The sequence below is a fragment of the Acidaminococcus fermentans DSM 20731 genome, assembly GCF_000025305.1.
GTDB classification, from domain to species: Bacteria; Bacillota; Negativicutes; order Acidaminococcales; family Acidaminococcaceae; genus Acidaminococcus; species Acidaminococcus fermentans.
This window is the reverse complement of the sequence record NC_013740.1, coordinates 863,078-978,420: the sequence shown is the minus strand read 5'-3', so window position 1 is coordinate 978,420 and position 115,343 is coordinate 863,078. Positions and strand designations below refer to the sequence as shown.

At 55.4% G+C, this 115,343-nt stretch carries 99 protein-coding genes, 2 tRNA genes, 1 other RNA gene, 1 pseudogene, 1 CRISPR repeat array and 3 riboswitches (2 of these 107 running past the window's edge); of the genes and pseudogenes, 8 read left to right on the top strand and 95 right to left on the bottom strand.

Annotated elements, in window-relative coordinates; all coding sequences use genetic code 11:
* The 4 genes in view from nusB to ACFER_RS04425 are tightly spaced (at most 18 nt apart) and all read right to left on the bottom strand, a layout consistent with a single transcriptional unit that may run on beyond the window.
* On the bottom strand, positions 1–56 hold the beginning of the coding sequence (gene nusB / locus ACFER_RS04440) for a transcription antitermination factor NusB (RefSeq protein WP_012938223.1). Its footprint begins 364 nt before the window's first position; only the first 56 of its 420 coding nucleotides appear in the window; the start codon lies at positions 54–56; its stop codon lies off the left edge, out of view.
* A gap of 18 nt (positions 57–74) precedes the next feature.
* Complete coding sequence (locus ACFER_RS04435; RefSeq protein ID WP_012938222.1) at positions 75–299, bottom strand: DUF2273 domain-containing protein; 225 nt, start codon at positions 297–299, stop codon at positions 75–77.
* Positions 300–313: 14 nt separating this feature from the next.
* The gene (gene amaP, locus ACFER_RS04430; protein WP_012938221.1) at positions 314–835 is read right to left on the bottom strand and encodes an alkaline shock response membrane anchor protein AmaP; all 522 of its coding nucleotides are present in this window, start codon (positions 833–835) and stop codon (positions 314–316) included.
* Positions 832–1,425 (bottom strand): Asp23/Gls24 family envelope stress response protein, encoded by a 594-nt coding sequence (locus ACFER_RS04425; protein ID WP_012938220.1) that lies wholly within the window; start codon positions 1,423–1,425, stop codon positions 832–834. Before ACFER_RS04425 ends, amaP begins: the two co-directional genes overlap by 4 nt.
* Positions 1,426–1,681: 256 nt before the next feature.
* Here ACFER_RS04425 and ACFER_RS04420 point away from each other — a divergent pair, with 256 nt between their 5' ends.
* Complete coding sequence (locus tag ACFER_RS04420; RefSeq protein WP_012938219.1) at positions 1,682–2,815, top strand: hypothetical protein; 1,134 nt, start codon at positions 1,682–1,684, stop codon at positions 2,813–2,815.
* On the opposite strand, the gene ACFER_RS10810 is transcribed toward ACFER_RS04420, so the two are convergent.
* From ACFER_RS10810 to ACFER_RS04360, 12 genes are all read right to left on the bottom strand, one after another.
* Positions 2,812–3,327: a hypothetical protein gene (locus ACFER_RS10810; RefSeq protein WP_012938218.1), complete on the bottom strand. Its 516-nt coding sequence runs from the start codon at positions 3,325–3,327 to the stop codon at positions 2,812–2,814. The genes ACFER_RS04420 and ACFER_RS10810 overlap by 4 nt on opposite strands.
* Before the next feature lie 27 nt (positions 3,328–3,354).
* Positions 3,355–4,155 (bottom strand): hypothetical protein, encoded by an 801-nt coding sequence (locus tag ACFER_RS04410; protein WP_012938217.1) that lies wholly within the window; start codon positions 4,153–4,155, stop codon positions 3,355–3,357.
* Positions 4,155–5,165 (bottom strand): hypothetical protein, encoded by a 1,011-nt coding sequence (locus tag ACFER_RS04405; protein ID WP_012938216.1) that lies wholly within the window; start codon positions 5,163–5,165, stop codon positions 4,155–4,157. The genes ACFER_RS04410 and ACFER_RS04405 overlap by 1 nt, the downstream gene beginning before the upstream one ends.
* Before the next feature lie 12 nt (positions 5,166–5,177).
* The gene (locus tag ACFER_RS04400; RefSeq protein WP_012938215.1) at positions 5,178–5,939 is read right to left on the bottom strand and encodes a TPM domain-containing protein; all 762 of its coding nucleotides are present in this window, start codon (positions 5,937–5,939) and stop codon (positions 5,178–5,180) included.
* A 10-nt stretch (positions 5,940–5,949) separates the two neighbouring features.
* Positions 5,950–7,059, bottom strand: coding sequence for a TFIIB-type zinc ribbon-containing protein (locus ACFER_RS04395; protein ID WP_012938214.1), 1,110 nt, complete (start codon positions 7,057–7,059; stop codon positions 5,950–5,952).
* 18 nt (positions 7,060–7,077) lie between these two features.
* On the bottom strand, positions 7,078–8,520 hold the full coding sequence (locus ACFER_RS04390) for an SPFH domain-containing protein (protein WP_012938213.1): 1,443 nt from the start codon (positions 8,518–8,520) through the stop codon (positions 7,078–7,080).
* 189 nt (positions 8,521–8,709) lie between these two features.
* Positions 8,710–9,741, bottom strand: a complete 1,032-nt coding sequence (locus ACFER_RS04385) for a hypothetical protein (RefSeq protein WP_148213921.1) — start codon at positions 9,739–9,741, stop codon at positions 8,710–8,712.
* Between the two features lie 223 nt (positions 9,742–9,964).
* Positions 9,965–11,563 (bottom strand): bifunctional metallophosphatase/5'-nucleotidase, encoded by a 1,599-nt coding sequence (locus tag ACFER_RS04380; protein ID WP_012938211.1) that lies wholly within the window; start codon positions 11,561–11,563, stop codon positions 9,965–9,967.
* A gap of 18 nt (positions 11,564–11,581) precedes the next feature.
* Complete coding sequence (locus tag ACFER_RS04375; protein ID WP_012938210.1) at positions 11,582–12,682, bottom strand: nucleoside hydrolase; 1,101 nt, start codon at positions 12,680–12,682, stop codon at positions 11,582–11,584.
* 376 nt (positions 12,683–13,058) lie between these two features.
* Entirely contained in the window at positions 13,059–13,676 is a 618-nt protein-coding gene (locus ACFER_RS04370; RefSeq protein ID WP_012938209.1) for a response regulator transcription factor, read from the bottom strand.
* Positions 13,651–15,063 carry a sensor histidine kinase gene (locus ACFER_RS04365; RefSeq protein WP_012938208.1) on the bottom strand — a complete coding sequence of 471 codons (1,413 nt, stop codon included), beginning with the start codon at positions 15,061–15,063 and terminating at the stop codon, positions 13,651–13,653. The genes ACFER_RS04370 and ACFER_RS04365 overlap by 26 nt, the downstream gene beginning before the upstream one ends.
* Entirely contained in the window at positions 15,057–16,646 is a 1,590-nt protein-coding gene (locus tag ACFER_RS04360; protein WP_012938207.1) for a hypothetical protein, read from the bottom strand. Before ACFER_RS04360 ends, ACFER_RS04365 begins: the two co-directional genes overlap by 7 nt.
* Positions 16,647–16,965: 319 nt before the next feature.
* Here ACFER_RS04360 and ACFER_RS04355 point away from each other — a divergent pair, with 319 nt between their 5' ends.
* Positions 16,966–18,423 carry a class I adenylate-forming enzyme family protein gene (locus ACFER_RS04355; RefSeq protein ID WP_012938206.1) on the top strand — a complete coding sequence of 486 codons (1,458 nt, stop codon included), beginning with the start codon at positions 16,966–16,968 and terminating at the stop codon, positions 18,421–18,423.
* Positions 18,424–18,512: 89 nt separating this feature from the next.
* On the opposite strand, the gene tyrS is transcribed toward ACFER_RS04355, so the two are convergent.
* The 22 genes from tyrS to ACFER_RS04250 all read right to left on the bottom strand — a co-directional run bounded on the left by tyrS (position 18,513) and on the right by ACFER_RS04250 (position 37,155).
* Positions 18,513–19,739, bottom strand: coding sequence for a tyrosine--tRNA ligase (gene tyrS, locus ACFER_RS04350; RefSeq protein ID WP_012938205.1), 1,227 nt, complete (start codon positions 19,737–19,739; stop codon positions 18,513–18,515).
* 74 nt (positions 19,740–19,813) lie between these two features.
* A complete protein-coding gene (mscL, locus tag ACFER_RS04345; protein WP_012938204.1) occupies positions 19,814–20,254 on the bottom strand; it encodes a large conductance mechanosensitive channel protein MscL in 441 nt (146 codons plus the stop codon).
* Between the two features lie 12 nt (positions 20,255–20,266).
* A complete protein-coding gene (locus ACFER_RS04340) occupies positions 20,267–20,632 on the bottom strand; it encodes a VOC family protein (protein ID WP_012938203.1) in 366 nt (121 codons plus the stop codon).
* A 14-nt stretch (positions 20,633–20,646) separates the two neighbouring features.
* Entirely contained in the window at positions 20,647–21,576 is a 930-nt protein-coding gene (locus ACFER_RS04335) for a DMT family transporter (protein WP_012938202.1), read from the bottom strand.
* Positions 21,577–21,651: 75 nt separating this feature from the next.
* Positions 21,652–22,563, bottom strand: coding sequence for a UDP-N-acetylmuramate dehydrogenase (gene murB / locus ACFER_RS04330; RefSeq protein WP_012938201.1), 912 nt, complete (start codon positions 22,561–22,563; stop codon positions 21,652–21,654).
* Positions 22,563–22,898: a YlbF/YmcA family competence regulator gene (locus ACFER_RS04325; protein WP_012938200.1), complete on the bottom strand. Its 336-nt coding sequence runs from the start codon at positions 22,896–22,898 to the stop codon at positions 22,563–22,565. Before ACFER_RS04325 ends, murB begins: the two co-directional genes overlap by 1 nt.
* Before the next feature lie 142 nt (positions 22,899–23,040).
* A complete protein-coding gene (locus ACFER_RS11215; protein ID WP_012938199.1) occupies positions 23,041–24,063 on the bottom strand; it encodes a M15 family metallopeptidase in 1,023 nt (340 codons plus the stop codon).
* Positions 24,056–25,705 (bottom strand): sensor histidine kinase, encoded by a 1,650-nt coding sequence (locus tag ACFER_RS04315; RefSeq protein ID WP_012938198.1) that lies wholly within the window; start codon positions 25,703–25,705, stop codon positions 24,056–24,058. The genes ACFER_RS11215 and ACFER_RS04315 overlap by 8 nt, the downstream gene beginning before the upstream one ends.
* Positions 25,702–26,400, bottom strand: a complete 699-nt coding sequence (locus tag ACFER_RS04310; protein WP_012938197.1) for a response regulator transcription factor — start codon at positions 26,398–26,400, stop codon at positions 25,702–25,704. Before ACFER_RS04310 ends, ACFER_RS04315 begins: the two co-directional genes overlap by 4 nt.
* 161 nt (positions 26,401–26,561) lie before the next feature.
* A complete protein-coding gene (locus ACFER_RS04305; protein ID WP_012938196.1) occupies positions 26,562–26,945 on the bottom strand; it encodes a metal-dependent transcriptional regulator in 384 nt (127 codons plus the stop codon).
* A gap of 329 nt (positions 26,946–27,274) precedes the next feature.
* The gene (locus ACFER_RS04300; RefSeq protein WP_012938195.1) at positions 27,275–27,973 is read right to left on the bottom strand and encodes a C40 family peptidase; all 699 of its coding nucleotides are present in this window, start codon (positions 27,971–27,973) and stop codon (positions 27,275–27,277) included.
* A gap of 22 nt (positions 27,974–27,995) precedes the next feature.
* Positions 27,996–28,118: riboswitch (cyclic di-AMP (ydaO/yuaA leader) on the bottom strand.
* Positions 28,119–28,159: 41 nt separating this feature from the next.
* Entirely contained in the window at positions 28,160–29,101 is a 942-nt protein-coding gene (locus ACFER_RS04295; RefSeq protein WP_012938194.1) for a glycosyltransferase family 2 protein, read from the bottom strand.
* A gap of 17 nt (positions 29,102–29,118) precedes the next feature.
* A complete protein-coding gene (trxA, locus tag ACFER_RS04290) occupies positions 29,119–29,436 on the bottom strand; it encodes a thioredoxin (RefSeq protein WP_012938193.1) in 318 nt (105 codons plus the stop codon).
* 42 nt (positions 29,437–29,478) lie between these two features.
* Positions 29,479–29,822: RNase P RNA component class A (rnpB, locus tag ACFER_RS10925), an RNA gene on the bottom strand.
* A gap of 33 nt (positions 29,823–29,855) precedes the next feature.
* Complete coding sequence (locus tag ACFER_RS04285) at positions 29,856–30,779, bottom strand: 3'-5' exoribonuclease YhaM family protein (RefSeq protein ID WP_012938192.1); 924 nt, start codon at positions 30,777–30,779, stop codon at positions 29,856–29,858.
* Between the two features lie 12 nt (positions 30,780–30,791).
* Positions 30,792–31,610 carry a Nif3-like dinuclear metal center hexameric protein gene (locus tag ACFER_RS04280; RefSeq protein ID WP_012938191.1) on the bottom strand — a complete coding sequence of 273 codons (819 nt, stop codon included), beginning with the start codon at positions 31,608–31,610 and terminating at the stop codon, positions 30,792–30,794.
* Positions 31,585–32,295, bottom strand: coding sequence for a tRNA (adenine(22)-N(1))-methyltransferase (locus ACFER_RS04275; RefSeq protein ID WP_012938190.1), 711 nt, complete (start codon positions 32,293–32,295; stop codon positions 31,585–31,587). Before ACFER_RS04275 ends, ACFER_RS04280 begins: the two co-directional genes overlap by 26 nt.
* Positions 32,296–32,305: 10 nt before the next feature.
* Positions 32,306–33,031 carry a BUD32 family EKC/KEOPS complex subunit gene (locus ACFER_RS04270; RefSeq protein WP_012938189.1) on the bottom strand — a complete coding sequence of 242 codons (726 nt, stop codon included), beginning with the start codon at positions 33,029–33,031 and terminating at the stop codon, positions 32,306–32,308.
* 19 nt (positions 33,032–33,050) lie between these two features.
* Entirely contained in the window at positions 33,051–34,685 is a 1,635-nt protein-coding gene (ptsP, locus tag ACFER_RS04265; RefSeq protein WP_012938188.1) for a phosphoenolpyruvate--protein phosphotransferase, read from the bottom strand.
* Positions 34,686–34,697: 12 nt separating this feature from the next.
* Positions 34,698–34,955, bottom strand: a complete 258-nt coding sequence (locus ACFER_RS04260; protein ID WP_012938187.1) for an HPr family phosphocarrier protein — start codon at positions 34,953–34,955, stop codon at positions 34,698–34,700.
* 116 nt (positions 34,956–35,071) lie between these two features.
* Positions 35,072–35,449 (bottom strand): ArsR/SmtB family transcription factor, encoded by a 378-nt coding sequence (locus ACFER_RS04255; RefSeq protein ID WP_012938186.1) that lies wholly within the window; start codon positions 35,447–35,449, stop codon positions 35,072–35,074.
* A 239-nt stretch (positions 35,450–35,688) separates the two neighbouring features.
* Positions 35,689–37,155 (bottom strand): C69 family dipeptidase, encoded by a 1,467-nt coding sequence (locus ACFER_RS04250; RefSeq protein WP_012938185.1) that lies wholly within the window; start codon positions 37,153–37,155, stop codon positions 35,689–35,691.
* A 302-nt stretch (positions 37,156–37,457) separates the two neighbouring features.
* On the opposite strand from ACFER_RS04250, the gene ACFER_RS04245 reads away from it, so the two are divergent.
* Entirely contained in the window at positions 37,458–38,468 is a 1,011-nt protein-coding gene (locus ACFER_RS04245; RefSeq protein ID WP_012938184.1) for an NADH:flavin oxidoreductase, read from the top strand.
* Between the two features lie 50 nt (positions 38,469–38,518).
* Here ACFER_RS04245 and ACFER_RS04240 read toward each other — a convergent pair whose 3' ends face one another.
* From ACFER_RS04240 to thiW, 4 genes are all read right to left on the bottom strand, one after another.
* On the bottom strand, positions 38,519–39,613 hold the full coding sequence (locus ACFER_RS04240) for an amidohydrolase family protein (protein WP_012938183.1): 1,095 nt from the start codon (positions 39,611–39,613) through the stop codon (positions 38,519–38,521).
* 79 nt (positions 39,614–39,692) lie between these two features.
* Positions 39,693–41,285: an AbgT family transporter gene (locus tag ACFER_RS04235; protein WP_012938182.1), complete on the bottom strand. Its 1,593-nt coding sequence runs from the start codon at positions 41,283–41,285 to the stop codon at positions 39,693–39,695.
* 186 nt (positions 41,286–41,471) lie between these two features.
* On the bottom strand, positions 41,472–42,317 hold the full coding sequence (thiM, locus tag ACFER_RS04230; RefSeq protein ID WP_049763443.1) for a hydroxyethylthiazole kinase: 846 nt from the start codon (positions 42,315–42,317) through the stop codon (positions 41,472–41,474).
* Complete coding sequence (gene thiW / locus ACFER_RS04225; protein WP_012938180.1) at positions 42,247–42,834, bottom strand: energy coupling factor transporter S component ThiW; 588 nt, start codon at positions 42,832–42,834, stop codon at positions 42,247–42,249. The genes thiM and thiW overlap by 71 nt, the downstream gene beginning before the upstream one ends.
* A gap of 357 nt (positions 42,835–43,191) precedes the next feature.
* On the opposite strand from thiW, the gene ACFER_RS10800 reads away from it, so the two are divergent.
* Together ACFER_RS10800 and ACFER_RS04215 are read left to right on the top strand one after the other, a co-directional pair.
* Positions 43,192–47,547, top strand: coding sequence for an EAL domain-containing protein (locus ACFER_RS10800; protein WP_012938179.1), 4,356 nt, complete (start codon positions 43,192–43,194; stop codon positions 47,545–47,547).
* Between the two features lie 218 nt (positions 47,548–47,765).
* On the top strand, positions 47,766–48,188 hold the full coding sequence (locus tag ACFER_RS04215; RefSeq protein WP_012938178.1) for a GNAT family N-acetyltransferase: 423 nt from the start codon (positions 47,766–47,768) through the stop codon (positions 48,186–48,188).
* Between the two features lie 52 nt (positions 48,189–48,240).
* On the opposite strand, the gene ACFER_RS04210 is transcribed toward ACFER_RS04215, so the two are convergent.
* Positions 48,241–49,167 (bottom strand): DUF1848 domain-containing protein, encoded by a 927-nt coding sequence (locus ACFER_RS04210; protein ID WP_012938177.1) that lies wholly within the window; start codon positions 49,165–49,167, stop codon positions 48,241–48,243.
* Between the two features lie 147 nt (positions 49,168–49,314).
* Between ACFER_RS04210 and ACFER_RS04205 the strand changes: the two genes are divergently transcribed.
* Positions 49,315–50,223, top strand: coding sequence for a sensor domain-containing diguanylate cyclase (locus ACFER_RS04205; protein ID WP_012938176.1), 909 nt, complete (start codon positions 49,315–49,317; stop codon positions 50,221–50,223).
* A 51-nt stretch (positions 50,224–50,274) separates the two neighbouring features.
* Here the strand turns inward: ACFER_RS04205 and ACFER_RS04200 are convergent, their stop codons facing one another.
* From ACFER_RS04200 to ACFER_RS04085, 23 genes are all read right to left on the bottom strand, one after another.
* Positions 50,275–51,651: an MATE family efflux transporter gene (locus ACFER_RS04200; protein ID WP_012938175.1), complete on the bottom strand. Its 1,377-nt coding sequence runs from the start codon at positions 51,649–51,651 to the stop codon at positions 50,275–50,277.
* Between the two features lie 22 nt (positions 51,652–51,673).
* The gene (locus tag ACFER_RS04195; RefSeq protein ID WP_012938174.1) at positions 51,674–53,947 is read right to left on the bottom strand and encodes a DEAD/DEAH box helicase; all 2,274 of its coding nucleotides are present in this window, start codon (positions 53,945–53,947) and stop codon (positions 51,674–51,676) included.
* Positions 53,948–53,959: 12 nt separating this feature from the next.
* Positions 53,960–55,279, bottom strand: a complete 1,320-nt coding sequence (locus ACFER_RS04190; RefSeq protein ID WP_012938173.1) for an ATP-binding protein — start codon at positions 55,277–55,279, stop codon at positions 53,960–53,962.
* Entirely contained in the window at positions 55,276–56,847 is a 1,572-nt protein-coding gene (locus ACFER_RS04185) for a TerB N-terminal domain-containing protein (RefSeq protein ID WP_012938172.1), read from the bottom strand. Before ACFER_RS04185 ends, ACFER_RS04190 begins: the two co-directional genes overlap by 4 nt.
* 141 nt (positions 56,848–56,988) lie before the next feature.
* Positions 56,989–57,852 carry a pyridoxamine kinase gene (locus tag ACFER_RS04180; protein WP_012938171.1) on the bottom strand — a complete coding sequence of 288 codons (864 nt, stop codon included), beginning with the start codon at positions 57,850–57,852 and terminating at the stop codon, positions 56,989–56,991.
* Positions 57,853–58,298: 446 nt separating this feature from the next.
* Positions 58,299–58,949, bottom strand: coding sequence for a Flp family type IVb pilin (locus ACFER_RS04175; protein WP_012938170.1), 651 nt, complete (start codon positions 58,947–58,949; stop codon positions 58,299–58,301).
* A 155-nt stretch (positions 58,950–59,104) separates the two neighbouring features.
* Positions 59,105–59,989 carry an RluA family pseudouridine synthase gene (locus ACFER_RS04170; RefSeq protein ID WP_012938169.1) on the bottom strand — a complete coding sequence of 295 codons (885 nt, stop codon included), beginning with the start codon at positions 59,987–59,989 and terminating at the stop codon, positions 59,105–59,107.
* A gap of 1 nt (position 59,990) precedes the next feature.
* Entirely contained in the window at positions 59,991–61,322 is a 1,332-nt protein-coding gene (locus ACFER_RS04165) for a M20/M25/M40 family metallo-hydrolase (RefSeq protein ID WP_012938168.1), read from the bottom strand.
* 21 nt (positions 61,323–61,343) lie between these two features.
* Positions 61,344–62,165, bottom strand: a complete 822-nt coding sequence (locus ACFER_RS04160; protein WP_012938167.1) for a MetQ/NlpA family ABC transporter substrate-binding protein — start codon at positions 62,163–62,165, stop codon at positions 61,344–61,346.
* A gap of 91 nt (positions 62,166–62,256) precedes the next feature.
* A riboswitch (SAM riboswitch) is annotated at positions 62,257–62,356 on the bottom strand.
* A gap of 78 nt (positions 62,357–62,434) precedes the next feature.
* Positions 62,435–64,714: a formate C-acetyltransferase gene (gene pflB / locus ACFER_RS04155; RefSeq protein WP_012938166.1), complete on the bottom strand. Its 2,280-nt coding sequence runs from the start codon at positions 64,712–64,714 to the stop codon at positions 62,435–62,437.
* Between the two features lie 111 nt (positions 64,715–64,825).
* Positions 64,826–65,557 (bottom strand): pyruvate formate-lyase-activating protein, encoded by a 732-nt coding sequence (gene pflA, locus ACFER_RS04150; protein WP_012938165.1) that lies wholly within the window; start codon positions 65,555–65,557, stop codon positions 64,826–64,828.
* Positions 65,558–65,730: 173 nt separating this feature from the next.
* Positions 65,731–66,423, bottom strand: coding sequence for a Crp/Fnr family transcriptional regulator (locus ACFER_RS04145; RefSeq protein WP_012938164.1), 693 nt, complete (start codon positions 66,421–66,423; stop codon positions 65,731–65,733).
* Positions 66,420–67,808: a 3-hydroxyacyl-CoA dehydrogenase NAD-binding domain-containing protein gene (locus tag ACFER_RS11750; RefSeq protein ID WP_012938163.1), complete on the bottom strand. Its 1,389-nt coding sequence runs from the start codon at positions 67,806–67,808 to the stop codon at positions 66,420–66,422. Before ACFER_RS11750 ends, ACFER_RS04145 begins: the two co-directional genes overlap by 4 nt.
* A 113-nt stretch (positions 67,809–67,921) precedes the next feature.
* The gene (gene argC, locus ACFER_RS04130) at positions 67,922–68,848 is read right to left on the bottom strand and encodes an N-acetyl-gamma-glutamyl-phosphate reductase (RefSeq protein ID WP_012938162.1); all 927 of its coding nucleotides are present in this window, start codon (positions 68,846–68,848) and stop codon (positions 67,922–67,924) included.
* A gap of 115 nt (positions 68,849–68,963) precedes the next feature.
* On the bottom strand, positions 68,964–69,167 hold the full coding sequence (locus tag ACFER_RS04125; protein WP_012938161.1) for a hypothetical protein: 204 nt from the start codon (positions 69,165–69,167) through the stop codon (positions 68,964–68,966).
* Positions 69,164–70,645, bottom strand: coding sequence for a Y-family DNA polymerase (locus ACFER_RS04120; protein WP_012938160.1), 1,482 nt, complete (start codon positions 70,643–70,645; stop codon positions 69,164–69,166). Before ACFER_RS04120 ends, ACFER_RS04125 begins: the two co-directional genes overlap by 4 nt.
* 193 nt (positions 70,646–70,838) lie before the next feature.
* Entirely contained in the window at positions 70,839–71,279 is a 441-nt protein-coding gene (locus ACFER_RS04115) for an Asp23/Gls24 family envelope stress response protein (protein ID WP_012938159.1), read from the bottom strand.
* A gap of 16 nt (positions 71,280–71,295) precedes the next feature.
* Positions 71,296–72,117: a nitroreductase family protein gene (locus ACFER_RS04110; protein ID WP_227898312.1), complete on the bottom strand. Its 822-nt coding sequence runs from the start codon at positions 72,115–72,117 to the stop codon at positions 71,296–71,298.
* A 93-nt stretch (positions 72,118–72,210) separates the two neighbouring features.
* Positions 72,211–72,285 (bottom strand) — tRNA-Asn (locus ACFER_RS04105).
* Positions 72,286–72,343: 58 nt separating this feature from the next.
* Positions 72,344–73,135 carry an amino acid ABC transporter permease gene (locus tag ACFER_RS04100; RefSeq protein WP_012938157.1) on the bottom strand — a complete coding sequence of 264 codons (792 nt, stop codon included), beginning with the start codon at positions 73,133–73,135 and terminating at the stop codon, positions 72,344–72,346.
* 13 nt (positions 73,136–73,148) lie between these two features.
* On the bottom strand, positions 73,149–73,844 hold the full coding sequence (locus ACFER_RS04095; RefSeq protein WP_012938156.1) for an amino acid ABC transporter permease: 696 nt from the start codon (positions 73,842–73,844) through the stop codon (positions 73,149–73,151).
* 97 nt (positions 73,845–73,941) lie between these two features.
* A complete protein-coding gene (locus ACFER_RS04090; protein WP_012938155.1) occupies positions 73,942–74,820 on the bottom strand; it encodes a transporter substrate-binding domain-containing protein in 879 nt (292 codons plus the stop codon).
* Positions 74,821–74,876: 56 nt separating this feature from the next.
* Positions 74,877–75,602, bottom strand: coding sequence for an amino acid ABC transporter ATP-binding protein (locus ACFER_RS04085; protein ID WP_012938154.1), 726 nt, complete (start codon positions 75,600–75,602; stop codon positions 74,877–74,879).
* A 550-nt stretch (positions 75,603–76,152) separates the two neighbouring features.
* Between ACFER_RS04085 and panC the strand changes: the two genes are divergently transcribed.
* Positions 76,153–77,004, top strand: coding sequence for a pantoate--beta-alanine ligase (gene panC, locus ACFER_RS04080; protein ID WP_012938153.1), 852 nt, complete (start codon positions 76,153–76,155; stop codon positions 77,002–77,004).
* A gap of 4 nt (positions 77,005–77,008) precedes the next feature.
* A complete protein-coding gene (locus tag ACFER_RS04075) occupies positions 77,009–77,983 on the top strand; it encodes a bile acid:sodium symporter family protein (protein WP_012938152.1) in 975 nt (324 codons plus the stop codon).
* A gap of 305 nt (positions 77,984–78,288) precedes the next feature.
* Here ACFER_RS04075 and ACFER_RS04070 read toward each other — a convergent pair whose 3' ends face one another.
* From ACFER_RS04070 to ACFER_RS10990, 29 genes and pseudogenes are all read right to left on the bottom strand, one after another.
* A complete protein-coding gene (locus ACFER_RS04070) occupies positions 78,289–79,533 on the bottom strand; it encodes an aromatic amino acid transport family protein (RefSeq protein ID WP_012938151.1) in 1,245 nt (414 codons plus the stop codon).
* A gap of 99 nt (positions 79,534–79,632) precedes the next feature.
* A complete protein-coding gene (locus ACFER_RS11905; protein WP_012938150.1) occupies positions 79,633–79,758 on the bottom strand; it encodes a hypothetical protein in 126 nt (41 codons plus the stop codon).
* Between the two features lie 102 nt (positions 79,759–79,860).
* Positions 79,861–82,620, bottom strand: a complete 2,760-nt coding sequence (gene mgtA, locus ACFER_RS04065; RefSeq protein ID WP_012938149.1) for a magnesium-translocating P-type ATPase — start codon at positions 82,618–82,620, stop codon at positions 79,861–79,863.
* A gap of 253 nt (positions 82,621–82,873) precedes the next feature.
* Positions 82,874–83,035, bottom strand: a riboswitch (M-box (ykoK) riboswitch).
* Positions 83,036–83,303: 268 nt separating this feature from the next.
* On the bottom strand, positions 83,304–84,590 hold the full coding sequence (locus tag ACFER_RS04055; protein ID WP_012938148.1) for a glycosyltransferase family 2 protein: 1,287 nt from the start codon (positions 84,588–84,590) through the stop codon (positions 83,304–83,306).
* Between the two features lie 21 nt (positions 84,591–84,611).
* On the bottom strand, positions 84,612–85,301 hold the full coding sequence (gene pssA / locus ACFER_RS04050; protein ID WP_012938147.1) for a CDP-diacylglycerol--serine O-phosphatidyltransferase: 690 nt from the start codon (positions 85,299–85,301) through the stop codon (positions 84,612–84,614).
* Positions 85,298–85,963: a phosphatidylserine decarboxylase gene (locus ACFER_RS04045; RefSeq protein ID WP_041666107.1), complete on the bottom strand. Its 666-nt coding sequence runs from the start codon at positions 85,961–85,963 to the stop codon at positions 85,298–85,300. Before ACFER_RS04045 ends, pssA begins: the two co-directional genes overlap by 4 nt.
* A gap of 72 nt (positions 85,964–86,035) precedes the next feature.
* Complete coding sequence (locus ACFER_RS04040; RefSeq protein WP_012938145.1) at positions 86,036–86,779, bottom strand: WecB/TagA/CpsF family glycosyltransferase; 744 nt, start codon at positions 86,777–86,779, stop codon at positions 86,036–86,038.
* A gap of 128 nt (positions 86,780–86,907) precedes the next feature.
* The gene (locus ACFER_RS04035) at positions 86,908–88,518 is read right to left on the bottom strand and encodes a peptide chain release factor 3 (protein ID WP_012938144.1); all 1,611 of its coding nucleotides are present in this window, start codon (positions 88,516–88,518) and stop codon (positions 86,908–86,910) included.
* 156 nt (positions 88,519–88,674) lie between these two features.
* A tRNA-Pro gene (locus ACFER_RS04030) sits at positions 88,675–88,751 on the bottom strand.
* 71 nt (positions 88,752–88,822) lie between these two features.
* The gene (locus ACFER_RS04025; RefSeq protein WP_012938143.1) at positions 88,823–89,404 is read right to left on the bottom strand and encodes a flavodoxin family protein; all 582 of its coding nucleotides are present in this window, start codon (positions 89,402–89,404) and stop codon (positions 88,823–88,825) included.
* Between the two features lie 223 nt (positions 89,405–89,627).
* Entirely contained in the window at positions 89,628–90,788 is a 1,161-nt protein-coding gene (locus ACFER_RS04020) for a M20 family metallopeptidase (protein ID WP_012938141.1), read from the bottom strand.
* A gap of 14 nt (positions 90,789–90,802) precedes the next feature.
* Positions 90,803–91,972 (bottom strand): hypothetical protein, encoded by a 1,170-nt coding sequence (locus tag ACFER_RS04015; protein ID WP_012938140.1) that lies wholly within the window; start codon positions 91,970–91,972, stop codon positions 90,803–90,805.
* Positions 91,973–92,318: 346 nt separating this feature from the next.
* Positions 92,319–96,270: a CRISPR direct-repeat array (repeat unit 31 nt; unit sequence ATTTCAATCCACGCCCCCTTGCGGGGGCGAC).
* A 121-nt stretch (positions 96,271–96,391) separates the two neighbouring features.
* Positions 96,392–96,682 (bottom strand): CRISPR-associated endonuclease Cas2, encoded by a 291-nt coding sequence (cas2, locus tag ACFER_RS04010; protein WP_012938139.1) that lies wholly within the window; start codon positions 96,680–96,682, stop codon positions 96,392–96,394.
* Positions 96,683–96,686: 4 nt separating this feature from the next.
* The gene (gene cas1c, locus ACFER_RS04005) at positions 96,687–97,718 is read right to left on the bottom strand and encodes a type I-C CRISPR-associated endonuclease Cas1c (protein ID WP_012938138.1); all 1,032 of its coding nucleotides are present in this window, start codon (positions 97,716–97,718) and stop codon (positions 96,687–96,689) included.
* Entirely contained in the window at positions 97,715–98,389 is a 675-nt protein-coding gene (cas4, locus tag ACFER_RS04000; protein ID WP_012938137.1) for a CRISPR-associated protein Cas4, read from the bottom strand. The genes cas1c and cas4 overlap by 4 nt, the downstream gene beginning before the upstream one ends.
* Positions 98,386–99,282 (bottom strand): type I-C CRISPR-associated protein Cas7/Csd2, encoded by an 897-nt coding sequence (gene cas7c / locus ACFER_RS03995; protein WP_012938136.1) that lies wholly within the window; start codon positions 99,280–99,282, stop codon positions 98,386–98,388. The genes cas4 and cas7c overlap by 4 nt, the downstream gene beginning before the upstream one ends.
* Positions 99,282–101,057 carry a type I-C CRISPR-associated protein Cas8c/Csd1 gene (cas8c, locus tag ACFER_RS03990; RefSeq protein WP_012938135.1) on the bottom strand — a complete coding sequence of 592 codons (1,776 nt, stop codon included), beginning with the start codon at positions 101,055–101,057 and terminating at the stop codon, positions 99,282–99,284. The genes cas7c and cas8c overlap by 1 nt, the downstream gene beginning before the upstream one ends.
* The gene (gene cas5c, locus ACFER_RS03985; RefSeq protein ID WP_012938134.1) at positions 101,054–101,707 is read right to left on the bottom strand and encodes a type I-C CRISPR-associated protein Cas5c; all 654 of its coding nucleotides are present in this window, start codon (positions 101,705–101,707) and stop codon (positions 101,054–101,056) included. Before cas5c ends, cas8c begins: the two co-directional genes overlap by 4 nt.
* A 31-nt stretch (positions 101,708–101,738) precedes the next feature.
* Positions 101,739–103,925 carry a CRISPR-associated helicase/endonuclease Cas3 gene (locus tag ACFER_RS03980; RefSeq protein ID WP_012938133.1) on the bottom strand — a complete coding sequence of 729 codons (2,187 nt, stop codon included), beginning with the start codon at positions 103,923–103,925 and terminating at the stop codon, positions 101,739–101,741.
* Positions 103,926–104,574: 649 nt separating this feature from the next.
* Positions 104,575–105,627, bottom strand: coding sequence for a helix-turn-helix domain-containing protein (locus ACFER_RS03975; RefSeq protein ID WP_012938132.1), 1,053 nt, complete (start codon positions 105,625–105,627; stop codon positions 104,575–104,577).
* Positions 105,628–105,643: 16 nt separating this feature from the next.
* Positions 105,644–105,940: a type II toxin-antitoxin system RelE/ParE family toxin gene (locus ACFER_RS03970; RefSeq protein WP_041666105.1), complete on the bottom strand. Its 297-nt coding sequence runs from the start codon at positions 105,938–105,940 to the stop codon at positions 105,644–105,646.
* 411 nt (positions 105,941–106,351) lie between these two features.
* A pseudogene (locus tag ACFER_RS03965) lies at positions 106,352–106,639 on the bottom strand (UTP--glucose-1-phosphate uridylyltransferase); the annotation flags it as partial.
* Between the two features lie 176 nt (positions 106,640–106,815).
* Positions 106,816–107,370: a hypothetical protein gene (locus tag ACFER_RS03960; protein ID WP_012938130.1), complete on the bottom strand. Its 555-nt coding sequence runs from the start codon at positions 107,368–107,370 to the stop codon at positions 106,816–106,818.
* Positions 107,371–107,372: 2 nt separating this feature from the next.
* Positions 107,373–108,575 carry an AAA family ATPase gene (locus tag ACFER_RS10795; protein WP_012938129.1) on the bottom strand — a complete coding sequence of 401 codons (1,203 nt, stop codon included), beginning with the start codon at positions 108,573–108,575 and terminating at the stop codon, positions 107,373–107,375.
* Between the two features lie 580 nt (positions 108,576–109,155).
* Positions 109,156–110,658 carry an oligosaccharide flippase family protein gene (locus ACFER_RS03950; protein ID WP_012938128.1) on the bottom strand — a complete coding sequence of 501 codons (1,503 nt, stop codon included), beginning with the start codon at positions 110,656–110,658 and terminating at the stop codon, positions 109,156–109,158.
* Positions 110,645–111,319, bottom strand: coding sequence for an O-antigen ligase family protein (locus tag ACFER_RS11355; protein ID WP_148213919.1), 675 nt, complete (start codon positions 111,317–111,319; stop codon positions 110,645–110,647). The genes ACFER_RS03950 and ACFER_RS11355 overlap by 14 nt, the downstream gene beginning before the upstream one ends.
* Positions 111,320–112,241: 922 nt before the next feature.
* Positions 112,242–113,216, bottom strand: a complete 975-nt coding sequence (locus ACFER_RS03935) for a glycosyltransferase family 2 protein (protein WP_012938127.1) — start codon at positions 113,214–113,216, stop codon at positions 112,242–112,244.
* A gap of 194 nt (positions 113,217–113,410) precedes the next feature.
* On the bottom strand, positions 113,411–114,394 hold the full coding sequence (locus tag ACFER_RS03930; RefSeq protein ID WP_012938126.1) for a glycosyltransferase family 2 protein: 984 nt from the start codon (positions 114,392–114,394) through the stop codon (positions 113,411–113,413).
* Between the two features lie 72 nt (positions 114,395–114,466).
* Positions 114,467–115,343, bottom strand: the 3' portion of a protein-coding gene (locus ACFER_RS10990; RefSeq protein ID WP_012938125.1) for a glycosyltransferase family 2 protein. Its footprint extends 98 nt past the window's final position; only the last 877 of its 975 coding nucleotides appear in the window; its start codon lies beyond the right edge, outside the window; its stop codon occupies positions 114,467–114,469.

Here is a 115,343-nt window from a genome sequence, read left to right as displayed (position 1 = left end):
AACTCCAGGGCAAACAGGCTTCTCATTGCAATGGTACGTGCGTCTCTTCTGCTCATATGATTGGTAAACTCCTTTTATTTATGGTACGGAGGCAGCAGGTTGTCCAGCAGATCCACCAGATCTTCCCCTGCATCCATTTTGTAACCGATGTAAAACCCCAGGCCGATGCAGAACAGCAGGAACACGGCCCGGAAAAAGCCCAGGAGCAGGAACAGGATGCCCACCACCAGGCCCACCGAGGCGCCTATGATCCGCCACCGGCTGGTTTCAAACAATTTGCGTAAAATTTCCTGCCACATGGTCCATCCTCCATCTATTCCTTCGCCTTGATATGCTTGAAGTAGACGGCCACATCGGCCACTTCCACGCCGATGACATTCATGATGTTCTTCTTTACCGTCCGCTTCACCTCGTCGGTGGTGTCAGGAATGTTGATGCCCGGCTCGACGGAAGCATTGATCCGGACGCCCAGCTGGCTGTCCTTCAGCAGCTTCACCCGGCATTTGGCACCGTAGACACCGTACACATCATTGGTGAACCCGGCAATATAATCTTCCATGGCCCGCTGGCTTACATGGATCTTCCCATCCCGTTCGTTGTCAAAAGTCAGGTCATTGCTGCCGCCCCGGCTCCAGCTGGCAAAGAGCAGCCGCAGGCTTACCAGGAAGATGATCACGCCCCCGATGGTGTATTCCCACCGGCCGGGCACCCGGACGGCAAATTCCGTCAGCTCATGGACCGGGATGCCGTTGACGCTGACAATGACGATGAGCACCGCCACTGCCGCCATGATGATGGTATACAGGGTCAGGATAATCCGATCGAATATGCTCATTGTTCCCCTCCTGACATTTCCTGGCCTTTGGGGTCAGGTTCTTTTTCCGGTTCCGTTCCCGCCGCCGTTTCTCCTTCTTCCGGCGGTTCCGGACGGTTTTCCCCGGCGGCAGTCCCTTCCGGCAGTGCCGGGCTCCCTGCCGGTTCTTCCTCCCATTTCTTCATCAGTTCATCCGTATCGTCTTTCTCTGCAAAGGCCTTTTCTTTTTTCTTCTTCACACCTTCCACATGGATGTCCACCCCGGTGACTTCGTAGCCGGTCATGTTCTCCACGGCTTCCTTGACCTTTTCCTGGAGCTTGATGGCCACATCCGGAATGTTGAACCCGTAGGTGATGATCACATGGACCTCCACCCGCACCGTATGGCCTTCCGTATAGACCTTGATGCCCTTGGAGAAATTCTGTTTGCCCAGCATGTCCGTGAGCCCTTCCCGGATGCCCCCGCTCATGCCGTAGACCCCGTTCACCTCCGAAGCAGCCAGCCCCGCCACAATGCTCAGGACTTCGTCGGCCACCTTGATGGCTCCCATATCGTCCGTGTCCGGACTGTTTTCCAACTGCGCCTGCTGTTTTACTTCTTCGTCGTTCATAGGCTTCTCCTCAAACGCAAGTTTATTCATTTTAATTATTTTATTATACCATATCCCGGGGAATGTGGGTAGGGAGCGAGTCAGGGGGATTAAGTGGTTAAGTGGTCAGGTACAACCGTAGGGGGCGCAGGCCCGGCGCCCCGCTGTGGTCAGGTGGTTTGGGCATCAGAAATCCCACCTGGTCAGCCCGCCGCTCTTTACTCCCTGCCCATGCATCTGTTATGATAAAAGAAACAACAGAAAGAAGGTGACTGTCATGGCTTTCCCGTTCTGGCTTGCTTTCGTATTTTTTCTGGCTCTCCCGGTTTCTCTGGGCGAAGGGGCCCCGGTGGACCCTTCCCAGGCCGATCCTCCGGAAAAACAGGAACAGCGGAACACCCCCTGGCTGGAACTCCACGGGGACTACCGGTATCTCTACGGCAAGGGCCGGTTTGCCGCCCGGACCCCCGCCAACCTGAAAAAAAGCCGCTGGCCCCGGACGGATCAGGATGTGTTCCTGCTCCAGCGGCGGCTGCGACTGTTCCCGGTGGTCCATACCAGCCAGGATACCCAGTTGAAATTCATGATCGAAGACAAACGGAACGACAAGGACCACACCCAGGACCACCATCCCACCCTGTCCCGGGCCTATCTCCAGCACGAAAACCGCCACACCAAATGGGAACTGGGCCGGTTCAACCTGTATCTCATGGACGGGAATGTCATCGACAAACGGGTGGACGGGATCCGTACCAGCTTTGGGAAAAATACGGATCCTGGCGGCCGGATCACCCTGTTTGCCGGCCAGACCACTGGAAACGACAACCTGCATCGGAAGACCGGCTGGTTTGCCCTGGAAGAAAAGCAGCTGGGAAAGCTGAACCTCCGGTCCGCCTTCCTGGATTTCCGGACCCGCCAGTCCCTGCCTGCCAGCCTGCCGGCCCTCCAGCAGCCGGGACTGGAGCCGGGGTCCAGCGGCACCGGGTTCGACCGGCAGCAGATCTGGACCACCCGACTGGAATACCAGCCCCGGGACCGGTGGCTTTTCGACCTGGAACTGCTGGGTTCCAAAGGCTCCCAGGGCCGGGACGGATACCGGGAGCGGAAAACCGGCTTTGTGGCCGCAGTGACCTACGGGGAACTGGATGAGCGGAAGGGCGGCACCTGGGAAACCTGGCTCCGGTATTACGACCAGCCCCAGTCCAGCATCCTCTACCACACCATGGACGGGGATACGGGATTCTTCCAGCGCCAGGGGTTCCGGGGCTGGGGCGCCCGGCTGGACTATGTGGTATTTCCCGGACTGGTCTGGGCCATAGAAGGATTCCGGCTCCAGAACAGAAAAACAGGACCCTTCACCCGGGATTTCCGGGAGTGGGTCCTGGGGACCAGCGTAACGGCGTATTTTTAACCAAACCCTTCTTTGATCCCCGCATAGTTCTCATAGCTGTCCCGCAGCATATGGATGACCTGGGCGGGGTCTTTTTGCAGCCAGTCCTGCCGCTTTTCCGGCATGATGGTGAACCAGGCCGGAGCTCTCAGGAGATTGTTCAGGGATCTGTACAACTGCTGTTCGGGGATTTTCTTCAGTTTCCCGGTCTCTGGCTGTACCTCATAGCCCTGGTCCCTGCCCTCTCCTTCGGCATTGACCAGGATTTCCAGCTCACCGTTCCAGTCCATATCCAGCACGGCGATGTTCACCAGACCGTCCCATTGGGGGACCCGGTCCCACTGGTCCCGGTTGGCCAGAAGGATCTGGAGCTGGTACCGAAGAGCACCGGGGGCCAGGGGCCGGGGTTCGGAAACACCGCCGGGCCACTCATGTCTGTGGGGAAGGTCCCGTTCACAGGCCAGAGCCGGAGCTGCTCCCAACAACAGAACGAGCAGTCCCCAGGCGGCACGTTTTTTAATGGATCCATCCATTGTTCCCCCTCCCTTCTTCGGCCCTCTTCACTTTTCAACCATCTGGCTCACGGTTCCTCCCGTCAGGTCCATATCATTGATCCTTCCCTGGACATTCTTGAAGGTACAGTCGATCAGTTCCAGCCGGGACTGGCCCACGGCGAAAAGGGGGAGATTGGTGCTGGTGTCTTTGAACAGGGTCCGGATGATTTTCATATCCCTGCACTCGATGGCATTGATCAGGCCATAGGTGCAGCTGCGGATCACACTGTCCTGGAGAGTAACGCTTTCGCAGCCCAGGGCTTCGTACCCATAGGTCCCGCACCCGTACAGGTCCAGATTTTCCAGCCCTGCGTCCTGCACCAGATCCAGTTTCAGTACGGCTCCGCTGCAGCGGCCAGCCTGCAGGGAATGGCCGACCCGGAGATGGGCCAGCCGGAAGTTCTGACAGTTCCGGAAATGCAGCACCGGAGTATAGGGATCCTCTGTTACGATTTCTGCCGTGATCTTCTCCGTATCCTGGCCCCGGATGGTGAGATCCTGGAATCCGGCCAGCTCCAGGTCCTCATAGGCCATATACAGGCCTGGAGGGCTCATGGGATTCCAGGGGAATCTGTGGATTACCTGCTCCGCAGCGGTGCTGGCCAGCCAGGTGGACAGGTTATAGCGGCCCGGTGCCAGGATGACTTCCGTATGGTCATCCAGGGCCTCCATCATTTCCTTGACATTGTGGACCAGGACGGTTTTCCGGGGAGCAGCAACCCCCCCGGCCGTCAGCCCCAGAACCAGGACCATACACAGCAGCAGAGCCCGTATCAGGTCCGTCCATAATTTACCGATCCGTTTCATCAACTGTCACCTCCCTGTTCCTCCCGCACCACCAGGCTGCCGTCTTTTCCGCTGATCTGGAGGATCTTCCGATGATACCCCTTCCGGTCGTAATAGGACAGGCCGGTGGCCCGGGCCGTCCCTTCCAGATGTATGGGATAATTGTACCGGCTGCCCGGTTCCAGATTTCCCAATGGTTCATCCTTTTCCACCTGCCAGGTCACCTGACCGCTGTCACTGACCTCCGCCACCTGGAGAGTGAGCAGGTGCACATCCTCCAATCTCTCTCTGGGAGTCACCGCCAGCATGGGTTCGCCAAACTCACTGACCTGGGTCAGGGACAGCTCCACACTCCCTTTGCCCCGGCGGGCCAGGGACTGCCAGGACAGTTTTTCCACCTTGCCCATCAGGTTTGCCTGCAGTTGCTGGAACTGCCCCGGTGTCATGGCCTGTTTCTCCGACAGGGCTCTGTCCGGAATGCCAAGGGTGTTCCAGTACACTTCCTCTTTTTCCCTGACAGGATCCCAGTTGGTGAAATAACAGTTTTCGCACACCAGATTCCCGTCCCCGTCCAGATGGTACTCTCCCAGTATGGCAAGACCGATGCCCCCGGACCCCTGGTTCAGGAACCGTCCCTTTCCCAGGGGATACCAGGCGTTCCGGTACAGGCCGCTGAACACCCGGTGGAGCCGGCCGTCCCGGATGGTGAACAGATTGGTGATCCGGTCGTCCTGGCCCGTCAGCAGTTCCGGCTCCCCGTCCCCGTTGCAGTCCAACAGCTGATACTTCACCTGTTCCAGCCCCTGGGCCGGGGAAAGTTCCCGGATCCCTTCCCAGACAGCCACCAGGTCCTCCCGGTCCTCTCCATAAGCGTCAGGGTCTCTGCCTCCCTGGATCATATCATACAGGGTGTCCAGTTCCCGGCCATAGATTCCTTCTCCGCCGGAAGCCCCGGCCAGGACCGGCAGGCCGGTGAGAAAAGCCATGAGGCACAGGCAGACCAGCGGCCTCCGGACATCCTTTCTTTTCATGGCTCCTCCTTTTCAGAACTTTCCGCCGCCGCCCCCATGATCCTCATCGGTACTGTCGGCCTTGGCGCTTTCGCGGCTCTTCTTCGGCTTGCGATGGACCGTCATGTACAGGTAGTTGTCCGCATTTTCTTCCAGCTGGAAGCTGTCCCGGTCCAGATAGACCCCGGCTTCCAGGGCCGGCATCACATTGTTCATCTGGCCGATGAGGATCCGGCGCACCAGGAACCCGATGCCCAGGGACACCGCAGCGGCAATGGCCAGGGCCAGAGGATTGAAGGCATTGGCAGGATCGTAGGGCTTCCCTTCTTTCTGGTAGTAGGCCAGCAGTTCATCCGCCCCTTTGGCATACTGGCCGAAGGCTTCCGGATAGTTGTTCTTTTTCAGGGCCGGCAGGAATTTTCCGCTGAGGGCCTTGATACCGGCTTTGTCGGTGATCATTTTCCGCATGCCGTTGTCGGTGGAAATGTACCAGTCCCGATCCTTCATGGACAGGAGCAGCACCATATTTCCCTTGAGCTTGCTGTCTTTGATCTTGTCCAGCATTACATTGGCGAACTCTCCGGGTTTCACGTTTCCGGTGCTTTTCACCGTGACCACCGCCAGCCGTACCTGATATTTCTGGCTCACCTGGTCCAGGGACTGCTGGAGGACTTTCTCTTCCTGGGGCCGCAGGAGATCAGCCTGATCCAGCACCAGGGCAGAGGCTGCCGATGCGGAAACGGCCATGCCCACCAGAAGCACCAGGAGTGCCAGGATGCGCAGTAACTTCTTCATGATGACCTCCTTACGTCAAGAACATCTTTGCCACAAAATACAGGGCCGGTGTGAGGATGGCCGCCACAGCCCCCATATACATCAGGGATTTCTGGTTGTCATAGGGCAGTGTCCCCACCATCTTCCCGGTCTGTCCGTTCATCATAAAGGTGTAGGGTTTGTCCTGATACCGGGTGGTCAGGATCCACACCGGAGCCAGGGCATAGGCCACCTGGTCTTCATCCTTCCGGACCACGCTGTCCTTGAGGATGGTCCGGTCATAGCCCCTGGCCTTGACGGTTTCTTCCAGCACCCCTACGGCGGACCGTTCCACCCGTTCATCAGCCCGGGGCACGGAAGCTTCCGCATCCACATCGTATTTGTCCGCCAGGAAACCGGTGAGATAGGCCGGGCTGAAGGGCACCATCTGGGAATAATCGAAAGGTTCGATGCTTTCCATATAGGTATCGTCCATTTTGCTGGAGCCGTCCACCGGAATCTTATGGAAGCTCATCCGGCCACTGCGGATGCACTGGAACACCCGGGTTTCCGTAATGATCTCATCGCTGGTTTCCATTACATTGTCGTCTTCCCCCTGGAAGTCGGCACTGGCATGGATTTTGGAATCGAAGAGCCAGAAGGGCACGTACATGGGCTGGATGTCCTGGACCCGGTTGTTGGCCGTAAAGGCCGCCGGCAGCAGGCGCTTGCCCTTGTAGAATTCCTTCAGGGCCGCCACCGCATCGTCCTTGGTCTTGGTGAAGGGGATCACGTAATCCGGCTTCAGCATGCCGCTGAAACGGTTGGGCATCATGGTGGGATTCCCGCAGTAGCAGCATTCCGTGGCCAGGGTGTTTTCGTCACAGACGATTTCCGCACCGCAGGCGGAACAGGTGAAGGCTTTCAGGACGGAAGCTTCTTCCGTGCTCCATTCCTTGCCGGCCATCTCCGTATTCCAGCGTTCTTCCTTTGCTTCCTGGGCGGCTGCCGCCCGTTCCTGCTGCCGGGCAAAGAGGGCTTCCATCTGGGCCACGTCCAGTTTGGTATCGCAGTAGGGACAGACCACCTGGCTTGCCCCCGGCTGGAATTCCAGGGGCCCGCCGCAGTTGGGACACTTGTAGGCAACAGAGGTATCGGTCATTTTCACTCACCTCCTGTTTCAGCTCTTGTCGTTGTCGTCAAAGGGATCTCCGCACTGAGGGCAGAATTTGGGGGGATGATGGGGATCGGGGGGCTGCCAGCCGCATTTGTCACAGCGGTACAAAGGCGCATCCTCCGGTTTTTTGGCTCCGCAGTTCATGCAGAATTTCCCCTGGTTTACCGTGCCGCAGCCGGGACAGGTCCATCCCTGGGGCTGGGTTTCCGGTTTGGGAGCGCCACATTCCATACAGAACTTCCCGGTATTCCCTTTGTGGCCGCAGGCGCAGTCCCAGGTCCCTGCCGGTTCCGGCTTTTTGGCGCCGCAGGCCATGCAGAACTTCCCGGTATTGCCCTTCTGGCCGCAGCTGCAGTCCCAGCCATTGGGATCCGCCGCTCCTGGGGCAAACCCACTGGGCTGACGTGGTGCTCCTGCCGGCGGTGGGGCCGGCTGCTGGGCCGCCGCCTGGCCTGCCAGGGCCTGGAACATGTTCGCCCCGGCATTCCCTGCCATATTCATGCCCATGAACCCGAAGGCGGCTCCGGCGTTCTGGTTTCCTGCCGCTATCCTCATGGAATCGGCGGTGGCATCCACCACGGCCCCCATGGCCATCCGGGGATCACTGCCCATGGTCATGCTCATCTGGACCTTCTGGATCTTTTCTTCATCCGCTTCATTGGCTTTGATATTGCTGATTCCGAAGGAAACGATTTCAATGCCCCGGAGATCCCGCCATTTTTTGCTCAGGACATCGTTGAGGGCTTCCGCCAGTTCAAAGGTATGGGCCATGATTTCCGTGTAGTCGATCCGCTGAGCGCTGAGCTGGGCAAAAGCCGGTGCCAGGGCCATGAGCAGTTCGCTTTTCATCTGGCTGTCCAGGGTTTCCCTGCGGTATTCGTCGAAATCGTTCCCGGCCACGTGGGTATAGAACAGGATGGGGTCCGTGATCCGGTAGCTGTATTCCCCGAAGCACCGGAGCCGGATGGTCAGCACCTGGCCAGTGGTATCATCCTTCACCTTGAAGGGGATTTCGCTGGGGGTCCCGTATTTGTTCCCGATCAGTTCCTTGGTATTGAAATAGTATACCCGCTGATCCTTACCGGTATCCCCGCCGAAGGTGAACCGTTTCCCCAGCTGTTTGAAAATGTCCTTCACATTGTCTTTCAGATCCCCGGTGAAGATGGAAGGTTCAGTGCTTTTGTCGTAGGTGTATTCCCCCGGTTCTGCACACAGATCCACCACCTTGCCGTTTTCCACGATCATCATGCACTGGCCGTTGTTCACAGCGATCCGGGATCCGTTGCTGATGATGTTGTCGTCGCCCTGGTTGGAGCTCCGGCTCCCGGTCCGTTTCTGGCCTTTCATCATCAGGATGTCCGGTGCCATCTGGCAGTAGAAAAACTCTTTCCATTGATCGGCCAGCACGCCGCCTACAGCGCCCATCCCTGCTTTGATCAGTCCCATAGTATACCTTCCTTTCTTCCAGGTCATATCTTGCCGTCTTGCTGATTGCCTGGGGGGACACATGCTTCGCTGTCCGGACCTTCTGCTATGCCGGACAAAGCTGATGTCTGACATCTCAAGGCCCCTGGGCCGAGTCTGACTTCTTGTCAGGCTGCCGCCCCCCCTCTGCACTCTTCCCTCTTTTCTCCCCTACAGATCTATCCGGTACAGTTTGGCTTCGCCTTTCTCCCGGCTGATCCGGCGGTAGATCAGGATGGAATCGTTTTTCATGGGGGTGAGGATTTCCATGGTCAGTTTGGGTTCTGTCTTGAATTTCCCCAACAACTTTCCATCCTTCTTGCGGTAAATCCAGTAGATGCCGCCTTCTTGTCCCAGCACCACCCGGTGCTCGGTGACCGCATACCCACGGCCTTCTTTGGTAAGAGGTCCCTCAAAGGACTGGATCAGCTGTCCGTCCTGCAGACTGTACTGCCGGACCACATTTTGATTTTCACCCTTGTCGTTTTTCATATACCCCATCAGGTATAATCCGTCCTTGTCCGCCCATTGTTTCTTGATGTTCAGCCCAGCCTTCCTGATCGACTCTGCGGTAAGGAGTTCCTTCCCCTTGGTAAGGGTCCCTTTGTCCAGGGTCCCGGTCCAGTAGTCCCGTTTTTGGGTAAAGACCACATCCTTCCCCTGATCGATGGGAATCAGAGTCGTGCCGGTGAAATCGGTGGGCACCATGGTCTTTCCGTCGTAATAATGCCAATAGGAAGCTTCATTTTTCTTTTCACGACTTTGATAATCCCCTTGTTTGTGCCAGTCATAGACAGTTCCGTTGGATACCACCAGTTTGTCCCGCCAGTAGGCCCGTTCATCCAGCACCTTCAGGTCACTGAGCGTCTCATCCTTGAAACTGACAGACCGGAGTTTGGTCCGGTATGTTTCGTCCTTGGTGTCGAAGCCGAAGAAGTAAATCCGGTCCCCGTCCACCGCCAGGGTGTCCGTCCACAGGATCTGGTCCTTGAAGGTCAGCCCGGTATATTCATAGATGTTCACCGTCCGGCCGTCTACTTTAAAACTGGATGCCACCGGGGTGCTGATTTTCTTCCGCACCGGCAGGTCGGCGTTGGGGTCTTCAGGGGTTCCCCCGCCCCCTTTTCCCCCACCGCAGCCGGATGCCAGGACACACAGGGTCAATGCTCCCAACAGAATTTGTTTCCATGTCTTTCTCATCATGTGCTCCTTTCTCCAGATATCCGTTCGTCCTCTTTCTGCTTTTATTGTACAGAATTTTCAGAAGAAACGCACTGTACTAAAGTACAGGTTTTGGTAAAAAAGGGGGTGTGAAAAAATGCTTTTTCACACCCCGTCACTAGTCACTAGTCTCTAGTCACTAGCCGATGGAAGCCAGCTGACGCTAGCGAAATAAAGGCGCTGGGGATGATTTTTTCACAGCGCCTTATTTCCTGTCTATCCGGATCCTCCCCTGCCCTTCCGGCTTCCGATAGGCCTCGCTGACGCCCTGTTTCTGGACGTAATCAGCCAGGATGTCCACGTCGGACAGGCCCGGTTCCGCTACCAGGGTGGTGTCCCGGAACATGGTATAGCCGTTGCCCCCGTCGCTGAGGATGTAGCTGGTCCCGGCCACCAGATAGTCTTCCGCCGGATCCAGGGGTTTGCCGCCGATCATCACCTGGCGGACCCTCCGTTCCCCTTCCACCCGGGCGAAATTTCCCTGGTCATCCAGTTTCACCGGTGAGGGGATGGCCGGATCGTAGACAAAGGTCAGCCCGGATACCTGGAGGAACCCGCCGTTTTCTTCCGGCGCATGGGATACGCTCAGTTCCAGGGCATCCAGCAGCTGCTGGCCGGAAATACTCCGGAGCACCGCCTGGTTCCCAAAGGGGAACAGGGTCAGAAGGGTCTTCCGGGTCCAGGCGCCCCGGGGCAGACCGGACCGGAAGGAGCCCCCGTTGATCAGGGCCGCATCCGCCTTGAAACAGGTCCGGAAAGCATCTGCGGCAAAATCCCCCAGATTGGTTTCCTTCTGGCGCACGGCCCGCTGGCCCTCCAGGGAATCCACCAGTTCCACAGAGGATTCTCCCACCTTCTGGGACAGGGCCCGGTCCACTTTGGCCATTTCTTTCCGGACCAGTTTCTCCACCTGGGGATCCGGCTCCATCAGCTCCCGGACCAGTTCGCCCCGGATGGTACCGTCATCTTCGATGACCATACGCCCCAGGCTTTGGAGTTTGGTGCCGGTCTGGGCCACCGGGATCATTTTCCCGTTCCGGTCCGGATAGAACACTTCGTACTGTTCGTGAGAATGGCCGTCGATGAGCCCGTCCACGCCGGTTACATGGGCCAGGAGTGCCCGGCTGCTCCATACGGGGATGGAACCGTCACTGCCCAGATGCGCCACCAGGATCACCGTATCCGCCCCTTGTTCCCGTGCTTCCTCCACCGTATCCTGGACCTGTCTGTAAAGCTTCACCCCTGCTTTGTCCTCACAGAATCCATAGATAAAATGGCCTTTTTCGTCCTGGAAGAACCGGGGCGTGGACGACACCAGGGTACCGGGGGTGGTGACCCCGATAAGCGCCACCTTCCGTTCTTTGAAGGGAAAGATCCGGCAGGGGGCCAGGACGGGTTTCCCGGTATCCAGCCGGACGAAGTTGCAGCTGGTGTACCCGCAGTCCAGTTTTTTGGCCAGGGACAGGAAGTTGTCCATGCCGTAATCGAATTCATGGTTGCCGGGAATGGCAAAATCATAGCCCGCCCCATTCAGGATCCGGACCATGGCCCGTCCGTCGGTGAGTTTCCCCAGGGGTTCCCCCTGGATGGCATCTCCGGCGTCCAGGAGCAGGGTCTGGGGATTCAGGGCTTTCTGTTTCTTTTTATAAGCCGCCACCCGGGCCAGGGTCAGGTTCCTGTCCACCCCGCAATGGATGTCGTTGGTGTGGAGTATCACCACCTGGGCCCAGGCCTGGAGAGGCAGCAGAAGGGCAAAGAGGGCGGCAGAAGCGCCGGCCCGCAGGAATTTCTTGCGGTTGAGCATGGTTTTCTCCTCTCTTTTTTACAGCCGGTCAAAGACTTTTTCCACCATGGGCCACAGCCGGTCCTGATCCACGGCAAAGACGATCCGGGCCTTCTGGGTACCTTCCGGTCCAAAGCCCCGGTAAGCCAGCGTATCTCCATAGCCCGGTCCGTACTGGTCATTCACATCCACCGGCAGGGTTTCTTCCCGGGTGATCACCAGGGGATCGATGACCACGGCAGCGGCCAGCACATCCCAGATATAGCTGGAAAAGCCCGGATCCTGCTGGAACAGAGGCCCTGCCCAGTAATCCTTCCACATGGCACGGGCCCAGGGCTGGGTGATTTTCCCCGTAAGCACCTGATATTCCTGCCGGCTCAGTTTGGCCGTATTGCATACATCCAGCGGCAGGAACACCTGTTCCGTCCAGGGTGCCCGGTACACTTTCCGGGCCGATTCCGGATCGATCCATACATTGAATTCTCCGTGGGGCATCACATTGCCTTCCACCATGAAGGCTCCGGCCATGTACACCACCCGTTTCACCTTTCCGGCAATGGACGGATCCCGGTCCAGGGCTGCCGCCAGGTTGGCTCCACTGCCAATGGCCACCAGGGTCACCTCTCCAGGATTCTTCCGGATGGTCCGGACAATGAAATCGGCTGCCGCCTCCTTCCGGGGCTGCAGTTCCGGTTCCCGGTGGTACCGTTCCCGGTATACCTGCTGCCAGGAAGCCGGACGGGGATAGCCGGCGGCTCCTTTATGGCTGTCGAAATTCTGTCCGTACAGGCGTTTTTCTTCCGCCATATGGGCAAACCGGTCTTTCCGGGTGGGTTCATTCACCCCCATAAACACCGGGATATCCTTCCGTCCCATCCCTTCCAACTGACGGATGGCCGCTGCGGTCCCGGTTTCCACCCAGGTGTTCCCAAAGACGATGGTCACCCCTTCCAACTGGATGTTGGGGGCCTGGGCCAGCATCATCATGGCCACCCCGTCATCCAGCAGTTCCACCATATCCGTATCCAGGATCACCTTTTCCTTCTCAGCTGCCAGCCCCCGCCCCAAAGGGGCCAGGACCGCAAGCGCCAGGATCCCCACAATACGAAAGAATTTTCTGAAATCATTCTGTATCTTCATTGTCTTCACCTCCTGTCTCCAGTATACCGGAAGCAGGAGATTTCCGCACTGTACTAAAGTACAGGGTTGAGAAAAATGGAGGGGTTTTGCACAAAAAGTACAACACCCCTCCATTTTGTCAGCTGTCAACGGTCAGCGGTCAGCGGCCGATAGAAATCAATTTTCAAATTGATTTTTAAACAGCATAAACCGTAGGGGGCGCAGGCCCGGCGCCCCGCAGAACACATGGTCAACTTCTGATTTGGCGGGCAGCCGGGCCTGCTGCCCCTACAGGTACGATTTATCCAATTGTTGCCCTTGTTCAAAGCCAGTTTACTGGCTTCCTTCGGCAGTTGACAGTTGACTGCTGACAGGGTCTGTTGCCCCAGCAACAGACCTACTCCCTCCCTGCATACCCCTTCTCTGCCGCTTCCACAGCCAGTCCCACCAGGCTTTTGTGGCCGGTTTTGCTGAGCATGTTGCTGATGTGGAAGCTGACGGTCCGGCGGGTCAGCTGCAGCCGGTCGGCGATTTCCTGATAGCTCAGGTTCTGGCAGACCAGGTGCAGGATCTGGATTTCCCGCTGGGTCAGGGTGGCGTTGTAAAATCCAAAGGTGGTCCGTTCCTGGACATCCGGGAACAGATGCTCCCCCTCCATGGTACGGTGGATGCAGTCCACGAACTGGTCTGCAGCACTTTCTTTGTAGATGAAACTGTCCGCCCCCGCCTCCTGGGCCAGTTCCACAAAATGCACATCCTGGAAACCGGTCATGATGATGACTTTGATCTGGGGAAAATGCTTTTTGATCTTCCGGGTACATTCGATCCCGCTGGTCTTCCCTTCCATGCAGATATCCATCAGTACCACATGGGGCTTCAGCCGGCCGCAGGCTGTTTCCACCATTTCCGAAAAGGGCAGCTGCCCCACCACCTCCAGGTCTTCATACGGTTCCAGCAGCCTGGCCAGCCCATCCAGCAGGATTTTCTGGTCATCCACCAGCAGAATACGGATCATCGTTCGTCCCTTCCTTTTCTTCCGTCCCAAAACGGATTTTCAGTATAAAATGAGGGGTCCCGGAAACGTCCAGTTTCCCGCCCCGGCTTTCCACTTTTTCCCGGATCCCGGTAAGCCCGCCTCCTGCCTGGACGGGTCCGGTGCAGCCCAGTCCATTGTCCTGGATCAGAAGGTTTTCTTCGTCCAGGACCAGAGCCACCTGGCTGGCCCGCCCATGGCAGACGGCATTGGTCAGGGCTTCCCGGATGATCTGCACATACAGTTCCCCTTTCCATTCCTCCTCCGGCAGATTTCCCCGCACGGTGACCAGTACCCCCAGCTTCCGGTACACAGAGACCAGTTCAGCCAGCCGCACCTGGGGTTTCACCCGGATTTCCTGCCGCACATCAGAAAGCATGCTGACCAAAAGGGGCATGATTCGCTGGTAATCGGCAAAATTCCTGTTGTTCAATACCTGCTGGAGCAGGCTGATCCGCATCCCCATCAGATCATGGATCCGGATCCGGATTTCCCGGAGGGTTTCCCGGCTCTGGATTTCCTGGACATGCTGGAGCAGTTCCTTCAGCTCGGCATTTTTCTGCTGCAGCTGCCGGTTCTGCTGGTCCAGGGACTGGTTCAGCCGCTGGAGTTCCGTGACATCACTGGCAGTCAGCTGCCAGTGGGACTGCCCCTGGAAATAGATCTTGACCCGCTGGAACAGCAGCCAGCGGCCGTCCGGCAGCCGGAAAAGCAGCCCTCTGCCCTGGTTTTCCCGATGCAGCCCGGGCCTGCGGACTTCCTGGAGCAAGTGCCACAGCATATTGCCGTTCCGGATCCCCACCCCCAGGACACTTTCCGTATACCGGAACAGGGCCCGGTTCATCAGCACCGGTTCGCCGCTGGCCAGCGAGATCAGGACCCCTTCCTCTAAAGAATCAATGGCTTCCTGAATGGAATACTCCGTGATCTGCATCCGTTTTTCCTGGATGGTTTCCGGCAGGAGATCCAGGGACCGCACCAGAAAAAGCCCCAGGGCCAGGCCCATCTCCCAGGGATAGCTCCCGTCGAAAAAGGGCAGAATCGCCATTCCGGCCAGGCACAGGGACAGACACCTGATTGAATCTCCCTGCTGCCACAGGGTCAGCACCAGGAGACTGCCGCCAAGGACCAGACGGAACCCCGTACCATAGGGCTCTTCCCGGCTCAGCTGGATATCCTGGATCAGATCGCTTTCCAGGAGGATCAGGAGGACCAGGATCACCCCTTCCAGCGCTTTCCGGCGGCGAAACCGGAACCGGGGAAGGGGCTGGAGGAAATAGATCAGGAGGCTCTGGCTCATCAGCCCCACAAAGCCCAGCAGCACCAGCACCCGGTGAAACAGGGGTCCCAGCTTCACAAAATCTACCATGATCCGTCCCCCTTCTGGTGCTGAAGAACCAGACTGCTCCCGTATTCCAGTTCCCGGCAGAACAGGCCCCTGCCATAACGAGATTGATGCTGCGCCACAAATTCCCGGACCCAGGGCCGGGGATCCCAGAGCAGGGACAGCTCCCATCCCTTCTCACTTTCTTTGAAGCAGCAGATCTGGGAACTTTCCCCCTGGCGCACCGCCTCTTCCGAAGCCTCCTCCAGCAGCTGGAAGAAAGCCAGGGCCGTTGTCACCGGCAGCTGCCCCTCCAGACGATCGTCCACCAGCGTCTTCACCCCGGTCCGTTCCAGGTAATGGCAGAGTTCCCGGACCGCCAGCTGCAGTTCCCGGACCGGCAGACAGTTGTCTTCCCGTCCCCGGAGCAGCAGCACACACTGCTTCTTCAGGTAGCAGGCCAGCACATTGAGCCGGGCCACCAGCTGCCGGGCCTCAGGGCCCCCTTCCGCCTGTGCCAGGGCCCGGGCATATTGCTGGAAAAGAGGACCTCTGGTCTGGAGGATGCCCTCCACTTCCTCATAGATCCGTTGCCGGGTCTGCTGATGGATCCGTTCTCTCCGGATTTTTTCCCAGTTCCGCCGCAGCCGGTAGACCCGTTGGAGGGTCAGGGCCGTCAGTTCCAGTTTTTTCTTCTTCTGGCGCAGTTCTCCCATATCCTGGTACCATACCACCTGCCCTCCGGAAATGGGCATGGTCCGCCGCTGCCAGTCTCCGTCCGGAGAGACGGGCAGCTGTTCGCACTGGTACACCACACGTCCCTGCCGGTCCAGGATGGTCAGCCCCAGGCGGGAATGGAGAAAGCAGTCCCGATACTGACTGTTCCCCGGCAGCAGCCGGGAACGGAGCAGGGCTTCCATCCAGAAGAAACCGAAAAATGCCGTCCACAGGACCAGTTCACTCCGGAAGATCCAGGAAACCCGCAGGATATAGCTGGCAATGTATCCTCCGTACAGCAGGATGACCGTAAAGGGCTGCCACAGCCTCTCCAGACTGATTTTTTCCCGGAAAGCCCTCCAGCACAGCCATCCATTGGCCAGAAGCAGCTGGGCCAGATAACTGAACAGGATCAGGTAATACACAAATCCATAGGTATAGATATCCTGGTGGGGATTGGTACTGGGCTGGATCTGGAACACCAGCTGATGCCAGTCATTGGTCAGGGCCAGCCCGGCTAAAAGAAGGTCAACAAGCAGCAGGCCCTGGAGCCAGCGAGGAAGAGCCCTGTCTTCCGGGGTCCGGTTGCTGGCATAGCTGATCCAGACCACCAGAAAAGCCAGCAGCCCCATGCAGGGATAATAGCCGTACCAGAGCAGGCGGGCCAGGGCAGCCCAGCCGGTAATCAGGGTCAGCCGCAGCAGCCGGATGGTCAGCCAGACCAGCCACACCCAGATGCTCCAGCCCACCGCCTCCCGGGCCCCCAGCTGGAAGATCCGTTCCCGGAGGGACCCACCCCACAGGATCACCCCGATCATTATGATCAGATACAATACAGGCAGAGGAATGCCAAACCGGGGTTCCTGCAGGAACGGTAGGAGCTCTGTCATTTCCTGTAAAAATTGCTCCATGGTCCCCTCCCTCCTGTCAAGCTAAGTGATTAGCATGACTTTTTCCTCATTATACCATGAAGGAAAGAGAAAGAAAAAGGGACTGCTGCCTGCGGTATGCGGCAACCAGTTTTTGCAGCATATTCAAAAATTTGCCTGCAAATTCAATATTTGGCTCCAGCCTTCAGGCTCCAGACTTAAGCCGCTATGCGTCTCTACGACCAGGGGGTTGTTGCACAGAACGTGCAATAACCCCATCCCGGCCTCCCTCTTCACTCTTCCCTATTTTCTTTTTTCACGGTACAATAGAAAGAGAAATCTGATAAAAGGAGGCCTTACCATGCTCGTCCACCATCTGTTGTCCTTTGGTGAACCGGACCGGCTGGCGGTCTTTGACCAGGGCCGTTCCTATACCTACCTGGATCTCCGTACTCTGGTCCGTCAATGCCGGAATGCCCTGTATGCCCAGGGGATCCGGCAGCAGACCCGTGTTGCCATTTTTTCCCGGAAAACCGTCCACTACATCGTTGCTTATCTGGCCCTGGCTTCCCTGGGCGCCATTGCCGTACCCATCAACAGCCAGCTGAGCCAGCGGGAAGTGGGATTCATCCTCCGGGATTCTGAGTCCAGTTTACTGCTCTATACCGGTAATCCTTTTGCCTGGAACGCCCTGGAAGCCACAGCGGATCTGGAGGGATCCATCCGCCAGCTGCCTCTGGACGGGTATCTGGACAGCCCGGCCCCGGAAGCGCCGTCTCTTTCGGAAACCTTCACGGACCAGGAGCCTTTCCTCATCATCTATACTTCCGGCACCACCGGCCGGCCCAAAGGGGCTCTGCTGTCCCACGCCAATGTGACCTGCAACGCCCGCCAGTTCCAGGAAATCCTCCGCATCACCCCAGAGGACCGGGTACTGGCAGTGCTGCCCCTGTACCACTGTTTCTGCCTGATCACCGCCTTGATCAATCCACTGCTGGTGGGAGCCTCCATCTTCCTGTATGACAGCGTGAACCTGAAGGACATTGTCCATTTCATCCGGGACCAGCAGCTGACGGTGCTGTACCTGGTGCCTTCCCTCTGTTCCCTGCTGGTCCGCCGAGGACAGCCGGAGGACCTGGCCTCCGTCCGGTACACCGTGGTGGGAGGCACCGCCATGCCGCTTTCCCTTCTCCAGGCTTTCGAAGCCCGGTACCATCAGCCCATCATTGAAGGATACGGCCTTTCGGAAGCTTCGCCGGTGGTGTCCGTCAATCCCCCGGAGAAGGTGAAAAGCGGCACCATTGGCCTGCCCCTGCCGGAGATCCAGGTGAAGGTGGTGGATCCGGAGGGCCGGGAAATGCCCCAGGGCAGCCGGGGCGAACTGCTGGTCAAAGGACCCAATGTAATGCTGGGCTACTGGCATCTGCCGAAAGCCACGGCAGATGCCCTGGTGGACGGATGGCTCCACACAGGCGATGTGGTGGTGGAAGATCAGGACGGATACCTGCGGATCGTGGACCGGCTGAAGGATATGATCATCAGCATGGGGGAAAACATCTATCCCCGGGAAATCGAAGAACTGGTCTACGCCTACCCGGGCATCGACGAAGCGGCGGTCATCGGCATCCCGGACAAGCTCCGGGGCCAGGCCGGATGCTGCTTCTACACGGTCCGGGAAGGGGAAACCGTGGACCCCAGGGCCCTGAAAAAATACCTGCAGCAGAATCTGGCCATCTACAAAGTCCCCCGGGTCTTCCGTCAGCTGGAAACCATGCCCCACCTGGCAACGGGGAAAATCGCGAAGAAGGAACTTAAATGAAAAAGGAGTACTGCACATGAGCGTGCAGTACTCCTTTTTTGTCAGCTGACCGTTGACAGGGCTGTTGCTCACGCAATAGCCCCATTTTTTTATCCCCTTACCAACCGGTAGTACTTCTTCTTCCCTTTCCGCAGCATCAGGCTTTCTTTGTCTGCGAACAGGGCGTCGTCCACCAGGGTATCCACGTCGGTGACTTTGGCATCATCGATGGAAAGGCCGTTCTGCTGCATCAGCCGGCGGCCTTCGCTCTTGGTGGCGATCACCTTGTTTTCTGCCAGGAGATCCAGCAGACGGCAGCCCCATTCGTCCTTCCGGACGGTGATGGTGGGCACATTGTCCAGGTTGCTGCCGGATCCGAACAGGGCTTCCGTGGCGTTTTTGGCCTTTTCCGCTTCGGCTTCCCCGTGGACGATCTTGGTCACTTCGTAAGCCAGCACTTTCTTGGCTTCGTTGATTTCCGCTCCCTGGAGAGCTCCCAGACGGCGGACTTCCTCCATGGGCAGGAAGGTCAGCAGGGCCAGGCATTTTTCCACATCCGCATCATCGATATTCCGCCAGTATTGGTAGAAATCGTAAGGAGAGAATTTCTCCGGATCCAGCCATACGGCGCCGCCCACGGTCTTGCCCATTTTCTGGCCCTGGCTGTTGGTCAGGAGGGTGTTGGTCATGCAGTAAGCCGGCTGCCGGTCTTTCCGGCGGATCAGTTCCACCCCGGCAATCATGTTGGACCACTGGTCGTCCCCGCCCAGTTCCATGACGCAGTTGTAGTTTTTGTGCAGGGTATAGAAGTCATAGGCCTGCATGATCATATAGTTCATTTCAAAGAAGGTGAGCCCGTTGTCGCTGGCCAGACGGGTCTTGTAGCAGTCGGCGGCCAGCATCCGGTTCACGGAGAAATGGACCCCCACGCTCCGGAGCATGTCCACATAGTTCAGCTTCAGCAGCCAGTCGGCGTTGTTGGCCACAATGGCCTTGCCTTCGGACAGGTCGATGAACCGGCCGATCTGTTTCTTGAAACATTCGATATTGTGGTTGATGAATTCAGGAGTCAGCATCTTCCGCATTTCATTCTTGCCGCTGGGGTCCCCCACCATGCCGGTGCCGCCTCCCAGCAGGATGATGGGACGGTGGCCGGCCCGCTGCATATGGGCCATGACCATCAGGGCGATGAAATGCCCTACATGGAGGCTGTCCGCGGTGGGATCAAAGCCGATATAGAAGGTGATCTTTTCCTTTCCCAGCAGTTCTCTGATTTCATCCGGGTGGGACATCTGTTTCAGGTATCCCCGTTCTTCCAGTACATCCAATACGTTCATGGAACATCCTCCTGTAGTGATATTTACGCAAAAAGCCGGCTGGTCCGGCAAAAACGCCTGACCAGCCCGGCCGGTTATTTCTTGGGAATTTCAGACGTGCAGTGGGGGCACCGGGTTGCTTCCGGATCCACCGGCATTTTGCAGAACGGACACAGGGTTGGTTCTGCCTTGGGTTCTTCTTTCTTGAACCGGTTCAGCAGGGAAATCAGGCAGAAAATCACAAAGGCCATGATGATGAAATCGATGACATTGGTGATGAAGCTGCCATAGGCGATCACCGGCAGATTGGCTGCCTTGGCTTCCGCCAGTGTGCTGACTTTCTTGCTGGACAGGTTGAGGAACAGATCGGAGAAATCCACCCCGCCGATCAGGATCCCCAGCGGCGGCATGATGATGTCATTGACGGCAGAAGATACGATCTTCCCGAAAGCACCCCCGATAATGACACCGACGGCCATGTCCACCACATTGCCCCGGAGGGCAAACGCTTTAAATTCTTTCAAAAAACTTCCCATCATATTCTCCCCTTATTTTTTCGGCGGCAGGATTTCCAGCCAGTAGTTGTCCGGATCCGTGATGAAGTAAATCCCCATGGCCGGATTTTCGAAGCAGATGCAGCCCATTTTCTCGTGTTTGGCATGGGCGGCGGCAAAATCATCGGTCTCAAAGGCCAGATGGAATTCGTTGTCCCCCAGGTTGTAGGGTTCCTTCCGGTCTTTCAACCAGGTCAGTTCCAGCAGATGGCTGGTCTGGTGGTCTCCCAGATACACAATGGTGAAATCCGGGGTTTCGATCCGCCGGGTTTCTTCCAGGCCCAGGGCTTCCTTGTAGAAAGCCAGGGATTTCTGGAGATCCAGCACATTGAAGTTGTTGTGGACGAATTTAAAGTTCATGACAGTTCCTTTCTTCAGGCTGCCTTTTTCCGTTTGGAAATAATGGACAGGCAGGAGCCAAACAGGATCAGGGCAATGCCCACGATCATATTCACCGTAATGGGTTCATCAATGACCAGCCAGGCCATGAAGGCGGTGAGGATGGGCTTGATGTAAAAGGCCAGAGAAGCCGTGGCCGGATCCGTATATTCCATGGCCAGAAAATAGCTGGCATAGCCCAGACCGGTGACCCCTACGGCGATGTAGGCCAGAGGCGGGATATGGGCCGCCGTCAGTCCCCCCAGGATGGGGATGTCCGTAAACACCTTCAGCCCCAGGGACAGCATCAGGTCCCGCACCGGCGCAAAGGTGGAAATGCCAATGAGCACCAGCATCTCCAAAGAACCGCACAGGAAGCTGAGACTGGTCATGGCAATGCCTCCGTAGCGCTGGGCATGTTTCCGTCCGGCAATGCCGTACAGGGCAAAAGTCATGGCGGACAGCAGGATCAGGATGATGCTCAGCTGGCTGCCGGTCATGTTCACCGGGTTCACGATGCAGACGATGCCGGCGAAACTGGCCATCAGGGAAAAGATGGTCAGCTTGTCAATGGGCTCGCCCAAAAGGAAATAGGCAAAGAGCACCACGAACACCGGATTGCAGCTGAAGATGACCCCGTTGACGGAAGCCTTCCCGTAGACAATGGCCATCTGGTACAGGATCATGCTGACCACGACCCCCAGGAAGCCGGAAAACAGGAAGAACTTCAGATCCTGTCCGTTCAGCTGGACATTCTTTTTCTTCAGGGCGCTGAAGGCCATGGGCATCAGCACCAGTCCCCCGATCAGGAACCGGAGGAAGGTGATCTGGATGGGATGGAACATACCGCCAAAAAATTTCAGCGCCGTTTCCATGGTCCCAAACAGGAACGCAGTTACAAGGACGAAAATATACCCCTTATTCATAAGAATTCACTTGACTCCTTCCAGGATACGATCCCAAGGAAGCGTCGCGGAAGGCGTTTCCCGGAAAACAGATGGTTACTTTTCGCCGATGATCCGGACTTCCGGTTCCAGCCACACGCCGCTCATGGCGTGGACCTTTTCCCGTACATCGTCCATCAGCTGGAGGATCTCCGAGGCCGTGGCGTGGCCCCGGTTCACCACAAAACCGGTATGCTTTTCCGATACCTGGGCATCCCCCACCCGGTAGCCCCGAAGGCCGGCCTGGTCGATGAGTGCCGCTGCAAAATATCCTGGAGGTCTCTTGAAAGTGCTTCCCGCACTGGGGAAATTCAAAGGCTGTTTGCTTACCCGTTTCCGGGTCAATTCACTGATGCGTTCCCGGATGGCATCCGGATCATCCCGGGTCAGTTCCAGGGTGGCCCCCAGGATGATGTCCCCGCTGTCCATGACAGCGGAATGACGGTACCGGAATTCCATTTCCTCCCGGTTCAGGGTACGGAGTTCTCCCCCACCGTCCGCCACCGTCACAGAGCGGACCAGGTTGCCGATTTCGCCGCCATAGGCGCCGGCGTTCATCAAGATGGCTCCCCCCAGACTGCCGGGGATCCCGGAAGCGAATTCCAGCCCCGCCAGTCCTCCTTCGGCCGCCGCCGAAGCCAGCCGGGACAGGAGCACCCCCGCTTCCACCCGGATGGTGCAGCCCTGGATGGTCAGCTGCTTCAGACAGCTGCCCAGTTTCACCACACAGCCCCGGATCCCTTTGTCCAGGACCAGCAGGTTGGACCCGTTGCCGATCACCGTCAAAGGCACCTGCTGGGTGTGGATTTCCCGGAGCAGGCTGCACACTTCCTCCCGGGTTTCCGGTTCCACCAGCAGGTCGGCGGGGCCGCCCACCCGGAAGGTGGTGTACCGTTCCATGGGAGCATTGATCTGGAATTTGCCCGGCAGGCGTTCTTCCAGAAAGGAAAGTAAACCGGACATGGTCATCAGTCCATGACTTCCTTTAAGGTATCGCTGAGGGTCTTGGACAGATCCCCGAACATCATCTGGAACCGGATATAGGCCTGGATGTATTCCCCGGCCACCGGGTTCAGCTGCAGCACATTGTACAGGTCCTGCATCTTCTTCACCTTCGCATCATCGGGTTTCTGGCCCTGGTACTGGGCGATTTCCAGTTCCTGTTTCTGTTTCAGGAAATCCTTCACCATGGATTCGGCAGAAGAATCCGTGGCCAGTTTCCCCTTGGCTTCCACCAGCACTTTATATTCATGGGATTCCTTAATGGCTTTGCAGAGATTGTTCATTTCATCATAGACATTCATTGTTTGAACCTCCTAAAAATAGATTCATATCTTATTAATTCTACCATAAAAGGAGAAAATTTGCAGACAAATTTTAAGAACGGAAACGCAGCTGACGCCCGGCTGCGTCTCCCTTCTACTCCAGCACCAGCTGGCTTCCTTTTTACTGATTCAGCACCTGATACCGGTTTCCTGCATCATAATCGAAATGCCACCACTCCATATCGCTGGCGGTGAACCCCTGCAGGGTCATCTGCTGCCGAAGAAGATCCCGCAGGTACCGCTGCTTCTGGGTACCTCCGGCAAACTGGGCGTACTGGGCCGGGGACGGTTCGTCAAAATCCGAGATCATGGGCACCTCTTCCCCGGTTTCCAGGCTGTACAGGCTCACATCGAGGCTCCGGCCGGAATTGTGGGAATACCCTTCTTCCGCCTTGGGCAGCATATCGGCATGCTCTTTGCCCAGGGCCAGGGTGGCCAGCTTGAAGTCCCGCCAGGACCGGTAGGCTTCCCAGACCACCAGACCGTATCCATAGGGTTTCAATCCTGTCTGCACCCGGGCCAGGGCCTGGGCTGCGTTCCGGTCCAGCAGGACCTGGGAACTGAGCACCAGCGGCGCCCCGAACAGATTGTTGTCCGTGGTGTACCGGAGATCCAGTTTCAGTCCTGGCACCGTCCGGGCCAGGTCCACCAGCTCCGCAGTTTTGTCATAGGGCAGGCTGGGAGCCGCGGCGGCCGCCGCTTCCTTCCGGAGTTCTTCCAGGAGTTTGGCCGGATTGACCCGGATGGGTTTGCCGTTCTCTCCTCCGGTGAATTTCCGGGTATAGCTTTTCTGTCCCAGGTTCAGGCTGATCCCCTGTCCGTTCTTGTCCCGGTCGAACCGGACCGTGCTGTCCGCATCGGTATTGGGCCCCACTTCCCGCAGTTCGTAATTGTCGTAATGGTTCTTTACCAGCTGATACACATTGCTGCCGGTGTAATCCCGGTCCCCGCTCTGGAACCGGTACAGCAGCTGGAGCCGGCCCTTGTTTTCCCGGACCGCCACCTGTTCTCCGTTGCCCTGATAGAAACCCACCAGGGCCGCTTCTTCCCGGTTCAGGTCATCCGGTTCCCAGGCCCCGGCCCGGGCCGTCAGTGCAAAACCCAGGCAGAGACAGGCTGACAGGATTGCCGTTTTTTTATTCATTCCGGTTCTCTCCTTCCTGTTCTACAGTATCATCTTCCGGCAAAGGATGGACATCTTCCACCACTTCCGCTTCATGGGCCCCATCCGGATCCACCTTGGATTGAGGCGCATAGGGCGGGAAGGTGATCACAAAAGCCGTACCCTTGCCCACCTTGCTCTGGACCTGGACCTTGGCCTTGTGCATCCGGATAATTTCCTTGCCGATGGCCAGTCCCAGCCCGGTTCCGGGGATATGCCGGGAATGGGATTTGTCCGCCTTATAGAACCGCTCCCAGATGTACGGGATATCCTCTTCCGGGATCCCGAAGCCCTGGTCGGCCACAGTGAGCACCGTCCCTTTCCGTCCATTTTCCATCACCTGGAACCGGATCACCGAACTGTCCGGAGAATACTTCATGGCATTGTCTCCCAGGATCATCACCAGCTGGTACAGCCGGTCCCCGTTGCCATAGACCAGCAGGCTGTCATCCACATACTGTTCCAGCCGGATGTCCCGTTTTTTGGCCCGGCCTTCCAGCATGTTCACCACGCTTTCCACCACTTTGCCCAGGGGGATGGGTTCCATTTCCTCCCCTTCTCCCCGCTGGAGCCGGCTGATATCCAGCAGTTCATTGATCAGCCGTTCCAGACGCCGGGTTTCATCGTTGATCAGCTTCCGGTATTTCTTCACATCCTCCGGATCCGTAATGGTTCCGTCGGACAGGGCTTCATTATAACCCTGGATAATGGTAATGGGGGTCCGGAGTTCATGGGACACATTGGCCACGAAATCCCGGCGCATCTTTTCCATTTTCTGGCTCTTCAGCACAAACTGTTCCAGATCCCGGCCCAGGGAATTCAGGCTCCGGCCCAGATCTGCAATTTCGTCATCTCCGTCCACCGCCACTTTCAGGGAATAATCCCCCAGGGCGATGGCTTTGGCGGAGTTCTTCATGGAAATCAGGGGTTTGACCATCCGCCGGGTGAGCCCGCTGACGATGATCACACTGACAAACAGAGCGATGATCCCCACAATGAGGGTGTAAATGTAAATGTCCTTCAGGACCTTGTTCAGTCCGCCCAGGGGAGAAGCCAGCAGCAGGGCGCCGGTAACATTGCCCACCGGGTCTTTCAGGGGAATCCCCACCATCAGTACCTGTTCCTTGTAGTAGGGGTGATAGATCCGTTCGTTGACCCGTTCCCCGCTGTAGACCTTGGTGAGGATCTTCTGGAACCGTTCATGGCCGTTCCCGTTTTCCCTGATCTGCCGGTCGATGGCCGCCACGCTCTGCATCCATTTTTCCCGCCGCCTGGCTTCCCGTTCCTGCCTGGAGCTCCCCGGCTCATGGGTCTGTTCGTATTCCGTACCGGTTTCTGAAGCCCCGATCAGTTCGAACTGGTTGTTGAATACCCAGATCCGTGCCCCCACCAGCTGGTCCATGGAGGTCAGGTATTCCCGGAGGATGGCCTTGTCCATATGCATGGCGTCAAAATACCGGACCATCATGGCCACCTGACCGCCCTTGTCATTGAGTTCCAGTTCCTTGGTCCGGAAGAAATATTCCGTGATCAGGTAACTGAGCCCCACGGAAATCCCCACGATAATAGCCAGAATCAGGCCCATGTAACTGTACATGAGCCTGGTGCTTAATGATTTCTTCACTTTTTGACCTCGAACTTGTACCCTACACCCCAGACCGTCATAATGTCCCAGGTGGAATCAGGGGGAATATCCAGCTTGTGCCGGACCCGTTTGATGTGGGTATCCACGGTGCGGGTGTCCCCGTAATAGGTATAGCCCCAGATTTTTTCCAGCAGCTGGTTCCGGCTGAACACGATTCCCGGGTTGGAGGCCAGGCACCAGAGCAGTTCCATTTCCTTGGCGGTAAAGGTGATTTCCCGTCCGAAGGCCACCACCCGGTATTCGCTCAGGTTGATCATCAGGTTGGGATATTCCAGCACCTGCTTGTTCTGGCTGCTCATGGAGGCATTGGTCCGCCGGAGCACGGCCTTGACCCGTGCCACCACTTCCCGGGTGTTGAAGGGTTTGGAAATGTAGTCGTCCGCTCCGATTTCCAGCCCCAGGATCCGGTCGTCATCGGAATCCTTGGCAGTGAGCATGATGATGGGGATATCGGAGATCTTCCGGACCTGTTTGCACACTTCCAGCCCGTCCAGTACCGGCATCATGATGTCCAGCAGGATGATGTCCGGTTTCCCGGCCTGGACCTGCACCAGAGCCTCGGCACCGTCTGCCGCTTCAATGACCTTGAATCCCTCTTTTTTGAAATAAATGCTTAAGATCTCACGGATTTGCGGTTCGTCATCCGCGATCAATACAGTCTGTTGTTTGTTCATAGACAGTCCTCTCTCTTCTGGCAGGAAACTGCCGGATTCAAAGGATCCCGCAGGGCGGAAATCCCAAACCAGAGCGCAGAATCATTGACACTCTATTTTTTCATTATACCATAATGTGTCAATAAAAGGGGGTGTTGCACCTTCTGTGCAGCACCCCTCTCTCACTTCTTCGCCCGCAGGCGGACGTATTCCTTTTTCAATGCCTCGAAGGTTTCGTCGCAGATATCGTGTTCGATCTTGCAGGCATCGTGTTCCGCGTGTTCCCGGGACACCCCCAGGGACATGAGGATGTGGGTCAGCACCTGGTGCCGCTCGTAGATTCCTTCCGCAATGTCCCGGCCGGTTTCCGTCAGGTTCACGAACCCGGAATCGTCCACGGTGACCAGGCCTTCTGCCCGGAACTTCTTCATGGCCACACTGATGGTGGGCTTGGAATAGCCCATTTCGTTGGCAATGTCGATGGACCGGACCAGCCCCAGCCGGTTTTTCAGGACCAGGATGGTTTCCAGATACATTTCTGTCGATTCAGTTTCATGGTGTTCCATAGTCTTCACCCTATTGCTGCAGCATCCAGGATGCTGGGTATTTGATATTTTACCTTTTATTTTACACTATATCAGTGTATAGTGCAAACTGCGGGGGGAATGAAGAGTGCAGGGCACAGGACCGCAGGGTGCGCAGGCCGGTTGCCCCACCAGATGCACGAGCTTCCGGCACCAACCCCGCTCCGGTCCTGATCCCTGTTTTATATCCGCCCTTTTCAAGGGCGGGGGACCGTTGCGCTTGCGCAATGGTGGTGGGCTAGCAGCCTCCAGGGCTGCGTTCTTATAAAAAAAACACCCGCCAGGGAATCTTCCCTGACGGGCAAGCGGACTTAGAGGACTCGTGCCGCTCCGATATATCTTGCGCCCCAGTATCCACTGAACACATTGGATACTGTGACACCGGTGCTGCTCCCGGCCTGCAGCATCTGACCGTTGCCGATGTAAATGCCGCAGTGGGACGGGCCCGGTTCATAAGTTTCAAAAAACACCAGATCTCCCGGTTCCAGCTCGCTGGAAGAAACTTTCGGGAAAGCATAATACTGGGCATCCGCTGTCCGGGGAATTTCGATTCCCATCTGCCGGAATACATACTGGGTGTATCCGGAACAGTCAAAGCCCCAGGGGGTGGTCCCCCCGAAAACATAAGGCACCCCAACATAATCGTAAGCGGTGCTGATCAGCTCTCTGGCCGTACTGCTGCCATAACCATAGCTGCTGCCATATCCCCGGTTGGTGTTCAGCGTACGGTGGGTGGGCATTTCTCTGCCCATGAGCTTTTTGTAGGTGAAGTTCCCGATGACCCCGTCTGCCGCCAGCCCCATGCTGGCCTGGTATTTCTTTACCGCAGCCACGGTACGGGCTCCATAGACCCCGTCAGGGATCCCGATGTCATAGCCTTCCATCAGGAGCTGTTCCTGGATGGCTGCCACTTCCGGTCCCGACTGACCTGGTTTGAAACTGGCAAATACGTTCTGCGCAGGTAATGCCACTGCTGCGGTGGTCGCCGCTGCCAGCACTACGCCAAGCATCATCCTCCTAAATATAATAAACACATCCTCTCGATTACGCCTACGAAGTTAGCTGCCGGGTGCGGGTCGAGATGCCCTATTCCGAAGAAATTAACCCCACTTTGGTTCCCCCGTTCACATTGCTGTGATTCGGCTTTTTTATTTAGTTTTGCCGGCTCTTATTATAACAATTCTCTTATTTCCTGTCTATCGGCTGTTACCATTTTTCACGATATGTTCACGAATAATATACAAAGGTCTCTGCTTCACTTCATCGAAGATCCGGCCCACATATTCCCCCACAATACCGATGCCGATCAGCTCCACGCCTCCCAGGAAGAACTCTGCTGCAGCCAAAGTGGTCCACCCGGGCACCGCATCCTGGACGATATATTTCACATAAATGACATGACCGATCAGCAGGATGCTGCCCAGCCCGGCAATGCACCCCACATACAGAGCCAGACGCAGGGGCACCCGGGAAAACGCCGTAATTCCGTCCAGGGCAAATCGGAGCATTTTCCGCAGGCTGAACTTGGAATGGCCGGCAAACCGGGGCGGCGCCACAAATTCCAGGGTGGTGTACCGGAACCCCAGGTTGTTCACCATGCCCCGGATGAACCGGGCCCGTTCCCGGAACCGGTTCAGGGCATCCACCGCTTTCCTGTCCATAAGCCGGAAGTCGCTGCCCCCGGGAGTGATCCGGACCTCGCTCATGGAATTGATCAGTTTGTAGTATAAGCGGGACGTTATACTTTTGAACCAGGTAGCGTCCTCCGTGGATTTCCGCACGGTCTGGACGATTTCATAGCCCTCTTCCCATTTTTTCAGAAGGTCCGGCACCATTTCCGGAGGATGCTGAAGATCCCCGTCCATGGAAATCACCGCGTCCCCGGTGGACTGGTCCAGACCGCAGGTCAGGGCCAGCTGATGGCCGAAGTTCCGGGCAAACACATACCCCTGGACATGGGAATCTTTTTCCGCCAGTTCCCGGATCAGCAGACTGGTCCGGTCCCTGGATCCATCGTCAATGAACAGGATTTCATAGTCATACGGCAAAGGCGCCATTACTTGCGTAAGGCGCCTGTGAAACTCATGGATATTTTCCTCTTCATTGAAGACGGGCACGACAAAAGAAATCTTTTTCATGCAGCGTCTTCTCCTTTTTACAGAGCTGCCAGAGCCTGTTCATACGCTCCTTTGGGTTCGACCCCTACAAAGCGCTGGACTTCCTTCCCGGCTTTGAACAGTACCACCGTGGGAATGGCCGACACGCCAAAACGCATGGCCACATCCGGTACCTGATCCACATCCAGCTTGGCGAACTGGACTTCCGGATGTTCCCCGGCCAGTTCTTCGATCACCGGTGCCAGCATCCGGCAGGGACCGCACCAGGTGGCCCAGAAGTCCACCAGTACCGGTTTGTCCCCGGACTGCACCAGTTTGTCAAAAGCATCTGCACTGCCGATATGCATCATTTCCATCATATTTCCTCCTCCGTGCCTCAGGCACAAGGTACTTTTTCAGGTTGTGAGTGCTCAGTAAGCCGAGTTCTGTCTAGGATAATCATTTATCTAGCCCTGCAGTTGCCTGCAGGTTCAAGCAACGCTACCCGGAAGGCTCAGCGGGCCGCTTCATCCCTTCCCTATTTGGTCTTGCTCCGGATGGGGTTTACCAAGCCGGCCAATCACTTGACCGCTGGTGCGCTCTTACCGCACCGTTTCATCCTTACCGGCGAGCCGGCGGTTTGTTTTCTGTGGCACTTTCCTTAGGGTCGCCCCCACTGGACGTTATCCAGCATCCTGCCCTGCGGAGCTCGGACTTTCCTCATCAGCCACAAGGGCTGCCGCGATTATCTTTCCGCACTCACAGCTTGAAATGATACCATAGGTTGGGCAATCCGTCAAACCTTCCACAGGTACCGCTGTAACATTTTGTCGTATTCCCAGGTTTCGCTCCGTTCTTTTTCGTGGAACTGATTCATAATGGAATCCACTTCATCCGCATAATGGACGATAAAGGCTTCTTTGGTAACGCAAACCACCGGAGATCCCTTGTCCTGGTCCCCATGATGGCTCAGGATGATGTGGAGCAGCCGTTCCCGTTTGTCAGGAGACAGTTCCGGGATTTTCCGGGCAGCCCGGTCCACCGCCATGGCTCCGATGGAAATATGCCCCATGAGCCGGCCTTCCGTGGTGTAGGGAAAGCCCAGATCCGAAGAAATTTCCCGGATCTTCCCCAGATCATGGAGCAGGGCCCCGGCAATTACCAGGTCCAGATCCACCCCTCCGATGGCTCCGCTCATGGCCACCGCCAGACGGGTAACACACACCGTATGGTGGAGAAGACCTCCCACGTAGGCATGGTGCAGCCGCATCCCTGCCGGGTTCTTCAAAAACTGCCGGAGGGTGCTCCCGGAAAACAGGGTTTCCACCAGCTCCCGCAGCCCGTCATCCTGGATCCGGCCCATAAAGGCCTGGAATTCCATCTTGTACTTTTCCAGATCGATGTGGCCGCTGGGCAGCAGGTCGGACAAATCGTCCTCTTCCGTCACCGCCTGGACCTTCTGGACGATCACCTGGTAGGCCATGGTGGTGGAATATTTGTTCACATCCACCTTGCCCCCGATTATATAGGGTGTGGGGGCTTCCATGGTCCGGAGCCGGCCGATGGGGCCAGCTTCAAAACAGATAAAGGGAATGCAGCCGCTGTTGTCCTCCAGCAGGCCCTTGGCATAGGGCTTTCCGTTGGAGGAGGTCCCCACTTTCTGGAGGCGGACCAGACAGGGCTGTTCCATGGCATTCCCCAGCTGCAGATCTCGGATCATGACAGCCGCCCCTTATACCGTCTGGAGGATCCGGTCTTCTTCCGCACGGATCACTGCAAAATGACGGCCGGATTCTTCACACCAGGCCTGCAGTACCTGTTCCAGCTTGTCCACCACCGGGCTTTCCGTCAGCTGATGGGTGCCGTCCACCACATTGAGTCCCAGATTCAGCGCCTTCTGGGCCACATGGTATTTCAGATCCCCGGTGACCAGGGTATCCGCTCCGGCGGCCAGGGCGTCTTCCATGAAATCCGCACCGCTGCCGCCCACCACGGCCACTTTGTACACCGGTTCGTCCCCGCCGGCGTAGGTCAGGTGTTCAGCTCCCAGGTCATCCCGGACCTTGGCGGCAAAATCCTTCAGGGCCATGGGTTCATCCAGGACCCCGATCCGGGCCAGTCCCTGTTCCGGGCAGTCCTTCCGGGGGATCTCCGTCACTTCATCCAGTCCCAGCCGGGCTGCCAGTACATCGTTGACCCCGCCTTTGGCCGCATCCAGGTTGGTGTGGGCCGCATACAGGGCGATGTCGTGTTTGATCAGCTCATAGAGCACTTCCATCTTGGTATCCGTTACCGCCAGGGTCTTGGGCAGGCTGAAATAATAGGGATGATGGGTAATGATGATGTCACATTCCTGTTCGATGGCCTGTTCCGCCACTTCCGGGCTCAGGTCCAACGCCACCATGATCTTGTGCACATGCTGGGCCAGATGTCCCAGCAGCAGGCCGGGATTGTCCCAGCTTTCCGCATATTTCACCGGTGCCAGTTCGTTCATGAACAGGCAGATGTCGGTTACGGTCGTTTCCTTACTTTCCATTTCTTCCGTTTCCACGTTCCATTTCCTCCAGTTGTTTCCACAGAGTCTCATATTCTCCATACTGCCGGCTGGCCCGGGCCCGTTCGCTCCGGTCCATCTGGGTCAGCAGCATCCGGATTTTCTTTTTCTTTTCCGCCAGGAAATCCGGCAGCAGCGGGTGATGCCGGCGGAGCAGGTCGTCCCCCACTTCCCAGCAGCAGCCGGGATACTGCCAGCCGGGACAGGGTTCCAGCAGCAGCAGTTCGTACAACCGTTTCCCTTCCCGGACCAGTTCTTCCCGGGTCACCGCCCAGCCATGCTCCTGGCCCCAGCGGCGGAGCCGGGCGGAATCGCTCATGGGCTGGAGCACCAGATGCCGGAATCCGGGATGCTGCCATACCTCCGGGGTTTCTGCCAGAATCTGGAGCATGGTTTCTGCTCCCATTCCGGCCATCACAGCCGTTTCCGCCTCTCCCGGGGCCAGTACTGTCAGCCCGCTGCCCTGACGCACGGTGATCCGGTTTTCCAGATGGAACTGCCGTACCGTGTGCCGGGCCGCCTCACAGGGACCGGGGACCACATCCCCGGCAATGGCCCTGTTGATTTTTCCTTCCTGGAGCAGCAGCACCGGCAGATAGGCATGGTCCGTCCCGATATCAGCCAGGGTCCGGCAGGGCGGCACCAGGGCCGCCACCGCCTCCAATCGAGGTCCAAAATGCATGGTTTCTCCTTTACTCCCGTTCCAGGATGAATTTCCGGGCATCGTCCAGGCTGTTCACATCCCGCCAGCCGAAACACCGGAGTTTTTCACACAGGGCAAACGCCGTCCGGTATTTCCCGATCAGGGCTTTGGCCTGGCGCAGGATATCCCGTCCTACCGGACTGTTGCAGTAGGCTTTCATGGCCGTCTCCAGCAGGCTCCTGTCCTTCCAGCTTTTTTCCCGGAAACAGCTGTGCACAAACAGGAACAGGTCCAGTACCCGGGGATCCGCGTCAATGAACCGCTTTTCGTTTTCCCAGTCCAGGAAGGTGATTTTGTCCTGCTCCCGGTCATAGGCAATATCCCGAAGGGCCGGACGGCCGTGGTGGAGCCCCATCTGATGGAGCCGGGCCAGGCTTTCTCCCGCCTTCCGGTAGGCTTCCAGCCGGCAGTCCGCCCAGGGAGCTTCCTTGGCCACCCCCTGGAGAGTCTTGCCCACCGCCTTCATGACAAAATAGTCATCCTGGAGCAGGACGATTTCCGGTGCCAGGGGAAAATACTGGTTCACCGTCATGATTTTATACACTTCGCACCAGAACGCCCCTTCCACACTCTGTTTGGCAAATGCATTCCGGTGGTTGGATACTTTTCGCTTGATGAACAGGGCCTGATCCTTGTACAGGAAAGGCAGGACCCGTTTCTCCGGCTGGAGGGCAATGGCCTTGTCCGCCGCCTGTTTCAGATCCAGATCGATCAACGGTCCTGTACCTCCCTTCTCATGCCCCATGGAGGGTGCTGATCAGTTTCCGCGTCTGGAGGATCTTCCCGGCGGACATGCTCAGTTCATCCACACCCATGGCCACAAAATACGGTATCAGTTCCGGATCTGCCGCCGCTTCGCCACAGATGCCCACCCAGCAGCCTCCGGCATGACCGTTCCGGATGGTCAGGTCGATGAGACGGAGCACCGCCTTGTGGCTGGCTTTCCCCAGTTCTTCCAGACTGGCGTTCTGCCGGTCCACCGCCAGGGTATACTGGACCAGATCGTTGGTCCCGATGCTGAAGAAATCCACATACCGGGCCAGATCATCGCTGATCAGGGCTGCCGCCGGGGTTTCGATCATGATCCCCACTTCCATTTTTTCGTCAAAGGGGATCCCTTCTGCCCGGAGACCGGCTTTGGCTTCTTCCAGAAGAGCCCGGGCCGCCTTCACTTCCTCCACGGAAATGATCATGGGGAACATCACCGCCACTTCCCCATAAGCAGAAGCCCGGAGAATGGCCCGCAACTGGGTCAGGAAGATTTCCGGCCGTTTCAGGCAGATCCGGATGGCCCGAAAGCCCAAGGCCGGATTTTCCTCTTCCGGCAGCTGGAAATAGCCCACTTTTTTGTCCGCCCCGATGTCCAGGGTCCGGATGATCAGCTTCCGGCCTTCCAGTTCCTGGGCCGCCGTGCAGTAGGCTTCAAACAGTTCCTCTTCCGTGGGATAGTCTTCCCGGCCCAGATAGAGGAATTCGCTGCGGAACAGGCCCACCCCTTCCCCGTCATTCTGGAGTACCAGATCGATGTCTTCCGGCTGGCCGATGTTCCCGTACAGGGCAATGGTCCGGCCGTCCGCCGTACAGGTGGGTCTGCCCCGGAACTGTTCCAGGGCGTCTTCCGCCGCCCGGTGCTGCAGCTGTTTTTCCTTCAGCTGTTCCAGCACCTGGGGTTCCGGATCCAGCCAGAAATTCCCGGTGCTGCCGTCCAGGGCCCCCAGAGTTCCGTTCCAGTCTTCGTCCAGGGCGATTTCCGTATGGACGATGGCCGGAATCTTCATGGTCCGGGCCAGGATGGCCGTATGGGAATTGGCGCTGCCCCCGCTGGTGACAAAGCCCAGGATCAGGGATTTGTCCAGCTGGAGGGTTTCACTGGGCGTCAGGTCATCGGCGCAGATGATGGAAGGCTGGGTAAGAAGTTCCGTCCAGCTCCGTCCGCCCTGGGACAGGGCATCTTCCAGCTGGCCGCAGATGGCCCGTACATCGGCGCCCCGGGCCTGCATGTATTCATCGTCCATGGCTTCCAGCATGGCGGCAAACTGGCTGCCTGCTTCCCGGACAGCAGCTTCCGCCGTCATGTGCTCTTCCTGGATCAGTCCCTGGATGGTGTCACAAAGATCCGGATCCTGGACCATCATCTGATGGACTTCAAAAATGCCGGCTTCCTCTTCTCCCACCTGCTGCCGGGCTTTTTCCTTCAACCCTTCCAGGGTCTGGATCACCTGCTGCTGGGCAGCCTGGAGCCGTTTCAGTTCCTGTTGGGGATCCAGACAGGTGTCCAGGTGGATTTCCGGTTGCCGTTCCACCGGCTTCACCAGGATCGGGCCCACGGCCACCCCGGCGGAAGCCCCCTTCCCTTGTACAACCTTCATGGACAATCCTCCTTACAGATTGGCTTTCAGAAATGCTTCCAGGGCGGCAGCCGCTTCTTTTTCATCCGGGCCTTCCACGGAAACCGTCAGTTCCATGCCAGCCTTGATGCCCATGCCCATCAGGGAGAAAATCCGTTTCAGGTCGCCGGTCTTGCCATTGCCGGCCACACTGCATTTGGACTGGAATTTGGCGGCTTCCTTCACCAGCATGCCGGCGGGACGGGCATGGATGCCCTGGGGATCCTGGATGGTATACGTAAATTGAATCATGAGAATGACCTCCTTGAATGTAGAGAAATTGTTGCTTATAGTCCATTATACCATAAAAAAACGCCCCTGTCCCATGGGGACAAGGGCATTGGAAGTGGTTAAGTGGTCTGCCCCCTTCACTGTCTTTCTCCCTCATGCTCCGGGCAGGTGATGTCGATGAGGAGTTCGATCATATGGTGGAGCAGCCGGACTTCTTCCGTATTGGTGGCTTTGTAGTACATTTCTTTTCCGGCCCGGCGGCTGGTGATCAGGCCGTTTTCCCGGAGGATCTTCAGGTGATGGGACAGGGCCGGGCTGCTCATGTGCATCAGGGCCGACAGGTTGATGACACATTCTTCCATATGGCACAGATACCAGAACAGCTTGATCCGGTTGGCATCCGCCAGGCTGCTGAAAAGCCCGGAAACCGCAGAAAAATTGGCATTCTCCGGCAGATCTTTCAGGATATAGTTGATGTTTTCTCCATGATTGTGGGGCAGTTGGTCTGCTGACATAAGGATCCCTCCAATAGACTTGTTAGGATTATTATAACACAACAAGCGGGCTCCCCGGCGTGGAGCCCCTGCGGTTCCGATTTGTACACTGTTTTTTTCTTTTTTATCATGTCGATTCAAGTGGAGCCCATACGGTTCCGGTTTGTACCTTCATGAAATTTGCCTGCAAATTGATCCTTCGGCCGTTGACAGCTGACAGCTGACCGTTGACCGGTCCTGCTTCGCTGCAGCAGGACCCCTCACGCATCCGACCGGGCAAATCCGTTCTTCATCCCATTGCTGGCGGCGTAGAGCACCTGCCCCAGCAGCTTCCGGGTTTCTTCCTGGGCCATGGCGGCCATTTTTTCGTTCCGTTCCTCCAGATACCGGTTCACCTTCTCCCCGGCACCGCCCCGGTCTCCTTCTTTCAGCAGGGCGTGGGCCCGGGCCCCCACCTTGTTCTGGTACCGTTCGATCAGGTTGGCGCAGGCTCCGAAATGGGCATCGGCCAGGGTGCCGATCAGCCGGTTGGCCCAGTAGAACTGGTTGGAATCCGGTTCTGCGTCCGTCACCGCCAGATACTCCGGGGTTTTCTCCACATTGGTATAGAAAGGTACGAAGGCGTTGAACACATTGCACCCTTCAGCGATCCATTCCACGGCCCGCCGGTCTTCCGGCAGATCCGGCCGCAGCTGGGTCAGCGCCAGGAAATTGGTCCGGTTGATGCCGATGGGCCGGTATTTTCCCCGGAGGCTGCCGTCCCCTTTGTGACCATAGGGATCATAGGGAGTCCCCTGGTAATGGCTGCTGAGGATGTACTTCACATCTTCCACCGTCACCTTCCGGTCCGGCTCCACGGACCAGGGCAGATCATCATCTTCCGGCTGGAACGGCGCCTCCGGTCCATCCCATTCCACACTGAAGGGAATCAGGCACCGGAGCATGTACCAGGCCCGGGGGGTATTGTAGGTGTGGTCCGCATCGTCATGGCTGCCAAAGGCAGACCGGCAGTCAAAGGCCGTATCTTCCGCCACCGGTCCTTCCCGGTCTTCCGCCAGGGTCAGGTCCAGATGGTTTTTCTCAATAAATTCCGCCAGATCCCGGGAACACAGGTTGTCCTTCCCTGGACCCAGGGCATCCGCCAGATCCAGGAAATCGATGCCCTGCTGGTTGGGCATCACCACCGCCTCGTCATCGGGCACCCGTTTGGCGATCCAGTGATGGCCGCCGATGCTTTCCAGCCACCAGATTTCATTGACATCCTGAAATCCGATGCCGTTCATCTCGTAGGTGCCGTACTGTTCCAGCAGGTTCCCCAGCCGCAGCACCCCTTCCCGGGCAGACCGGATATAGGGCAGCACCAGGGTCAGCAGATCTTCTTCCCCGATGCCCCCCGGCACCAGGGGATCCGCCCCCAGCACCCGGGGATTGGACGTAATGGTCTCCGTTTCCGTCATGGCCACGTTGGCGGCATTGATCCCCGCTTCGCCCCAGATTCCTTCCGTAGCCTGGGCATTGGGCATGGCCGTATACCGGAGAGGGTTGTCCGGCAGATCGATTTCCACCTTTGAAATCACACTTTTGTAATGCCGGGGCTGGTCTTCCGGCCGGACCACAATGAATTTCTTGGAAGTAAACTGTCCCGAAGGAGAATCTTCGTTCCGGGCCATCATGGTCGATCCGTCATAAGAAGCATTTTTTCCCACCAGTAATGTAGTGCAAGGCATTGTTTCGGCTCCTTTCCTGTACAAAAGAAGGGCTGCCGCCACCGCAGCAGCCCCTTTTTCATTTCCGTTTCATCCCGGTAATCATGGTCATGGCAAAGGCAAAGACCGTTGCCCAGTCCCAGAATTTATGCTGTTTCATGGTTCTCTACCCCCTTGCAGGTCCATCCCTGCCTGTTTACCTTTATTATAGCAAGCTAACTGGGGGAAAGCAATCTTACAGGATGTCCTGGCTCTTCTTGCTTTTCTCCCGGCTCCCCTGTATAATGAATTGTATCTAAAACAATTACAGGAGGAATTCCGTTATGCATCATCCCTTGCTCCACCAACCCATCCAGCTGGGTTCCCTGACGCTGAAAAACCGTCTGGTACTGCCTCCCATGGCTACGGAAAAATCCGATAAGGGCCAGGTGACCCAGGCTCTTGTGGATTACTATGGGGATATGGCCAAGAGCGGGCCGGCCCTGATCATCCAGGAACACTGTTTCGTCTCCCCGGAAGGCCGGGCCAGCGTCCACCAGATCGCTTTTGACGAAACGGCGGATCTGGCAGGGCTGAAGCAGCTTACATCTGCTGTCCATGAACACCGGGTCCCCATCCTGGCCCAGCTGAGCCACGCCGGCAGTGCTGCCCACCAGGCCATGACCGGGCTGGAACCCATAGGCCCCAGCGCCGTCCTGAATCCGGCCCGGACGGCTTCCGCCTACGGCCAGCCGGAACAGCCCCGTCCCATGACGGAAGAAGACATCCGCCGGGTGCGGGACGCTTTTGCCGCAGCGGCCCTCCAGGCCCGGGAGGCCGGCTACGACGGAGTGGAAATCCACGCTGCCCACGGCTATCTGCTGAATCAGTTCTACTCTCCGCTCACCAACCGCCGTACGGACGCCTATACCGGCAGCACCCTGGAAGGTCGCACCCGGTTCCTGGTGGAAGTAATCCAGGCCGTCCGTTCCTCCCTGCCCCGGGACTTTGTGGTGACCCTCCGGCTGGGCGGCGGAGACTATATGGAAGGAGGCTCCCGCCCGGAGGAACTGCCCCAGGCGGTGGAATATCTCCAGCAGGCCGGCCTGGACGGCATCAGCCTCTCCGGGGGCCTGTGCATCTTTTTCCGTCCCGGCCATCCGGAAGCCGGGTATTTTGCGGAACTGTCCCGGGCAGCCAAAGAAACGGCCCGGATCCCGGTGCTCCTTACGGGAGGCATTACCACCGGAGAACAGGCGGAACAGTTCCTGGCCACCGGCCAGGCCGACCTGATCGGTCTGGGCCGGGCTGCCCTGAAAGACCATCAGGTGTTCCGGAAGATATTGGGAGAATGACAGAAAGGGGTGTGAAAAAATGATTCTTCATTTTTTCACACCCCCCTTTTTTACACCCTCTTCCCCTCGATGAACACCGCCACCGGATCCTGGATCACCACGAAGGGTTTGTCCTTCCAGATCACCAGGTCGGCGTCTTTGCCGGGAGCCAGGTTCCCTACCCGGTCTTCCACCCCCATGACCCGGGCCGGGTTAATGGTCACCGCTTCCAGGGCCCGTTCATAGGGCATCCCTTTGGCAATGGCCAGACCGGCGCATACCGGCAGATATTCCAGAGGGATCACCGGCGCATCCGTGATCAGGCACACATCCCGGCCTTCCGCCAGCTTCACCACGTTTTCGAAGCTTTTGCCATGGAGCTCCACCTTGCCCCTGTGCCCCAGGGTGGGCCCCAGCAGCAGGGGGATTTCCGGCCGTTTCTGGAGGAAATCCAGCACCTCGGCCCCGCAGGTTACATGGTCCAGGGTGAATTTCAGATGGAATTCATCACAGATCCGTACCGCCGTCACAATATCGATGGCTTCATGGCAGTGGATCTTCAGGGCTTTTTCGCCCCGGATCACCGGCACCATGGGTTCCAGTTTCATGTCGAATTTGTGGTTGGGGTCTTCCGCATAGGCTTTGGCCTGGAACAGGAAGTTCCGCAGGGTGGCAGCGATCCCCATCCGGGTGGTCTCATACCCTTTCTTGGGGTTTTCCCCCAGGGCACATTTCATGGCGAAATAGGGGTCCAGGACCATGTCGTCGACGATGTGGCCCAGGGTTTTGATGCAGGCGTACTGCCCCCCGATCACGTTCAGGGACCCCGGACCGCTGGCGCAGGTGGTAATCCCGGCTTTCCGGGCTTCCTCAAAATTCACGTTCTGGGGATTGATGGCATCGATGGCCCGCATTTCCGGGGACAGGATGCTCTTTTTTTCATTGTGGTCGGCATAGAATTCCCCCTGGGAATCCGCTTTCAGTCCCAGATGGGTGTGAGCATCCACCAGCCCGGGCGTCACATACATTTCCTGGACATCCAGTTCCACTTCTTCTTCCGCTTCGATATGGGGAGCGATCCGGGCGATTTTCCCCTCCCGGATCAGGATGTCATAGATGCCCCGTTCCGTACCGGGGTTCAGCAGATTGGCATTGCGGATCAGCATGATATTGCCTCCTTTGGTTCGTTGATCGTTGGTCGTTCATCGTTGATCGTTGCCCCAGCGGGGCCGCTTCTCTCTTCACTCAGATGTACATGGTCACCCCAGGTCCGATGGGCAGGCCCAGCACCATCCAGATGATGAACATGACGGTCATGGTGGACAGGAGCACCATGGAATAGGGAATGGTCAGGGAGAAAATGGTTCCCATCCCGATTTCCGGCTGCTCCGTTTCTCCCGGCCGGAGCGGGATCAGTCCCTCGGCCTGGTATTCTTCCAGGAGACCGATGATCACCGGCAGAGCTGAATGGAGAGGAGAACAGATGTTGGTGCAGGAGTCCCCAATCCGGTAGGCCAGCTGGGCATAGGCCGGATGCACATGGAGCACGGCAAACATGGGTACCACCATGGGGGCGATCAGCAGCCATTTGGAAGAACCGCTGGTCATAAACGGGTTCACCAGGGTGGTGACGATAATCACCAGGAGGCACAGAGGCAGCACCCCCACATGGGCACCCTTCAGTACTTCCGCCCCGGCAATGGCTACAATTTTGAAAATGTTGGATTTGTTCACCATATCGATGAATACACAGGCCATAAAGGTGGTGGTCATAAGCGGAATGGCGGTTTTCAGACCGGCATTGAGGATATTGGCCAGGTCACGGCCCTTCTTCACCTGTCCGGTGGCCCAGGCATAGGGCAGCCCGGTGCTGACGAACAAAAAGGCGATGATCATGGTAATCCCCTGGAACAGAGGAGATTTGGGCAGGAAGCCTCCTGCCTGGTTCCGCAGGATGGCCGTCTGGGGCACCGTCAGAAGGGCCATCACCACCAGGAAAAACAGAAAACCGTACCCGCTCCACCGCAGGCCTTTTTCCTGTTCCGGGGTGGGCTGGTACTGCTCCAGCAGGGACCGGTCCACCACCCCTTCTCCGTCCCCTACCATTTTACACACAACCTTCTCTGTAAACAAGGTCAGGGTAATGGCCAGGAATACCGTGGCCGAAGCCATGAAGAAATAGTTGATGGCCGGATTGATGGGGATGGACAGCCCCATCTGCTCCACGATGTTTTCCGTAATCCCTGCCAGGAGAGCATCCGTGCCTGCCAGGAACAGGTTGGCCGTAAAGCCTCCGCTGCAGCCGGCGTACCCCAGGATCACCCCGATGAGAGGATTCCGTCCCATGGCATGGAAAATGACCCCGCCGATGGCCAGGGAAAAATAGGTCCCGGCATCACTCATCAGATTGGCGTTGACGGCCATGAAAGCCACCGCAAACGTAATCAGGGATTTGGGAGCCTTCAGCAGGTATTTTTTCATCAGGGTCTCAAAAAAGCCGGTTTTGTCGATGAAGGCCGTAGTGGCCATCATAATCAGGGTCAGTTTCAGCGGCGTATATCCCACATAGATATCCGGATATTTGGTGATCAGATACCGGAGATTGTCCGCAGACAGGAGATTGACCACCTTGACGGTCACTTCCTTCCCGGCTGCGCCAGCTGTTTTGGAAGCGCTGAAGTAGGTGATACTGGTTCCCAGCTGACTGAACACAAAGGACAGGATCAGGACAGCCACCAGGAGGATACCGAACAGGATAAAGGGATGGGGAAGTTTGTTGCCGCCTTTTTCAATGATGTGGATGAAACGGTTCATGAGAGACTTCTTTTCTTTTGCCATGGGATCACCTCGAAAATAGTATCGTTGGCCCCATTATAACGGATGGGGAGTTTTTCGTCTAGTCTGAATTTTGCGTATTTACGGTAATTTCAGATATTTTATGATAAAAGAAATTATTTGTGAATGACCCATGAGAAAAGATGGAGCTATGTCTATTGTAAAGGGACAAAAAAAGAAGGCTGCTGCTCATGCAACAGCCCCCACCATCTTCACTTTCTCCGCCACCTTTTCTCCTGTAAGGTTGGACAGGGCATCCAGCAGGCGGATGTGGAAGGTCCCCAGGCCGGGACAGTCTTTAGCTGCCTCTTCCCCGGCAATCCCCAGCACCGCCGTGCCCAGGGCCGCTGCCGCCAGGGACGGACCGCAGGCATGCCAGGTGCCGGCCAGGGCCCCCACCATGCAGCCGGTACCGGTCAGCCGCCCCAGAAGGGGTGTCCCGTTGGCAATGCCCAGGGTGGTCTCCCCATCCGTCACCAGGTCCACCGGTCCGGTGACCAAAAGGACTGCCCCATGCTGCCGGGCATACTGGCCGAATGCCCGGGCATCCCCGGCAAAGTTTTCCGCCGTCACCGCGTCCTCTGCCCCGGCATCCACTCCGTGGGCATGGGCGGTGAGACCGCAGAGGGTCCGGATTTCCGAACTGTTGCCCTTGATGATCTGGGGCCGGTTATGTTCGATGAACTGCTGGGCGTACACCAGCCGCAGGGTGCTGCAGGCCACCCCCACCGCATCCAGCAGCAGGGGGATGCCCCGTTCATGGGCCTTTTCCCCGGCAATCTTCATGGCTTCCAACCGTTCTTCATTGATGTTCCCCAGATTCACCACCAGGGAATCCGCCGCCTCCACGATTTCCTCCACTTCCTGGGGATGGGAGGCCATGGTGGGACTCCCACCCACGGCCAATATGGCGTTGGCGCTGTCATTCATGGTGATGGCATGGGTCATGCAGTGGATCAGTGGTTCATTTTCCCGCACCCTGGACATGATGTCCATAAAGGTTCCGGGCAGCTTGCTGATGACTTCCCCGGTCATAGATATTCACTCCCAATTTTCTCTGGAATTCCAACAGGGTCCCGTTCCGGGACAGGATGGTGAGCAGCCCGAAGGCAATGGAACCGCCGATGAGGGTGCCGGCAATGAAGCTGGGCACATAGAACATCCAGGAAAGCCCGGTGCGGCCCATCAGGATTTCCATTACAGGGTAGGACACCATGGCCCCGATGATCCCGGTGCCGATCACTTCACCCAGGCAGGCGGCAATGATCTTGCCCCCGCTGACCCGGTAGAAGATCCCGGACAGCGCAGCTCCGAACACAGCCCCGGTCAGCGCCAGCGGCGGGATCCCCATGACGGTCATCCGGATGATGCCGATCAGGGTGGCGCACAGAAGGGAATACCAGGGCCCCAGCATCACCGAACAGGTAATGTTGATCAGATGGGCCATGGGGCACATGCCTTCCACCCGGAGAATGGGGGAAATCACCACACCCAGGCCGATCATCATGGACAAAAACACCAGACGCAGGACTTTTTGCTGTTTGCTTTCCATAAAAAAACTCCACTCCTTTATGGACCGGTGCAGCCGATCCTTCAGGCGTGGAATCGATTCCATTTCCCGTATCCATTCCACAGTCCCCAAAAGACGGCCGAAGCCAGTCATGGCGGTCGGTACTTTGGTACCCTCTCAACCCGGCACACGGGCTCCCTCGCTGCAAAATGAATACCGATCCAGGGCGCTCCCCCTCGATCGGTACAAGTATAGCAGATTGGACGGGATTGTTCAAGGGAAACGGCAAAATCCCCCATTTCCTCCCCAGTCAAAACAGGTGTATAATATTAGATATGACCTTACACGTCCGGGCTCTGAAACTGTCCCGGATCCGTAAGGATGGGGAGGATTTGTTTTATGACCGAAACCACACACACTGTCCGGAATGAAAGTGAACCGCTGCATCTGGCTCTGCCTTCCATGCGGGCCTTCTATCAGTCTGCCAGGGAACAGCTGGAACAGGAATGGGCCGCGGGACAGGAGCTGAAGTCCTGTCCGGTTTTCTTCAACATCACCAACTTCCGGCTTTACAATGCCTCCTGCGGCATTGAAGAGGGAGACCATTGTCTCCAGCAGATTGCGGAAATCCTCCGGAAAAATTTTCCCGGCAGACTCCTGACCCATCTGGGTGCCGATCATTTTGCCGTGCTGGCCGCCACCTCCGATGTGACGGAACGGATCGAGTCCTCCTGTCACGACCTGCGGTCACTGATCACCAATCCCAACATCGAACTGAAGGCAGGGATCCGCTATCTGAACAAGCCTCTTTCCAACGAGGCCCTGACCCTGGCTTTCGACAACGATGCCGCCCTGGCCTGCAAATCCATCTCAAAGGATGCCACCCGGCACTATGCGGTCTATACAAAGGAAATGGGACGCATCCATCAGCTCCAGAACTATGTGCGGGAAAACCTGGACAAGGCCCTGGCCAGCCATCACATCAAGGTGTACTGCCAGCCCATCGTCCGTTCTCTGAACGGCAAGGTCTGCAGCTGCGAAGCCCTGGCCCGCTGGGATTCCCCGGAATACGGTCTCCTTTCCCCCGCCCTGTTCATCCCCACCCTGGAAGAAGCCCGGCTGATCGACCGTCTGGACCGGTATGTGGTGGAACAGATGGCCCGGCGGCTCCACAGCCAGCTGAAGCAGGGCCAGCCGGTCCTGCCCATTTCCATCAATTTCTCCCGTCTGGATTTCCAGCTGATGGATCCGGTCCGGCTGCTGGAAGATACCCTGACCCGATACCAGCTGTCCCGGAATCTCCTTTACCCGGAAGTGACGGAGAACGCCCTGGTCCTGCAGGATGATTCCATCCGCCAGGGTCTGTGCCGGTTCCGGAAAGCCGGTTTCAAAGTCTGGCTGGACGATTTTGGCAGCGGCTATTCTTCTCTGAACGTGCTGAAGGATTACCACTTCCATACCCTGAAACTGGACATGGCCTTTCTCCATCCTTTCACCAAAGAAAGCCGTACCATCCTTACGGCCATTGTTCGGATGGCCAAAGAACTGGGAGTCCACACCCTGGCAGAAGGGGTGGAGACCAGGGAACAGGCGCAGTTTCTCCGGGATATCGGCTGTGAAAAACTCCAGGGCTATTATTTCGGCAGGCCCCTGCCGGCTGCAGAATGCCGGCCCTACTGCCGTGACCGGAACCTGTCCTTCGAAACCCTCCCAGAAGCCGTCCTCCTGGATAAAGCCGGCCTCATCGATGTGAGCCAGTCTTCTCCGGTGGCCATTGTGTATGACGATTCCCAGACGCTTCAGTTCCTCCAGGCCAATGCCGGCTACCTGCAGGCCCTCCAGAGCATGGGAACGAGAAATGTTTCGGACAGCAACCAGTTCCTCAGTTCTCTGGATTTTCCCATGCACCAGAAGTTCCGCCGCTTCGCTGACAGAGCCCGGAAAAGCGGACAGCAGGAAACCATGACCTATGTGGACAACGGACAGTACATGCGGGTGAATCTCCGGACCGTAGCCCAGGTGGGACACCACTGCATCCACCGGGCGGAACTGTACAACATCAGTCTGGATGAAGAAGCCCGGGACAGACAGTCCCGGCATTTTGACACCCTGCTCCGGAACATCATCCTCACCTACGAAGGGGTATGGTATCTGGATCTGGAACACAAGGTGCTGGAAATCATCGTGCCGCTGACCGCCGATCAGCAGACAGGAACCGTCAACGGGGATATTGATGGCACATTCCGGCATTTCACCGACTACTTTGTCCATCCCAGGGACCGGCAGCGGTTCCTGGCCTTTGTGGACCGGAACCGGTTTCACCAGCGGGCAGCCGCCTCCCAATGTTCCGTTGTGCGGGAGCCCTTCCGCATTCTCCGCTCCAACGGCAATTTCGAATGGCTGATCATCACCGGCCTGGCACTGCCCAAATCCCCCAAAGGAGATATCCTGTTCTACATCACCAAACTTCCCGTCGCCCACAACAAGGCCATGCGCCCCATCCTGCTGGAAATGCTCCAAAGCAACGGCATCACGACGAAATCTTTTGATACTGACCGGAACGACCCCTCCTCCACCCTGTGGCAGACCTTTCTCCGGTACAGCCGGGAAAAAGTCGTCTGGAAGGACCATTCCCACCGGATCATGGGTGCCAGTCGCGCCTTCAGTCAATGGGTGGGAATCCCCCAAAAGGACCTGTTGGGCAAAACGGTCGAGGACCTGGGGATCTGCGTGAACCGTCAGGAAACCTATGAAGCGGATGAAGAAGTGTTGCGCATCGGTCATTGTCTCACCAACCGGGTTTTCCATTTTGTGATCAGCCACATGCCCCATCGGGTCCAGGTGGACAGATTCCCCCTGTATCAAAATGACCGGATCACCGGTATTGCCCTGTGTTTCCATGATCTGGACGAAGAAGAAAACCGGCCGCTGGAGGATATGCATGCAGCGGTAACCGATGAAGAGACCGGTTTGCTCAACTACCGGGGCATGGTCATGGCCGGGCTGCGCTATGCAGACACCTTCCGGCTGTATGGGGACGATTACACCGCCACCCTCATCGATGTACCGGAATTTGATGCCATCGGACTGACCTACGGCCAGGAATTCCGCCGTCACCTGCTTCAAAAAGTCACTGGCATCCTGACGCAGTACCTGCCCTCCACCATCACCATTTCCCATATCGGCAGCTGCTGCTTCCTGCTGTTCCAGAAATCCACCCAGATAGCCCAGCTCCGGGAAGCCCATGTCCAGATGGCCAATGCCATCCACGAAATCCAGCAGGTGGACGGCTTCCCCTGCACCCTGTACATGCACTATGCCATTGTCCGGGGTTCGGAAGCCCGGAGCCTGGACAGTCTTCTCCAGCTGCTGATCAAGCGCATGCGCGAATCGGAAGAAGGCCAGTACGGACAGGCTTTGTATACCGGTGACCGGTTCATTTTCGACCGGGAAGCTTTTGACAGCACCGACCTGAGTGTGGTGGTCTCTGATCCGGACACCCATGACCTGCTGTACTGCAATCCGGCCATGCGGAAACGCAGCGGCATTCCTTTGGATGCCCCTCTGAACGGGTTGAAATGCTATGAACAGATGGCCGGCCTTTCCGCTCCCTGTCCCGACTGCTGTGAGCCCCGGCTCCGCTGCGGCCGTTTTATATCCCGGGTTTTCCACAATCCGGTGGCCGGAGCTGATTTCCTGCTGCGGGATACCCTGATTCCCTGGCATGGGAAAAACTGCCATTTTTCCATCTGTCTGAATCTGGATGATTACCTGGTGAAAGACACCCAGTTCAGCCATATGCTGTCCGTTGAAACGTCAGTGAACGATGCCATCCGCCTGGGCATGTATGAAACGGACCCGGTCCACGGCATCCGGCAGATGATGAGCCGCATCGGCCGGCAGCTGGGAGCGGACCGGATCCTGCTGGCGGAAGAAACCGGCGATACGGTGACTCTGACCTACGTTTGGGAAGCAGACGGTATAATTCCCCTGGGAAGAGATTTCCAGCCCATCCCCCGGAGAGAACTCCGTCCTGTGTTCGACCAGTTCTCAAAAAACAGCACATTCTCCATTCCGGACATGACCGCATACTGGAAGGCCAATCCCGATCTGTCTCCCCACGTCCCGGGGCTCAAAAGGGTGGCCCTGGCCCGGCTGATGCTGGACGGCCAGCCCTATGGCTTTATTGATGCCATCAACCCCGCCGAAGACAAATTCCACCTGGCGGAGGAACTGCTGTCCTCCCTGACCCGGTTCTTCGCCATCCTGCTGCGGAACCGGGACCTGATGCAGCGGCTGGACCGGCTGAGCAAATCCGACCAGCTGACCGGTCTTTTGAACCGCCGGGGCTTCAAGGACTGCCTGGCCGCCCTGCCGGAGAACAGACAATACGCCTTTGTCTTCGGAGATCTGAACGGTCTGAAGAAAGCCAACGATACTGAGGGCCACGAAGCCGGGGATCAGCTGATCGTTGCAGCAGCGGATGTATTCCGCCATGTGGGACAGACGGATTTTATCTTCCGGATGGGCGGGGACGAATTCCTCATGATCCAGGAAATCCGTCATCCGGAGGATGCCAACGCCCTGGTGAACAAGCTGGAAGCCCATTTCCAGACGGCCGGGATCAGCATTGCCCTGGGCTGCACCACCGCCGCATCTCCCATTGACGATATCGACACCGTGCTCACCCGGGCCGATGCCTTGATGTACCGGCAGAAAAGCCGCCAGCGGCACCGGAAATTCCCCAAGGAATAAAACAGCGTCCGCCCGCAATATCCGCCCAAATCCGTAGGGGCGGCAGGCCCGGCCGCCCGCAATATCTGCCAAATCCGTAGGGGCGGCAGGCCCGGCCGCCCGCAATATCCGCCAAATCCGTAGGGGCGGCAGGCCCGGCCGCCCGCAATATCTGCCAAATCCGTAGGGGCGGCAGGCCCGGCCGCCCGCAATATCCGCCAAATAAAAGGAGACACATCATGAACTTCAAAACCTACACCCACCTCCCTCCGGAGGCCCGTGCCCTGCGGGAAGAGGTATTCTGCAAAGAACAGGGATTCCAGGAAGAATTCGACGCCCAGGACCTCCATTGCCGCCATGGTCTTTTATGGAATGATCAGGGAGATGCCGTGGGCGTCTGTCGTTTTTTCCCTGGATCGGAACCGGGGGTATGGATCCTGGGACGGATTGCCGTATCCAGGTCCGTCCGTGGCCAGGGGGCCGGCAGCCTTCTGGTAAAAGGCACCGAGGCAGCCGTAAAGGAACTGGGAGGAACGGAAATCCGTCTCCACGCCCAGGTCCGGGCCCAGCATTTTTACAAAACCCTGGGCTATGAAGCCTACGGGCCCGTGGAACCGGAAGAAGGCGTCCCCCATCAGTGGATGAAGAAACAAGTGGGATAAAAGCAAAAAGGGGTGTTGCGTGTGTAACAACATACACATGCAACACCCCTTTTCAAAACAAACTCCTCTCCCACTCCTTCCAGCTTTCCTGGCGGGCTTCATGGACCTGGTCCCCGGGCTGGCTGTGGCCGATCAGGAAGGGAGATGCCGGGTCGTGCTGTTTCCGGTTCCGGATTACCGCTTCCCTGCTGGTATTGGCGTAACAATACCGGCAGAAATGGCCGCAGGTATCATAGGCTCCGATGTCGCAGGTAATGTGACAGCTGCATTCTTTCCGGGCTCCCCGCAGTTTGGGCGCCCGGAGTTTTTCTCCCAGGGCATTTTCCAGGATTTCCAGGGTCATGCATCCCCGGCAGTCCGCCCCGAAAGGCTCCAGTTCCCTGCCCTCTCCGCAGGGCCGTACGGTCATCCCGGCTTCCCGGGCTGTCCGGATCATATACTGGCCCAGGGCAATCCGTTCTTCCCGAACCACCGGCACCGCTTCCGGAAAATTCCGCATCACCTTGGGATACAGGTCGATGAAACTGATGACGCAAATCCGGGTATATCCTGCCAGAGCCCGGACCATATATGCGAAGGCTTTTTCATGGAATTCCAGGGTATACCGGTCCGATAAAAATATGGGATCATACCGCCAGCCGATCCTCCGGACCCCCACCATCCGTGACAGCTTCCGGAAACTTTCCAGCACCTGGTCCACCGGAGGCACTCCCGGTTCGACGTCCCTGCCATAAGGCGTAATGGTCACGAACCAGTATTGGCCATAAGGCTCCAGTAACTCCATATAATCCAGCATGGGCGCCGGATTTTTGGTACAGAATCCGATCAGGTCCACCACCTCCGGAGAAAGCCGGTAGCGGGTGACCTGTTCCGGCCGGTAAGGATTCCGGACCAGAACAAACCCCTCCCGGAGCCGGTTCAGGAACCAGGGGGTGTAAAAAGCCGGGATATCCGTCCTCATGCCTGTGTTGATGATCATAAAAAACCTCCTTAAAAACAGCTTCCATGGTAAACCTTCCCTTTGCATCCCTTGCAATTCTCCACCCAAAGGCATACTATATAAGTGATTGTATCTTTATAGAAGCGGCCGCACACCCACAAAAAGGGAAAGGAGTGGATTGGTACATTGATCGAAGCAGCGGATTTTTGCAGACTGGCGGAACTGGCCCCTTTTGGCATTTACCTGGTCAGACCGGACCGGACCATCATATACTGGAACAAAGAAGCCGAACATATAACAGGTTATACGAAGAAAGAAATGACAGGCTGTCACTGCCCGGAAACCACCCTGAACCACATGGATGAACAGGGTACCCCCCTGTGCGACACCTACTGCCCCATCCTGACCTGCATGGACCAGAAAAAAGCCCTTTCCCGGAAACTGCTTTTCACCCAAAAAGACGGAACCATAGGGGTCCTGAAAGTCCATTTCATCCCCCTGCCGGATAAGAACGGGCGGATCAAACTGGTGGCGGAAATTTTTGAAAAGGTCAGCCAGTTGGAAAAAGAAACTCCCATTGTGGAAAACCTCTGTTCCCTGGCCTACCACGATCCCCTCACCGGCCTGCCCAACCGGATGTTCCTGGAAGCCCTGCTGAAAATGCGTTTTTCGGAATTTTCCCGGCTGCACCGGCTCTTTGCGGTGTTTTTTTCAGACATCGACCATTTCCACGATTTCAATGAGCAGTACGGGCACCAGGCCGGGGACCATATGCTGAAAGCCTTCGCCCGGACCATCACCGGTTCCATGCGGGAATCAGACACTGTAGGCCGCTGGGGCGGCGAGGAATTCATCGGCATCTGCCCCATTGGCAAAAAAGAGGACATTGTTCCCCTGGCCGCCCGTTTCCACCAGCTGGTATCTCAGATTTCCGTTGACCATGAAGGGACTCCCCTCCACATCACCATGTCCCTGGGCATTACCACCGTACAGGAAGGCGATACTCCGGAATCCATCATCGACCGGGCGGACCGGTTCATGTTCGCCGCCAAGAAAAAAGGAAGGAATACCACGGTCCACGACAATCTGGACTGAATAAAAGGTGCTGTGAAAAAATGATTCTTCATTTTTTCACAGCACCTTTTTTTATTTCCCCGCCAGTGCCGACTTCAGGATGTATTTCCGGCACTGATAGTATACCGCCGCCAGCACCACCGTGGTGGCCAGCCAGCTGACCGGATAGGCCATGATCAGGGTCAGATAGTCCCGGTGGTTGACGAACACCGTATAGATCCACACCAGCCGCACGCCGCAGATACCGATCAGCGCCACAATGGCCGGCGGAAGAGAATACCCGTATCCCCGCAGGGCCCCGGACATAATGTCCACCACTCCGTTGAGATACAGCATATCCCCCACGCACCACAGCCGCAGCATCCCCAGCTGGATGACTTCCGGGTCATGGTTGAAAAAGCCGATGATATGCTCCCCAAAGAACAGAATGGGCAGCGTAATGCACAGCAGGAACAGTCCCTCCACCCAGAAAGCCGCTTTGGTGGAGGCCAGGCACCGGCTGAGTTTCCGTGCCCCGTAATTCTGCCCCACAAAGGTGGTGGTGGCCTGGCTGAACCCGTTGACGAAACAGTAGATATTGAATTCGATGATCACCGAAGCCGCTGCTGCAGCCATGGCAGCAGTCCCCAGGCTGTTGATGGAAGACTGGATCACCACATTGCTCAGGGCAAAGACCATGCCCTGGATCCCTGCCGGCAGGCCGATATGGAGGATTTTTCCCATTTCATGGCCGTTCAGCCGCATATGGTGCCGCTGGAGCCGGATGGGCTGAGGGGTCCGGCACAGCAGGACAAACAGGATGCCGGAATTGACGGCAAAGGACAGCACCGTGGCACTGACCACCCCGGTCAGCCCCCAGCCCAGCACCGTAACGGACAAGAGATCCAGGGTGATGTTCAGGATATTGGCCGCCACCAGGCTGTAGAGCGGTGTCTTCCCGTCCCCGCAGCTGCGGAAAATGGCCGCTTCGAAATTGTACAGGGTCAAAAAGGGCATCCCCAAAAGGAAGATCCGCAGATAGGTGGCCGCCAGGTCATGGACTTCCGGAGGCACCGCCAGCAGTTTCAGGGCCGGAGAAGCGATCAGTTCTCCCACCGCCGCCAGCAGCACCCCCAGCCCCAGGGCCATCACAATGGCAGTCTGGACCGTTTCTTCCACTTTGTCCTGCTTCCCGGCTCCCAGATACTGGGCAATCACCACATTGGCCCCCAGGGAGATCCCGATCAGCAGAGTCACCAGGAGCCCAATCACCGGCATGTTGTTTCCCACCGCCGCCATGGCATCCTTCCCTACAAAATGGCCCAGCAGGAACACATCCGCACTGTTGAACAGCTGCTCAAACAGCCCCATGAGCCCGATGGGCATGGCAAAATAAAACAGTTTGTCCGCAATGGAGCCATGGAGCATGTCCAGACCCCGGCTTTTGGGCTGCAGTTTTGTTTCCGTCATAACATCCTTCCTTTTCACTGGGTCAGCGGGGCTCCCGGGTTTCCGGTGCCCCCACAGCCTTTTTCCGATTCTCCGTCCATTCCCGGACCCGTTTCCGCACATCCTCCAGGTTCAGTACCCCCAGGGCGAACCCTTTTTTCACCAGTTCTTCCGGCAGGTACTCGTCATATTTGTCAAAAAGCGGCACTTCGTGGGGATAAACCAACTCCAGCGGATCGATTTCCTTCTGGATTTCCTCCTCCACCACCTGGAAAAAGGACTCCTCATTCGCTTCCATGGTAAACTGCATAAAGAAGGGCCGGAAGGGATCCAGTTTCTTCAGGCCCAGTTTCTGGGCGCATTTCAGGTTCAGGAACCGTTCCAGGGCCAGGAATCCGTAACTCCCCAGCCAGGGCAGCAGGCACCACATTTTGCCCCCCAGCCGGATCAGGGGCTTTTCCGCCGCTCCTGATGCCTTTGCAGTGAATCGGGCCTGCTGGAGCCGGGCCACCGCATTCTTCATCAGATAGGGATAGTTCCGGTCTTCCCGGAGCACCCGGCGCATCCGTTCCAGCACCTTGGTGTGGATATCCCCGGGACATTCCCCGAAATAGGCGGGCACTTTTCCCTTCACCAGTTCGCAGTAGATCACATGGCGCTTCCGGTCCACCTCCAGCACCCGCCACACATGGCCGGCCAGGGCGATTTTCTCGCCCGGAGGGGGAGGCGCCACCACGGTGCCCAGTTCCTGGGAATCGCAGCGGACGGTGAATTCCTCGTTTTCCTGGAACACCCCATAGAATTTGAAGGAACGGATCACCCGCTCCCCGGCCAGGCCCACAATCAGTCCCCCCTGCTCCGTTCTTTGGATATGGTCTTCGGCAATGAGATACCGGAGCAGCACCTTGTAGTCCTCCTGGGTAATCCGGTGGAAATAGCTGAGCCGCAGCACCCGGTCCGCCAGGGCCGCCGGGGACATTTCCCCGTTGCTGGCCAGCACACTCATGGTCTGGTGGTACAGGAGGCTGTAGGGCAGCCTGTCCAGCCGGGGCGGTTCCACCCATCTTTCCTCCAGATACAGCTGGATCAGGGCAATCCCCTGGAGCAGTTTCCAGGGAATGGTGGCCGGCAGCATGGCCCGGATCTCCGGTTCATCTTCCCGGATCACGAACCACATTTCAGGGGGCAGATCCCGCCGTCCCGTCCGCCCCATCCGCTGGAGGAATGAGGAAACAGTCCAGGGAGCATCGATCTGGAAGGCCCGTTCCAGCCGGCCGATATCGATGCCCAGTTCCAGGGTGGAAGTGGTCACGGTGGTCAGGCTCCGGCTTTCGTCCTTCATCAGTTCTTCCGCCGTTTCCCGGTAGGAAGCGGACAGATTCCCATGGTGGATCAGGAACCGGTCCGGTTCATGGTTCAGTTCGCAGTACTGCCGGAGACTGGTGGTGACCCCTTCGCACTCCTCCCGGGAGTTCACGAACACCAGGCATTTCTTGCCCCGGGTATGTTCAAAAATGTACCCCAGCCCCGGATCCGCCTGGGCCGGAGCCTGGTCCGTCTTCTGGTCCAGAGCCGGCAGGGCGGCGATATCCGTCCGGTCTTCCCCGGCCTGGGCGTCCTTCACGTAAAAATGTTCCATGGACAGCCGCCATCGGGTCCCCGGAGCCTTCACCTGGGGGATCAGGGTCTTCCGTCCCGTTCCCATGCTGAGGAATTCTCCCACTTTTTCCGGATCCCCCAGGGTGGCCGACAGGCCGATCCGCCGGGGATTCACCCCGGCCAGCCGGGACAGCCGCTGGATCAGGCACAGGGTCTGTCCCCCCCGGTCCCCCCGGAGCAGGGAATGGACCTCATCGATGACCACGAACCGCAGATCTCCGAACAGCCGGGGAATAGCCATGTGCTTGTGGAGCAGCAGGGCTTCCAGGGATTCCGGGGTGATCTGCAGGATTCCGGAGGGATGCTTCAGCAGTTTGGCCTTGTGGGACTGGGATACATCCCCATGCCAGTGCCATACCGGGATGCCCCCTTCTTCGCACAAAGGCTGGAGCCGCAGGAACTGGTCGTTGATCAGGGCCTTCAGGGGTCCGATGTAAATACATCCCACACTTTTTGGGGGGGCCTGGGCAAACAGGGACAGGATGGGGAAGAAGGCCGCTTCCGTCTTGCCGGAAGCCGTGGAAGCGGTGAGCAGCAGATTCTCATCTGTATTCAGCAGCACATCCCCTGCCGCCACCTGGATGGGCCGGAGTTCCGACCATCCCTGGCTGTAGATGAAATCCTGGACAAAAGGTGCATACCGGTCAAAGATATTCATGATTTCCTTTCGTTAAATGGTGAATTCCGCGAACTCCGGAGCGGTTTCTTCTCCTTCCACAGCGTTTTTCGCATACTGGAAGCTGTCGGACTGGAGCAGTTCCGCCACCTTCAGTTCCGGATGCTGGTACAGGATATCCAGCACCTCGATGAAATCCCGGATCACTTCCCGGGGGGTAATGTGGGAATCCGCCCCGATCCGCTGGAATTCAATCCGGATGAAGGATACCAGATCCTCCTGGGTCACTTTGGGTGCATAGCCGTAGAGTGCCCCATGGATTTCCGCCAGTTTTTCCACCAGCACCAGCATTTCGTCGCTGGTCAGGGGCTGGAGACGGATCACCGGAGCCAGCAGATCCTTGTGTTCTCCGGCAAAATGGCCTTCTGCCAGCCGGGAACGGAGAGCTTCATAGCTGTAGACCCCCCGCCGGGGATCTTCCATGCACTGGGGAGTGCCCCCCATGATGATGCCCAGGTAATGGGCCTTGCCCTGGAGGGTATCGTTGTACATGGTGAGGATCTTTTCGTAGTTGTACTGCCGGGTGATGGCATGGGGGATCTTGTAGATGTTCACCAGTTCATCAATGCACACCAGGAGCCCGGCGTACCCGGCCTGTTTCAGGAACAGGGCGAAGATCTTCAGGTATTCGTACCAGTCCTCATCGGAAATGATGATGTTCACCCCCAGCTCCTGCCGGGCTTCCGTTTTGGTGTGGAATTCCCCCCGGAACCACTGGATGACTTTGGCCTTGGTGGCCTCGTCCCCCTGGCGGTAGGACCGGTAATACAGGGTCAGCAGCCGGGCGAAATCGAAGCCGTGGACCATTTCGTTCAGGGCATCGATCACCTGGCCGATTTTCTGTTCCACCCGTCCATCCAGCCGGCCGTCCGTCAGAGACAGGCCGCTTTCCGCCACCACCTGCTGCTGGACCTGGTTGATCCACCGGTCCAGGATCAGCGGCAGGGCGCCTCCTTCCGGCCGGGTCCTGGTGGCCATGTTCCGGACCAGTTCCCGGTAGGTGGCCAGCCCCTGGCCCTTGGTTCCCTGGAGTCGCCGTTCCGGGGACAGGTCCGCATCCACCACCACAAAATCCTTTTCCATCACATAGTTCCGGATGGTCTGGAGCAGGAAACTTTTCCCGCTGCCGTACCGGCCCACAATGAACCGGAAGGAAGCGCCTCCATCGGCGATCACTTCCACATCATGGAGCAGGGCATCGATTTCGTTCTTCCGGCCCACGGTAATATAGGGCAGCCCGATCCGGGGTACCACGCCCCCCTTCAGCGAGCTGATCAGGGTCCGGGCAATCCGTTTGGGTATCTTCAGGGTCATGGTTCTATCGTTCCTTTCAGGTCTTCCAGGTAATCTTCTATCACAGAGGGCGGGTCCCCGGCTTCCAGGACCGTATCCCCGAATTCCTCATAGCATTTTTCATTGATGCTGTCCGTGAGGATGGAGGGCATCAGGCCTTTGGTTCCCGTCCAGGAAGTGTCTCTTCCGTAGAGCAGGTCCTTCAGGTAATGGTATTCGTCTTCCGTCAGGTTCCAGGGCAGACCGGAAGATTCCGGTGCCGGAGGATTTTCTCCAGCCGGAGAAGAAGCACGGGCGGAAGTGTCTTCCCAGTCCGAACCGTCCGGAGATCCGGCCAGTCTGTTCCCCCTTTCCCACGTTGCAGAAGGATCCGGCTGTTCCGGAATGGCGGGCAGCACTTCCTCCCGCCGTTCTTCCTCCGTCATCAGTTTGTCCCGGGTCACCGCCGCATCCTGGCGGATCCTGTCCAGCTGATCCAGGTGGAACACCACTTTTCGTTTTTCCGCTTCCGCCTGTTCCTTCCGTTCCTCCTCCACCGCCTGGTGCACCAGACGGGTGAGCCATTTGTAAGACAAGGGCTGCTGGAGGGGCTGGGGAAAATCCAGTTCGTCCCGGAGCAGCCCGTCCAGGGTCTTCATCAGTTTGCCCAGTTTCCGAAGCTGTTTGGCCGTATAATCCAGATGACGGAACGTCCACACCCCGTTCCGGTCCCGGTAGACGCACACCGGATTCACCTGCAGGGTAAAATCCCGGTTGTCTTCCCGGCGCAGGAACACCGCGTTGGCAAACAGCTCCAGCCAGTCATAGGATGGCCCTCCCACATGCTCCAGCAGAAATCCCTTCTTCCGGTGGGATTCCCAGTAAGCCTGGATCATCCGGTAGATCCGGCCCAGCAGACGGATCGTGTCTTCCGGCTGCTGTTTGTACAGCCGGGAGCGGGAAATATGGTAGGTGGAAAACAGGTCCAGGGCCTCGAACAGTTCCTGGTCAGAGACGTTCTTATAATTTTCCAGCACCAGATAGGCCTCATCCTGCCGGGAGCGCTTGGTTTCCGGCAGCAGTTTCGGATCCAGCTGCCAGTACAGCACATAATCCCGGAGCCACTGGTGGAGATAGGGCAGGATCCGGTCGTCCAGCATCCCGTAATTATCTCCAAAAGATTTCAGTTTATCGTAGCCATCCTGGGGATTTTCCACCCCGATCTGGTTCAGCAGCTCATAGATGTACAGGAAGGCATAGGTCAGGGAAGTCCGCTCCAGCTGCTGATGCCGCAGCCGGGTCCGCCAGCCGAAATAGCCCCGCAGTTCCTGGTCCGTCAGCACCCGGTAGGTGGGATAGTAATGGAGCACCGGCAGGTCGTACACCGTATCGTCTTCGTAAGCAGCAGCGGCCATTCCCTGACGGACAAACAGTTCCGGGGTGGTTTCATACCGACTTTCCCCGTCTTTTTCCATGGCCCGGAGCTGTTGAAGGGTTTCCGGCAATGGAGCAGGCGGTTTGCGGGGTTTGATGGGTTCGGAGGCATACAGTTTCTGGAGCAGCCGGAAGGCCTCCTCTTTTTCAGCCGGTGTCTTCTTCACCAGATCCATGTCCATTCCCCCTTTTTTTCAACTGACCAGGACTCCGTCCAAAAGCAAACATTTTTTCACCAATCTTCATTATAAATCACTGGATGGAGAAAAAACAAGGGGGGATGTTGCACAGGATATGCAACATCCCCTCCCGCCGGCTTACGCCATACACGTGGTGCAGTTCTTGGACTGGGGGAACAGCAGCTTCCACAGACACCCTTCCAGGACCACCCCTTCTTTGGGATCCGTACCGGCTTTGATGGTGGTGTCGATCACATAGCTCACATAATCCGCCGCTTCCTGGACGCACCGGTTCAGATCCCGGCCGTTGAGCACATACCCCAGCAGGGTGCTGGTGAACACATCCCCGGTACCGCAGGTGGCAAAGGGCAGCCGCTTCACTTCATAGGCTTCCGGGAACAGCTGGTTGGGTTCAGAGCTGACAATCTTCAAATGCTCTTCATCACAGGGTACGCTGGTGATCACCACCTGTTTGGGTCCCAGAGCCAGCAGCTTGTCGCAAAGGGCTTCCAGTTCGTCTTCCGTGGGTGCCCCTTCCTTCCAGGGGGTATCCGTCAGCAGGCAGGCTTCCGTATAATTGGGGGTGATCAGGGTGGCATGGGCCACCAGCTTTTTCATGGCTTCCACCATGGAATCATCGAACACCGGGTACAGTTTCCCGTCATCCCCCATAGCCGGATCCACCACCGCAATGCGGTCTTCCCCGGCAAACTGGTCAATGGCGGCGATCACCTGGGCCACCTGGTCCGGGCCTGCCAGGAAACCGCTGTACACTGCATCGAATGACAGCCCCAGGGCCTTCCACTGTTCCCGGTAGGAAGCCATCAGGCCCGTCAGATCCCGGTTCACGAATTTTCCATAGGTCAGGTTATTGCTGTACAGCGCCGTAGGGAACGGGCAGACCTGATGCCCCATGGCAGACAGCACAGGCACCGCCGCCGTAAGGGAACAGCGCCCAAAGGAACAAAGATCATGGATAGCCAGAACACGTTTGATTTTCATGGAAATACCACCTTTCAAATGCTGAAAATAAGCACGGGCAAATGGGTTAGTCATAGGAGTATTGTACCCTATTTGGGGCAGAGATGCCAGAGGGGGCAGCCTGCGATGCCGTAGAGGGCGCAGGCCGGTTGCCCCGCACAGCACACAAATAATCAGCAATCAAGCGGGCCTCCGGTTGTGGGCCCCTACGGTACCGCAATGGGTCGTTGGAATTTCGTGCGTTTCGCGGGCTCCCCGGCGTGGAGCCCCTACGGTATTGCAATGGATCATTGGATTTCCGCCGTCCCGCTCTGCACTCTTCCCTCTGCACTGTTTTTCTCAGTCCAGCCGCACCATGGCGGGATCCAGGTTTTCCACGCTCCAACCTTTTTTATTTATAGCAAAAAACCTGCCCTGTCAACACAGGCGCAGGTTTTGTCATGGTTTATTCAAGGAAAGGACATTTTCTATTTCAAATTGTTGGTCCGGGTGGGATCGATAATGAACCCGGATCCACTGGGAGAGGGTCCCACGAAGCCCTTGACATTTTCAAAGACCGTTTTCCCTGAGCCTACGGCACTTTTCCCCTGGCTGTTGAACAATCCTTCCGTAATCCTTACCGTGGCGTTATTCCCTTTGGACGCCTCATAATACTTTGTGGGATTGCTGTTGTAATCCGCTGCCAGCTGGCTGAATGTGACGCCATTGTTGGCTGCTGCCGAGTAATAGGAAAACACGGTTGTCCCATCGGTTTGGACTCTGGCAAACCAGCCGTCTCCCTCTTTGGTCTGGATATTCAGTTTCCGGGCCAGGTCCTGTCCCGCTGCACTGTCCGAAGAAATCACCAGGGTGCTGGATGGTTTCCCCTGGAGCACATCCGCCAGCCCGTCGTACCGTCCCTGCCGGAGCCGTTCGATGATATCTTTCGCTGTGGACGCGGCCGGGAGTTTTTCCTTGGAAGCTTCGTCCAGGAGAGCGCTGGCGTTGTTGAATACAGAATTGATGGACCCGGCCAGGCCGCCATTGGCACCGGCGTTGTATATCCATCCGCCGATACCGACGATGATTGCCAGCATCAGTGCATATTCAATGATGTCCTGCCCTTTCTGTTGTCTCATCCGTATCCATCTCCCTTGCGGTGTTCTTATTTGATTATATCATATTTTAGGAGAGAGGTCAGAGCGTCCTTTCAGGCAATCCTGCGGGTTCATCGTTTGTCGTTCATCGTTCATCATTTTGGGTGGCAAATGCCGGGCATTTGCCTTCCTGCTCTTCACTCTGCACTGCTTTTCTCCCCCAGCAGCCCCTCCATATCCCCCGGCATCGGTGCGGTGAGGAGTATCTCTTCTCCGGTCCGGGGATGCCGGAAACGGACGGTCCAGGCGTGGAGAGCCTGACGGGCGATCCGGCCGTCTTTTGTCCCGTACAGGGGATCCCCCACCAGCGGGTGTCCTTCGTGGGCAAAATGGACCCGGATCTGGTGGGTCCGGCCGGTGAGCAGATGGATTTTCAGCACCGTCCATTCCTGGTTCTCTTCCAGGATCCGGTATTCCGTCACCGCCGGCCGGCCATCGGGCCGCACGGTCCACCGGTCCACCCCTTCCGCCACCCGGCCGATGGGATGTTCGATTCGTCCCTGAGGAATCCCCCACCTTCCTTCACAAACCGCCAGGTATTCCCGGTAGATCTGGCTGTGATCCCGGGTCAGGGCGTGTTTGGCGAAAGCGGATTTGGCCACCATCAGGACTCCGGTGGTATCCCGGTCCAGCCGGTACAGCGGATGGATGCCGCAGTGCTGTCCGGTCCGGCGGAAATACCCTCCCACGGCCTGGACCAGGGTATCCCGGGCGCCCGACCAGGTGGGATGGATCAGCATCCCTGCCGGCTTGTCCACTACCAGCAGATCCTCATCTTCATACAAAAGGGAAAGGGGCAGATGGACGGGAATCACCGCCGCTTTTTCTTCCCAGCGGAATACAAGCCGGTCCCCGGCTTCCAGCCTGTGAGAAGGACTGGAAACCGGGGATCCGTTTACGGTGATGGTACCGTTCCATTTGATTTTGCGCCAGAGTTTTTCCGAAAGGTGCATGGGCCCCCGGGCTGCCTGGCGTACACAGCATCCGGCATGGTCCCGGTCCACCTGGTAGCTCAGTTCCATATCAGTAGGACCGCAGAAATTTCTTGAAAAAGTCCACGCTGCCCTTCAGGGCATCGGCGGGGATCTTTTCGTTCACCTGGTGGGCGGCTCCCCACCGTTCATCCCGGCGATACCCGGAAAACAGCATCACATTGTCGGCGATCCGCTTGTAGTAATGGCTGTCGGTGCCTCCCAGCATCAGAAACGGCACCACGTCCACCTTGTCCCCGTACTGCTCCTTCAGGACTTTTTCCGCCACCTGGATCCCGTACCCCTGAGGATCGGAGGCGGGCAGCGGATCCTTCCCGGACACATGGCGGATTTCCACCCCTTCCGGCAGGAACTGGCGGAAATACCCTTCACAGGATTCCACCGTATCCCCCTGGAGCACCCGGACGCTCATCTGGGCGGCTGCATGGCTGGGCAGCACATTGGGCTGCTTGCTGGCTTCTGCCATGGTAAAGGCAATGGTGGTGTGGAGCAGGGCGTCCAGAGCCGGATCTTCCTGTGCCAGCTGGCACAGTTCCTTCCAGTGGCCTTCCGGATCTGCATAGATGGCCCGGCGGCTGCCTTCCTGGAGCCTGGCACTTTTCTGGAGATGGGCCAGGGTGAGCGGCGTGAGCCGGTAAGGGAAAGGATGGCTTTCGATGGCCACAATGGCTTTGGCCAGGGTCCCCAGAGCCGTGCCCTTTCCCGGACGGCTGGAATGGCCTCCGGGAGAATTGGCGTAGATCTCGAAGTTCACGGGAGATTTTTCTGCCACTCCGATCTTGGCTTCCAGCTTGTCCCCTACCGGGAACAGGCCGCCTCCTTCATCCACCACGGTACCCAGCCGGATGCCCTTCTGTTCCAGGTTTCGGGTGAGCTTTTCCGCTCCGTCCACATCGTTTTCCAGGTACACTTCCTCGCTGTAGCCCAGGGACAGATACAGGTCATAGGAGGGCCGCCAGCCTTCTGCCAGCAGGGCTTCCACCGCTTCCATTTCCGCCAGCAGCAGATGCTTGCAGTCGGTGGTGCCCCGGCCGCAGATGCAGCCGTCGATCAGTTCCCCTCCGAAGGGGTCGAAGGTCCACTGGCGACCGTCCCCCACTTCCACCACATCTTGGTGGGCCATGAGCAGCAGGGGCTTTTTGTCGCTGCCGCTGCCTTTCAGATGGAACTGAAGGCCGGCCTGGCCCACTTCATCCAGCTCCATCAGGCTGAAAATATGGGGATAGAATTCCCGGAACGCTTCATGGAGCTTCTCGAACTGGCTCCAGTCCACCCGGTCCACATTGGCGTTGGACACGGTGGCGCACTGGATGAACCGCTGGAGATGGGCGGCGTATTTCTGTTCTTCTTTTGTAAGATTCACTGCCGTTCCCTTCTTTCTCAATTACCAGGCAGGTTCCAGGTTGCCCTTGCAGTTTTCCAGGATGTAATCCTTTACCGGCTGGCTCTGGAAGATCTGGACGAATTTCTTGTAGGTGGGGTTGTCCTTGTCTTCTTCCCGGGCGGCGATGATGTTCACATAGGGGCTGGTGTTGTCTTCCTTGGCAATGGCCAGTTCCGGAGCCAGTTTGGCGCTGTTGGCATAGCCGGCGTTGATGACGGAGGCCGTGGTGTCATCCAGGCTGCGGGGCAGCTGCGCTGCTTCCAGTTCCAGGATCTGCAGGTGTTTCGGGTTTTCGGTGATGTCGTTTACGGTCAGTTCCGTGGCTTTTACATCCGGGTTCACTTTCAGCAGGCCCAGTTTGCTCAGCATCAGGATGGCCCGGCCACCGTTGGAAGGATCATTGGGGATGGCGATCTTGGCGCCGTCCGGGATGTCCTTGATGTCCTTGATCTTGGTGGAATACAGTTTCAGGGGAGCCAGATAGGTCTTGCCGATGCTTACCAGTTTGGTCCCGTTCTTTTTGTTGAAGGCCAGCAGAAAGGGTTCATGCTGGAAGGAGTTCAGGTCGATGTCCTTCTGGGCCAGGGCCTGGTCCGGGGTTACATAGTCACTGAAGGTCTTGATTTCCACCGTCAGCCCCTGTTTGGCGGCTTCCTTTTTCACCACTTCCATGATCTGTTCGGAATACCCGGGAGTGATTCCCACGGTGATGGTTTTCTTTTCCGCCGGAGCGGCCGCCTTTTTGTCGCTGCCGCAGCCGCTGACCAGGCTGGCCAGAGCCAGTACGGCTACCGCTGCTGCAATCCATTTCTTCAGTTTCATACAACATCTCTCCTTTTTTTGCCTTCCCGAAAGCCACACAAGAAAAACGCCACCTGCTGGACAGATGGCGTTTCTGATGACTGAGCTCGCTTTTTCATCTGCCAGGGAATCCCTGTTGGAATTGGCACCTTCCCATCCGGGGGTTGCCGCAGCTTCATAGGGCCAAATCCCTCTGCTGCTCTCGATGAAGGTATGTGATTTTGATGGTTCTGATTCTACACTACTTCACTAGGAAAGTCAAGGGTTTTTTGTAACCTGATCAAGAACAGTTACATCTTCTGATGGGCGCGGCGGGCGATGACGTCCAGCTGCTGTTCTCTTGTCAGGTCGATGAATTTCACCGCGTAGCCGGATACCCGGATGGTGAAGTTGGCGTATTCCGGTTTTTCCGGATGTTCCATGCAGTCGATCAGCTTGTCCACACCGAACACGTTCACGTTCAGGTGGTGGGCTCCCTGGTCGAAGTAACCGTCCATCACCCGCACCAGGGTGGCTTTCTGTTCTTCTTCGTTGTGGCCCAGGGTTTCCGGAGCGATGGTCTGGGTGTTGGAAATCCCGTCCAGCGCGTATTCGTAGGGCAGTTTGGCTACGGAGTTCAGGGATGCCAGCAGGCCGTTCTGTTCCGCACCGTAGGCCGGGTTGGCACCGGGAGCGAACGGGGTATAGGCCTTCCGTCCATCAGGCAGGGCACCGGTGGCGCCGCCGTACACCACATTGGAGGTGATGGTCAGGATGGAGGTGGTGGCTTCGGAATTCCGGTAGGTGTGGTGTTTCCGCAGCTTGGTCATGAAGGTCTTCAGCAGCCACACGGCGATTTCATCCGCCCGGGGATCATCGTTGCCGTATTTGGGGAAGTCCCCTTCGATCTTGTAGTCCACCACCAGGCCGGATTCATCCCGGACCGTGGAGACTTTGGCATATTTGATGGCGCACAGGGAATCCACCACATGGGAGAACCCGGCGATACCGGTGGCAAAGGTCCGGCGCACATCGGTGTCAATCAGGGCCATTTCAGCCGCTTCATAGTAGTATTTGTCATGCATGTACTGGATCAGGTTCAGGATGTTCACGTACAGCCCGGCCAGCCAGTCCATCATCAGGTCGAATTTGTGCATCACTTCGCCGTAATCCAGCACTTCAGAAGTGATGGGCGCATATTCCGGCCCCACCTGCATGTGTTTGCCGTCCTTGGTCAGGAACTTTTCGTCCTTGCCCCCGTTGATGGCGTACAGCAGGCATTTGCCCAGGTTGGCCCGAGCCCCGAAGAACTGCATTTCCTTCCCGGTCTGGGTGGCGGATACGCAGCAGCAGATGCTGTAGTCATCGCCCCATACGGGCTTCATCACATCGTCGTTTTCGTACTGGATGGAAGAAGTGGTGATGGAAATGTGGGCAGCGTATTTCTTGAAGTTATCCGGCAGTGCGGAAGAATACAGCACAGTCAGGTTCGGTTCCGGAGAAGGCCCCATGTTTTCCAGGGTATGGAGGAACCGGAAGTCGTTCCGGGTGACCATGTGCCGGCCGTCCATGCCGATGCCGGCCATTTCCAGGGTGGCCCATACCGGGTCACCGGAGAACAGCTGGTTGTAGGACGGGATACGGGCGAATTTCACCATACGGAATTTCAGGGTCAGGTGGTCGATCAGTTCCTGGGCCGCCTCTTCGGTCAGGGTCCCTTCGGCCAGGTCACGGCTGATGTAGATATCCAGGAAGGTGGAGATCCGGCCCACGCTCATGGCAGCCCCGTTCTGGGTCTTCACGGCAGCCAGGTAGCCGAAGTACAGCCATTGTACCGCTTCCTTGGCATTCTTGGCCGGGGCGGAAATGTCATAGCCGTAGACTTTGGCCATTTCCTTCATCTGTTTCAGGGCCCGGATCTGTTCCGCCAGTTCTTCCCGCTGCCGGATGATGTCGTCGGTCATGACGCCGCAGCCGCAGTTGTCCAGATCTTCGTTTTTCTTGTTGATCAGGAAGTCGATGCCGTAGAGAGCCACTCTCCGGTAGTCCCCCACGATCCGGCCCCGGCCGTAGGTGTCGGGCAGACCGGTTACGATGTGGCTGTGACGGGCCCGGCGCATTTCAGCGGTGTAGGCATCGAACACGGCCTGGTTGTGGGTCTTGTGGTATTCGGTGAAAATCTTGTGGAACTTGGGGTTCACTTTGTACCCGTAGGTTTCCGCCGCTTCTTCCGCCATTTTGATGCCGCCGTAGGGCATGAAGGCCCGTTTCAGAGGCTTGTCGGTCTGGAGGCCCACCACCTGTTCCAGATCCTTCATGGATTCATCGATGTAGCCGGGGCCGTACGCCGTCAGGCTGGAAACCACTTCCGTTTCGCAGTCCAGCACGCCGCCTTTGGCCCGTTCTTCCTTCTGGAGTTCCTGGACCTTTCCCCACAGTTTGTTGGTGGCTTCCGTAGGCCCTGCCAGGAAGCTTTCGTCCCCGTCATACGGGGTATAGTTGTTCTGGATGAAATCCCGGACATCCACATCGTCCGTCCATTTCACGCCTTTAAAACCTCTCCATGCAACATTCTGATTGATGCTGTTCATTACAGATCCTCCTTTTGAGTTCCTGATGGTTTCGTTTTCGATGGCTTAATCATAGCCCTTTTCCTGTTTGAAAACCTTGACTGGAATCAAGTTTGTTTAAACTAACCGATTTTATATGGCTCTCAAAATCGCCCGTGCCTTGTCCACTTCTTCCCGGGTGGGGGGCTTCACGTCCTTCAGCTGGTTGGGGATGCCCAGTTCTTCCCATTTGTACAGCCCCATATTGTGGTAGGGCAATACTTCCACCCGCTGGATATTGGCAAGGGTATCCAGGAACTGCCGGGTCCGCTTCAGGGATGCCGGATCATCGGTCCAGCCGGGCACCAGCACCTGGCGCACCCAGATGGGCTTTTTGCTATCGGACAGATACCGGAACAGGTCCAGGATATTGTCATTGGGCTGGCCGGTGAGCTTTTTATGGGCTTCCGGGTCGATGTGCTTCACATCCACCAGCAGGATGTCCGTCACTTCCATCAGCTGCTGGAACTGGCTGAAGAAAGGCTCTTTCCGGGTAAAGGGCTGGCCGGCCGTATCAATGCAGGTGCCGATGCCCCGGGCTTTGGCCTTCCGGAACAGGTCCAGCAGGAACTCCATCTGGAGCAGGGGTTCCCCGCCGCTGACGGTGATGCCCCCTTCCGGTCCCCAGTAGGGCCGGTACCGTTCCGCCTGGTCCAGCAGTTCATCGGCGGTTTTCAGCTGGCCTCCCTGGCCGCATTTCCAGGTGTCCACATTGTGGCAGTACAGGCAGCGCATGTGGCAGCCCTGGACAAAGATGATGAAGCGGGTGCCGGGCCCGTCTACGGACCCGAAGGTTTCGATGGAATGGATACGTCCCTGGATCATAATGACCTCCTGATAAAAAAGACCCCATCAAAGGGGTCACCATTGTGTACCTCTTGATGGGTCTCATTGTATGTCTTTTTGGAAAAAGGTTCCTTGATTCCAGTCAAAATCTGAAAAAGGACCCGTCCCACAGGCGGGTCCTTTCCTTCGGCCGTTGGCCGTTGACAGCTCTTTCAATAATTCACCAATTCCATGAGCCGGTCCGGATCCAGGATCCGGATGCTGCTCTGGCCGGTCTTTTTCACATACCCTTCCCGTTCCAGTTCCTTCAGCTTCCGGCTGATGGTTTCCGGCCGCAGGGCGATCAGCCCGGCCATTTCGTCCAGCCGCAGGGTAATGATGTCGCTGGTCTGCCGCCGGTACCGGTACAGCAGCAGCCCCGCCACCCGTTCCTTGGGGTCCGCAATGCTTTTCAGCAGGTTCCGCCGGTTGGCATCGTGGAGCTTCTTGCTCAAAAGGGCAATGATCCGCATGGCCACTTCCGGTTCCTGGATGGCCTCTTCGAAATCTTTCCGGGCCAGCTTGCAGTACTCCACCTCCGTCATGGCAATGGCCGAAGCGGAATACCGGCTGTCGGGGACCAGTACCCCTTCCCACATGGTATCGTGTTCCACAAAGATGCCGGCAATCCGCTCCAGTCCGTCCTGGTCGTAGGTGCTCAGTTTCACCCGGCCCCGGTGGATGATGTAGATGGCGTCACAGGCTTCCCCCTCCCGGAACAGGCAGCCTCCCTTGGGCAGGGTCAGCCGCACCGCCCGGCGCAGCAGGGTGGTCACCTTTTCCGGAGGCAGGCCCACCAGGAATTCCACGTTCTTCAGACATTCTCCCCGGCAGCTCCTGCACTCTTCCGGCACTTTCCCAGTCATTTCTTTTCTCCGTACAGGGCGTCATACACCGCCTGGAGCTTCTTGTCCCGGGCGGCGGTGGCTTCCCTGGCCTTGTCCCCGGCATAATCATAGAAGCCCTTTCCGTTCTTCACCCCGTATTCCCCGGCCTGGAACTTTTTCGCCAGCAGTTCCGGCACGGCATGGGAATCTTCCAGATCCGGCATCAGGTATTCGCTGATGTGATAGAACACATCCAGGCCGCCGAAATCCACCGTTTCCAGGGGCCCCAGGCAGGCCCACCGGAAGCCCAGGCCGTATTTCATCACCGCGTCAGCCCCTTCCACGCTGACCACCCCGTCCCGGACCAGGGCCAGGGCTTCCCGGAGCACCGCCAGTTGGATCCGGTTGGCCGCAAAGCCGGGCACATCCTTTTCCACCAGGGCCGGTTTCTTCCCGATGGCCAGGGACAGGTCATAAATGGTCCGGGCCACATCCGGCCGGGTTTTGGCATTTTTGATGATTTCGATCAGGGGGATCAAAGTGGGAGGATTGAACCAGTGCATCCCCAGGAACCGTTCCGGACCGGTGACGGCTTCCGCCAGCTTGTTGATGGACAGGCCGGAGGTATTGGTGGCGATGATGGTTTCCGGATCCGCCAGGAGGCTCATCTGCCGGTAGAAATCCAGTTTGATGTCCAGATTTTCCGCAATGGATTCCACGATCAGGTCCCGGCCCCGGAAGGCGTCCAGGCTGGTGGTGAAGGTGATCTTCTCCGCCGCTGCCGGGGAAATCTTCGTTTTTGCCTTGTCCAGAGTGGGCTGCCGATGGTTCCACAGCGTCACTTCATACCCGTTCTGGGCAAAGATATCCGCCATGGAATAGCCCATGGTCCCGGCGCCTGCAATGGTGATTTTTTTGATGTCCATGGTCAAAAGTCCCTCGATTCTCTGAAAATGGAGGAAATCGTCCTGTTTTCCCAGCTGCCGGATTTCCCCGGGAGTGGCCAGCCGGAAGCTTTCCACTTCGTCCTCCTGGATCTTTACCTGTTCCGGCATAAAAATTCCCCGGAATTCATAAATATCCACAAAGTAATTGTTCTGTTCGGCCGGGCTGTCGCTCCGGTAGGTATGGATGCAGCGGCCCTGTTCCGGGGTGAAATGGAGCCCGGTTTCTTCCGCCACTTCCCGGAGAACCGCCTCCTGGGAAGTTTCCCCGGCCCGGACGCCCCCTCCGGGGATCTCCCATTTCAGGGGAGCCCATTCCTTGTCCCCTTTCCGCTGGGTGATCAGGATCCGTCCTGCGGCGTCCCGGATCAGGGCCAGCACCGTCAGATGGTAGTCTCCCGGTTTCATGTGCCAGTCGTTCCGGACCATTTTCCGGCCGGTGACCTGTTTACTGCTGTCGTAAATATCCCAGTATTCCATGGGTGTCCCTCTCTTTCCTTCTCATGAAAAGAACCCGGCCCAAAGGACGGGTTCTCTCTTTCGGCTAGTGACTGGTGACTAGTGACTGCCAGCTGGTGCTGCTCCGCAGCACCTTACAATTCCAATCCCGTTGCCGGATCCAGGCCCATGGCGATGTTCATGTTCTCAATGGCCGCACCGCTGGCCCCTTTGCCCAGGTTGTCGAACTGGGCGGATACGGTGAACCGGTCCTCGTTGCCGCATACATAGATCCGCAGGGAATCCTTCCCGGCCAGGGTATTGGACCCCAGCATCTTGGGCAGTTCCTCGTTCTGGACCACGGTGATGAAAGCCTGATCCCGATAGAAATCCGCATACAGTTTCCGTACCGCTGCCAGGCTCAGGTCCTGGGGCATGGCAAATCCGGCCGTTACCAGCATCCCGGCATAGTAGGGCGCTACGATGGGCAGGAAAATGGGAGACTGTTCCAATCCCGCATATTTCAGGATTTCCGGCAGATGCTTGTGCTGCTGGTTCAGCCCGTAGATCCGGGGCGCATCCAGTTCCTTGTCATGGAGATTTTCATAGGAAGCGATCATTTTCTTGCCCCCGCCGGAATACCCGGTGAGAGAGGTCAGGGTATAGAGCCCGTCCGGTGCAATGAGCCCGGCTTTCACCAGGGGAGCCAGCACAGCAATGGAGCCGGTGGCATGGCAGCCCGGGTTGGAAATCCGGCAGCTTTCCTGGATGGCATGGAAATAGGACGGTCCCAGTTCCGGGAATCCGTAAGCCCAGTTGGGATCACACCGGAAGGCCGTGGAGGTGTCGATGATCTTGGTGTCACAATCCCTGGCGGCCGCCGCCACTTCCCGGGAAGCAGCATCCGGCAGGCACAGGAAGGCCACATCGGCCATGTCGATTTTTTCCAGACGGGCATCCAGGTTCTTCCGGAGATCCGCACTGATGGAAAGGAGTTCGATATCCTTCCGCTGCTTCAGCCGCTGGGCCAGCCGCAGACCAGTCGTCCCTTCGCCGCCATCGATAAACACTTTAAACATCATGACCACCCCTCATTTACTGCTGTATCTGGTGCACAGTTTGTATAGTAGAACCATTATAGCACAGAACCTCCTGAGGGAACAGATTTTTTATTTGGATTTTGTGCATAAAAATACATTATGCTTTTTCCGGATCCCGGATGCGCTCCACCTGGGCTTCCACCGCTTCCTCCTGCTGCCGGATGGCTTCTTCCACCAGTTCCCCATAGCCGTTCAGGGCGGCAAAAGGCGCAAACTGGGCGGCCCGCTGCTTCCGGCGCATCCGGGGGTGGCCGGGGATTTCCGGATGATCCATTTCCATCATATCTGCATAGTCCTTCATGCCCGATGCCCCCCTACCTGTCCGTTCCGTTCCCGGGTCATGGCTCCCTGGAGCAGGTTGCTGCCCCGGAGCAGGACATTTTTGCCGTACCGGCTCTGGATGGACAGGATGGTTTCCTGGAGCTGGTCCTCCCGTCCCCGGACATACACCGGACCGGGCTCCCGGACAAAAAGATCCGTTTCTCCCCTCAGGACAGGCAGGCTTTCCGGGTTCCGCACATGCTCCGCATTCAGGCTGATTTTCCGGATCAGCAGATGCGGATCCGCAATCCGGTCAAAAAGGGCCAGGGTCTCCTGCCGGATCACCTGGCCGGAAGCGGTATATCCTCCCGGCAGGTTCCGGGACCCGTGGGCATGGACGGGCACCGGCCTTCCGTAATGGTCGGCAGTCACCTTCCCCCGGTAGGACCGGCGCCGTTCCGGATCTTCCAGGTTGCACCGGTCATACCCCAGGGTCATCACCAGCTGATCCGTCACCCGGTGTTTCTTTGTCAGGTCCAGGGCCAGCAGGTCTGCCATTTCCCACACCAGGAGCCGGGCCTTTTCCGCCGTACAGGGCTGCTGGAGCACCTGGCCGGATCCCAGGCTGCTGCTCCGGGGCTCATAGGTCCGGATATCCTGGAGGGTACAGGGCTCCCAGCCCCAGGCGTGGTCGATGAGCAGTTCCGCATTCACTCCGAACAGATGGTACAACAGATCCGGATCCTCCAGGGACATCCGGGCCACAGCTCCCATGGTGTACATACCGTACTGCTGGAGCTTCCGGGTGATTCCCGGCCCGATCCGCCAGAAATCCGTCATAGGACAGTGGTCCCACAGCAGCTGCCGGTAGGTCCGTTCCGTCAGGGCGGCGATCCGTACCCCGTCCGGATCCGGTTCCATATGCTTGGCCACAATGTCCATGGCCACCTTGCACAGGTACAGATTGGTGCCGATACCGGCGGTGGCGGTGATTCCGGTTTCCCTGAGCACCTGCCGGATCATCTCCCGGACCAGGCCGTGGGGCGTCCAGCCCCCGGATTTCAAATAGGGCGTCAGATCCAGCAGCACCTCATCTACGGAATACACATGGATGTCTTCCGGAGCCATGAACTGGAGATAGATCTGGAGCACCTGGGCACTTTTTTCCATATACCGCTGCATATGGGGCATGGCCGTAATGTATGCCACTTCCAGGCTTTTGTCCCGGTCCAGCCGGGAAGCCAGGTACGAACGGCCGGTAAAAGACCGGCCCCGGAGAGAAGCCCGGCGGAGGGCGTTCATCTCCTCCACCTGCCGGATCACTTCGAACAGACGGGGCCGGCCCGGGATGCCCCAGGCCTTCAGGGCCGGGGACACCGCCAGGCAGATGGTCCGGTCCGTCCGGCTCCGGTCCGCCACCACCAGGCAGGCATCCAAAGGATCCAGTCCCCGTTCCACACATTCCACCGAGGCATAGAAAGATTTCAGATCGATGGCCCCATAGACTCGCTGTTCCATGACTCTCCCCGCTTTCGTTTGTTTTAATAAACATTTGTTTGCTATTATCATAGCACAAATGGGGAAAAGGGGCAAGGGGGAAGCACAGCCCTTCGGGCGGAACGGCGTCTGTCTACGTCCCACTGTTGTCCATCGTCCCTCGGCGTTGACCGCTGACAAAAAAGGAGCTGTTGCATGCGCAACAGCCCCTTTCTCACTCCCCTGCTTCCGCAGGGCTTTCTTCTGTTTTCTCCGGTTCTTCGGCCGTTTTTTCCGACGCTTTGGCTTCCGGTTCTTCCAGCCGGGCCACGATGATGTCCACCCGGTCCACCTGGAAATCGGTGATCCGTACCACTTCCTTCACCACGGCTTCCCGCAGCTGTTCGATCACATCCGGAATGGACGCATCACAGGCCACGGACACCTTCAGGGTGAATCCCACGTGGCCCTTTTTGACGGTTCCGTTCTCCGTCACTTCCGCATCGGTCTTTTCCACCGACACCGGCGGCACATTCTTCCCGGTAAGCCCCTTGGCAAAGGACATCAGGCCCCCGCCGGCTTCTTCCCACAGGTTCACCTGGGGCACCCGGTCCGCAGCCAGCCGCACCAGCTGCACAAACACTTCTTCACAGATAATGGTCTTGCCCTGGATCATGGTATCAGCTCCTTTTTTACCGGAACTCCACCTTCAGATGCTGGCGGTTCACCAGCCGGTTGTACTTGTATTTGGGATACCCTACCAGCAGAGTTCCAACAATCACCTGTTTCTGGGGAACCTGGAGCAGTTCCCGCAGCGGGGCATAGTCTGCCCGGGCACAGGTTTCAATAAAGCCCATAATGGTGGTTCCCAGGCCCAGGGTGGGCGCATACAGTTCCACATAAGCCCAGGCCTGTTCGCAGTTGCTGACCCCGGTCACGTTCAGCCGGCGGGCCAGTGCGAACACCAGCTGCTTGGCATTCCGGCCGATGATATCCACCCCACGGCCCCGGTATACTTCCAGCACTTTCCGGAAATACCGGCGGCGGGGAGAATCGTTGTCGATTTCTTCCTGCATCCAGTCGGCCACACAGTCACAGATTTTCCGGATCAGTTCCTGATCGGACACCACAATGTAGTACAGCCCCTGGGAATTGGCCGCGGTAGGTGCATACCGGGCAATGTCCAGCAGCTGGCGCATTTTGTCTTCACTGACCAGTTCCGGGGTAAAGTTCCGGATGCTCCGGCGCATCCGCAGGAAATTGTATGCCGTTTTGGAATCCAGCACCGGCATGGGAATGGGGTCCATTTCAGCCTGGGGACAGCGGGAATTGTCAAGAGCACCGGTAGGGCAGACGGAAACACAGTGGCCGCAGGACATGCAGGACATATCATTGATGCACACAGGACCGTTCTCTTCCATTTCAATGATACAGCTGGGACAGACCTTGGAGCAGATCCCGCATTTCACACATTTATTCTGATCGACCGTTAAAATTCCAACCAAATGAAACACCTCATATTCTCTCTGACTGCAGTGCTGCCGGGGAAGCGGCGAACCCCTGTAAATTTAAAAAAAGCCGGACATCCGTCCGGCATGATTTGCAATTGGCTCCCCGAGTAAGACTCGAACTTACAACAACTCGATTAACAGTCGAGTGCTCTACCATTGAGCTATCGGGGAATCTCAACGAAGATTATTCTACACGAAATACCGATTCCTGTCAACAGTTTTTTTGATTTTATTTTGCCATTTCCACATTGGCCGGCACTTCAGGCGCTGGTTCTGACTCCCCTACCTTTTCCAGGTTGGCCTGGACATGGCGGACCACACAGGACAAGCTGTAGTTGATGATGAAATACACCAGGGCCGCAAACCCGAACAGGACAAATACATCGGATACATTGATCTTGCCGGTTCCGTTGTACAGGGCCGCTCCGCTGAGGACCTTGTTCACCCGGGCCATCAGTTCGATGGTGGCCACGTTGGCCAGGAAGGAAGTATCCTTGATGATGGTGATCACCTGGCTCATCAGGGTGGGGATGATTTTCCGGAAGGCCTGGGGCAGGATGATGTACCACATCACCTGGACCATATTGAACCCCTGGGCATAGCCGGCTTCGAACTGCCCCTTGGAAATGGCGTTCAGGCCGCCCCGGATGATTTCCGCAATGATGGCCGACTCAAAGATGGTCAGGGCAATGGTGCACTTGAACAGCAGCTTGGTTTCCACAGAGCTGAGGCCCAGCATCCGGCGCACACCGGGAGCGGGGAAAAAGACTGTGCCGATGAAGATCCAGAACAGCAGGGGCGTGTTCCGGAACAGTTCGATATAGGCCGTGGCGGCCCAGCGGAAAACCCGTTCCGCAGGCCGGGTGCAGTAGTTCCGCGCCAGGGCCAGGACGGAGGCGATCCCCAGGCTGGCGGTAATGGAAACCACCGCCAGGAGCAGCGTGAAGCAGACTCCTTTCATCAGGAAAGATACAATATCCGGATTTTTCAACATGGCAATGCTGCCAGCCAATGTACTCATACTCCATTCCTCCTCAGGCATTCATCATTTCGTCCTGGGCCTTCAGTTTGGCTTCCCATCTGCCGGCCAGGGTGGACAGGGGGAAACAGATGGCGAAGAACAGGACACCGCAGACGATGTAAGCCGGTGCATAGGAACCGCCGGTGGTGGCCCCCGTTACGAAATTGTAGGTGGAAGAAATCAGGTCCGCCCCGCCGATGATGTACAGCACCGCGGTGTTCTTGATCAGGTTCCCGATCTGGTTCACCGTAGGCGGCAGGATGATCTTTACCGTCTGTGGCAGGATGATGTATGCCATTTTCTGGGTGTAATTGAATCCCTGGGCATCCGCCGCCTCAAACTGTCCTCTGGGGACGGCTTCGATGCCCGCCCGGATCACTTCCGCCATATAGGCTCCATGGTACAGCCCCAGGGAAACGATCCCGGCTGCCAGGATCCCGATCTTGTGACCGGAGAAGGACAGGGCATAATAGAGAAGACACAGCTGCAGGATGAGCGGTGTGTTCTGGATGGCTTCCACATAAATCCGGTTGATGGCATGGGGCAGCCGTTTGCTGCTGACCCCCATCAGCCCCAGCAGGATTCCCAGCACCGTGGCAATCAGGATGCCTCCTATGGCGCTTTCCACGGTAACGGAAAACCCCTGTATGAAATTTGCTTTGTGAGCCAGCACAACGGCCCAGGCCTTTTCTGAAAATAAACCGCCCATAATCATTGCCTCCTGTTGAAAGAGAAGGGCAATCCTTCCCGCTGTCCGCGAATTTGGAGGATTGCCGCTTCCCGCCTTGCATTCACTTTCCTGCTGCTTATTTGTCCAGTTTGTACTTGGCCATCAGTTTCTTGATGGTGCCGTCTTTCAGCCAGCCCTGGACAGCTTCTTCACAATATTTGCTCATGCCGGAACCCTTCTTGGTGGCCAGGCCGTAATCCTGGGGAGCAAATTCTTCCTTGATGAAGGTACGGTCATCGGTATGGTAGATGGCCAGGATGGATTTATCCACGCAGAACGCGGAAACTTCGCCGGAAGTCAGGGCCGTGGAGATGGCCGGATAATCCGCATACTGTTTGAAGCTTACGCCTTTGGTCCAGGTGGCTGCATCGAAGTTCTTGGGATCGAACCCTTCCCCGTCGATGACCTTGGCCTTGATCATGGCTTCAACCAGTGCCTTGGCGGAAGTGGAACCGGAGGATACCCCCACCACTTTGCCTTTCAGGTCAGCCAGGCTGTTGATGTTGCTGGCTTTTTCCACCAGTACCCCAACATGGTCCGTATAGTAAGGAGTGGTGAAATCCCAGGACTTTTTCCGTTCCGGCGTAATGGTAAAGGTTGCGGCAACCATATCGATATCCCCGGAATCCAGAAGAGCCGTACGGGTGGCTGCCGTTACCGGCGTATATTCCACATCCACACCCAGTTTCTTGGCCAGTGCTTCACCCAGGTCGACTTCCAGCCCGGTGAATTTCCCGGTGGCCGGATCCTGATACCCGAATCCCTTGGTGGAGTTCTTGACCCCTACCCGCAGGACCCCACGCTTTTTGATGGCGGCGATATCTTCCGCCACATTGGAGGATTTACCACTGTCGGCACTCTTCTTTTCATCCCCACAGCCTGCAAACAGCGATACGGCCATGAGTACGGTAACCCCTACTGCAAAGATTTTTCTCAGTTTGCCCAAACTTTTCATGATAAAACCTCCTTCAATTGCTTCCTTGCTGCTCTATGATTATCGCCGGGTGGTTTTCAGCGGATAATCTTGCTTAAGAACTTCTTCACCCGTTCATTGGTGGGATTCACGAAGAAGTGATCCGGTGTCCCCTCATCGATGATCCGGCCGTCTTCCATGAAGATGATCCGGTCGGCCACCTGCCGGGCAAAGCCCATTTCGTGGGTCACCACCACCATGGTGATGTTCCCTTCTTTCGCCAGCTTGATCATGACATCCAGCACTTCCTGGATGGTTTCCGGATCCAGTGCCGATGTGGGTTCATCGAACAGGATGATCTTGCTTTCATCGCAGAGGGCCCGGGCAATGGCGATCCGCTGCTGCTGGCCGCCGGAAAGAGTGGTGGGATACACATTGGCTTTGTGCCGCAGCCCGACCACTTCCAGATAATGGTAAGCGGTCTTTTCCGCATCCTCTTTGCTCTTGTGCCGGAGTTTCATGGGTGCCAGGGTCAGGTTCTGCAGTACCGTCATATGGGGGTACAGGTTGAACTGCTGGAACACCATGGACATGTTGTCCCGGATGATCTGGGTCCTGTTTTTGTGGGTGAGCTCTGTGCCGTTGATGTACACATGCCCATCCGATGGTTCCTCCAGGAAATTCATGCACCGTACGGTAGTGGATTTCCCTGAACCAGATGGCCCGATGATTACCAGTTTCTCCCCTTCTTTCACTTCCAGGTTGACGTCCTTCAATACATGGTTGGTGCCAAAGTACTTGTTGACGTGCTCGAGTTTGATCATCATAGCCATCCCTGCCTTCGTTTGATTTGCAATCATTATAGCTTATTTCCTTAATACTGTTCGCATTATTTCGAACAATTACGATTATACTCTGGATACAGTTTCTGTAAATCGGTTCACAAATAGTTCACAAACAATTATCTCGAAAACGAGAAAATTGTTACGAAGTTTACTGTATTTGCAAGATTATTATGTATACATTGTGAGGTAATGTTCGGATATTTGCGTACATATTCTAATTATGATGAAAATATAGTTCGATATTTTTATTTTCCCTTTCGTTAACCTTTTTCTTATTGTCTTGACAAGGATTTCTTTTTGAGTATAATAATGACCCGAATGATGGAACTTCTGGCAGGAGATAAATTTAGGGTTCCATCCAATAAAACGGTTTCCCGATGCTGGACCGTGCGCACAGGCCATGGGTTTCCCTGGTCAGGATCCCTTCGGAATCGGAACCAAAACATATCGAAAGACTGGGACGGCAAGGTGCCCCTCTCTCTTATGGGTACTGGATATTCCAGGACTTTCACCGAAAGGTGTTGTCATTATGCAACTGTTCCGTACCGTAAAAGATCTGAAGGACTTTGTCCGCACTGCCAAAAAAGAAGGCAAAACCATCGGCCTGGTGCCCACCATGGGCGCCCTCCACGAAGGGCATGCCTCTCTGATCAAAGCCGCTGCCAAAGAAAATGACGTGGTCATCGTCAGCGACTTTGTGAACCCCACCCAGTTCGGCCCCAGCGAAGACTATGATGCCTATCCCCGGAAGCTGGCCGCAGACGAAAAAGTCGCGGAAGCCGCCGGTGCCACGGCCATCTTTGCCCCTTCGCCGGCTGAAATGTATCCCCACAAGGATATGACCTGGGTGGAAGTGACGGGCAATATCACCAAAGTTCTTTGCGGCCGCACACGCCCCATCCATTTCCGGGGTGTGGCAACGGTATGCACCAAGCTGTTCAATCTCTCCCAGGCCGACCGGGCCTATTTCGGGCTGAAAGATGCCCAGCAGACGGAAGTCCTCCGCCGGATGGTGGAAGACTTGTTTATGAACGTGGAACTCCGTATTATGCCTATCGTTCGGGAATCCGACGGACTGGCCAAAAGTTCCCGGAACGTCTACCTGTCTCCGGAAGAACGGAAGGCTGCCCTGATCCTTTCCCGGAGCCTGAAGCATGCAAAAGAAGCCTTTGCCGCCGGCGAAAGGGATCCCCGGAAACTGGTGGACCAGGTAACGGCGGAAATCAGGACCGAACCCATGAGCAACATCGATTACGTGGAACTGTACGGCATGCCCGGCCTGACGGAAGTCACCGGACCCATTGACGGCCGTGTGCTGCTGGCCGTGGCCGTAAAATTCGGCACCACCCGTCTCATCGACAATGTGGTGCTGGAGGGCTGATTCCATGCTGGATGCAATCGTACGCTTCTGCACCCGTTACATGTCCATCGGGGTGGTGCTCATCGGATTCCTGGGGATCCTGGAGCCGGGGCTCATGAAGCCTCTGGCCCCCCAGATCCCCACCTTCCTGGGCATCATCATGTTCGGCATGGGCATGAGCCTGACCCCGGATGATTTCCGGAATGTGTTCCGGCAGCCGAAGAACGTGGCCATCGGGACCCTGCTCCAGTTCACCATCATGCCCGCCGTGGCCTTCGGGCTGATCCATCTGTTCCGGCTCCCTCCCGCCATCGCCATTGGGGTTGTGCTGGTGGGCTGCTGTCCGGGCGGCACCGCTTCCAATGTAATCTCCTACATTGCCCATGCGGATGTGGCCCTGTCCGTTTCCATGACCATGGTGAACACCCTGCTGGCGCCCTTTGTGACCCCCTTCCTGGTGTGGCTCATTGCCGGCACCTGGGTGGACATCGACTTTGTGTCCATGATGCTTTCCATTGTCAAGATGGTGCTGCTGCCCCTGATCCTGGGAATCGGGATGAACGCTTTCTTTCCCCGTCAGGTCAGCCGGATCATCCGGGTGATGCCCATGCTCTCCGCCCTGGTGGTGATCCTCACCGTGGGCTGCGTGGTATCCATGTCCGGACGGGCCATTGTGGACAACGGACTGGTGATCCTCTGTGTGGTGATCCTCCACAACCTGTGCGGGATGCTGCTGGGAGGATTCTGCGCCCGCCATTTCGGGCTGGACAAAGCCCAGTGCCGGGCCATGACCATTGAAGTGGGCATGCAGAATTCCGGTCTGGCCTCCACCCTGGCCCTGATGTACTTCACCGCGGCCGGGGGCATCGCCGGAGCCATCTTCTCCGTATGGCACAACGTATCCGGTTCCCTTTTCGCTTCCTACTGCGTAGGGAAAGATGAAGAAGATCAGCAGGAAGAAGAAGCGGGCGAACTGGTGGAAGAAAAGAATAGGAATTGAATGGAAAAAGGCGCTGTGAAAAAATCATCCACAGCGCCTTTATTTCGCTTGCGTCAGCTGGCTTCCATCGGCTAGTGACTAGAGACTAGTGACGGGGTGTGAAAAAGCATTTTTTCACACCCCCTTTTTTGGTCGCGGGTCGTGAATCGCGGGCTTGTTGGTGCAGGCCGAAAATCCCGTTTTGCAGATCCCAGTGTATATTACCTTATCATTCTGTAGAGAAAGAACAAACGGGTTAAACGTCCAGGCTCGCGGCCCGTGACCCGAGGCCCGCGACCTGGGGTGTGAATTTTTCACGCCCCCTTTTACCACCCCTTCGGCAGCATCCCGGCCATGCTCAGCAGGGCGTAGATGCCGGAGCCCAGGAACACGGTCAGCACCAGGCCCTGTACCGGACGGGCGGCCAGCCATCCGCACTGCCAGCAGGGTTCCTGGTCCCCCCTCTTCCGGGCACTCCGGACCATGAACACCGGCAGCACGGACATGATGATGCCCCCGAAGGTCCCGGCGCTGAAAATGGCATTCACAAACCCCACCAGACCGCTGCTGGCCAGAAAGATGGGCGGGACCACAATAAAGACCAGGCACAGAGCCCGGCTCCGGATATCCCGTTCCGACCGGAAGCCCATCCGCTCGATGCAGTTGGTAAGGAAGCTTTCTGCAATGGCCCAGAAAGAAGTGAGCATGGCACAGAAGGCAAAGAAATTCACCAACAGATAGAACAGGGGATTTTTCAGGGCCCGTCCCCAGGAAAGGGAGGCCACTTCCGTGATTTCCTCCCCGGGCAGCATCAGGAATACCGCCAGGGGCACCAGGGCCAGGATCAGGAAAGAGATTCCCGTGCCGCCCAGGATGGCCGGCACCAGTTTGTCCGGCCGGTCCCGGAATCCCCGGGCCAGTTCCGGCACAATATACTGGACCGCATAGCAGAACACCGCAATGTTGAATACCGGGATGCCCCAGGACCAGTGAGCATAGAGGATCTCTTCCATGGGAACCCGTGCCCTGAGGAAGGAAGCCCCCACCAGCAGGAGCAGCATCAGGATCATCCCCAGCCCCAGGTACTTCTCCGCCGCCCCGGTAACCTTCAGGCCCAGCCAGACCACGGCAGTGGCCCCCACGGAAAACAGCAGGCTGGCCTCTTCCAGGGGAATACCCAGAAAAGTGCTGAGGATCTTCCCGCAGCCGGTGATATAGGCGATCAGGCTGCAGAAACTGGTGGCTCCCACGGAAAAGAAGATCAGCCAGGATCCGGTCTTCCCCACATATTTTTCCGCCAGCCCGGAAAGCTGCAGGGGCCGCCGGGTGCGCAGGGCCGTTTCCGCCACATAGAGCATGGAGGCCACCGAAAGGAAACCGGCAGCCAGAAGCCAGGTCAGCAGCACCGGCCACCCGGCCTTCCGGCTGGCATAGGCCAGTCCCAGCACCCCGGAACCAATGGTGGCTCCCACCACCAGCATCACGGCTTCCGTAAAAGTCAGCCGCCGGATTTCCAGGGCTCCGGTTTCCTCCTGATCTGCTACCATCTGCTCCGTTTCCGTATATTCCATTTTTCCCGCTCCTCGTCATTGATTGTCAAGTCATGTGACCTGCATACCGGTTCATTGTAGCACAATCAGCAAAAAGGGGAAACAGGGGTTAACCCATTTTCATTCATTTCTCCGCATTTTCGGTGTCCGGGTCCAGCAGACGGCCTGCATCAGGCAGATCACAGCCGCCACCGCACCCATGCCGATCCAGAACAGCGGTTCCACGTTCATCAGTTCCATCATCATGGCAATCACTCCTTTCGGGTATGATCGTTCGTCGTTCGTCGTTTTGGAAGGAACCTGCCTCTGGCGGGTTTCCTGAAAAGAAACGCTGCCCTGAGGCAGCCCTCAAAGCAGGCTCCCGTAATGCCGGATGTAGGCTTTTTTGATGCTGGTGGTCAGCAGCATATACCCTGCGATCACCAGGGCCAGGAACCCGAAATACCATCCCGGCAGAGGCAGGAACCCCAGATCCCTTCCCAGGCTGCCGGTAAAGGGCAGCAGGGTGCACAGGGCGATTCCCGTGCAGGTAAGCGCCGTCAGCATGGCCGAGGCATGGCTCTGGATAAAGGGCAGTTTGGGGGTCCGGAGCATATGGATCACCAGGGTCTGGGTCCACATGGATTCCACGAACCATCCCGCCTGGAACAGAGCCTCATAGGCATCCCGCAGGTTCATCCCCGCAAAAGGCCCCTGGCCCACCACTGCGTCGGCAGCAATATGATTGTAGGTAAGTCCCCCGGACAGCACCTGGGGACAGATCACGAAATACAGCACCAGGTAGGTAACCCAGTCGAACACCGAACTGGTGGGCCCCAGCCACAGCATGAAGCTGCCGATGCTGGAGGCCTCCCAGTTCCGGGGCACCTTCAGGTAATCCTCATCCACATTGTCCCAGGGAATGGCAATGCAGGAAATTTCATACAGCAGGTTCAGGACCAGCAGCTGGAGGCTGCTCATGGGCAGGAAAGGCAGCAGGGCACTGGCCGCCAGCACCGAAAACATGTTCCCGAAGTTGGAAGACGCGGTCATCTTGATGTATTTGATCATGTTGGCATAAGTTTTCCGGCCCTCCACGATCCCTTCTTCCAGCACCATCAGACTCTTTTCCAGCAGGATGATATCCGCACTTTCCTTGGCAACGTCCACGGCACTGTCCACAGAGATCCCGATATCCGCCATTTTGAGAGCCGGGGCATCATTGATCCCATCCCCCATGAAACCCACCGTATGGCCTTTTGCCTGAAGGGCTTCCACCACCCGGGCCTTCTGGTCCGGAGACAGCTTGGCAAACACCGTGGTCCGTTCCACTTCCGCTTCCAGCTGCTTCCGGTCCATGGCTTCCAGATCGCTGCCCAGCAGGATGTGCTCCACCGGCAGCCCCACCTGACGGCAGATGCACCGGGTGGTCTTTTCGTTGTCCCCGGTCAGCACCTTGGTGGTGACTCCGTGGTCCTTCAGGGCCTCAATGGCTTTGGCCGCCGTTTCCTTGGGCGGATCCAGGAAGGCCAGATAGCCCATAAGCACCATGTCCCGTTCATCTTTGGTACCGAACGCCCCCACCGGAGAAGGATTGATTTTCCGGGCCAGGGCAATCACCCGCATCCCCTCGTCGTTCAGCTGGTCCGCCACCTGGCAGATCCGTTTCCGCAGGTCTTCCGTCAGGGCCACCGGACCATTTTCCTGTTCCACCTGGGAGCAGATCCCCAGCATTTCTTCCACAGCCCCCTTGGTGATCATCTGGGTACGGCCTTTGGGATCGATGACCACCACCGACAGTCTCCTCCGGGCAAAATCAAAGGGGACCTCATCCACCTTCCGGTAGTTTTCCGACAGATCCACCAGCCGGGGATCCGCATTTTCCTCTTCTTCCGTTTTCTGGATAATGGCCCGGTCCATGAAATTCTTGTACCCGGTCTGGAAATAACTGTTCAGATAGGCATACCGGAGCACCCGCTGGCTGGGGCGCCCGTTGGCATCCAGATGGTATTCCAACACCACCTTGTCCTGGGTCAGGGTACCGGTCTTGTCCGTGCACAGTACATCCATGGCCCCGAAGCTCTGGATGGAGTTCAGGCTTTTCACCACCGTCTTTTTCTCCGACATGGAAACGGCCCCTTTGGCCAGGCAGGTGGTGACGATCATGGGCAGCATTTCCGGAGTCAGACCCACCGCCACGGAAATGGCAAACAGGAAGGCTGCCACCCAGTCCCCCTTGGTGATGCCGTTGATGAAGAATACCAGGGGCACCATGGCCATCATGAACCGGATCAGCACCCAGGACACCGAATTGACGCCCTTGGTGAAGTTGGTTTCCGGAGCTTCCTGGGCCATGGAACTGGCCATACTCCCGAACAGGGTATGGTCCCCCACTCCCAGCACCAGACCGGTGGCGGACCCGGAAATTACATTGGTGCCCATAAAGGCCAGGTTGGCCAGTTCCGTCACGGCTTTCTTTTCGCTGTCCTGTACCGCCTGGGACACCTTTTCCTGGGGAGCGCTTTCCCCGGTAAGGGCCGACTGGCTCACAAACAAGTCCTTGGCTTCCAAAATCCGCAGATCCGCCGGCACCATATCCCCGGTGGACAGGAACACCAGATCCCCCACCGTCACGTCCTGGAGAGGGATTTCCTGTTTTTTGCCCCCCTCACGGATTACCGTGCAGGTGGTGGTGATCAGTTCCAGCAGCTTGGCCGCCGCATCCCCGCTGCGGGTTTCCTGGACAAACCGCAGGACCCCGGAAATCAGCAGCAGGGTCAGGATGATGATCACCGTCACCGGATTGAAGCTGTCCATATCCCCCTGCTTCAGGGGCAGGATGATGTCCGTTACCGTGGATACCCCGGCCAGGACAAACAGGATCACCGTAAAGGGATTCACAAAAGCCTGGATCAGCCGGGCGGCCAGGCTCTTTTTCTTCTCCCGGGTCACCCGGTTGGCGCCGAATTTTTCCCGGGAATCTTCCACCTGGGCTTCCGTCAGCCCGGTGAGGCTGGCTCCGTACCGGGCCAGCACCCCATTCACATCCAGGGCGGCAGCCTGCTGGAGCTTTGCCTGGGCGACCTGGGCTGCTGCCTGGATTTTTTTGTTCATATTCTCTTTTTTCATGATATCCTCCTAAAGAATTCCGGGGGCCGTTCCCCCTCTTTAAGAGGCTGTCAGCTCAAAACCGCGCAGCAAAACCGGACCGGCATCGCCAGTCTGTGGATATTCCGCTGCCCAAACTGTGAGGATGACTGCCTCCACTTGTGCCGTCCATGTTTTGCCACCACCTTTCGAGGACTGAGATTCACATAACAAAACAGCCGTCCGGGGCATACCCGAACGGCAGAAAATACAAATATTCTTCAATGGAAACCAATCCCACTGCCACCGTACGAGCTTTAACTCTACAGGGCGGTGAAACTGCATTATGCGGCGCCTTCTTGTTTGACGCAGCCTGTTCAGACCTACGCGGGATGTCTCCATCCTGTTGCGGCAGCAGTCCATATCCCTGTAGGAGCCTGGCCTACCGGAACTATTTTGTTTACATTGTCATTATATCCATTCCCACTGATTTTGTCAACTATGGTACAAAAAAAAGAGCTGTTGCCCATGCAACAGCTCCGTCAACGGTCAGCTGTCAACGGCAACCGTTATATAAATCGTTTCCGTAGGGGCGACAGGCCCGGCCGCCCGCCAAATCAGCAGTTGACCATGTGTTTTGCGGGGCGCCGGGCCTGCGCCCCCTACGGGTTATGCTGTTTCAAAATTAATTTGCAAAATTGATTTCCATGGGTCACTGACAACTCTTATCTCTTCTCTTTCGGCAAAATAATCTGCTTCGGTCCGGTTTCCGCGCTTTCCGGCACCAGCACATCGTTGAAACTGATGCTCCGGGTGTGGATGGTGTGGCTCCACACATGCTCATGCCGGTGGAAGAAGCCCAGGATGGTAATGGGCACCCAGCTGTACAGCAGCAGCGGATAGAACAGGGTGTAGAACCAGGACTTGGGCGCCGCATTGATCTTGAACAGGATGATGGCGGGAATGGCATACTGGGCCACCCCGATTACCTGCCACACATGGTAGGGCAGCAGGGCATACAGCACATTGGTATAGAAAGGAACGAAGTTGTAGATGGTGCTGCAGAGCACGAAGAAGGTGGAAATCAGCATGAAATAAGGCTGGAACACATCGATGACCCCATCCAGGATCACAATGTCCCGTTTCCGGATCCCTTCCTTCAGCAGCTTCCACATATACCGGCCCGCCACGTCGAACTGGCCCTGGGCCCACCGCTTCCGCTGGTTCCAGGAAGCCTTGAAGGTCTGGGGCTTTTCGTCGTAGATGATGGCATCCTGGCACCAGGTGGTGGGAATGCCTTCCAGCAGGCACTTCATGGTGAATTCCATGTCTTCCGTGAGACAGGTGGCCTTCCAGCCATACTTCTTCAGCACTTCCGTGGCAATCACCATGCCCGTGCCTCCGAACACACTGGACAGCCCGATGGTGTACTTGGCCAGATGCCATACATGGTTCACAATCCAGAAGTTGATGGCAAAGGTCCCGCTGACCCAGCTGTCGTTGGGGTTCTTCACATCCAGATACCCCTGGATCAGCCGCTCGCCCTTGCAGAACCGGTTGTTCATTTCCTTCAGGAAATCCGGATGCACCAGGTTGTCCGCATCAAAAATGGCCACTGCATCATACTGCCGATCCAGAGCAAACAGCTGGCGGAACATCCATTCCAGGGCAAACCCCTTGCCCACCTCTTCCTGATTGAACCGCTCGTACACGAGAGCCCCGGCTTTCCGGGCCACCTCCGCCGTATGGTCCTTGCAGTTGTCCGCAATGACGAAGATATCGTACAGTTCATCCGGATACCGGAGCATATGGAGGTTCTCCACCAGCTCGCCGATGACTTTTTCCTCATTGTGGGCCGCTACGATCACAGCAAAAGTGGTTTTGGGGGTCAGGATCTTCTTTTCTTTTTTCCGGGGCAGAATGCCAAACAGAGAAATGACGAAATAGTAGATGGTGAAAAAGACAATCAGCACTTGGAGGGGAACCATAATGATGTCAAAATACGTGCTCATAAAACTTCCAGCTTCCTCCTCTTACTTAAAGACGGCCTGTTTCCCCGTCACTTTCACATACACAGCATTGAGCACCCCGCACAGGGTATAGGTAAACATAATCACAAAAGGCCAGGCTTTCACATCACTGTACAGCACCAGGGCTCCCAGGATGAAGGCAAGGATCACCGGCACCCGGAACAGAGGATTCCCATGGCCCTTGAAATCCGGATACTTCACATCGCTGTACATCAGGCAGGCTACCGCCACCGTCAACAGGGCCGTCAGCACCGGGCTGATCTGCATGCCACCCAGCACAAAGGTCACGATGACGCAGGCTCCCGCCGGGGCTGGCATCCCCTGGAAATACCCGTGGATGGCAGATACGTTCACGTTGAACCGGGCCAGCCGCATGGCCGCCCCAAAGGCAAACAGACCGGAAATGATCATCCCGGCCACCCCCAGCTGATGGAGGGAATAGGTGTAGATCAGCACCGACGGTGCCATGCCGAAAGAACACACATCACAGAGAGAATCCATCTCCACCCCGAAAGGTCCGCTGACCCCCAGAGCCCGGGCAGCCCGCCCGTCACAGGAATCAGCCAGGATGGCCAGGATGATGAAAATGGCTGCCAGGGAAAAATCCTTTTCCATGGACAGATAGATGGAGATCAGCCCCAGCATCTGGCTCAGGCCGCTGATGCTGTTGGGTACCATGCGTTTGTAGTTCATTCTGCTTTCTGCCTCCCGATGATACTGATACCGCCCTGTACCTTGTCGCCCTTGCGGACCAGGATTTCCACAGAACGGGGAACCACCAGTTCCGTACAGGAACCGAACTTGATCATGCCGTAACATTCCCCCTGCTTCAGACGGCTGCCCAGGCTGGTCCAGGAAACGATCCGCCGGGCCAGGATCCCGGCAATCTGGATCACCAGGATCCGGTTGCTGCCGTTGTCCAGGCCGATGGCCATCCGTTCGTTCACAATGGGGGCCGAATCCCTGAACGCCGGTTCATATCCCCCGCAGGTATACCGCATGTACTTGATCAGCCCCGTCATGGGAGCCCGGTTGGTGTGCACATTGAATACGGAAAGGAAAATGGTGACTTTCTTGGCCGGTTCGTTCAGGAATTCTTTATCAAAAATCTCTTCCACTCCCATCACCGTACCGTCCGCCGGAGAATACAGGATATTGGGATCCTGCTTCACATCCAGCACCCGGTTCCGGAAGAAGTAGACAAAATAGATCATCAGGACCACCGGAGGTACCGCAAACACCGGTCCGGCCAGATATCCGGCCAATACCGCCACGGCCAGCATGGTCCCGATAAAGGGATATCCTTCTTTGACAATATAATATTTATATTTCGTCACAACTTCACCTCCACCCATCGTTTCATTATACCTTATCTCAGTTTCTTTGTCCAAAGATGTACTGCAAAAAACGGTGGAGCACCGTCCCTTTTATTTTTCCCTGTGTTTGGCTTCCAGCACCTTCACCACAAATTTCGGCAGCGCCATCATCCGTCCCAGACGGCTGGGCTGTTTGTACAGCCGGAACAGCCATTCCAGGGAGGCTTCCTGCATCCATTTTGGGGCCCGTTCCATTTTCCCGGCCAGCACATCGAAGCTGCCTCCCAGGCCCACCCGCAGGGCCGGTTTCAGGGCATCCCGGTGTTCTTCCAGCCAGAATTCCTGTTTGGGAGCTCCCAGGGCCGCAAACAGCACCTGGGCGTCGCTTTCATTGATCTGCCGGAGGATTTCCGGTTCATCGGCTTTGGTGAAATATCCGTTCCGGGTGCCCACGATCTGCACTCCCGGAGCGATTTCCCGGGCCTTGGCTGCTGCCGCTTCCGCAATCCCCGGTGCCGCACCGAACAGGAAGAATTTCGTTCCCCGGTGTGCCCCGTCCTTCAGCAGCTCCAGGAACAGGTCAAATCCGGCCACCCGTTCCGGCACCTGGTTCCCCAGGGTCCGCCCGGCCCAGACCGTACCGGCCCCGTCCGCCAGGATCAGGTCCGTCTTCTGGAGAAGCGCCCGGTAGGCCGGCATCTGCTGGGCCATCATGATGATTTCCGCATTGGCGGTGACCACCTGGGTGGGCAGTTCCTGCTCCACCCGGGCCATCAGCCAGGCCACGGCTTCCGCCATAGAAAAAGGAGTCACCGGCACTCCCAGGATGTCCATGGCAGGTTTCTTGTTATCCATACGTCCACCTCGCTATATCCGCCCTTTACAAGGGCGGGGGACCAGCCGCAAGGCTGGTGGCAGGTCAGCAGCACCAGCTGCGTTTCCCTTCACAGGAACCTGCTTCAAGCAGATTCCCTCCTTTTTCCTTAGATTGCCCGTGCTTCGCTGGGCACCTGAGTGAAGTTGATCCCCGGGTTCCGTTCCAGGATCCAGTTCAGGTTCCATTCATTGGATACCAGCACCACCGGCCGTCCCAGCTTGTCATACACCAGCATCCCGTTGTCCAGGCCCTTGATGTTCCGGATCAGTTCCGGATCATCCGCATAGACCCACCGGGCCACGGAATACGGCAGCTGCTCCAGCAGCAGCTTGGCATTGTATTCGTTCAGCAGACGGTATTCCAGCACTTCCAGCTGCAGCACCCCGACGACCCCTACCACGAAGCTTTCCATCCCGATGTCCTTCTGTTTGAACACCTGGATGGCCCCTTCCTGGGCCAGTTGGACAATGCCCTTTTCAAACTGCTTCCGTTTCATGGAATCCTTGGGCTGGACCTTCGCAAAGATTTCCGGCGGGAAAATGGGGAAATCCTCAAACTGCACCGGATGCTTCTCGTTGCACAGGGTATCCCCGATGGTGAAGATCCCCGGATCGAACACCCCGATGATGTCCCCCGGATAGGCTTTTTCCACCGTGGTCCGTTCCTGGGCCATGAACTGCTGGGGCTGGGCCAGTTTCACCGGTTTCTGTCCCTGGACATGCCATACGGTCATGCCCTTTTCGAACACCCCGGAACAGATCCGCATAAAGGAGATCCGGTCCCGGTGAGCCGGGTTCATGTTGGCCTGGATCTTGAAGATGAATGCCGTGAAGTCTTCATCGGAGGGATTCACCACGCCCCCGTCCTTCAGTTTCCGGGGCTGGGGTTCCGGAGACAATTCCAGAAATTTTTCCAGGAAGCTCCGGACCCCGAAGTTGGTCATGGCAGACCCGAAGAACATGGGAGTCAGTTCCCCGGCATCCACTTTGGCCAGGTCGAATTCATCCCCGGCCATATCCAGCAGTTCGATATCGTCCATCAGATTCTGCAGATTGGCTTCCCCGATGGCTTCCTTGATGGCCGGATCGTCCAGGCTTCCGGTGGTGCTTTTCAGGATCTTGGACCCGTGGCTGCTGTCATTGTCGAACAGTTCCACCTGCTTCTTCAGCCGGTCGTACACCCCGATGTAGTGGCCGTCGGTGCCAATGGGCCAGTTGATGGGATAGGCGTTGATGTGCAACACCTTTTCGATTTCGTCCATCAGGTCCATGGGAGCCCGGCCATACCGGTCCAGTTTGTTCACAAAGGTGAAGATGGGCAGCTTCCGCCGGTGGCAGACCCAGAACAGCTTCTTGGTCTGGGGTTCCACCCCTTTGGCGGCGTCGATCAGCATTACGGCGCTGTCGGCTGCGATCAGGGTCCGGTAGGTGTCTTCCGAGAAGTCCTGGTGCCCGGGAGTATCCAGGATATTCACCCGGTACCCGTCATAATCGAACTGGAGCACCGAAGAAGTAACGGAAATCCCTCTCTGTTTTTCGATTTCCATCCAGTCGGATACTGCATGTTTGTTGGCTTTCCGGGATTTTACGGAGCCTGCCAGATGGATGGCCCCTCCGTACAGCAGCAATTTCTCAGTCAGTGTGGTTTTCCCGGCATCCGGATGAGAAATAATGGCAAAGGTTCTTCTTTTCGCGATTTTCTCCTGCAGTTCAGACATGCAAGGTATTCCTCCATTCCCCAAATAACAGATGGTCCATATTCTTCCAGTGTACATTATACCATGGTCAACCGGTGCGGTCACGTCCCATCCCCTGTATTTTGCATATGAAAAAACGCCACAAAGCTGACCTTTGTGGCGTTCCGTTCAATTAAATGGTCGGAGCGGCGAGATTCGAACTCACGACCTCTTCCACCCCAAGGAAGCGCGCTACCAAACTGCGCTACGCCCCGAACACAAGACATATTATACGGCAGGAATCAGGAATCGTCAAGCACTTTTTAAAACTTTTTTTATTTTTTCCTTACCGGATAAAATTGGTCATGACTTTCACCGGTTTTTCCGGAGCTTCCACCCCGGCTTTTTTACCGGCTTCCAGGCATTTCAGCATCCATGCCATATTCTTCCCCAGGGTTTCCATGATCTGGACCCCTTCCTTGTCCTGGAGCACATCTTCCGGCTTGCTGCCATGGACCATGTTCCAGTAGTTGGAAGATACCACCGGCATTTCATTGTACATCAGATACTTGTTCAGCACATCCAGGGTGGTGCTGGTTCCGGCTCTCCGGGCAGAGGCAATGGCCGCAGCCGGTTTCAGCCGCATATCCCCGCCGGCCACACCGGCAAACCGGTCCAGGAACACCTGGATTTCCCCGGTGGGAGACGCATAGTACACAGGGGAACCGACCACCAGGCCGTCCGCTTCTTTCATTTTGGCGGCACATTCCTTGACCAGCTCATCCAGTTTGCCGTTCACCGTGTTCAGCCCGATATAGACGATTTCCGTATCGATGCCGGCCTTTTCCAGTTCTTTGGCCACCAGGGACAGGGCCGTATAGGTGCAGCCTTTTTCCCGACGGCTGCCATTCAGCAGTAATACCTTCATTCCATTCGTCTCCTTTGAAATGTAATTATTTATGATACATATTTATTATACCACGACCGGTCAACATCCCTGTTGAGACCTCAGATCCGCCCGTTACTCCTTCCGCACCAAACAGCTCAGGGCGATCAGCCCGGCCCCCAGGAAAAACTCCTCCTGGAGCAGGGCGATGCATCCGAAGCCCAGGATCACATTGGCAATGACTCTCCTGTCCATGGCCGCCCCCTCACAGGGTCCGCACCGCCGCGGCCGCCAGCAGGCACCGTTCATACAGGGATTCCACCTGGGCAAATTCCCGGTCCGTATGGGCCCCTTCTCCCCGGACTCCCATGCCGCACAGGGTGGGGATCCCGGCCGCCGCCGAAATCCCGGCATCCGACAGGCCCCCTACCTGGATGCCTTCGATCCGCCCCAGGCCCAGGGCTTCTCCCGTATCCGCCACATGACCGTACAGAGCCCGGACTCCCTCCGTGGTTTCCATGCACTGCATCACCCGGCTGGTATCCAGTTCGGCCCATGTCCCTTCCACCGTGCATTTCTCCGTCACCTGGCGCAGCAGGGCGAAAATTTCATCTCCGATGGCCTGGTTCCGGTACCGGATGCCGATACGGATTTTGCAGAAATCCGGGATGGTATTCTCTCCGATGCCCCCTTCCACAGCGCCGCAGTTGATCAGTTTTCCCCGGGGGATGTCATTGGCCGCTTCCAGTTTCAAAATCTTGTGGGCTGCTTCCAGCACCGCCGACCGTCCTTTTTCCGGATCACTGCCCGAATGGGCCGCCACCCCGTGGACCGTAATGGACACCGGACCGCCGCCGTACCGGCCAATCACCAGCTTGTCGCTTACAGGTCCCGGTTCAAAATTCAGCACCACGGCTGCCCCGGCTGCTTCCCGGGCAATGAGGGGCTTGGCATTGGAAAACATGTGGAGGGTTTCTTCGTCCGGCACCCCCAGGAACCGGATGGGCCGCCGGTTCCAGCCAATGGCCTGGAGCGCCTTCAGGGCATACAGGCCGATCACCAGCCCCGCCTTCATGTCCAGCACCCCCGGCCCGTAGGCATTCCCCTCTTCATCCACCCGGAAGGGATTTTTAGCCGCTTCTCCCGCCGGGAACACCGTGTCCATATGGCCCATGAACACCACCGGTTTCTCTTTAGACCCCGGATTCCAGTCCCCCACGATCAGGTCCCCGGCATGGTCCACCTTCACCCGGCGCACCCGGGCTCCGGCTTTTTCCAGCTCCCGCTGGAGGATGTCCCCTACCCGGTTCACCCCGTCCAGCTGTTTGGGACCGCTTTCCGTATTGACGATTTCCGCCCACAGATCCAGCATTTCCTGCCGTTTTCCTTCAATATATTCCTTCAGCTGTGCATCCGTTGCTTCCATGTATACCGCTCCCTTTACAAAATATTCACCACGAACCCGGCCAGCACCACAGAGGTGATGGTCACCGTCACGAACCCGGCCACCAGCATCTTGGGCAGCAGATAGTTCAGCAGGGCCTTCCGCTGTTCTTCCGTTTCCCCCATGGCTGTGGCCACTTCCTGGGAAATCAGCATGGTGGTGGGGAACCCGAAGGTGCAGGTAATCCCCAGAGACACCGCCAGGGTAAAAGGCATACGGAACAGCCGGCTGCAGAGAGCCGCTGCCACACAGAGCCCGGCCACCCCCAGCACCGCCGACCAGATAAGCGGCGGCAGTACCGAAAGCACCTGCTGGGGCGTGGTGGCTCCCAGGTTGGAAAAGATCACGATGGTCACAAAAAAGATGATCAGCCCGCTGGACTGGGTCTTGCCCAGGATTCCCTTATCCAGGAACCCCAGAGCATAGAACACCGTTCCCAGGATCAGGCACATCACCAGGTAATGGATATGGCCCCCGGTAAGTTTGGCTGCATAGAAAGACAGGGTGGCCACCAGCCCCTGCTTGGCCAGGTACACCGACGGCTTGTCCAACACCGAAGGCATGGCCAGAGGCTTTTTCCGGGCCGCCTGTACCGCCTCTTCACTGGCTTCACAGTTCCGGCGGACGAATTCTCCGTCTTCCCGCAGCTGCCGGGCCAGATGCCGGAGCGCCACCGAAGCGATGGGGATCCCGAAGAACTTCTGGGTCACCAGCAGTACCAGGCAGAAGGTCCCCACATAGGCCAGACCCTTCTCCTTGGCTGCCGCCAACATGATCAGGGTAGCCGCGTTGCCCCCGGCAAAAATAGGGGATCCGGCAATGGCGATCTTGGGATCCATGACAAAACCGCCCACCAGGATAATGGCTGCCACCGCAAACACCACACACAGGATGGAAGTCACCACCACTTTCCATTCCTGCTTCAGTTCCGCAAAATCAATGGTGGTCCCCATGGAGACGATCAGCATCCCCACCACCCCCATGCCAATGCCCGAAACCTGGGCATCCTTGATGATGGACTGAGGCAGGATCCCCGACCAGAACCCCGCCAGAAGGATCACCGAAATCCCCAGCACCGTAGAAAGGATGGCCCGGGTGCGCATGGCGATCAGCTCACTGACCGCATAAATGCAAAAAAGCACCGTCAACGATACAATACTTCCCATAACTTCCCCTCGTTTCTTCTACTGGAATACACTTTGTTCCAGTAACTTGTAAGCATGAGGCTATTATAACAGATTTTTGTATACAATTTCAATCCACGTCCCATTGTGAAACGGCACAGACTGTAGGGGGCGCAGGCCCGGCGCCCCGCCTAATCCCCCGTCCCTCCGACACCAACGCCGTAGGGGGCGCCGAAGGCAAACCCATCCCGGCCACCCGAAGGGCAAAAAGCGTCTATACCCATCCACCTGCGAAGGCTCCCCGCCGGATTACCATACGAATTTCAATTTACGCTCCCCCTTGCGGGGGGCGACCTTGCTGGGACGCAGTAATCAGATCTGTATCAGAATTTCAATTCACGCCCCCATACGGGGGCGACCGATGTAGCTCGGGTTTTCGTCGTAGCTCACTGCATTTCAATCCACGCCCCCATACGGGGGCGACAAGGCAAGACGGCTTTTGGCGATGCTGCCGTCGTGATTTCAATCCACGCCCCCATACGGGGGCGACTCATACCGGCTAACATGACTATTCAAGCGGCCAATTTCAATCCACGCCCCCATACGGGGGCGACCTCGCCGTCCATGTTTTCAATGTATACAATTCTCAATTTCAATCCACGCCCCCATACGGGGGCGACGCATCAGGAAGATGGTGTTGATGTTTCTCTTCAAATTTCAATCCACGCCCCCTTGCGGGGGCGACTTCATGCTATCACCTCACGCCTATATTATACCATATTTCAATCCACGCCCCCTTGCGGGGGCGACGACCAAAATGGGCCAATAAAACCATCAAAACAATATTTCAATCCACGCCCCCTTGCGGGGGCGACTGGTGCGAAAATGAAAGGTATCCACGGGGCCCTGCTATTTCAATCCACGCCCCCTTGCGGGGGCGACGCATTGTGACCTTATGGCTACAGCCTGCCCTGGAATTTCAATCCACGCCCCCTTGCGGGGGCGACCAGCCGCAAAGGATGCCCCCGCCATCGCCCCAAGATTTCAATCCACGCCCCCTTGCGGGGGCGACTGATGTCCACAATCTCTTCTTTATTCGCCGCCAATTTCAATCCACGCCCCCTTGCGGGGGCGACCTTATGATCCATAAGCCAAGCTGCGTGGTCAGCGGATTTCAATCCACGCCCCCTTGCGGGGGCGACCCAATCCATGCTCCACCAGCTCAGCCTATGGGAGATTTCAATCCACGCCCCCTTGCGGGGGCGACGAGCCATTCACCAGTGAGGCGATAGCCGCCACAACATTTCAATCCACGCCCCCTTGCGGGGGCGACGATACGGCACCATTTTGGCCGGTGGCCGCTGCCTGATTTCAATCCACGCCCCCTTGCGGGGGCGACCAATTTTTTCCAGTTCCGTTACCAAATCGGTAACGATTTCAATCCACGCCCCCTTGCGGGGGCGACAGCGCTGCCTGGCACGGCTGCCGGTTCCGCCGTGATTTCAATCCACGCCCCCTTGCGGGGGCGACTGGCGTGGTCATTGGCCACCCCGGCCCAGGTTTTAATTTCAATCCACGCCCCCTTGCGGGGGCGACACCACTTCATTGGAATTGGTGGTAGCTTTTATGGAATTTCAATCCACGCCCCCTTGCGGGGGCGACGTGAATTCTACTATGCCCTGTACACCTGGTTCCAGATTTCAATCCACGCCCCCTTGCGGGGGCGACCATCAGAGGGGTGGCGCATAATGTCGAATAATGAATTTCAATCCACGCCCCCTTGCGGGGGCGACGACAAGACGTTGACCGGAGGCGGGACTGCTGCCATTTCAATCCACGCCCCCTTGCGGGGGCGACGATGGTGGCGCCTGCCTTGTCCCAGGTGGTGGTAGATTTCAATCCACGCCCCCTTGCGGGGGCGACCCAAATACAGCGATGCCCCGAGCTGGAAGAATAAATTTCAATCCACGCCCCCTTGCGGGGGCGACCGCATAAAGAAGGGAGGGCTCTAAATGACCCTCGACATTTCAATCCACGCCCCCTTGCGGGGGCGACAGGATGCTGCCAAGTACTTTAAGGTGGACGTCCTATTTCAATCCACGCCCCCTTGCGGGGGCGACGACGCCATCCGTGACCTGCATACCCAGGAAGCGGTGATTTCAATCCACGCCCCCTTGCGGGGGCGACTCCCAACACTCCGGACGGCTTTACCGTCGACTTCGATTTCAATCCACGCCCCCTTGCGGGGGCGACCCTACGGGGAATTTGCTCATAAACTCTCTGTCGATATTTCAATCCACGCCCCCTTGCGGGGGCGACTGCCGGGGATAAGGTGACGGCGGCCAATATCACAATTTCAATCCACGCCCCCTTGCGGGGGCGACTGAAGGGAAGCGGCATCCAGGCCCACACGGTGGAGATTTCAATCCACGCCCCCTTGCGGGGGCGACTGTCACAAGAGCCTGGACCATGAGCAGGAATGTATTTCAATCCACGCCCCCTTGCGGGGGCGACAGGATTTTCCCGTCCTGTTCCTTGACGATGGTCCCATTTCAATCCACGCCCCCTTGCGGGGGCGACCCCGCCCTAGCTGCTTTATTTGCCAGCGTGGACAAGATTTCAATCCACGCCCCCTTGCGGGGGCGACTGTTCTGGATGGCGTTTACAATGGTCAGTCCGGCATTTCAATCCACGCCCCCTTGCGGGGGCGACAGAATCGCGATACTGAACCTTCATCGCATCACCATTTCAATCCACGCCCCCTTGCGGGGGCGACCCATCCAGGGATTTCTTGGCGCCGCTGCCGGTCCGATTTCAATCCACGCCCCCTTGCGGGGGCGACTGTCCAGGCGCGTTGCAAGGATTAACACTTGTTTATTTCAATCCACGCCCCCTTGCGGGGGCGACACATCTACGCCCACCTCCTCTTTATACCAGGTCTATTTCAATCCACGCCCCCTTGCGGGGGCGACCGGAAAACACCGCCACACTCTCTGCACGCCCGGAAATTTCAATCCACGCCCCCTTGCGGGGGCGACCAACTACCGGGAACTGCTGATGATCTACGGGCTATTTCAATCCACGCCCCCTTGCGGGGGCGACTAGGCTTCATCGGGAAGGGCCTGGTGGATGAAGATATTTCAATCCACGCCCCCTTGCGGGGGCGACTGCTGCTCTCGTTTTTCAGCTTTTTCAGGGCGGATTTCAATCCACGCCCCCTTGCGGGGGCGACTTAATCAGCCCTTCTAGCATGGTAACAATCATTACATTTCAATCCACGCCCCCTTGCGGGGGCGACCGGATTCCCCTGTGATTCGTGGAAAACCGGCGAAATTTCAATCCACGCCCCCTTGCGGGGGCGACTTGCTCCTTCCTTAACTCGTACCGCGCCCGAACCAATTTCAATCCACGCCCCCTTGCGGGGGCGACGGTTGAATCGCCGTTTTGCAAAAATCCCATTGCAGCATTTCAATCCACGCCCCCTTGCGGGGGCGACCACTGGGTCGTCAATCTGAATCAGCTTTAACAGATTTCAATCCACGCCCCCTTGCGGGGGCGACTGCTTGACCAACTCCTCGATATGGGATCCCATGATTTCAATCCACGCCCCCTTGCGGGGGCGACCGATGTACATAGCGGATAAGTCGCCCGTAGCAGATTTCAATCCACGCCCCCTTGCGGGGGCGACTCTGAGAGTGGACAGCACGCCGGGGCAGATGGTGATTTCAATCCACGCCCCCTTGCGGGGGCGACGGAGAACAGCTTCAACCTGCTCTATGTGCCTGGGATTTCAATCCACGCCCCCTTGCGGGGGCGACTATAATCCAGTTCCGCATTGCTGGGCAGCTCATGATTTCAATCCACGCCCCCTTGCGGGGGCGACTGCCCCGCGGGTCGCCTTCCTCGTTGTAGCCAGGGATTTCAATCCACGCCCCCTTGCGGGGGCGACCAATCGCCGCAAGGGATGCCGCCAAAGCGAGCCAATTTCAATCCACGCCCCCTTGCGGGGGCGACATAATTTCAACGTTTGATAAACCTACTTTATCCAATTTCAATCCACGCCCCCTTGCGGGGGCGACCACTGGGTCGTCGATTTGAATTAGCTTTAACAGATTTCAATCCACGCCCCCTTGCGGGGGCGACTATATACGTACCCTATATATATGTGGGAAATGTAGATTTCAATCCACGCCCCCTTGCGGGGGCGACGCCTGCTGCTCCTGCCAGTTTTCCGGTTCCAGAGATTTCAATCCACGCCCCCTTGCGGGGGCGACGGGCATCGCTCAATGACATGTACGTCCGGTTCCAGATTTCAATCCACGCCCCCTTGCGGGGGCGACTGTCAGACGGGACAGCTTGAGTGCATCAAGCGCTTCCGTCTTTTTTCGCGAAAGTCAGTTCACGGATCTCCCAAGCCCCATTTTCCGGTGCTTGTTCCTTCTGTTTGCTTCCCCTTCGCGCTTACAGCACCATGGGAGCTTCTGGGTCATAGGTCCTTTTGGCTCCCAGGTGCTGGATTTTGTTCTGATATGTGTTTCCCAGGTTGTAGAACCGCAAGCTGTCGTGGTCTTTGTCGATGAGGGCCTCCAGTTCTCCTTTCAGAAGGACGAACTGGGCCTGGTCCAGCAGGCATTCGAATACGGAATTCTGCACTCTCTGTCCGTGGGCCACACAGCATTTGGCCACTTTCCGCAGCCGGGCTCTTCCAGCCGGAGTTTCGGTATTTACATCATACGTTACCAGGATCAGCATTGTTTCACTTCCCCAAAAATGCCGGATACCCATCCAGATCTTCTCTCAGCCATTTGGCCAGGAGCAGAGCCTGGACATAGGGGAAAAGTCCCCAGGGTATCTTTTCCTTCAAAAAGGGATGTTCCAATTTTTCCTGCTTCCGTTCCTGCCATCGGGTCAGGAAAATCTTTCTTCCCTCTTCGTTCATCAGGACAGCACCGGTTTCCGTCTTTTTAAAGTGCTTTCCGGTAAGGCTCCGGGTGTTCACCAGGGAAAGGACGAACCGGTCGGCAGCCAGGGACCGGAATTCCTCCATCAGGTCCAAAGCCAGGGATTTTCTCCCGGGCCGGTCCCGATGGAGAAATCCCACACTGGCATCCAGTCCCACTGCTTCCAGAGCATGGGCACAGTCGGCAGCCAGCAGGGTGTAGGCAAAGGAGAGCAGCGCATTCATGGGATCCAGAGGCGGCCGTTTGTTCCGTTCCCGGAAGAAAAAGGTCTTTTTGTCCCCCAGGATCAGCTGGTCAAACAGGGAAAAGTACACATGGGCGGCATTCCCTTCCACACCTCTCAGCTGGTCCCCGTCTTTGGCCTGCTGCAGATCACGAAGTGCCCCTTTCAGGATCTGGATGGCTTCCCTGAACTGTTCCCCGTTTACCGACAATGGATGGTCCCGGAGAAACCGCATCAGGGTAACCCTGGCATTCCAGATTTTCCCCGTCAGGAACCACTGGGCCAGTTGAAGACTTGCCTGCTCCTGATCACTCTTTCGGTACTGGGCCTTCCGCAGCAGCACATTCCCCTGCCCGGTTCCGCTGACCCGGGCAAGGAATTTCCCCTGGGGCGTTAGGAATGTAAAGCCGATGTTCTGTTCCGCACAGGCCCCCAGCAGGGCTGGTGAGGCTCCTTTATAGCCGAAGTAGAAGATGCTCTCCAGGTTCAGCAGAGGGATCCGCTGGACCACATTCCCCTCCCGCCAGGCTGTCAGGTTCTGGTTATCCAGGGACAGGTAGAGATCCTCCGACAGGATGAACAGGGTATTCAGCAGTCGTTTCATAGACCCTCCTCCTGGAACCGTCCGGCGTAGTAATCGGCTACCGTTCCTGCCTTCTGCAGTTTGGGCAGACACAGGTCTTTCAGAGAACAGCTGGTGCAGGCCCGGCTGGGTTTCACCCGGGGAATGTACCGCCGCTCATAGTATTGGTGCATCTCCGCAAACATATCCCGCACCTGCTGCCGCAGCTCTTCCGTAATGGGAATGTCCCGACGGTGCCGGATGGCATGGTAGTACAGACAGCCCTTTTCGATGGAGCAACCCAGCATTTCTTCCAGACAGATCACCTGGGCAGCCAGCTGGAGGATGTCGCAGTCATCTGATTTGTCCTTTCCCCGCTTATATTCCACCGGCAGAACTTTCCACAATCCCCGGTGGCCGGCCAGACGGGCGCCTTCTTCTCCCGGTTCCGTCTGGGTGAATTCCACCACATCGCAGATGCCCGAAGCTCCCAAGGTACGGGAACTGATCCGCAGCCCCCGTACCGTCATCACGCCTGCCCGTTTTTCCACAAACCGGTCATTGTGAGCATTTTTATGGATCAGCTGGCCTTCTGCAGTCAGCCGGTTTTCCGCCCACTGCTGTTCAATGTGGATCAACGCCCACTGACGCCGGCAGAAGACGAAATGCTGGATCCCTGAGATCATCAGGTACTCCTCTTCCCTCCAGGTCATACCATTCTCTGGCAGGCAACCCCTTCCGGCAGATTTTCCGTATCCACGGTCACCTGATAATCATGGTAGGAACGGGGGGCTTTCCGGGGATCCTTCTTCTCCACTTTCACCCGTTCAAACAGCTTGTAGGAAGGCGCATTGCCCAGTTCCGAGTCATGTTTGAACACAATCAGTTCCCGTACGGCCATATTGCCCCGGGCAGCGGAATGATCGTTTTCGAACATGTTGATGATGGCCTGCCACAGCAGCTGCAGATCTTCCTCGGAAAAGCCCGTGGATTTCCGGGCCAGGTTGGCGGATACATACCCTTCCACCCGGTACAGGCCGTAGGGAACGATGTATTTCCGTCCCATTTCCGTGCTCCGGCCTTCTTCCTGCCGCTTGGTCGTGGTGATGGCCACCCGGGTGATGGTGATTTCCTGGGGCATGATGGGATCGATGCTGTGGGCAAATCCCAGCTGTACAGGCCCCCGCACCTGGCCGCAGCTGAGAGCTCCTTTCACGAAGGTGGTCATCACAGCCCCAAAGGTACGGATATCATAGAAATTGCTGCACATAAAGTCCCGGATCTTCCGGTCCGCTTCCGGATCCTTCTTTTTGTCGATTTTCTTTACATCTTCCACGCCCAGATATTCCAGGGCCTTCTTGTCGTTCACTTCCAGAGGAACTGTTTCCCGCACATAGATCTGGTATCCGGGCTGGTCTTCTTTGGCTGCTTCCACATAATTGCGGATTTTCCGTTTCAGGCATACATCCGTCACCAGACCCAGCCCGGTTTCCGGGTCCACCCGGGGCATGTTCCCGGCATCCGGATCCCCATTGGGGTTGCCGTTTTCCACATCGAAAAGCACCACGAAATCATACCGGTTGCGAATTGCCTTGTTTTCTTCCATTATGCCTGTTCCTCCTTCTTGGTATAGCGTGCCTGGGTTTCCTGATAATACCCCAGGATGAACATCCCCTGTTCGTCCAGGGTCAGACGGCTGGGAATGGGATTTCCTTCATCGGGCACGGTGATTTTTTCCATCAGGCTGCCCAGCTTCTTCTGGGCGATCACCGCCAGACCCTTGTTGGTCCGGTTCAATTTGTTCAAATGGGCATTGGCCAGTTTCAACAGCACCGGAAACACCGCTCCCGGTGTGGCACAGGCCGCATTGAAATACCGGTCCTTGATGGTTGCGCTGACTTCGCTGGAATCTTGCTGCAGTCCTTCCAGCACGGCAAACATCCGGCCCAGCACATAAGGAACTGCCTTGCAGTTTTCATTGACGTTCATGGTAATTTCTCCACCCCACTTTTCCTGATGATTCTTCAACAGATAGGCTTTCACAAAGGCCGCTCTGGGATAACTGATCTTTCCGTCTCCGGAATCCGCCTTGATCCGCAGCAGGAACTGCCGGTACATGGCTTCCGGATAGGGCGTATCCTGGAGGATGCTCCGCAGCAGGCTCCCGGCCAGTAACGGGGAAGCCTGGCTTTTGGTGGCATTGGGATTCACCGATTCTTTCAGAAGCCGCCACAAGGGCAGAAATGAAGCCTGTTCCCAGGAAGGCTGGACAATTTCCAACCGTTTCTGATGCTTCTGGAGATGCTGCAGGGTGACCCCGAAGGTATTCTGCCAGAAGAACCGGACGGAAAGCCGGGCCGCATTGGGAGCCAGCCCCAGTACATAAAACGGTTCATCCGGCGAAAGGGTAATGCCGTCCACATCGGCGGCCACACCCTGGAGCATTTTGTCCAGCACCGCTTTTACGGTTTGTTCCCTGTTTTCCCCGGTTCCCGACGGATTCAGAAAATTCATGTACACCTGCTGATACAGCGGTTCGGCCGATTGGGCCCAGAATACCACCGTAGTATCCCCGCAAAGAAGACTGTTCCCCTCCCGGATCAGCTGGTTCAAGGCAGTGGTATAGGCAAAGGCCGCATATTCGCTGACCGGGGCATTCAGTCCCTGATCGTCAACATGACCAAAAGATTCCAGAGACGGTGCATTGAAAGAAACCAGTGCCGCTCCGGAGGACTGAGCCCCTCTCACATTTTTGATGTTGGGATGGATCAGGGCGATTTCCGCCACCTTGTCCGTCACCAGGCACTGTCCTTTTTCGCTGTTCTCTCCCCCGCCTTCCTTCTTATACTCCATCCAGCGCCGGCGGATTTCCGGATCTTTCTGAGCTTCCTGGCCATTGACGGAAAACACCAGCCCTGAAGCCCCCACAATCGCATCCCGGTTTTGTTGGAACACCGGATTCTCTTCCGCCTTTTCCGGCTGCCAGCTGTCAAAGAATTTCAGGATTCCTCTGGCCACCGGCGAATCACACCCATCCAGCAGCTGATGATGGAAAGCCCGGGAAGCCTCAAAACACTGCAGGGACCGCTTGGGCTTTCCCTTGCCGTCCACACCGAAAAAATAGGAGGAATTGTCATACAGGAAATTGGGCCGCACGCCGCTGGACCGTTTGAACACTTCCGGAACCTGGAGCAGGGAATCTGTCAGGGCAGTTTTCTTGCCCCGCTGGACTTCATTCCGCAGGGACAGGATTCCCAGCAGCTTCCCTTCTTCATCCAACTGGATTTCCGCCGATACCTTGGCTACACTCCAGCCCGGTTCCTCCACCTTTCCCTGTTTCAACAGGGTTTCATAATATCTCACCAGTGCCTGCAGGATCATTGGTGCACCTCGCAGTTCCGGAGATCAAGGACTCCATTGACCAGTTTCGCCCGGAAAAACCGTGGGGTGATGTTCTGCAGATTCCGGTAATCCATGTCGTAGAGCATCAGTCCCAGATCCTGGGTAATGGGATAGGGCTGGATTTCCTCGTCATCCTCCACCAGCCGGAAAGAAGCCGGAAATTCCCGGGTGCCAAAATACGGCTGGTGGTAGCACTGGCCTTTCCGGGCCCGGCGGGTGAGCATTTCCCGGAATTTACCGGGATTATCCGAAGCATTGGCTTTCTCCGTCATTTCAAAATGAAGGGTAATGCAGTAATGGACATTTTTCAGCACCGTGGAAGCCCGCTGCATAATGTCTTCATGGGTTGCCTGTGCCAGCAGCTTGCCGCCCCGGGCACCGGCCAGGACCGTACTCCCGGAAATCTTGCTTTTCAGTTCATTTCGCCGTACATTGGTAAACTGGATGGGGCTCAGCACATCGATTTCATCGATCACATACCGCAGCCCCGGATGCCAGAATATGGCTTCCACCAGTCCCCGGGCAGCCGAGGGAGTCATCACATCGTAACTCATCCGCTCCCCTTTCAGTTCCGGCCGGGTAAAACAGGCGTACTTCCCCCAGCAGTCGATTCTTACTCCATAACTCATGGAACCACCTCTGTTTCTCATTGATATCTGGTCAGGAAAACAATCCCCGTCCTTCTTCCGCCTGATAGGTAAGACCGGTTGCTTCCTTATATACGGACAGATCCCTCAGCACCGCCATCTGTTCGTCCAAAGCCTCCGTGACCCCATCCGCCAGCATCTGTTCATACAATCCCGGCTGAGGACCGTTCTGGGACCATACGCTGACCATATAACGGCCGGCCTTCCGCAGCAGCTGCCGGGTACGGATACCGTACTGGAGCTGTTGGATAATCTCCTGGGCTTCCTTATTCCAGGGAATCAGGACATTTTTCGTATGGTCTTCGATCAGTTTGAACTGTTGACCGATGGTGGCATATTTCCCGTTGCCAGATAATTCAACAATTTTCTTTTTATCCAATATAGCATCTTTTGCATGATAAAGCCAGTCAAAGTACTTGGCAATGGCTTCCGGCGCTGCCAGATCCGGGAATTTCTGCTCCACCATATGGGTGCTCTGCCGTTCCTGTTCAAGAAAATGGGATTTCCGGCTGTTTTCCGTGGCGAAAATATGGACCAGGCTGTCCTCTGCTTTGCGCTTCCCTTCCCGGTTGCACCGGCCGGCCCCCTGGATCAGGGCGTCCACTCCGTTTTCCTCCACATAGACCACCGGGAAATCAATATCTACCCCCACGGAAATAATGCTGGTGGAAACCACCCGGCAGGGTTCTCCCCTTTTCAGTTTCTCCTTCATGGCATGGATCACCTGCTGCCGATGGGCCGGACACAGGTTGGTAGAAAGATAGAGATACTCTCCCCGGATCCGGCTGGCGATTTCCCGTGCCTCCCCTTTGGTCAGGCAGATGCACAGGCTCTGAGGCTGGGCATCCAAGGCTTCCGCCACCTGGTCATAGGATAGCAGCCCTTCATTGACCAGTTGAGTCCGTTTGAAAAAATCATAGAGGCCGGGAATGTCTTCCATCAGCTCCTGGGGCTTTCCCTGCAGGAACTGGTCCAGCCTTGGCTGGGTGGCACTGCACAAAAGGGCCGAACAGGAAAAATGGCGGACCAGGGCTTCCAGACTCCGAAGCACCGGAATCATATACTCCACCGGGAACATCTGGGCTTCATCGAACAGCAGGATGCTGTTGGCCACATTGTGGAGCTTCCGACAACGGGAAGACCGGTTGGCAAAAAGGGATTCAAAGAACTGGACGTTGGTGGTCACAATCACCGGCGCGTCCCAGTTTTCCGTGGCCAGCCGCCGGGGGTCCATCTTTTCGTCCTTGTCTTCATATTCCACCTGACTGTGGTGTTCAATGACGTTTTCCTCCCCCAGGTAGGACCGGAGGATGTCCGCCGTCTGTTCGATGATGGACGTATAGGGAATCACATATATAATGTGCCGCTTCCCGCAGGTTCTGGCCTTTTCCAGGGCCCAGGCAAAGGCAGAAATGGTCTTGCCGCCCCCAGTGGGTACCGTCAAAGTATAGATCCTGTCTTCCTTATCCTTCCCCTTCTGGATGCACCGCTGGAGGATTTCGCACCGTTTCCGGTTCAATGCATTTTGCGGATGGAAGAATCCCTTTTCCTCCAGGGCAGAAAAGAACCGTTCATGGAGCTGCTCCAAAGAAGCAAAACCGCCCCTCTGCACCGCACCTCCCTGCATATAGGCTTCCGTATCCAGAAAATCTCCATCCACCAGACAGGAATACAGCATCCGCAGCCAGAGCCCGCAGCCAATGAAATCCATCTGCCCCTGGCTCTGGAAATCAGAGATTGCCTGTTCGATTCTCTGGACGGGTTTGGGAGCCTCCAGTTCCTGCTTCCAGGCAGAGCAATCCGGAACTTTTTTCTTCACCCGCGCCGAAAACGTATTCTCTCCCGGCAAATCCGTCGGTGAACCCAAATCCGACAGCCCTGCATGGTGTCCGGCGATGCAGAAAGCTTCCATAGAGGAAATGAGATTTCCGTTCCCCGCCAAAAGCTGGGCCCCGGCTGTAGAATGATCCACCCGGCCATGTTTCTTCCCCAAAAGATAATTCTGGAAATCTGCAGAATACTTTCCCACATCATGAAGAAGCCCACACTGCCGGGCCGCTTCTTTCATTTCCGGAGTGGGAGCAAACTCCTCCGCCAGCCGGGACACCTGCCGGAGATGATCCAGCAGAAGCTGAGGAGCTCGTTTTCCCTCCGGATCCAGGTGAGCCAGATAGATTGTTTTCGCCAAAGAATTCGTCAAATCCATCCCCTCCTTTTTCTCCCTCAACTATACCACACCAGCTATGTAAAAAAACTCCCAGTTTAAAAATAGTTCCTCAATCGTTGTATCCATCATCCGGCTCCAATGCCGTAAAGGAGAATCAAGACCGGCAAAGCCGTGTCGCCCGATGCGCCCGTTTCTGGACAAACTGACAAGCCCGCCCATCCGTTAATCTCAAACCGCAAAATCCTCGAAAATCGTTGTATCCAGCATCCGGTTCCAATGCCGTAGGAGCTGCACGCCGGGCAGCTCGCCCATCCGTTAATCCCACACCGCAAAATCCGCAAAATTTGAGGTCAGAAAATAGGTTTACCTCAAAAATCGCGATTTTTGAGGTAAGACAGTTATCTTGATATTTCTATAAAAAAGGCATCGCCCATAAATAACAATACAGAGTCAGGCCACCCGTATAGGCAAACACCGCCTCCCGCTCAGCATCTCCCGTCTCACGCCAAAGGATGCCAGATGCCGGGCATCTGCCTTTGAACAAAAAAATCGGAGGCCGGGACGGACTCCCCTCCGGGAAGCCCCTACACCGTCTCCGTCGAACTAATGCTAACAACGATATTCTCCGCCTGGTCAACGCCCTGCAGAGTGTGGCCCATGTGGGCCGCACTCTCCTATCCAATTAAACTCCGTATTTACTCTTATACTGATTATACATGTGAAAAGGTATCATTCCGTCATGCTGCAACCTGCCAATTACGATTCCTGCTCCAATTCCCTGTTCATCAGCAAATTTCTTTATTTTTTCAATGGAAAATAATCTCTCGTTATAAAACTTTCTAATTGACTCCCTCGGAATCAGTAAATCAGCGGCCATGGCATTGGCACTGGCTTCATCCTCTTCAGAAATGCCTTTTTCCTGATAAATATGGCCCAACAAAATATGGGCAATTTCATGAAAGAGACTGAACCAGAAACGATCTGCATCTTTGCCCCGCAAACCAATCCCCAGGACGACTTTATGGTTTTCTCCCTCAAAGGTAATTCCATGAAGGAAGGAGCCTCTTACTTCTGGCAAAAAAACCAATGCCACACCACAGCCTTTAAACACATGAATAAGTTGTTCTTTAAAATCCAGACTTATCTTGGCTGTGAGTCTGCGAATTTCTGTTATAACCTTTTTCATTTTTTCTTTGCTAAACGCAGCCACGTCCATGTCCCGAGCTTGTCGTTTGGCCAGCTGAGCCAAAGATAAAAGAATATAATGGCTTTTCTCCGTATCTCCCATTTTTCGGCAGGCAATAGGTGTTAGAGCCTGGTTCTCTAAAACCTGTAAACGACTTACTTCAAAGAAGCGGCAAAGGTCAATGACTTCCTGCCCTTTTTTACGGGAAGGTTCATGCCCCAGCCATCTGCAGATATCCTTATAAGGATATCTCTTTGCAACACTTTCTTCCTGCTCCAGCTCTGTGTCTCTTCTGACCTTTACCAGTTTCTCCTGATAAATAGCTTCCAGTTTATTCCAAAAAGAAGCAGGGATTCCCAGGACCAATTCTAACCGTTCAGCCACATCCGGCGTTAAATGCACATCGCCATTGATTAGCTTGCTGATATGTTTTTCCGACATTCCCATACGGATAGCAAACTCTTTTTGAGTCATCCCCCGATCTACAATCTGTTCCTTTATTGTAGCTCCTGGCGGCGTTGCAATGTAATGTCTGCTTTCCTCCAACACAATGATCACCTCCTCTTCAATGGTAATCCACAATTTCCATAACCATAACAATCTGGATTCCTGATTCCACTTCCTTGAAAATCAACCGATATGGCTGTGCTAAATCCATGGCATACTGTCCTTGACGATTTCCGCTCAGCCCATGGCACCGACCAATATGATTCAATATTAATTCTTGAATGGAATCTGCAGCCTCCAATTGATCTATTCTTAAATGAAGCTTACGCGCCATCTCGTTGCCATAAGAAGCCCGCGCTGTCTCTGCATCTGTGCATATCTTCTGCAATTTCTTGTTCTTATACCGGACATCCAACACGTCACCTCATTTACCTCTAAGGTTAATTTTACTTTACCATATTTTTTCAGAATATGCAAGAGTAGAAGAATAATACCAGATGCTCCCACATCTGCCTTTGAATACAAAAAACGGAGGCCGGGACGGGCTCCCCCGGGAAGCCCCTACGCCGTCTCCGTCGAACTGAGGATAACAATGAGGTTCTCCGGTTCACCGGCAACCTCGTCCACTCGATTGAAGAAACGCCATCCGCCCTCAACGCTGTAGGGGTGCGCCGCAGGCACGCCCTTCCCGGCCACTGGCTGTTTTGATCCGACTGGAATTGGCGATTTTAACCCGACTCTAAGAAGGAGCCTGGTTCCATAACCACTTAGCCACCTAATCCCTTAACCACGTTCTTTTCCCTCGGAATCCCTGTTTCGTGGGTGGTCACAGCTGAACATTAACAAGTTCCCGCAGATACTCCCGGAACCCCGGCCCCAGGTCATCCCTTCTCAAAGCAAATTCCACCACAGACTTCAAATACCCCAATTTATCCCCGGTATCATACCTTTTCCCCTGGAAATTGTACGCATACACATGCCCCATATGGGCCATGACCCGCAGGGCATCCGTTAGCTGGATTTCCCCTCCTTTGCCAGGCCGGGTTTCTTCCAGGATATCGAACACTTCCGGGGTAATCACATACCGCCCCAGAGCCGCAAACCGGCTAGGCGCCATCCTTCTCCCCCAATGGCCCGCTTAATCGATCAAGCTCCCTATTTGCTCTTATACTGATTATAAGTCCGGAAAGAAATCATTCCGTCATGCTGCAGCCTGCCAACTACAATTCCAATTCCTTGCCGATGCGCAAATTCTTTTATTTTCTCAATAGAAATGTTCCGCATTATTTTTTACTTCAACAAATCATACCATGTCAACTCGTTCTTGAATTTTCGGCTGTCGGAGGCACTTTTATATTCTAGACAGATTTTTTTGAAATCTTTAACTGACGAAAACTGTTGTACAAAGTTTTCGCCATTTTTTACATCCATCTTGAACATCTGCCTGCAAAAAGCTGATACATGGAGTTTTGGATTTTTTGCCCGGGCACTTTTCCATTTCTCAATACAATGAGCCTTATGAACCAGAAGAATCTCGATTTCCGGACTTGTTACTATCTTTATTACCGGAATTTCATTCCCCATGCAATCTTTCCCCACTGACCATTTCTCTCCATGAGAATCACAAACATAAATTATGGCAACCGGCCCACCATAATCAAATTGGGTCGCTGCTCGTAGTATTTTAGGTCGGGTACTTTTCGTTCGTGCTCTGCAGAAATCAAGGGAATACTGCTTTTTGGGGAAATCGATTGCGTCCGCTTCAGCCAGCCATTTTACAATCGCTTCTTCATTTTTTCCTTCGCATACGAAAAATAAATATGAGTACTGATCCAAAGCTGACAATGCTATTCCCCCTTTCTTACAAAATCAGCAATTACGTTTTTGGCAGCCTGCAAATCCTGGAAACGGGGCGCTGTGCCACCAATGGCATTTTCAAGAATCACTCTGCTCTTTGACAGCTCATTTCTCTTGATCATATCACTATAGCGAACACAGCTGCAGAAATTCTCTTTATCTCTCCTGGTAATATAAATATTATCCATTCGATCCATAGTATCCAAAAGCTCAGGGTAATGAGTAGAAAAAACCAGACAGGCTCCATAAGGATTGGTCCGAGTATCTGAAAACAATTCCATAAACCATTCCACAATCTTTTTATTGAAATGGTTTTCTATCTCATCAATAAAAACATATCCGCCGCTTTTTAGCGCACCCAAGATCACAGGGCCAAGAGACAAGCCTTTGATAGTTCCTGCTGAAAGAAAAAACAGCAAGCCAGAAGGATCTCCGCCATAAACTTTTCTTTCCTGGTTTTTAAAAAGCAGTTCCGATTTTACTTTACCATCTTCCCCTTTTGTAATGTTCAATTTCTTGATATTGGGATCAAAAACATTTAGAAAGAATTCAGGAGGTGCTCCTCTGAATGCAGCAACGTTAATATTCGTCTCAAGACCCAGAGGATGAATGTTCTCCTTTATATCCTTTATTTTTGAGGCAATACTGTCATCATCTTGAAGGTAAGGTGAATCCATCAATATCTGAGAGCGGAGGGAAGATTGACTCTTTGCAAAATCAAACAAAGTTTTACGAGTAACCGAAGAAAAGCTCTTTTCCTGCAGAATCTCTTCCTTATACACAAATTTTAATTCCCTGTTAGGTTCTTCTGCCGTTATTTGTTCAATAATCTCGGATTTCAGCCGATACATACGACCCCTATGCAGAAAGAATACTTCCCATTCAAAAGGTACATGACTGGAAACAACTTTCACCAATTTACTTTGGATTGCAGGCATATTGAGGCTTTCATGTCTAAACAAAACTTGGGCTACAACAGAAAGCATTTCCAACACCGTTGTTTTCCCTGTGGCATTCAGTCCCGTAAAGCCCATAAGGACCTGGGAATAGATACCAGTTTTCAGTTTAAATGCCTTTAGAAGAGTATCTGGTTCATTAGGAGATTTTCGAACAGAATTCCCATTGGTAAAATCAACAACCACGCCCTCCTTAAAAATAGCTTCGTTTCTAAAAATGACTTTAAGCAGACGCATATATCTTCCTCCCTTCTGAATTCAACAACTCCTTCAACCATCTTAAAACCATAAAGCCATTTTACACTTGTACTTTATTAGACAATAATACCACGCAATGCGAATTAAAACAATATTTTTGTTTTAATTCGCATTGCGTGGTTGGATACCAGATGCTGAGCATCTGCCTTTGAACGTAAAAAACAGGAGGCCGGGATGGGCTCCCCTGCGGGTAGCCCCTACTCCGTCTCCGTCGAACTGAGGATAACAACGATATTCTCCGCCTGGTCAACGTCATTGCATGGCACCGGCCGTTTAGCCGGCCCACATTCGTCGGTTCAACGACATCCCCGTCCACTCCGATCGAACAAACAACATACGACCCCAACGCTGTAGGGGTGCGCCGCAGGCACGCCCTTCCCGGCCACTGGCTGTTTTAATCCGACTGGAATTGGCGATTTTAACCCGACTCTAAGAAGGAGCCTGGTTCCATAACCACTTAGCCACCTAATCCCTTAACCACGTTCTTTTCCCCTTGGAATCCCTGGGTGGCTCAATTTTGGGCAATCACGTGACTTACTTTTTCGTTGACATTCACTTCTCACTTAACCTTCCTCCCAATCCCTCGCACCTTCTCCTTTTCATCCGGGCTCATGGCCATAAAATACACCACGGCTCCATAAAGCACCGTATATCCCAGGATTTTAAGAAGAAAGGCAAGTTTTCCGGTACCGGGAAACACATGATCCACTCCATATCCCACAACCAGACACAGCCCCACACTCAGACTGATCCGTCCAATCTGTTTCCAGAATTGAGGAATATCCAGACCGATATATTTTTTGTAGAAATAATTCATCACCACACCATTCCCCATGAGCATGGAAAATCCAGTGGCCACGGCACATCCAATGCCGCCGTACTTCATGCCCAAGGGAATAGCCAGCACCAGATTCAGCACCCCGGTAAGGAAATAAATCTTCGCCCGGAAATCATAGCGGTTCATGGCCTGGAGAATGGCCAGGCCGATGTTCTGGATCAGGTCGATGGTAAAAGGCAGAATGATCAGGATGGTGATCCAATAAGAATCCTCAAACCCCTTACCGGCCCACAGCTGGATAAACTGCCGGCCGAAAATAATGAAACCGGTAGCCACCAGTGCCAGCAGATAATACTGCCAGCGGCCGATCTGAATAAATAAAGCAGACAGCTCCCTCATTGGTTTTCTCTGAGCCACCATTTCTGTGATATGGGGCAGATAGACACCGGAGATCGCTGTGGATAAAGCCATATAATTCATATAGATCAGGGAAGCGATGGAATACACAGCCACTGCCGCCGTCCCCTGCACAATCCCCAGGATGATCTGATTGGTCTTCCAGAACACCTGATCAATCAACGTTACCACAAAAACACTTAGCGCCAACTTCTTAAAATCACGGAACAAATCCTGGTTCCAGTAATGGAATCGGATGGTAATGTGCAGCCTGACAAAACAGTAGTAAATCCGTGCCAGAATCAGCCCCACATTCAGCACTGTCTGGGCCACTGCTACTGCCATGGCCGTAGGATACTTCTGGAGAATCAGAATGACCAATGCCGGTTGCAGAATCAATTGTACCGTTTCCAGGCCCTTCAGGAACAGAAACCTTTCATGGGCATTGATCACTGACCGGAACACCATGGTGGAAAGGCTCACCGCAATGTTGAACAGCAGCAACAGGAACATCTGCCGGGCTTCCTGTAACTCCCCTGCCGTCATACTGGCCCCGAAAATCCCATCCAGGTTCCAGTAACAGATAATCCCCACCAGCAGAGAAAGAGCCGTGGCACCCCCATACCCATACAGAGAAATGGCCAGGATGTTCTCCATTCCCACCTTGTCCTTCAGCGCCTTGTACTTGGTATAAAACCGGGTAACCGCTGCCGTCAGCCCAAAATCCATGATGCTGAAATAGGCAATCAGGGACCCGATCAGCTGATACAGGCCATATTCCGATTTGCCAATATAGTGCAGGAGAATGGGGACGTAGAGAAAGCCAACGATAGCGTGAAGGGCGATATTCAGATAGCTGAGTAAGATACCAATTTTACGTTCGTTCATTTTGTTCCTTTTTATTGGGAGATACAATCAAGGCATAACCAAGTCCCATGAGAATCCAGTAGCTGCAAGTTATATTTAAATTATCACCTAAACCCGAAGCCATAATCCCAGCTAGAGAAATAAAGAAAAAAATATATTGTTCCCATTCCCTCTGCTCGTTAGTCAATTTTATCCGCTTTAATAACATAAATGCCGGAAAAAGGGAAGGTAATAAATAGATCATTAAGCCAAGAATCCCTGTTTCTGCGAAACGAGTACAATATTCCCCCAACGCAGGGAACCCTGATTTCATAATTCCCTTTTCCCTTTGGTTTTTCATCCAATATTGAACCTCAGAGTTTGATTTTCCCTCATCTGATAGATAATCAGGTATATAGGCATTTCTTAACGATTTCCCAACGCCCAATACAGGATATTGTTTACCTATAGCGATGCTAGCTTCTAGGATAGAAAATCGAGCCCTATTGCTTCTCTTATTTTTGTTGGCTAAAGATCCTAAATTATCTTCTAAATAAGAAGCTACTTCTGTATTGCCTTTATTGCCATACCCATAGAATTTCCTGGCATAAAACTTAATGAAAACGTTGCAAGCAAAAATGTTATCAATGAGACAATAAGAATAAAAATTGTTCGTTTTAAAAATGCCATCTGTTTTCTCCACAAAGAAAACAACAGTAATAAAATCTGTTCCCCACTAAAAACTACATTTGCGGTTCTAGCCTTTGTCAAAAAAAGTCCATATGTAAACATAAACATTACAAGTATAAGGACACTTTTCTTTTTTGTAGTCTGCGCTTGTCCCAACAGATACCACAGAAAAGGCATAGCAAATGCCGCATAAATGCCGTAATAAGAAGGCTCAGCAAAAAGTGAGCGCAACTGGCCTTTCCATAAAAGTGGAGGCCACCATGTTCCATTGGATTTTATGTCATGAACAACTGGGTTCAGCACAATTAAAATTTGCTCTGCAACAGGACTTCCCTTTAAATAAAAGAAATCTATCACATTATAACTACATACCAAAACAGTCGATATAAAAACCGCTTTCGTTAAAATGGAAAAACCTTCATGAGCATCTTTTCTATACCAGTTAAAAACCAAGTAAGGAACGGCAAAATGCCAAAAGTCTCTAACAGAAAACTTTTAATAGGACGGGCGAACATCCAGGCTTTCAGCAATACCCCAGTTTCTATTTGTATTCCTCTATTTAACAAAATATGCTGGAGAACTGGTAACTTTTCAATCTGATCTGCTGGTCCAGATAAAATAGCTTCATAATAAGGATAAATTGCTAATCCGTGCAAAAAAGAGACCATTATGACAGCAATATAAACGATTATATAGCCAAAAAAACTTTTTCTTCTTTATCAATCGGCCGCCTCACTCTTTTATAAAAAGCATAAAGCACACCTACAAGAATCGGATAAAAGCTTAGATCTTTACCTAAAAATACCCCTAAGAAATTAAATTGCAAAGGCCGAGGTATATTGGAAAAAATGACAAATAAGACAATACTAAAAAACAATTTATTTCGTAATGATATAGGCATAAGTATCCTTTCTATAGGTTAGTTGTAAAATAAATTAATAAAAAATAATCTTACATATACCATATGGTAAACAAAATAATATTTGACCCAACTTACCCTTTAACGAAACATATGGTAATCGTAACGCATAAAATAAATTTTTCCGAAGGTAATTTTGGAAAAAGCATACTTCTTCTTTAAATTGATAAGCGTGTAATTTTAATATTGCTCTGGAATGTCTAACACCAATCCTAAGATAGTGATCACGTATAACCTTCTGAATACTCTTAGATTCATCCGTTGTATCTTGAAGAATCATGCGTACCGCTTTCAATACAGTAACAGACTTTAGAGAGACCTTTTGGTGCATAGCACTTTGAGATCGCATAAAATAATGATATGCATATAACGGAATATAGGATACATTTTTTGCTTGCTTTAAAATCTGCCAACAAAAAAGCATATCTTCTCCTACGTAAATTGATTCATCAAATCTTAAATTTTTAACCATTTTATAATCAAAAATTTTATCACATAATTCCCAAGAAATTATTTTAGGAATTTTATTATTCTCGTAACTGAATATTAGCTGTACAGCCTTTTCTCTTGGATAGGTACTGCTTTTTTCTTTTTCGAAATTAACTTTGGAGAAGTTTTTAAATTCTAACTTATATCCACAAATGCCAACTTCACTATGGTTTTCTATCATAGGATTGATCATTTTTTCAAACATATCCCTATCAATCCAGTCATCTGAATCAATAAAGCTAACAAAACTTCCTTTCATATGTTTTAACCCTTCATTTCTAGCATGACTTACACCATGATTACTCATATGATATACATGAATTCTACGATCTTTATGACTCCATTGATCACAGATTTTACTAGATCCATCTGTAGAACCATCATCCACTAAGATAATTTCAAGATTCTTATAAGTTTGATTTACTACTGATTCTAGACATTTATCAAGATAATTTTTAACATTATAAACTGGAATTATAACTGATAAAAGATTCTTTTCCATAATTATTTCTAATATAATTTAAGCTTCCAAACATTTACATTTAATCTAAAATAAATCTTCATCATATTATTGATTATAAATTTCTTATAGTCATCTATTATAACCATATGCATTATGAACACACGCTGATCTAATTCTAAGCATAAGCATTTTATTACTTACATTTTAATATTTTATCATAGAGAAAGTTATGATTAACTACCACTATTTAACTTTTCTTTCAAAGAATACAAAACATAATATAAATCAGGAATATGCATCAGCAATAATTTTAATTTTATCTTTAAAGGAAAATCATCGTACCCGATTGAATTTAAGCTAGCCCACATCCGTTTTTTCAAAGAAGTATATTTAATTCGTTCAGAATATGGATTAATTGCGTATTTTCTTAGTATCGCTATGTAACTGAGTGCTATTAATTCATCTATTTTTTTGTCTTTTATATCCCAAAATTCTTCTAATTCCTTTTTTTGTTTTAGTCTAGCATCAAGAGAATCAACCTGAATAGACTTTTGGTGCGTAATACTACCTCTTCTCTGAATATAGTAGTATTTACAATCAGGTATAAATCGAATTTCATATGATTGGTGTAATAATTCTAGCATGATATACATGTCTTCGAATTTTTTATGTTCGGGATATTCAACTCCCTGAAAAACACTCCTATCGTAAAGTTTATTCCAGGGATAGGATCCAAAGTATGTAAAATTACTATTTAAAACTGATTGTCTCTCATTTGTCAAATAAAGATTCGCTGCTTCTTTTGGTGCAAGTTTTTTATTAATTCCAGGAACAGGTATCTCTTTACCATTTTCAACCACGTAATATCCACATACTGTTATCCCCTGTTTTGAGCGATTTTTATAAAGTGTTTCATACATGTTCAGGGATATGTAGTCATCTCCGTCAACAAAACAAATCCATTCACCATTTGACGCTTTTAATCCATAGTTCCTTGCGTCAGACACTCCACCGTTTTGTTTATGAATAACATGAATCCGAGAATCCTTCCCTGCCCATTCATCACAAATTTTCCCAGAATTATCTTTTGATCCATCATCGACCAATATGATTTCCAAATTGTGATAGGTTTGATTAACTATAGATTTTATGCATTTGTTTAAATATTTCTCTACATTATAAACTGCTACAATAATTGAAATTAAGTTCTTCTCCATCAATTCACTTCCCATATCTATAAATAATAAGAAAACAATTACAAAACTTGAAATATAACTATTAAAAATATATCAAGATGAAAAAGCCGATTTGGAAGCTTTTCCAAATTGCCTCAACAATAAATACCATACTGGATCAATACCGATAAGTGTATAAATCAATTTGATTTTTATATTCATATATGGATTCTTCCATATATGTGAAAGATTCTTTTTAAATTTATTTGCAATTTCATGGCTATAAGGTAAATCTGTATTTCCAACTAAATTCAATATCGATCGATATGTAAAGAACAGCCTATATTCTGCTGCATTCAGTGAATTTGGAAAATGCTGTTTTACATAGTTGTAATTATCTTCATAAGCTTTTCGAAAATCATCCACCCTCTTAGAATGTCCTTGAATATTGGTAATAGATCCTTCTCTATGATTATAAAAATACCCACTATCTGAAAATCTTCCGAATCTTCCAGTTCGTTCTATCCATTTTAATAAATAAAATCCATCTTCATAATATCTTCCTTTTTCAAATTTTAAAGTTTTAAAAAGACTGGATCTATATATACGACACCATACTGGGACTGCCGTACCACCATGTCGGTTAACTAGAATTTCAGATATAATATCATTCACATCAGTCAATATAACTTTTTTAAACGAAGGTGTTTTAACTACATGTTCAGGCCATACATCAGCAACTCCACACATTGCAACATCCAAATTTTCACATTTGACAAATTTGACAAGTTTTTCAAACATGTCGGTTGCAATCCAGTCATCACTATCTACAAAGCCAATATAATCCCCGCTGCAAATCTCTAATCCACTATTTCTAGCTTCACTTAATCCTTCATTTTTTTTATGAATTACATGGATTCTTTTATCATGAGCAGCATAGTTATCACAAATTAAGCCACTACTATCTGTACTACCGTCATCAACAAGAATG

Excerpts from the sequence above, each read along its gene's own strand:
- cas8c (WP_012938135.1), bottom strand. The coding sequence starts at position 101,057 with ATGATCCTGCAGGCACTGGTGAGATATTATGAAACCCTGTTGAAACAG.
- ACFER_RS04210 (WP_012938177.1), bottom strand. The coding sequence starts at position 49,167 with ATGATCATCAACACAGGCATGAGGACGGATATCCCGGCTTTTTACACC.
- cas1c (WP_012938138.1), bottom strand. The coding sequence starts at position 97,718 with ATGAAACGACTGCTGAATACCCTGTTCATCCTGTCGGAGGATCTCTAC.
- ACFER_RS04285 (WP_012938192.1), bottom strand. The coding sequence starts at position 30,779 with ATGATCCGAGATCTGCAGCTGGGGAATGCCATGGAACAGCCCTGTCTG.
- ACFER_RS04180 (WP_012938171.1), bottom strand. The coding sequence starts at position 57,852 with ATGAAAATCAAACGTGTTCTGGCTATCCATGATCTTTGTTCCTTTGGG.
- mscL (WP_012938204.1), bottom strand. The coding sequence starts at position 20,254 with ATGGGAAGTTTTTTGAAAGAATTTAAAGCGTTTGCCCTCCGGGGCAAT.
- ACFER_RS04125 (WP_012938161.1), bottom strand. The coding sequence starts at position 69,167 with ATGAAGGACTATGCAGATATGATGGAAATGGATCATCCGGAAATCCCC.
- ACFER_RS03930 (WP_012938126.1), bottom strand. The coding sequence starts at position 114,394 with ATGGAGAAGAACTTAATTTCAATTATTGTAGCAGTTTATAATGTAGAG.
- ACFER_RS04160 (WP_012938167.1), bottom strand. The coding sequence starts at position 62,165 with ATGAAACTGAAGAAATGGATTGCAGCAGCGGTAGCCGTACTGGCTCTG.
- ACFER_RS04185 (WP_012938172.1), bottom strand. The coding sequence starts at position 56,847 with ATGGATCTGGTGAAGAAGACACCGGCTGAAAAAGAGGAGGCCTTCCGG.
- ACFER_RS04245 (WP_012938184.1), top strand. The coding sequence starts at position 37,458 with ATGCATCATCCCTTGCTCCACCAACCCATCCAGCTGGGTTCCCTGACG.
- cas4 (WP_012938137.1), bottom strand. The coding sequence starts at position 98,389 with ATGACCTGGAGGGAAGAGGAGTACCTGATGATCTCAGGGATCCAGCAT.
- ACFER_RS04410 (WP_012938217.1), bottom strand. The coding sequence starts at position 4,155 with ATGAAACGGATCGGTAAATTATGGACGGACCTGATACGGGCTCTGCTG.
- ACFER_RS04195 (WP_012938174.1), bottom strand. The coding sequence starts at position 53,947 with ATGAATATCTTTGACCGGTATGCACCTTTTGTCCAGGATTTCATCTAC.
- ACFER_RS04240 (WP_012938183.1), bottom strand. The coding sequence starts at position 39,613 with ATGCTGATCCGCAATGCCAATCTGCTGAACCCCGGTACGGAACGGGGC.
- mgtA (WP_012938149.1), bottom strand. The coding sequence starts at position 82,620 with ATGAAAAAAGAGAATATGAACAAAAAAATCCAGGCAGCAGCCCAGGTC.
- tyrS (WP_012938205.1), bottom strand. The coding sequence starts at position 19,739 with ATGAACGTATTGGATGTACTGGAAGAACGGGGATACCTGAAACAGATG.
- ACFER_RS10795 (WP_012938129.1), bottom strand. The coding sequence starts at position 108,575 with ATGCGTCTGCTTAAAGTCATTTTTAGAAACGAAGCTATTTTTAAGGAG.
- ACFER_RS04260 (WP_012938187.1), bottom strand. The coding sequence starts at position 34,955 with ATGATTCAATTTACGTATACCATCCAGGATCCCCAGGGCATCCATGCC.
- ACFER_RS04355 (WP_012938206.1), top strand. The coding sequence starts at position 16,966 with ATGCTCGTCCACCATCTGTTGTCCTTTGGTGAACCGGACCGGCTGGCG.
- ACFER_RS04100 (WP_012938157.1), bottom strand. The coding sequence starts at position 73,135 with ATGAGTACATTGGCTGGCAGCATTGCCATGTTGAAAAATCCGGATATT.
- pssA (WP_012938147.1), bottom strand. The coding sequence starts at position 85,301 with ATGAACTACAAACGCATGGTACCCAACAGCATCAGCGGCCTGAGCCAG.
- ACFER_RS04375 (WP_012938210.1), bottom strand. The coding sequence starts at position 12,682 with ATGAAGATACAGAATGATTTCAGAAAATTCTTTCGTATTGTGGGGATC.
- ACFER_RS04405 (WP_012938216.1), bottom strand. The coding sequence starts at position 5,165 with ATGAAAAGAAAGGATGTCCGGAGGCCGCTGGTCTGCCTGTGCCTCATG.
- ptsP (WP_012938188.1), bottom strand. The coding sequence starts at position 34,685 with ATGAAGGTTGTACAAGGGAAGGGGGCTTCCGCCGGGGTGGCCGTGGGC.
- ACFER_RS04325 (WP_012938200.1), bottom strand. The coding sequence starts at position 22,898 with ATGAATGTCTATGATGAAATGAACAATCTCTGCAAAGCCATTAAGGAA.
- ACFER_RS04020 (WP_012938141.1), bottom strand. The coding sequence starts at position 90,788 with ATGGAAGCAACGGATGCACAGCTGAAGGAATATATTGAAGGAAAACGG.
- ACFER_RS04370 (WP_012938209.1), bottom strand. The coding sequence starts at position 13,676 with ATGATCCGTATTCTGCTGGTGGATGACCAGAAAATCCTGCTGGATGGG.
- ACFER_RS04055 (WP_012938148.1), bottom strand. The coding sequence starts at position 84,590 with ATGAGCACGTATTTTGACATCATTATGGTTCCCCTCCAAGTGCTGATT.
- ACFER_RS04400 (WP_012938215.1), bottom strand. The coding sequence starts at position 5,939 with ATGAAGAAGTTACTGCGCATCCTGGCACTCCTGGTGCTTCTGGTGGGC.
- amaP (WP_012938221.1), bottom strand. The coding sequence starts at position 835 with ATGAGCATATTCGATCGGATTATCCTGACCCTGTATACCATCATCATG.
- ACFER_RS04310 (WP_012938197.1), bottom strand. The coding sequence starts at position 26,400 with ATGAACAAACAACAGACTGTATTGATCGCGGATGACGAACCGCAAATC.
- ACFER_RS11750 (WP_012938163.1), bottom strand. The coding sequence starts at position 67,808 with ATGGAATACTGGGATATTTACGACAGCAGTAAACAGGTCACCGGCCGG.
- ACFER_RS04275 (WP_012938190.1), bottom strand. The coding sequence starts at position 32,295 with ATGCATTTTGGACCTCGATTGGAGGCGGTGGCGGCCCTGGTGCCGCCC.
- ACFER_RS04365 (WP_012938208.1), bottom strand. The coding sequence starts at position 15,063 with ATGGTAGATTTTGTGAAGCTGGGACCCCTGTTTCACCGGGTGCTGGTG.
- ACFER_RS04190 (WP_012938173.1), bottom strand. The coding sequence starts at position 55,279 with ATGACCCTGAAGATACCCAAACGGATTGCCCGGACCCTGATCAGCTCG.
- ACFER_RS04170 (WP_012938169.1), bottom strand. The coding sequence starts at position 59,989 with ATGGAACTGAGCTACCAGGTGGACCGGGACCATGCCGGATGCTGTGTA.
- ACFER_RS11215 (WP_012938199.1), bottom strand. The coding sequence starts at position 24,063 with ATGAATAAAAAAACGGCAATCCTGTCAGCCTGTCTCTGCCTGGGTTTT.
- ACFER_RS04040 (WP_012938145.1), bottom strand. The coding sequence starts at position 86,779 with ATGGATAACAAGAAACCTGCCATGGACATCCTGGGAGTGCCGGTGACT.
- ACFER_RS03950 (WP_012938128.1), bottom strand. The coding sequence starts at position 110,658 with ATGAACGAACGTAAAATTGGTATCTTACTCAGCTATCTGAATATCGCC.
- ACFER_RS04250 (WP_012938185.1), bottom strand. The coding sequence starts at position 37,155 with ATGCCTTGCACTACATTACTGGTGGGAAAAAATGCTTCTTATGACGGA.
- ACFER_RS04435 (WP_012938222.1), bottom strand. The coding sequence starts at position 299 with ATGTGGCAGGAAATTTTACGCAAATTGTTTGAAACCAGCCGGTGGCGG.
- ACFER_RS04425 (WP_012938220.1), bottom strand. The coding sequence starts at position 1,425 with ATGAACGACGAAGAAGTAAAACAGCAGGCGCAGTTGGAAAACAGTCCG.
- ACFER_RS04340 (WP_012938203.1), bottom strand. The coding sequence starts at position 20,632 with ATGAACTTTAAATTCGTCCACAACAACTTCAATGTGCTGGATCTCCAG.
- ACFER_RS04025 (WP_012938143.1), bottom strand. The coding sequence starts at position 89,404 with ATGAAGGTATTACTGCTGAATGGCAGCCGTCGGGAAAAAGGCTGCACC.
- ACFER_RS04035 (WP_012938144.1), bottom strand. The coding sequence starts at position 88,518 with ATGTCTGAACTGCAGGAGAAAATCGCGAAAAGAAGAACCTTTGCCATT.
- ACFER_RS04085 (WP_012938154.1), bottom strand. The coding sequence starts at position 75,602 with ATGATCAAACTCGAGCACGTCAACAAGTACTTTGGCACCAACCATGTA.
- ACFER_RS04395 (WP_012938214.1), bottom strand. The coding sequence starts at position 7,059 with ATGACCGATACCTCTGTTGCCTACAAGTGTCCCAACTGCGGCGGGCCC.
- ACFER_RS04175 (WP_012938170.1), bottom strand. The coding sequence starts at position 58,949 with ATGAGACAACAGAAAGGGCAGGACATCATTGAATATGCACTGATGCTG.
- pflA (WP_012938165.1), bottom strand. The coding sequence starts at position 65,557 with ATGATCCAGGGACGTATCCATTCCATCGAAACCTTCGGGTCCGTAGAC.
- ACFER_RS04385 (WP_148213921.1), bottom strand. The coding sequence starts at position 9,741 with ATGATGAGAAAGACATGGAAACAAATTCTGTTGGGAGCATTGACCCTG.
- ACFER_RS04390 (WP_012938213.1), bottom strand. The coding sequence starts at position 8,520 with ATGGGACTGATCAAAGCAGGGATGGGCGCTGTAGGCGGCGTGCTGGCC.
- murB (WP_012938201.1), bottom strand. The coding sequence starts at position 22,563 with ATGACCATGTCCGGTTTACTTTCCTTTCTGGAAGAACGCCTGCCGGGC.
- cas2 (WP_012938139.1), bottom strand. The coding sequence starts at position 96,682 with ATGCTGATCCTGGTAACGTATGATGTAAATACCGAAACTCCGGCTGGA.
- argC (WP_012938162.1), bottom strand. The coding sequence starts at position 68,848 with ATGATGTTTAAAGTGTTTATCGATGGCGGCGAAGGGACGACTGGTCTG.
- ACFER_RS04420 (WP_012938219.1), top strand. The coding sequence starts at position 1,682 with ATGGCTTTCCCGTTCTGGCTTGCTTTCGTATTTTTTCTGGCTCTCCCG.
- cas7c (WP_012938136.1), bottom strand. The coding sequence starts at position 99,282 with ATGGAAGAAAACAAGGCAATTCGCAACCGGTATGATTTCGTGGTGCTT.
- ACFER_RS10810 (WP_012938218.1), bottom strand. The coding sequence starts at position 3,327 with ATGGATGGATCCATTAAAAAACGTGCCGCCTGGGGACTGCTCGTTCTG.
- ACFER_RS04295 (WP_012938194.1), bottom strand. The coding sequence starts at position 29,101 with ATGAAAAAGATTTCTTTTGTCGTGCCCGTCTTCAATGAAGAGGAAAAT.
- ACFER_RS04115 (WP_012938159.1), bottom strand. The coding sequence starts at position 71,279 with ATGATCCAGGGCAAGACCATTATCTGTGAAGAAGTGTTTGTGCAGCTG.
- ACFER_RS04045 (WP_041666107.1), bottom strand. The coding sequence starts at position 85,963 with ATGGGTGGAGGTGAAGTTGTGACGAAATATAAATATTATATTGTCAAA.
- ACFER_RS04145 (WP_012938164.1), bottom strand. The coding sequence starts at position 66,423 with ATGACTGGGAAAGTGCCGGAAGAGTGCAGGAGCTGCCGGGGAGAATGT.
- trxA (WP_012938193.1), bottom strand. The coding sequence starts at position 29,436 with ATGGAAATGATGCATATCGGCAGTGCAGATGCTTTTGACAAACTGGTG.
- ACFER_RS03935 (WP_012938127.1), bottom strand. The coding sequence starts at position 113,216 with ATGGAAAAGAATCTTTTATCAGTTATAATTCCAGTTTATAATGTTAAA.
- ACFER_RS04360 (WP_012938207.1), bottom strand. The coding sequence starts at position 16,646 with ATGGAGCAATTTTTACAGGAAATGACAGAGCTCCTACCGTTCCTGCAG.
- thiW (WP_012938180.1), bottom strand. The coding sequence starts at position 42,834 with ATGGAAAGCAAACAGCAAAAAGTCCTGCGTCTGGTGTTTTTGTCCATG.
- ACFER_RS04255 (WP_012938186.1), bottom strand. The coding sequence starts at position 35,449 with ATGTCAGCAGACCAACTGCCCCACAATCATGGAGAAAACATCAACTAT.
- ACFER_RS04090 (WP_012938155.1), bottom strand. The coding sequence starts at position 74,820 with ATGAAAAGTTTGGGCAAACTGAGAAAAATCTTTGCAGTAGGGGTTACC.
- ACFER_RS04070 (WP_012938151.1), bottom strand. The coding sequence starts at position 79,533 with ATGGAATATACGGAAACGGAGCAGATGGTAGCAGATCAGGAGGAAACC.
- thiM (WP_049763443.1), bottom strand. The coding sequence starts at position 42,317 with ATGACCGGGGAAGTCATCAGCAAGCTGCCCGGAACCTTTATGGACATC.
- ACFER_RS04095 (WP_012938156.1), bottom strand. The coding sequence starts at position 73,844 with ATGGGCGGTTTATTTTCAGAAAAGGCCTGGGCCGTTGTGCTGGCTCAC.
- cas5c (WP_012938134.1), bottom strand. The coding sequence starts at position 101,707 with ATGAGTTATGGAGTAAGAATCGACTGCTGGGGGAAGTACGCCTGTTTT.
- ACFER_RS04015 (WP_012938140.1), bottom strand. The coding sequence starts at position 91,972 with ATGGGAAGTATTGTATCGTTGACGGTGCTTTTTTGCATTTATGCGGTC.
- ACFER_RS04120 (WP_012938160.1), bottom strand. The coding sequence starts at position 70,645 with ATGGAACAGCGAGTCTATGGGGCCATCGATCTGAAATCTTTCTATGCC.
- ACFER_RS04380 (WP_012938211.1), bottom strand. The coding sequence starts at position 11,563 with ATGCTCAACCGCAAGAAATTCCTGCGGGCCGGCGCTTCTGCCGCCCTC.
- ACFER_RS04300 (WP_012938195.1), bottom strand. The coding sequence starts at position 27,973 with ATGCTTGGCGTAGTGCTGGCAGCGGCGACCACCGCAGCAGTGGCATTA.
- ACFER_RS04335 (WP_012938202.1), bottom strand. The coding sequence starts at position 21,576 with ATGAATAAGGGGTATATTTTCGTCCTTGTAACTGCGTTCCTGTTTGGG.
- ACFER_RS11905 (WP_012938150.1), bottom strand. The coding sequence starts at position 79,758 with ATGATGATGGAACTGATGAACGTGGAACCGCTGTTCTGGATCGGCATG.
- ACFER_RS04200 (WP_012938175.1), bottom strand. The coding sequence starts at position 51,651 with ATGACGGAAACAAAACTGCAGCCCAAAAGCCGGGGTCTGGACATGCTC.
- panC (WP_012938153.1), top strand. The coding sequence starts at position 76,153 with ATGCAACTGTTCCGTACCGTAAAAGATCTGAAGGACTTTGTCCGCACT.
- pflB (WP_012938166.1), bottom strand. The coding sequence starts at position 64,714 with ATGAACAGCATCAATCAGAATGTTGCATGGAGAGGTTTTAAAGGCGTG.
- ACFER_RS04075 (WP_012938152.1), top strand. The coding sequence starts at position 77,009 with ATGCTGGATGCAATCGTACGCTTCTGCACCCGTTACATGTCCATCGGG.
- ACFER_RS04235 (WP_012938182.1), bottom strand. The coding sequence starts at position 41,285 with ATGGCAAAAGAAAAGAAGTCTCTCATGAACCGTTTCATCCACATCATT.
- ACFER_RS04215 (WP_012938178.1), top strand. The coding sequence starts at position 47,766 with ATGAACTTCAAAACCTACACCCACCTCCCTCCGGAGGCCCGTGCCCTG.
- ACFER_RS04305 (WP_012938196.1), bottom strand. The coding sequence starts at position 26,945 with ATGGAACACCATGAAACTGAATCGACAGAAATGTATCTGGAAACCATC.
- ACFER_RS10800 (WP_012938179.1), top strand. The coding sequence starts at position 43,192 with ATGACCGAAACCACACACACTGTCCGGAATGAAAGTGAACCGCTGCAT.